The following is a 115,343-nucleotide window of genomic DNA, read 5'->3' on the forward strand; positions in this document are numbered from 1 at the left end:
CAGGCTGCAGATGCTGTCCGTTCACCGCTCCCTCTGCCAGCTTCACTCCTGTTATGCTACCGTCAGGCAAGAGATCGGACGTGTATACCTCCTTCGCCAAATGCGCAAGGGTGATACTGCCGGGTTTTACATGCCGCTCTTCCACACTTTGTTCGGCCAGATGCCCGCCAGTTATGCTATCAGGCTGCAGATGCTGTCCGTTCACCGCTCCCATTGCCAGCTTCGCTCCTGTTAAGCTGCCGTCAGGCAAGAGATCGGACGTGTATACCTCCTCCGCCAAATGCGCAAGGGTGATACTGCCGGAACGAATGTGACGGCTCTCTACGGTCTTTCCAGCTATATGCCCGCCGTATACGCTGCCCTGCGCGAGATGCACGGATCCAACGGAACCCGTTGCCAACTTTTCTCCGGTAATACTTCCGTCCACCAATAGTTCGGCTGTCTGCACCTCCTCGGCCAGATGCGCAAGGGTGATACTGCCCGGGAGGATATGGCGGCTATCGACTGTCTCGTCTGCGATATGCTTTCCATTTACACTGCCCGGGGCTAGATGGAGCGATTCTACAGAGCTTTCCGCCAGCTTGGCGCCGGTAATACTTCCGTCCACCAACAGTTCGGCTGTACGCACCTCTTCAGCCAGATGGGCGAGAGTAATGCTGCTTGGGAGGATGTGGCGGCTATCGACCGTCTCGTCTGCGATATGCTCTCCATTTACACTGCCCGGGGCTAGATGAAGCGAGTCTACAGAGCTTTCCGCCAGCTTGGCACCGGTAATACTTCCGTCCACCAACAGTTCGGCTGTACGCACCTCTTCAGCCAGATGGGCGAGAGTAATGCTGCTTGGGAGGATGTGGCGGCTATCGACCGTCTCATCTGCCATATGCTTCCCATTTACACTGCCCGGGGCTAGATGAAGCGAGTCTACAGAGCTTTCCGCCAGCTTGGCACCAGTAATACTTCCGTCCACCAACAGTTCAGCTGACCGTACCTCTTCAGCCAGATGTGACAGGTTAATGCAGCCAGGTATGATGTGACGGCTATCGACCGTCTCTGCTGCCAAATGCTCACCGTATACACTGCCCAGCGCTAATTGGGTGGAGCCTACGGAGCTGCCCGCCAGCTTGGCACCAGTAATGCTGCCGTCTGGGAAAAGCTCAGCCGTTCGCACTTCTTCTGCCAGATGCTGCATGGAGATACTGCCAGGTATGATGTGACGACCCTCTACCATCTCTCCGGCTAAATGCTCGCCATAAACACTGCCCGGAGCAAGATGAAGGGAACCTACTGCATCCTGCGCAAGCTTTACCCCGGTGATACTGCCGTCAGGCAGAAGATCGGCAGTCCGTACTTCTCCGTCCAAATGCTCCAGTGTAATGCTTCCGGGACGGATGTGATGGCCTTCTACCATCTCCCCGGCTAAATGCTCGCCATATACACTGCCAGGTGTAAGGTGGAAGGAGCCTACAGAGCCTTTTGCCAGCTTTTCTCCGGTAATGCTGCCATCGGGCAACAGCTCGGATGTCCGCACTTCCTCTGCCAGATGATCCATGGTGATACTGCCGGGGCGGATGTGACGGTTTTCTACCGACTGATCGTCCAAGTGCTGACCCTTTATACTATCCGGTGTAAGATGGACCGTGTCCACCGAACCTTCCGCCAACTTCGCTCCGGTAATACTGCCATCGGGTAACAGCTTAGCTGTCCGCGTTTCTTGTGCAAGATGCTCCAGCGTGATACTCCCATACACGATATGATGGCCTTCTACGGTATTCCCGGCTATATGCTCACCATACACACTCTCGGGTGTGAGATGAAGGGGACCGATGACGCTGTCGGCGAGCTTCTCTCCGGTAATACTTCCATCTGGCAGTAGTTCTGCTGTCCGCACTTCCTCGGCTAAATGCTGTAGTGTAATCTCACCAAGCTCGATATGGCGGCCTTTGACCGCACCGGAACCCAGATGACCTTCCCCCACACTATCCGCAGCCAGGTGACCAGCATTCACCGAACTCTTCGCCAGCTTCGTGCCGTCGATGCTTCCATTCTGAAGCTGAATGGACGAAATGGCGTTCGGGATAATATGGCCATTGCCGATAGAAAGTGGACGGATATGTGTTCCGCCAATACTTCCGATGGACAAATGCTTGCCCTGTAAGGCACTGTCGGCGACCGCGCTTGACCCGATCACCCCTGGAGACAAGTGCTCGGGAAGAACGGCACCCGCCGTCAGCTTGGATGAATCCACGCTACCGTCCGCCAGCTTGATCGAGGTGACCGATAAGTCACCAAGTTTATCCGTGGATACACTCTCCGGCGAGAGCTTAAGTGAAGTCACGGCATAATCAGCCAGGTGATGCGGCTGAACCGCCCCTGCGGATAAATGAATCTCCTTCACTGCACCGGAGGCAAGCTTGTCGCCCGAAACTGCGCCGGGTTGCAGAGCTGTCTCTGTCACACTGTTGTCCCCAAGATGCCGCCGCTCTACCGATCCCGGCGCCAAATGTTCGGCCTGCACTGCGGCACTCTTTAACACACGTCCGCTAATACTGTCATCGGACAAATGCTTCTCCCCTACCGTACCTTGAGCCAGATGATCCCCGCTGACCGCTTCCCGGGCGAGGGCATGACTGCCTACCGCACCGGCTGCCAATTTAGAGGTGGTAACTGCACCGTCCGCCAGCTTGCCAGAGGTAATGCTGAGTGGACGGAGATGCTCTTGACCCACAGCTTCCACTGCGAGCTGTCCCCCCGTAACAGAACCGGGACTAAGATGGAGGGTCTTTACCGCTTCCTCCTGAATCTGCTCGGGCCCCACTGCGTTCTCTGCCAGATGAGAATGCTCCACAGACTCCCGCTGGATATGAACAGAGGATACAGATTGCGCGGCCAGTTGTGGGCCGCGTACGGCTGACTTGGCGATGTGCCGGGTATTCACGGCTTCATCGGCCAGCTTGTGTGCCAGCACACTTTGGTCCGCAATTTTCGAAGCTGTGACCGCCTGCTCCACAAGCTGGGCGGTACCGACGGCCCCCTCTGCCAGCTTCACGAAAGAAATGCTTCGATCAGCCAGATGACGGCCGGTAATCTCCCCTTCGGCGATGTGTTCCCCCCCAATGCTGTCTGGGCTGAGATGCGTCGCCCGCACCGCTTCCGTGCGGAGCTGGCGCGATCCGATGGCGCCATCAACCAGATGGCTGCTGTCGATGATCCCGGACTGGAGCTGCTCCTTGCCGATCAGCCCGCTGGCTAGTTGATCCCGCCTGATGGCACCCGGCGCCAGATGCTGCGCCAGGATGACACTGTCGCCGAGATGACCACTTTCAATAATACCTTGGGCCAGCTTGGCACCCGTGATTCCGCCATCGGCAATCTGGTCTTCTGCCACCGCGCCGTCCGCCAGCTTCGAGCGGTCAATGCTGCCGTTAGCCAAATGGCGGCTGGCAATGCTGCCGCTTCCTATTTTGTCACCGGTAACGGCACCGTCTTCCAACAAATCCGACGTGATAATGAATTGGCTTAAATGACGGCTCTCTATCGAATGGTCGGCAATTTTACCGCCGTCCATTACGCGGTCTGCAAGCTTATCCGGACCGATGCTGCCATTCTTCAGCTTTTCTGCGCCAATGGAGTGGTCCAACAGCTTGCTTCCGGTCACACTGCCTTCTGCCAAATGCTCACCCGAAACAGCTTCGTGAGCAAGCTTGGAGGAGGTTACTGCCTTGTCCGCAATATTTATACTCTGTACGGCATAATCCTGTAGCCAAGGTGTGCCAATAATACCGTACTTGAGCTTGGAACCATCGATCGTGCGGGGAGCAATCTTGGCCCCGGTGACGGATGCATCGGACAGATCATCTGTATACACGGGCTGCAGACGCTCCTTCTCTGCCAGCCTTAAGACAGTTGTATCCGCTTCTTGCTCCTTCTGTGGAGTCACCTGATTCTGAACTTTCTCTTCCCGAAGCTGCTCTCCGGCAGGTACGACATTTGGCACGGCCACCGCCGCATCTGCTTCCGCCATCCCCACCGCGCTAATCTGTAATGCCTGCTGTGCCTCTTCATCCGCCTCTTCATCTGCCTCTGTAAAGCTAACTGGGCTCTCTTTCATTGGAAAAGCTTTTTGGCTTCTATCCAGCAGACTCAATTCCTCAGTGTTGGGATTATCTACGAAATAGGGTTTCTTTTTAGCAGAACGCGGCTGCTTTTTTGGGGTTCTCCTCACAAGCAGTCCCCTCCTTCCATCGAATGTATCTCCTAGGCATCATATGCAGCGAGGTAGGCGAATGACACCCTTCTGGCTCCGTAAAAAAGGGCGTCTGCCGCCGCGCATTCGTCCACCCTGATCAGGACGTACAAACATACACTAAGGAGAGAAGCATACTGCCGTAAGCGACTGAAGATAACAGGAGGAACGAACATGGGGCAACAGCTCGTAGGAATACTGCTTAATGCCGCAATGCACCGGGGCGTTCCCCGGCTGAGAACGGGACAGGAATCCCTTTCCAACTATGAGGAGGCAGCCGCTGTGTACGGCCTGGTCCCATGCTTCCTGCGTCTGGATGAAATCGATACAGATTCGGGCTTCAGCGCCGCCTATATAAAAGAAACCCAGGGATACCGGAGAGCCATCATCCCCACGCCCACCGTCATTCATAACCGGGCTATTTACCATCAGAACAGTTCTGGCATGAAAAGGCTGCTCCGCCATGGTCCCAGAGTCTTCAACGCCTGGAACCGTTATGGAAAGGACGAGATCCACACCCTTCTCCGGAAGAGCGCAGAGCTCCGGGACTTCCTGCCAGCTACGGCGCTTGGCCTGTCCGGGCTGAAGCTTATGATGGAGCGCTTCCCCGATCTCATCTTGAAGCCTTGCCGAGGAAGTATCGGCAAAGGTGTCATGCGTCTGATTCACCGGAATGCAGGGAACTGGACCTGGATTTACTACTCTGCCAGATCGCGGCACTGGGTAAGCGTTCCTGTTAGTATAGATGCGCTGCCACGGGCGCTGCGGAGTCATCTGGTCTCCGTGCCGTATCTGGTGCAGGAGCGCATTCCGCTAGCCGTCATCGGCCGCCGGCCCTTTGATCTGCGCGTCACCGTTCAGCGCGGCTGGGGCGGGGAATGGCAGATCACCGGCATGTTCGCCAAGGTGGCCGCCCCCGGCGGCTTCGTCTCGAACATTGCCAGAGGCGGCGAAGCGCTCCGTTCCAATGTCGCGCTGGAGAAGGCTTTTCCAGGCGAAACCGCTGCCCATCTTCGCATGTCGGTTGGTACGCTTGGTCTTGCCGTTGCACGTTGGCTGGAACAGGGCCTTCCGGAGCTGGCCGATGTGGGACTGGATATCGGTATCGCTGCGAACGGACGCCTGTTCTTCATCGAGTGCAACGGGCGCGATCAGCGCTACGGATTCCGCAAAGCCGGCCTGGCCGAGACCTGGAAAGACAGCTACCGCCGACCCATGGGCTATGCACGTTTTCTGCTGGAAAATGGCAGGCCTTAGTAGAAGGTTGTTGATTTGTCTCCTATTCTATGTCAATATAATGCAGAGCGGTTACGGTCCGGGTTCGCCGGGCCGTACTGCTGTATTATGGAAGGGAGATGGGCATGGTTAAACAATTGCTACGGCTGATGACCGAGCTGTCCTCACACAGATGGCTTTCGCAGGTGATGGGGGCCTTATCCCATAGCAGACTCAGCCGTTTCTTTATTCCGGCATTTATTCGTTCTTATCGTATTCCAGCCGCTGAAGCGGAAAAGAATCCCGAAGAATACCGTACGCTGAACGAATTCTTCAGCAGACGGCTGAAGCCTGGCATGCGTCCTGTTGCACCGGAGCCCAACGCGCTGGCAAGCCCTGTGGATGCGATGATTACCGCCATGGGAGAAATACAGGCCGGCACTATTATGAATGTAAAAGGCCAGGATTATAAACTGGAGGAACTGCTGAATCATTCCCCCCACCTGGAGCTGTACAAAAGGGGGTTCTTCTTCGTACTCTACCTGAGCCCCACCGACTATCACCGTATACATTCTCCGATTGCGGGACGCAAGGTGGAGAGCGATTATATCCGTGGACGGGCCTATCCCGTCAATGAATTCGGCATGCGGAACATGAAAGGCGTGCTGAGTCGCAACGAACGGCTCATTACCTATATTGCCGGAGACTACGGCGAGACTGCAGTAGTTAAGGTAGGCGCAATGAATGTCAGCAGCATCCGCTACGCGGATGACAAGGTAGTTACGTGGGAAAAAGGCGGCGATCTCGCCTACTTTGAATTTGGGTCAACGGTCGTGCTGCTCACTGAGAACGGTACCTTCTCTCCGCGCCCAGGCCTGCGGGTCAACACCAAAGTGAAAATGGGCGAACTGCTGGGTAGCCTCCATCGCCCACTGTAGTAGAGCGTTCTTTTACAATGACAATGAAAAATAAGGGTATCCCTGTCCGTATGTAAGAGCGGCGCCGGGATACCCTTGTTTAGTTACGCGAGGTGAAGATGGTTTTGGGACAGCCGGCAGACTAATGCAGTCTGCCAGCTCCTTTTAAATAGAGGTTATTGTACAGTTGTGCTTGTGAGGCCGGTATAGTAATCCAGTACGTTCTTGATAATCACAGCTGCTTCGGCTCTTGTGGCCGGTGCAGTCGGGTCCATTTTTCCGCCGGTGCCGCCATTGACAATACCCAGTGCTTTGAAGGCATAGACCGCCTCTTTGGCGTAGCCCGCAATGGAAGCATCATCCGGGAAGTCATGCTCGGTCACTTGCGGCAGCTCCACATTCAGCTTCTTCAATGCGTTGAATGCGATGACACACAAATCCTGACGGCTGATACTCTTGTTAGGAGCGAACAGGCCATTACCGATGCCGTTGATCAGATTATTAGACGTTCCGATATCAACAAAGGTTTTATACCAGGCTCCGCTCAGAACGTCGGTGAATGATTTCTGTTGGTCGCCCAGACTAAAGTCAAAGCTTTTGACAACCATAGCCAGGAATTCAGCACGGTTCACTTGGCCACTCGGATCAAAGCTTCCGTCCGTGCGCCCACCGATAATTTTTTTCTCAGCCAAGGCTGCTACTGCAGATTCTGCCCAGCTTGGAATCAACACAGCATCTTTAAATTTGAGACTCAATTCTTGCTTGATTTGCTCAGGTGTCTTGATGCCTTCACCTGTCGCTGGAGACTGAGGTTGTTGCTCTCCAGGCTTAACGATTTCCCCTGGAACAGATGGAGTAACCGGTGTGCTTGGGCCCGACCCGCCAGGCTGCTGCCCGCCTCCGCTCGAACCGCCATCACCACCTGAACTTCCGCCACTGTTAGGTCTGACGACTACAGAAATCTCCGCTTTCAGGCTTTGCGGATTAACTACACCTTCCGGCAGGATCAGATTCCCCGTAAGGGTGTATGTTCCTTCTGCATTACCGTTATACCCCTCTTGGTTCCATTGAACGGAAACGATCTTAATGTCTCCATTATTCAAAGTTACGGATACTGCTCCTGGCAGTTCCAGGCTATTAAAGCCAGTACCGTAAGCAACACTCTTGCCCGCCAATGCTTGAACGGTCTTAATTTCTGCCAGCTTAATGACTTCCGGCAGGACATGAACCGTAATAGATGCCTTCAGGTCGTCTGGATTAATTATTCCCTCAGCTGGCACCAGTGTGCCGCTCAAAGTATAGCTTCCTTCCTGATGACCATTGTAGCCTTCACTGCTCCATTTCACGGTGATATCCTTCGTCTCGCCAGTATCCAATGTCGCTGTAACTGAAGATGGCAGCTTCAATCCGGCAAATTCAGTTCCAAACGGAATACTCTTGCCTTCCAGTTCCTGCACTGCAGTAATCTTGGCAACCTTAACTACTTCCGGCAAGACATTAACGATAATGGAAGCTTTGAGATCGCTTGGATTGATCATTCCTTCTTCCAGCACCAATGTGCCGCTTAGGGTGTACGATCCCTCTGCATTGCCGTTGTAGCCCGCTGGGCTCCATTCAACCGCAAGTGCCTTCGTACCATACGTATCCAGTGTTACGCTAGCTGACGATGGTAAATCCAGCTTATCAAAGGTTGTTCCGAAGTCAACGCTTCTGCTCTCCAGCTTCTCTACTTCAGTAATCTTGATCGGGTGGGTGCCTTCCGGCAGTACGACCACTGTGATGGCCACTGTTTTATTGGCACTGTTCAGAACACTCTCTGGCAGCTCGAAGGTTCCCGCCAAGGTGTAGTTCCCTGCTTTGCCACCGTTGTAATCCTTGGTATCCCACTGTACAGTCAAGTTAACTGTCTTATGATTACCCAGTGTTGCTTCCACTTCTGGCGGCAGATTCAGTTCCTCTGCTGCAGTACCGAACGGTACACTGAGCAGCTGCGGCTGGGCAATCGAGACAATCTCTTTGGCCTGAAGATCTTCCTTCCATTTAGCGTAGAACACTGTACTTGCATTCAATACCGTCTGCGATGTCAGTGCACTGCCTTCCCCTGCCTTATTGTCATACCAGCCTTCGAAGAGGAAGTCTTCACGAACCGGTGCCTGCGGCAGCGTTCCAAAGGTTTCTCCCTTAAGCGCCTTTACTTTGGCTGCTGCCGGTGCCTCTGGATAATTGAGATCAAAGGTAACCTCAATCGGTTCGGCATAAATGAGTTCAATATACTGTAAGTTGGCGTTCAGTCCATTGAATCGCATATAGACATTTTGTTTTCCTGTTGCTTTGCTTCTGTCCAGGAAAGTGTCATCTGCTACATAGTGATCAATGTTGGCATTGCCCAGCGTTTGCTTGGTGCTAGCCATGCCATATCCGGTCCAGGCAGCGCCTGCCTTTTGAGCCAGAGTGATGCTGGCAAACTCATTTCCGTATTCAAAAGAACCGCCACCACTATAGGCATCAGCATACGCTCTGCCTTGTGTAGTGGATCGTTTTACCGGTTTTCCCGTGTTGTCTGCCTCCGTATAGAACTTGAAGGATGGAGCGGACGCGCCTTCACGGGCATACTGTACTCTGATTTCAGCCAGATTGGTCAGGTCAATCTGCCCAAAGTAGACAAGGTCATTGGAATTGACATAACTCATGGCATCCGTACCCGCTTCAAATCTGAATTGGGTATTGCCTGCATAAATCCATGGTGCGTTATACGCGTAGACTCGAGTACCGTTCTCCACGCTTTGCGTATCCTTTGGCGCCAGATTGACCGGCATGGATGAGGTGTTCAAATCTGCGATAGCCGCATTTAGAACAGCAATCGCGTCTGCAACAACCTCGTCATTGATCGGCTCCAGAAGAACACCCTTCACTTCTTCTAGCACAGCATTGAATTTGAGCTTTTTATAGGATGTATACGCATTCATATCAATGTTCTGTGCAGCTTTGATAGCTGCATCCAGCGCTGATGTGTCTACATTATCCTGCTTCAGCTGGAAGGTCAGCCAGTTGATATCAATGCCAGCGCTCTCAAAGACAATTCTGAGATTATGCTCGCCGGCAGATAATTGAACATCCGGAATTCTGAACGTTTTCCATTCGCCCTTGGTCGTAGTCAGATCGAAGGTGCCGAGATGTTTGTCTCCATCATAGACACCGAAGGACATTTGCGCGACATCGGACTGACTGGACCGAAGACGTGATGTGACTTTGTATGTGCCTGCCTTCTCCACATTCACTTTATAGGAGATCGCTTCACCTTTATTGGTGTTGGTGTAGCATAATCCGCCGTCTACATCGTTACAAGTGACCGGCGTGATAACTGGTGTAATGGAGGAGAACTCCGTCTCAGCCACCTTCAGTTTGGTGTTCTTGCCAATTTTCTTCACTGCCAAAGCCACATCACTTTTGATTCTCACATAGTCAAAATCAGCAATAAATGGCTCTGTGAGGACCTGGCTGCCGTTGGAAGCCAGTAATCCAAACTTCGGATTGGCATAATTCGCAGTTGTACTGCCGAGTGAAATATACTCTACGCCATCTGCACTAACATAACCGGAGTAGCTGTTGCCTATTTTTTTGAGGCGCAGATACAGCTCTTTCTTGTCGCCGAACACATTGGTCACCTGGCTGGCTGAGAGCTGCCCGATGGTTACAGGTGCTGTTCCTCCAGTTTCTTTGACCATACCTATGATTTTGCCGGTGCTAAATTCATACTTCACCCAAATATAATTGTTGTTATCCTGTGAAGCCGTAATACCCACGCCGTTATAATTCTGATTAGGCGCTTTACTCATATTAATCTTCACAGTAGCTTCCCAGTTACCAAAGGCTTCTTGCTGGAAGTAATTTCTTAGATCGGCATGATCGCTCCAGAAATCGCCTCTTTCAGCAATGATTCTCAAGAATCCGGGAACCGTGCTTAACGACCAGTTATTTTTATTTTCCACATTTGTAGCAGTTTCTTTATTAATGGTCCAGAAGCTGTTCAACGTGGTGCTGTCGAACTCGTCGCTTTGTGGTGTCGTACCAAACTGGATCACATAGGAGTTGGCTTGGTCGGTACTTACAGCTTTGATGGTCACTCTTTTATTAACGTTATCTACTGTGGCCTTTGCTGTTATGCCTGTGTTGGTTTCAAACGTAACTGCAGGCAACACAGCCCCGTTAGTGAGACCTACATCGTAACTGAATCGGGTCTGCGAGAACCCTTCGAGTGGTTTGCCGCCAACGGAAATACTCTTCAAATAGGCATAGGTCGGATTCTCAAAAATCGGCTCCAGACCTTCCTCTGATGAGAATATTACTTTATAAGTCCGTTTCTCTCCTCCGGCAGTAGCTGTAATTACAGCAGCTGGCCGATCTTTGTCGGCTTGTCGAACCGTTACGTCTACCCCAGCCATCCCTGTAGCCTTAACTTCCGGATATGTGCTGGTTTCATCCGTCTCACCAAACGCTTTGTAATCAAGTTTCAGCGGATTGAAGATTTTGATCTTCTTGCCGCCTACTGTAATCCCGGAGAGCTGCGGATCTCCGGCTTTGGCCGTACTTACCCGGAACCAATCTTTCCCCGGTGTATAATTGACGACATAATCAACTTTAGCGGTTCTTGCAAAAGCTGGAGATTGGATCAGGAAGTTCACAATATTTTTGGCAGAGCGCTGCAATTCGCCCACGGTCAGGCTACCGTTCGTAAGCGAAGCCATCGTATTGAAGGTGCTGTTATTCCGGTTTCTGTGAGTCTCTGCATTATTATTCGGAATGACCATGTACAAATCGTTTTGCGCGCGAACCATAGATTTGCCGTTCGTTTCGTCATAACGATTGGAAGTAGCATAGAAGCCTTGATCCTCACTCAACTTGGCCCACCAGTCTGTCATGACAATACCATCGAAGCCCCATTCTCCACGCAGGATGGTGGTATTCAGATCATAGTTACTGGCAGCCCAAGTTCCGTTGACCGGTCCATAGGACGTCATCACCGAGCGCGCTTTCCCGCTCTTTATTGCCATCTCATAGCCCTTCAAATAAATCTCGCGAAGTGCTCTTTCCGAGACGAGTGCATTGACAAGGTGTCTGTCCGTTTCCTGGTTGTTAGCCACGAAATGCTTGAGTGTTGGTGCGGTACCGTTCTTCTGAAGGCCTTTTGTCTGCGCAGCAGCCATAATACCTGTCAGCAGCGGGTCCTCCGAGAAATACTCGAAGTTTCTGCCGTTCAGCGGACTTCTGTGGATATTGATCCCTGGTCCAAGCAAAGTGTCAATATTATTGATCAGCATTTCTTTGCCGAGCAGGTCGAACAGTCTTTCATTCAGCTCAGTGTTCCATGTGCAGGCCAGCATCGTCCCGTTCGGAATACTGGTTGCTCTCTCTGCGTTGGTCTCCATCCGGATGCCCGATGGGCCGTCGGCAGCACTGTCGATCGGAAGCCCGAATTTCAGCAGGTTTTGGGTGACGCCGCCAAATGCTGCAGCAGTACCTGCAGTAACTTTAGGGCTGGACATCCCTTCCCCTAGAATAATCGCCCCCAGATCATTGTTGGAGAATTGAGCAATGAACTGGTCTATCGTAACTTTTTGATTGTACACGTCCAATAAGGTGTAGCCCTTGTCTCCTGTTTGCGGTATGGCCGCAGGGAGGTTTTGCTTAATTCTCTCATCCAGGTTGTTACTCCGTGTCGGTACCTTTTCAGTAACTTCACTAAAGGTTCCGTCACCCTTAGGCGCACCTGGTTTAATACGGTCAAAGTTCTTCGTCGGTGCGAGCGCTTCCTGCAAAACTTCTACAACCTTCAACTGAGGCAATGTATACGTCTTTTGCTTCACGCTGTCTCTTACGCTGTTCCCTACAAAAATGTTATAGTCACCGGCCTCCAGAACATAGGAGGAATCGTGACCTGTAATTCCGCTGTCATCATACGAAGCCATATCTTTGGTATCGTACGTAATCGTGATTGACTGAGATTCCCCAGGTTGAAGCAACCGGGTTTTGGCAAAAGCAGCAAGTTCCTTGGTTGGCTTGCCAAGCTTCCCTTGCGGCGCGCCGTAATACACCTGCACAACTTCCTTACCTTCGGTTTTTCCCGTATTCTGCACAGTTACGTTTACAGCAACTTCATCGTCGCTGACGTTAACATTATTCGTAGTAATCTTGAAATTGGTATAGGACAGTCCGAATCCAAATGGATAGAGCACCTTTTCAGGAGCAAAGGTCTCAAAATAACGATAACCTACATAAATGTCCTCGGCATATGCATTTTCCGTTCTGCTGCCAAAATTGGCTGTGGAACGATAGTCAGCCAGTGTAGCTGCAATCGTATCACTCAATTTGCCGCTTGGCGTAACATCTCCGGTCAGCACGTCGGCTACTGCACTGCCGCCCTCCATTCCCCCCTGCCATGCATAGACAATAGCAGCTTTGGGATAGTTCTTGGCCCATGACATATCGATAACGTTGGCTACGTTCAAGACAATCGCAACCCGATCGAATTTGGCATACACCTTGTTAAGCATATCTACTTCAAGATCCGTGAGACGGTAGGCGCCTTTGACGTCCGTGTTATCCTTGTCTTCACCGGCTGTTCTGCCGATGATGACCACAGCTGCGTCAGATTTTGCCTTTGCTGCATCCACGATAGGATCTGTTAAAGGCATTTCCGCCTGAGACCACGGCTCGGCTGCCCATCCGCCACCGCCATTGTTAAAGGGGTGTGTTTTGATCCACTCCGCATAGATTTTCGCCAGATCTTCATTCAATTTGAGGCTGGGATTATTCCGTAGCCCCTCCAGAATGCCATTCACATACTCCACACGAACAGCTCCGCCGGAGCCTGTGCCGGATTTGTAGTAATGCGCTTGTATGCGGCCAAACACCGATACATTTTCACTCTTCTTGATCGGAAGCACTTGTTCATTCTCGTTCACTTGTGCCCCGGCAGGTTTATACCCCGGATTTTGCAGCAGCACAATCCCTTCGGCGGCTACTTCTCTGGACACATCCGCCAATCCCGGCAGAACCTTGGCCAAAGCAGGAGAACTGGTACCCGGCGTTATGATTGAGGCTAGCAGGATAAAGCAGAATACAATCTTAAGTAAGCGGTTACAATTTTTCCTCATTCCTATACACCATTCCTTTCGTTTAAGGGATAGCTTGAGAGATTCACTTTAATAGAACCCGATCGGAGTCAGCAAAAAACGACACGTAAATACACGAACATTCATTTATTATATAATATGGGGTTATTTGTTAATCAGAGGGATTATACTTCCGATATTGCTGTATCTATTAGTAGCGTGGAATTCGGAATTGCTCAAGAACGGGTTACAATCTCAGGGGATCACCTCCAATATTACAGATTTATATTTGTTGAAACGAAAACCGGACCATAACTTCCAAACACCTGTAAGTGTGAGAATATTCATTGATTCCCCCTTTGCTTGATTAGCTCATCTTGATAGTAGCATCAGAATTTTCATCCTAACATAGAAAATCCTCATCCGTTCCATGAATATCCTCATGTATCATTTGTTTTGTGCCGCTTTACCGCATAAAAGGGAGCTCCAAAGCCATCATCCGGCTTAAAGAACTCCCTTTTTCCTTGATCAGCCCTGTATCGGCTGGCACGTTAACCTCGTTCGATTACTCTGTAACCTTACTCTGATTGGCTACCTCCTGGGCTTTGGCCTGCACTTCGGCCGGCTCCCCAAGATAGAAGCGGCTGATCGGATTCACATTATCATCAAGTTTGTAAACCAGCGGAACACCTGTAGGAATGTTCAGATTCAGCAGGGTCGCCTCGTCAATGTCTTCCATATATTTGATCAACGCCCGCAGTGTATTGCCATGTGCAGAGATCAGAACCCGCTCCTTCTTGCGAATCAGCGGGACAATCCGGTTAACCCAGAAGTCACCGACCCGGTGTACGGTATCCTCCAGGCTCTCCCCACGCGGAATATCGCCCTCACGGACATTTTGATAACGGATATCGGTCCGGGGATATCTTGGATCATCCGGCTCCAGAAGCGGTGGACGGACAGACAGACTACGCCGCCAGATATGAAGCTGCTCCTCGCCGTATTTCAACGCCGTTTCACTCTTGCTGAGCCCTTGCAGCGCCCCGTAGTGACGCTCATTCAGCTTCCAGGATTTCTGTACGGGAAGCCACAACAGATCCAATTCCTCAAGAATATAGTGCAAGGTCTTAATGGAACGCTTCAACACGGAGGCGAAGGCCAGATCGAATGTATACCCGGCTTCTTTCAGCAGCTTGCCTGCTTCCTTGGCCTCCTGGATTCCTTTTTCGGTCAGATCGGGGTCACTCCAGCCTGTGAACAGGTTCTGCCTGTTATACTCACTCTCACCATGCCGTATTAACACAATCTCATACATTTCTCTCTCTCCTTTAGCCTTTGGTATCGTCATCCCCAAGGTCCTTATGTAGCACCCCTGACAAAAGCGCACTTATATTCCTTATACCCCGGTTGCGTCCGAAGGATACGCTTCTATAGTACGATTATACTCCCGCCAGCTATGACATCACAAAAAAACCGGTCGCCTACCGGCGCCGGTCCTCTGTAATTTCTTATATACATTGTAATTAAAATCAGTCCCCGCGACTTCAGCGGATCTCAGAGGGGCTTTTTCCCGTATACTGCTTGAACTGGCGGCTGAAGAAGAAAATATCACGGTACCCCAGCGCGTCCGCCACTTCGGTAACGTTCATCCCGGCATACAGCAGCAAATGCTGGGCCCGTTCAATCCGGGCACGGATAACATAGGACTGAACGGACGAGCCGGTAAGCTCCTTAAATTTGATGGAGAAATACCGCGACGACAGTCCCGCCCGGGCAGCAAGATCCTCCACCCGGTGCGACAGACCGGGATGCTGGCTTACATAGTTGGCGACCTCATGAATCACCTCGGCGAGCTGGTTGCTGACATGACGCTCCACCGGCATGACCCGATCCTCCCGCAGCAAGTGGATCATCAATTGCTTCAGGATCAGTTGACCCTCCTGCTCCGCTGCAAAGGTCTGCACGAGAAAGAGCCGGACATAACGGGCAAGCAGATGCTCGAATTCCACCGTCTCCGTGAGTACGCGGTAAGGCTGTGGAACCTCGGTTACATCTTCAGCTACATCGAAATGAATGTATGTAAGCACGAGCGGTTTTTGCGGATTATGTGAAGCCACTGTGTGGTCTCCCGGACGGAACAGGAAGCAGCTCCCCTTACCAATCTCATAAGGAACCCCGTTGCGCTCCAACGTGCCTTCCCCGCTCCAGATATAGAATAAATCATAATTTTGCAACGGCTTCTCCCGCTTCTGCCATTTCCAGCCCGGTTCGCACACAATCTTCGCCAGGGCAGGCAGAATGACAAAAGAGGACGGCGATGCATGCAGCATAAATGTGACCTCCTGAAAGTTTAGTGCAGCTGTTCTTCTTCCATCATACCCTGTCACGTGGCATTTTGCACATCATCCCATGCCTGCTTTAGACGACGCATGCCTTCTTTAATAGAAGGAAGATCCAGATGGGAAAAATAAAAGCAGGCCGCAGGGGCTCCCGGCGCCACCCGGTACAGCCCGGCGTCCCGAAAGCCTGCGCCGCGCCGGAGGGCCGCGGCGCGGAAAGCCTCGAACGCCTCCGCGCGGCCCAGCCAGCGGGCGTACACATGCAGGCCAGCATCGCCGGGCAGCGGCTCGAACAAGCCGCCAAGCTGCGATGCGAGCAGGGCGCGGAAGGCCCGCCCGCGCTCGCCGTAGATGCGGGTCATCCGCCGCAGATGGCGGCGGTACCCGCCGGTGTTCATGAACCGCGCCAGGGCCCGCTGCTCCAGCAGCCCTGCCGCCAGCGGTTCATAGAGGGCTTTGGCGGCCACCGCAGGGCCGGCAAGCGGCTGCGGCAGCACGGCGTAGCCGAGCCGCAGGCCCGCGAACATTGTGTTGGAGAAGGAGCCGATGTAGATCACACGGTCACCCCGGTCGAGCGCCTTCAAGGGCTCGATCGGACGGCCTGTCCAGCGGAATTCGCTGTCATAGTCGTCCTCAAGGATGACGGCATGATGACGCTGTGCCCAGTCCAGTAGCGCCCGCCGCCTCTCCAGGGGCAGCACCGCGCCCGTGGGAAACTGCCGGCTCGGTGTCACGAACAGCAGCCGAGCGTTCCAGTCCTCCGGCACAAGGCCGCTCTCATCGACCGTGCCGGGTATTAACACTCCGCCGGTCACCTCAACCGCCCGGCGGATACCATGAAAGCCGGGGTCCTCGGCAACGGCGGGCGCACCGGGGTCCAGCAGCAGTTGGGTCAGCAGAACGATGCCCTGCATCGAGCCGCTGAACAACACGATCTGCCCGGCCTCTGCGCGGATGCCGCGGGTAATCCGAAGGTGTGCGGCGATAGCCCGCCTTAAGCCTTCATCGCCCTGTGGCGGGCCGGCGCTCTCCAGCAGCGTGCCGCCCTTACCTCCGGCATAAGCAAGAGCGCTTTTCCATTCGCTGTAGGGAAAGTGCACCATTTGCATTCCCTTACTGCTAAAATCGATGACTTCTCCCCCGAAATCTTCATAAATTCGGGCCGGGGCCGAAGCGACCGCCAGGCGCTTCCCCCAGGCCGAGAGTGGAAGATGAGCCGGCTCACCATATTCCGCAGCCTCTGAAGCCCCACCTTCATTAGTGATAAAGGGTGAAAGGGGCTGTTCATGGGTTTCCTGATGCGTTGCCGCGAAGATATCCTCCGACACAAACGTTCCCCGGCCGGTCTCTCCCTGAACATAGCCGTCGGCCAGGAGCATTTCATAGACCTGAGAAGCCGAACCTCGGGACAGGTTATACAACTCGGCTAATCTTCGCGTGGATGGCAGCCGGGTGCCGCCTGGCAGCGTCCCCTCCAAAATGGCCGCACGCAGAGCATGATAGAGTGCCAGATATTTATAGCGATGTAACGCCAGATACTGATCGTAAGGTAATGTAAGCTCCATAATGAGGTCATTCCTTTCACTCATGAAACCAATTGGACTAATAAAAATAATGCAAATCGGTCCTTTTTTATTGTCAATTTTCATTCTATCCTGTAGAAACCAAGACATACAAGGATAAGCAGGAGCGAACGCTCCACAAATTCAAGAATCAAAGGAGTGTTCTACATGCGCAGAAAAGAATTCCAGGTCGACAATGAGGAGGAGCTGCAAACCTTCCTGAACGAGATGAGCTTCGGCTTTCTCGGTACGACGGATGAGCAAGGACGGCCAAGGGTGACCCCGCTGAATTTTGTCTACATAGACGGATGCTTTTATTTTCACGGCAGCCATGCCGGGGGCAAGATGGAGGCCGTCCGCCGCCAGGAGCGGGTATGCTTTACGGTTGCGGACGAGTACGCATTGATTCCCTCCTATTTCAGCGATCCGCATCTCGCCTGCCCTGCCACCGCATATTTTAAAAGCGTAACGGCCTTCGGCACCGCCGAACCGGTGAGTGATATTACTGAAAAAGCAACCGTGTTAGCCCTGTTTATGAAAAAACTCCAGCCCGAAGGCGGCTATGACGAGATTGATGCAACTGACCCACAATATCGCGGCCGCCTGAAGGGCGTTGCCGTTGTCCGCATTACGCCGGATGAGTTGACCGCCAAGTTCAAATTCGGACAGAATCTCAAAGAAGACGAACGGACAGGCGTGATCAGCGGTCTAGCAGAGCGGAACGGAGAACGGGATGCAGAAACGATAGAATTGATGAAAAAGTTCTGTCCTTATCCACATGATTTATAAAAATAAGACCGAGAAGTCACCTAATTATTAGTCCAGTGGACAACGTATACTCGCCGGACTTGCTGAAATGCATGGGGTACCCAAGCAGTTCTTTCCCGCTCCCGTCAAGGCAGGGATAACAAGATGCTGCACCCTTATGAAATGAAGCCCGAAAAGAACTGTCCGTCTACTGCGGACAGTTCTTTTTTCAAAACTAAAACGGACTGCTGAGGCCGCTGGAAACGCCGTAAAACTATTTGAAAAAAACGCGCTTTCATCAGTGACGGCGGCATTTCGCGATGATATAATGTTAGGCAATGTTAAGCGTATCTATTCCCCAAGATAACCCGGAAGGATGAAACTGATGAATTCATTGGCTGGACAATTGAACGAAAGTATCAAAGCCGGAAATGAACATGTCTACGAGATGCTCTCCACCCTTGGCAAGGAAATTTATTTCCCTAAAGAAGGGATTCTAAGCCAATCTGCGGAAGCTGGTGCTCATGCCAAGAAATACAATGCTACGATCGGCATTGCCACTGAAGGCGGCGTACCTATGCACCTTGGCGTCATTCAAGATAAACTCTCTGCCTACAGCCCCAAGGATCTTTACAGCTATGCTCCCCCGGCAGGCAAGCCGGAGCTGCGTACTGTATGGCGTGAGAAGATGCTGCTCGAGAATCCGTCGCTGGAAGGCAAGTCCTTCAGCAATCCCGTTGTGACCAATGCCCTCACTCATGGGCTTAGCATTGTTGCCGATCTGTTCGCAGAACCGGGCGATGCCGTCATCTATCCGGACAAGAACTGGGAGAACTATGAGCTGACCTTTGGCATCCGTCGTCATGCCGAGACCGTTAACTATCCGCTCTTCACGGACGAAATGACCTTCAATAGCGCAGGTCTGCTGGATGCGCTGCTCGCTCAGAAAGAACGCGGCAAAGCGATCGTACTGCTCAATTTCCCGAACAATCCTACAGGATACACCCCGGGACTTCAGGAAGGCGAAGAGATTGTCGCTGCCATTCTTCGTGCAGCTGAGGAAGGTATAAACGTAGTTGTAGTTAGCGACGATGCGTATTTCGGGTTGTTCTTCGAGGATTCACTCAAGGAATCCCTGTTCGGCAAGCTGGCCAGCCTGCATCCGCGTGTTCTCGCCGTGAAGGTAGACGGAGCGACGAAGGAAGAATTCGTCTGGGGCTTCCGTGTTGGCTTCATTACCTTTGCTTCGGAGAACAAAGATTTGCTGTCTGCACTGGAGCAGAAGACGCTCGGTATTATCCGTGCCACAATCTCCAGCGGAGCCCATCCGTCGCAGACTTTCGTGCTGGATGCGCTGAAGGCACCGGAATTCTCGGCTCAAAAGGAAGAGAAATTCCAAATCATGAAAGGGCGCGCCAATAAAGTGAAGGCGCTGCTCGACAGCGGTAAATACGGTGACGATGTCTGGACATACTATCCGTTCAACTCCGGCTACTTTATGTGCCTGAAGCTGAAGACTGTCTCTGCGGAAGCGCTGCGGCTGCATCTCATACACCATTATGGACTTGGCACCATCGCACTCGGCGAGACCGATCTGCGCATTGCCTTCTCCTGTATTGAAGAGGAGCATCTGGAAGACCTGTTCGATCTGGTCTATGCAGGCGTTCGTGATCTTGAAAAAGCTTGATTTCACTGATTTTTCATCCATTATCAGTCCCGACTTGATCCGGGGCTGATATTTTTTTGTCATTCTTTCCGGCATTGGCCCATACACCTCTCCCCCTCCGCACATACAATACGATGTACTCAAGTACACACACTCACATGCGGAAGGGGAATGAACATGAGCGAAGAAGTTAGAGGCGGATACGGACACGGACACGGTGGATTCACAAGTACTGGCGCCATTTTGGTTCTCTTTATCCTGCTGGTCATCATCAGCCGTTCACTCTTTATCTAAGTTGAACTGACAAAGTAAAGAAGAGCGCCTCTGCGCTCTTCTTATTCTGTTAGTATCTCATCGCACCACAATCGCAGCAGCTCACAGAGATGATTATCCTTGGAAACAGCAGCCGCATTAAAAAAACGCCTTGACGAAAGCATACGTCAAGGCGTTTTTTATGCTCTCCGTTACCTGCCGGCAGGGAGATTACAAATTATACAGATTGTAGATCAGCACCGCGGCCTCTGCACGGGTCGTTACCCCGAGCGGATGGAGACGCGTACCATCCCCTTTGATGATTCCCGCTGCGATCAGCACCGCAACGCTATCTTGGGCGTATGGCGCCACTTGACCCGCATCACTGAAGCTTTGCCAAGAGGCCCCGCTTCCCGCCGGCAACTTCTTCCCTGCCGCGGCGATCGCCTTGGCGGCCAGGGTCATCATCTCCTGACGCGTCACCGAAGCATCAGGATCAAAGCTTCCATCCGGACGGCCGGAGGCAATATTCAGCTGCTTGGCGATAGCCAGCGCTTCATACCGGTAGTCGCCCGCCTTCACATCACTGAAGCTGCTGTCACTTACGGCAGCAGTGTCCAGACCGAGTGCTCTGACAAGCAGGAGTACAAAGTCTCCGCGTTTCACCTCACTCTGCGGTCCAAACGTTTGGTCCGTAATACCGGTAATAATTCCTTTGGACCCAAGCACTTCAATCGCCTGACGGGCCCATGGGTAACGCCCGATATCCCCGAAGGTCTTCTCCGTAAACGTAATGACATACGTGCCGGAGAATGCTCCGCTAAAGACTACTGCCCCTGCATCACTGTGATATTGACCACTTGGTACAGCGGTCAGTGTTCCTGCTGCATTCAGGCTATGGATCGTGACATGTTCCTCTTTACCACGTTCTCCAGCCAGTAGCACATACGGCAGGGAGACTGTGATCCGCAAATCCGGTGATTTCCACGATACTTCTTTTCCATTAATCGTTGCACTAATTTTGTAAGCTGGCCGTGCATTTTGTCCTGCTAATGATCCTTCTGCCTTAGCAATGGTAATGATCCATGGCGATTGACTCTGATCCGCCCCCGCCTTAAGCACACTGGCCGGAATCAACAGCGTACCGAATCCGGTACGGACTTCAATAGAAGTCTTCGCATCGGCAAACAATGCTCCTGCCGGCAGCCCAAGCTCATAGGCTTTGGCATCCGCCAGAGCTGGAATTTCAATGACAACATTCTTTGCATTGCCAGACAGTGCAGCTTCCGCCTGCTTCAAGGCTTCTGCGCTGACCGTTGCCCTTGCACTGCCACTGTCTTTGTTTAAGACTGGTGACGCGGTGATAATTTTGCCATCAACAACACTTTCTTTGCTTCCACCCGCTACCGGTGTTGGACTTGGTGCCGGAGCATACCCTGAGTTCGTATCCGGGCTATAGGTTGATCCCGGCGTTGGGCTTGGTGTTGCAGTAGGTGTTGGGCTCGGAGTAGGTTCAGGGCTTGGCGTTGTACCCGGCCCACCATCCTCACCCAGGATATATTCAAAGCTCGATACGTCGCTGGCCTTCCAACCCTCTTTGAGCGCGATAGCCTTAATCGTCTTACTTTTGCCTACAAAGATTGGTCCGCTATAAAGTTGACTGCTAGCTGTTGGAACGGAACCATCCTGAGTATAGCGAATTTCCGCTCCGGCTGTTGCTGTCGTCAGCTTCACCTTCACCTCGCCGGTGTATGTGCCTCCAGCAGGGTCTGCTTGCGGCGCGGATACCTTCTTCACTTCAGAGTCTTCGGTGATGAGGTAGGAGAACGGTGCAACATAGCTGCTGTTCATACCTTCCTTCACCGCTACAGAACGAATGACGGTCATCTCCGAAATCTCAATCGGTCCGCTGTACAGCTTGCTGTCTGCTGTAGGCAGAGAACCATCTGTAGTGTAGTAGATTTCTGCTCCTTCCGTTGCCGTGCTTAAAGTGACGATTTGCAAGCCTTTGTACGTGCCCCACTTCAGAGAAGAGACAGGCAGTGCAGCCTTGCCCTCCTTCACTACGCTATCGTCCGCCGGCTCCAGTGAGAACCAATCCAGGTTCGCCCCGTTGTTGTTTAGCGTGATCTGCAGAGTCTGTTCTCCCTGTGCAAGCCGGACAACACCACCAGCCTCACTGTATGAGTCCCAGTTGCCTGTTGCTGGCATGGCCGCATCCAGCAGCTTATTACCGTTCGCGGACAGGGTCGCACTTACGCCGCCTTCTGTGGTGGCATAACGATAAATGATTTTGTATAATCCGGCTTCAGCAACGCTCAGCTTATAATCAAAAGAACCACCGGATGAGGTAAATCCAATATTTTTAAATTCCAAAGTGCCGTCCTTCAAATTGCTCTGAATCCCGTTTGTTGCAGCATTATAATAGTTTTCAGCTTCAACTTTAATGAACCTGCTGCTGTCCATGACATCCGGTACATATTCTTCTACTGCGATGCCGCTGAGTTCATATCCGCCCGAACCTGCTTGCAGGCGCAGCTTCTGCTCGCCGCTCTTCAACGGAAGAACTGCACGAATGCCGACTGTCTGCGAATAGAGATTCGGCACATCTACTGCTTTCAAGGTTTGACCTGTTTCTGTTTTGAAAATAATCCCCTGAGACGCTGCACCTGTGGATGTCGCTGTCAGCGTTACCGCATAGTCACCATCCTCCGGTACATTCACCCAAAAGTCCACGCTATCCCCGGCATGAATACCAGTCAGCTTGGCTCCGCTGCCTCCACCGCTCGCTGTCATCCCTTGCAGGCGGTAGAATTGATCCAGCGAACTCAGCTCCAAAAGATTGGTAGGCGCAACCGCACGGGTCGTTCCCGCCAGCGTAGCTTCCGCCGTCAGCGTGCCTCCGCCTTCAGAATCAGCGTAAGCGCTGGTTGGCACGTTCACCTTCAGCTTCAAGTCGCTATAATATGGCTGCCCATCCCAGGCCAGCGTCAGCTTCACTTGAACCGGATTGATCAGAACGGCCGAGGCAATGGAGACATGCCCCTGATCTTTTGCCGTTCCAGACACGGTGATGTCTTGAAGGTGTTCAGGGATGAACGTTCCCCCCGTCAGAGAGATTATGATGTCCTGTCCCTTCACGTTATAAGGCAGACTCGATGGCGTAAGCGTAATGCTCTCCTCATCGTTCACTGCCTTTACGGTAACAGGGACTTTCAGAAGCTTCACATTGCCGTAAGCTTTCTGTGACTCGGTCTGATATACATCAGCCGTAACAGTCAGTACACGATCACTGTCAAAATCAACGCTACGCGTACCTTCCAGCACAACTTTAGCTGTGTGATCATCTACTCGGTACACACTGTTCACTACGGTGCCAGCGTAATCTTCAACGTTCCAATATGCTGCATCCAGTTCTGGTGCATATTTTTCGTTGAGCAGAGTAACAAGCACCTCAGTTCCATCCTCCTGGCCTTCAGTGAGGATCGTATCCGATTGAAGCGCAGGGCCGATTACCAGTGATTTCAGCTGGAACCCTTCCCCTGTTACTTTTAGCGTCAAGGTCTGATCCCCGGCGGGTAGAGTCACGGCACCTTGGAACGACTGCCAGATGTTCCATCCGCCTGTACCCTGTAAACCGTAGGTTGCTGCGGTCACAGTACTGTCTCCCTCACCTGCAAGCAGTTCAAATCCTGCGCCGTTATTGGCGGTGGCATAGGATAACAACAGTGGATAGCTGCCGGCCTCAGGTACATTGACCTTATATTTCATCCAATCGCCATTGTCGGTATATCCAACCGTTCCATCCTTCACCAGAACCCCGGAGGACCCGGTAAAATCTGCGGCAGGAAGGATGCCCGGCAGGCTATTTGCTTCAGCAGAAGCTTTTGCAAGAGTCAGCGATTTAATATTGTAGCCCTTGCCAGTGGTCTTCAGCGTAAGCTTATGAGTCCCTTTATCCAGTGCTAGAATCGTGCGATTTGCGGCAAAATCCTCCTCACCCGCAGTCTGCTTGGTCAAGTGAATGACTCCAACAGGCTTCTGGTCTTCAAGGATCTCCACTTGCTGACCAGCTCCGGCAGTGCCGGTAAAGCTGTGTTCAAAATTCAGGACATAGTCTCCGCTTTCTTGCACATTCACTACATAGTCAAAGGAAGAAGTACCATCTGAAAGTCCGGAAATGTATCCATTGTCATGCTTGGTGTATTGGCCCTCGGCAGTATCAAAATCAACAGCATTCCAAGTGCCCGGTACCTTCTTGATTCCACTCACACGTTCCCATGTATACGTTCCAACCGATTTGGCAGGTAGCACTGCAGTAATCTGTGTACCGTCAGCAAGCAGCTTGAAGTGCTGCGCTTCATTCGTCTGGTTGATCACTACGGTTACGATTTCTTTGCCATCCGGGCTTGCAAACGCCACGTTGGTTATAGTGCTGCTTGAGCCGTAGTCGCTGTCAATCCGCACATAACCTGGCTTGACGAACTTGGTATACTGGCCCATCAAATAATATTCCGGCAGCAGCCAATAGTTGTTGCGGTCCGATGAATCTTGCACAATCGGCGTAGGATCGGGAATTCCCGTCCATTGGTGGGAGGCGATATCGCTGTCCAGCATCGCTACCCAGGAGTTGTAGCTACGGGCCCAATTACGGAAATACTGGGCCATCCGGTCAGCACCTGACGTCCCCCATACAGCACGTTCGGTCAGGTAGACATGCTTCTCAGGATACAGATCATGAAGCTGGGTCATCAGCCCAAGATCGCCTCCGTAATCATGGAAGGCTGTACCGTCCACGGCATCATAGGCGCCCTCTTCCTTATTCCCGAGAATCTGTGCCGGATACGCCATCGTATCACCAGGGTTGTGGTCAAAGGTCCACAGCTTCACATACGTGAATCCGGCAGCATCCAGTTCGGCACGTAACAGCTTGGCGAGCCGGGACTGCTGTTCCCAGGACATTCTGGTGCTAGGGTACTCAATCTCCAGCAGAGGTTCATTCTGCATGGTCATTCCCTCAAAGGTAATGCCGAGCTTCGCGTATTCCTGCAGGAATCTCACATAATATTTGGCCAGCACTGGCAAATATTCTTCCTTCACTTGCCCTTTGATCATACTGTCCGTTGTCTTCATCCAACCCGGCGGGCTCCATGGTGAAGCAAAAAACTTAATATCCGGGTTAATGCTTTGAATTTTTTTCACGGTGCTGATGATATGGTAGTCAATATCCTTCTGGATCGAGAAATTCTCCAGGTTAACATCTGTTTGTCCTGGCGGCATATCGTTATAGCTGTAAAATTCTTTATCTGTAAAATCGGCCGTCCCGATCGTCAGGCGCAGCATACTCATGCCGATTCCGTCCTTCGGATCGATCATCTGGCGAAGCAGCTCATCCTGCTTGGCCGGAGACATCTTGGCCAGATTGTTGACGGTCGATTCCTCCATCGAGGTTCCGATACCCAGAATCGACTGATATTTCTTGTCCGGATCAATGTGAATGGACGTGCCTTCCGCATTATTCGGCAGGGCAATATTCAGCGGTTTCTGCTGCTCCAGCTTGGCATCTCCCTCCTGGTAGCGGTCGGCATAATACCATTTCCGGTCAGATGGATCACGTTCTCTAGAGACCCAGGAGCTGACTGCATCCTGTTTAATGACGTTCTCTTGTACCGCTTCCCCGCCGCCACCCGGGTTTGGTTCTTCGGTCGTGACATCCCCAGTCCGGGTGTATTGAACCCAGTTCAGGTTGATGTTGCCGCTGGTAAATTCAAGTCGGATTTTTTGCAAGCCTGCCTTGTGGAAGACTACATTATCCACCGCTTGAGTCTGCCAGTTCTGCCAGCCTCCTGTCGATGTTACGCTTAAGGTGCCTAGTGTCTTCCCTTCTGCGGATTTGACCCTGATGCCCGTAGGGTTGCCATTGACTGCATACCGGAAATCCACCCTATAGGTGCCTGCTTCAGCCACGTTGACATTATAGTCAAGCCACTCCCCTGCTGCGGTGTAGCCAACATTGAGTCCTCCGCCTACATCCTGTGTCTCCTGGGTTTGCAGACCTGCGCTCTTGGCGCTGAAATCTTCAGCCTCAATTTTCCCTGGAATGAGATGTGACGGTTCCTGGACTACCGGTCCTTCAGGCAGAACGGGTGTCTCTTCATTTTTAGTCAAACCATAACCGGTCTTGAACAAGACATTCTCACTCTCGTTATTCACCGGATATTGGTCCAGTGTGAATGGCCAGCGGATCGGGTTCTTGCCCTTAAATTCCATGTCGCCGAACAGCACATCGGCAACTCCTGCCCCCTCCGTACCTGGTAACCAGGCCGCGACAAGTGCGTCCCAATCCTTCAACTGCGGAGCGATTGTCATCGGACGTCCGGAGACGAGCACCACAACAATCGGAATATTAGGATCAGCAGCCCGAATGTTGGCCACTGTTGCCAGATCCTGCTCATCCAGATTCAGATTCGTACGGTCTCCGGCGCTCTCCGCGTATGGTGTTTCGCCAATTACAGCGATAGCCACATCATGGCCGGACGCACCGCGTCCGTTTTTGTTATACGTAACGCTTGCGGACGGGGAGACGACATCCTTGATGCCCTGCAGAATAGTGGTTCCTTCCGTGATCTTGCCGGATTTCCCCTGCCAGGTGATCGACCAGCCACCAGCCTGATTACCAAGATCATCCGCATTCTTCCCGGCGACAAAAATCTTCTTCATCCCGCCTAACTGGGACAGAATCGGCTTGCCGTTCACCTTGTCATTCTTTAACAGCACCAGTGATTCCGCTACAGACTGCCGCGCTAGTGCCCGGTTCTCCGCGGAGCCGAAGGCACCCGCCAGATCAGAATCACTCTTCGGATGCTCGAACAGTCCGGACGCGATTTTCACCCGAATAATCCGCTCAGCAGCATCAGTAATGCGCTCCTCCTTGATTCTGCCTTCGCCTACAAGATCCTTGATATGCTTCAAACTGACTTTCCAGTCCGCTGTCAGCATAAACATATCAACCCCGGCGTTGACAGATGCGGCAAGCTGATTTTTCAATCCGCTGACCGGATTCCCGTCACTATCCCGCGTAATTTGCTGTACAGCGTTATAGTCAGAAATAACAAACCCTGTAAAGCCCAGGCCTCCGTTCTTCTTGTCGCCCTTCAAGACATCTGTGAGCAGATGCTTGTTAGCATGCATCTTCAAACCGTTAATGCTGTGATAGGATGCCATTACAGTCTGCACACCTGCATTCACAGCAGCCTCGTATACTTTCAAATCCTTCTCGATAATTTCTTCCTCGGTGTAGTGAGTAGTATCACCCTGGTTTACTCCATTGTCCGTATAACCCTCACCTAGATAATGCTTGGCTGTACCTGTTATAGTACCTGAACCAGCTAATTCCGCAGGCGTTCGTCCCTGCAATCCCAGAATATAAGCCGCCCCAAGCTTGGCAGTAATCTCTTGATTGTCACTGAAGCCCTCGTACGTGCGCCCCCATCTTACGTTGTAAGGAGAGGCCACTGTCGGTGCAAAGGTCCAGTTCGCTCCGGTCGCCGCCACTTCCTCGGCAGCAGCTGCCCCGATCTTCTCTGTCAGTTCAGAATCATTCGCTGCCCCCAGCCCGATGTTGTGAGGGAACAGCGTAGCCCCTATGAGATTGTTGTGTCCATGCACTGCATCGACGCCATACAGCAGGGGAATTCCCAGCCGCGTCGACAACGCGCCATCCTGATATCCGTCAATCAGCGCTCTCCAGTGATCCGGTGTACTGTCGCTTTCTTTTCCATTCGGAAAGGAACCGCCGCCACTGAGGACAGAGCCCAGTCTATACTCCATCACTTCCTCAGGTGTTACCGAGGCTCTTTCAGCCTGAATCATCTGCCCGATCTTCTCGTCCAGTGTCATGCGGGACAGCAAATCGGCTGTGCGTTCATCCACGCTTTTCCTCGCATCATAGTATACCGGAAGTCCTGTCTCATCACTTGCGGCACGTGCCACGCCTGCCCCCAGCACATCCAAAACCACTGAAGACAGCAAAAGCATTACCAAAAAAAAGGACAATCTTCTTTTCACGCCTGAATCCTCCCCCAATGTTGTTGTTTGGTACGGAAATTAGTGCGCACTTCCATTTGGAAACGTATACAAATTTAAGCTCAGGCTTATTATGCTGGAGACGATTGGTAAAAGACAGGCCTCATTTTTTAAATCATCTGCACCGTTTTTGCGAAATTAACAATTATTCAGGATTTACGGCGGTCTGAAAGGAGGTACTATGAATCATAGATTTAAGAACATATGTTTGGTATAATGGATGAAAAATTACATAGATAGCGAGGAAAATAAATGATTACGCGCTTATCCAACCATTACGGGGATGATACCTGCTCTGCTTTCACCGCTGCCGGAGATTTCATCTTTCTTGCCCATCATTCAGGAGGACACGAGCGGGACGATATCGCCTTTCAGATGGTGCAAAGCTTCGAGAATCTCAAGACCACCCTGCATGCCGCAGGAGCCAGACTTGGCGATCTTGTGCAAATCAACCTGTATCTGCGGGATATCGAACATTTCTCCGTCGCCCGCGACGTATTTCGCACGTACTTTGATAATGAGACGTTTCCGGCAAGAATGACCACCACCAGCAAATTTGTGAATTCATCCTGTCTGTGCATGATCGATGGGATTGCTTATAAACCCCGGAGCTAGGTCCGGCATTCTTGGGAATCACACGCAGGGACCTGACCTCATCTAGTTTTATTGCCAGTATTGTTGTTACCGCGAAAAAAAAGAGCGCCTGACGGAATCCGCCTGGTGCTCTCTTCATTAGATATCTTAAGCTTGTGGTGTTGCTATCGCATAATTGTCGTTAAGAAATTCAAGGGACTTCAAGGCGATCTCCTGCTTGATCACTGCCAGAAAGGATTGGAGATCTGTTGTCACTGTCTCAGCCTGCCCCCGCTTGCGGAGTGAGATGGATTGTCCGGCCTGCTCGCTCTCACCCAGTACGATCATGTACGGAACCTTCGCCATTTGCGCTTCGCGGATTTTGTAGCCCAGCTTCTCGCTGCGGTAGTCAACTTCAGTGCGAATACCTGCCGCCTCCAAAACCTTTCTCACCTGTGAAGCATACTCACTGTACCTATCAGAGACCGGCAGGATCTGGACCTGCACAGGTGATATCCATACGGGGAAGGCCCCGGAGAAATGCTCTATTAATATCCCGATAAAACGATCAATGGAGCCGTAGACTGCCCGGTGGATGACCACTGGCCGATGCTTTCCGTTATCTTCGCCAATGTAATTGAGATCAAACTTCTCTGGCATCTGGAAGTCCAGTTGAATGGTTCCACACTGCCAGCTGCGCTTCAGCGCGTCGAGAATGTGGAAGTCGATCTTCGGTCCGTAGAATGCCCCGTCCCCCGGGTTGATCCGATATTGGATGCCGCGCTTCTCCAGCACATTTTGCAGGGATTGCTCCGCCGCGTCCCACAGCTCCTCGGAGCCCATGTAATCCTCAGGACGAGTAGACAATTCGATGCTGTACTGAAAACCAAAGACCTGATAGATATGGTCAATGAGCTCAATAACGCCGGCGATCTCCTCCTCGATCTGGGAAGGGAGCACGAACAGATGAGCATCATCCTGACAGAAGGAGCGTACCCGCATCATGCCATTCAGCGCGCCAGAGAATTCATGGCGGTGAACCTGACCGAATTCGGCCAGACGCATCGGAAGCTCCCGGTAGGAATGTCGGCTGTTCTTGAACATCAGCATGTGACCCGGACAGTTCATAGGCTTCAATGCGAACTTCGTATCGTCTACATCTGTGAAGTACATATTGTCCTTATAGTGATCCCAGTGCCCTGATTGCTCCCACATCCGGACGTTCATCATAAATGGTGTACGCACTTCATCATAGCCGCCCTGTCTTTGCAACTCACGGGAGAAGTCCTCCAGCTCTGTACGAATAATCATGCCTTTGGGCAGGAAGAAAGGCATGCCCGGCGCTTCTTCCGAGAACATGAACAATTCCAATTCTTTGCCCAGCTTGCGGTGATCCCGTTTCTTGGCTTCCTCCAGCAGGTTCAGATGCTCATCCAACTGACTCTGCTTCGGAAAAGATGTACCGTATATGCGCTGCAGCATGACGTTATTGGAATCTCCCCGCCAGTATGCACCGGCTACATTCAGCAGCTTGAACGCCTTGATCTTGCCAGTAGACGGCAGATGCGGTCCCCGGCAGAGATCGAAGAATTCTCCCTGGTCATAGATGCTGATAACCGAATCTTCCGGCAAATCACGAATCAATTCCAGCTTGTAGGGATCTTCCAGTTCCCCGAAGATGGCCAGCGCCTCTTCCCGGCTAACTACACGGCGAGTAATCGGGAGATTTTCTTGGATAATCTTCTTCATTTCTTTCTCAATGACTTTCAGATCGTCTGTAGACAAGGATTTCTCCATGTCGATATCGTAATAGAATCCGTCTTCGATAACGGGACCAATGCCCAATTTGACGGCCTTTTGCCCATATATTCTTTTCAGTGCCTGAGCCAAGAGATGAGCTGTGCTGTGCCGGTATATCTTCAGTCCTTCCTCATTCTCCAGCGTCACAATCTCGATCCCGCTATCGGCCTCTACCGCTGTGCGGAGATCCACCAATTCACCATCCACTTTGCCGGCAACTGCCGATTTCCGCAAAGCGGGGCTGATGGAACCTGCAATCTGTTCTACAGTCACGCCTTGTTCATATGCCCGGACAGATCCGTCCGGAAGTCTCACTTTAACCATTTGTTATGCCTCCATCCACGAATTATTGAACGCAAAAAAACACTCATCCCAAGGGACGAGTGCGTTCAGCTCGTGGTTCCACCCTAATTTGACCCGCAACTTGCCAGGTCCTCATCAGCATCTTGTAACGGAGATGGTCCGGTGATGTATACTTCCGCAGGCACGGAGCCTTCAGGTTCCACATCACGGCTACAAAGGGGTAACTCCATCGTCAATCAGAAGAAGCTTGCAGCGGTTGCTTCTCTCTCTGTGCAGCTTGATTAATGGAATCATGTCTCTGGTCATAGCCGGGATTGTATGGCTTGGCGTTGATTATAGCTGTGCTTAAAAATAAAGTCAAGGCGTTATTTGTCATGATCTCCTCATGAAAGGGGCTGTCCCAGAACTAGCTATTCATTGATGAGAAGCCCGACTGTTCACAACAATGCGAAAAATAGATAATGGCGGAGCGGAGGAGGCTTCCTGAACCCCATGTTTTATTTGACGGTTGACGGCCCTCCTTTAGGAGCTAGGGATAGGGAAGACATGGGCAAGAGGCAGGCGCAGGAGACAGGTAAAACACAGGCAAGTCACATACAAGTCAAAGGCAAGTCACAGACAAGATTTACGCAAGCCCAAAGACTAACCGCCTTCAGTGTGCTTGTGAATCCTGTAAAGTAGAAGTAGTGCCAGCTGTCTCTAAACAACTGGAAATACTACCGTTAATTTTCAAAAATGGGAAATTTCCAAATGATAACGGGGAAAACTCCCGTAAATCTCTAAGATCATCCTCAAATTCCCTATAACAAGGGGAATAAAAGGATAATCCCCTTCTATTTTGAGCAAAACGCTTGAAAGGTAAGGATTAACGGGAGATTTTCCTGCTTAACCAGAGACAAGCTCCAAGGTTAGAGCATGAGACCTGCACAGGGCTCTGACAATTCCACCATGCTGTGCTATAGGCTCTGACAATTCTACCAACAGCGCTACGGGAAGGAACGAAGTGTAATTAACGGCATTTTTGTACCTTAAATCGTCAACAGCTGAGGGTTAGAGGAGATTAAGTGCAATTTTGTACCTTAAATTCTCCAGAATACCCCGTCCAGCGTGCTTTTCCGAAAACTAAGATACAATAATGCCCTTATTTCCCTATTTTGCCTATATTAAAGAAAAATAAGGTACAAAAATGCTCTTAATTGGAGAGGTGGCCCTCTTTTTCACTGTTCAGACGACCGGTGGAGGAGAATTGTAAATATACCGCTTTCTATCGACAGACTATGATCCGGTGCAGGGGGTTACGCTTTGCCCGTACGTCGAATGACGGAACCGGGGAGTGTGTTTAGACAACTAAAGAACAACCGGGTTCCCGGCGATTTCTGCTTCGCGGCATAGAATAAGCGACGCCCCCGGTCGGATGGCTTCCGCTTGTCCATAATGTGTTGAAGCAAGCCGCAGTGGACCAAAAAAGCAGAGCAGCGATTCTCCAATAACGGAAAAATGTCTGCTCTGCTTACTTTTTTTGTCGTTAGTATGAGAGAAGCGGTGTCCGATCGTTAGAAAAACTACTTCAGGGACAGCCCCTTCTGCTATAAATCTTCGTCATCCAGTGAAGCTTCCTTACGGGAAGCGTAAGCCTTAAACAGGTAAGTCAACAGCGCGCCGGCGACCAGATTTCCGGCCACCAGCCCTGGCTGTTCCCCGATTCCCCTGAGGAAGGGCAACCATAACAATACCGCCAATGCAAGCTGGACGCGGAAGATAAACATAATTGAATTCTGCGCCTTGCTGCCCTGTGGCAGGGGATACACAATTAACCAGAAGGACTCGCTATGCAGTCTCCGCAGTGCAGACAACTGAATACCGACAATGAACAGGAAAAATAGATAAATCCCGCTGCCCAGATAGCTGTCATGGTTCCACCAGTTCAGGAACAAGGCAATCACGGCGATCCGCAACACAATTGCGAAGATGTCACCGCGGGCAAAGCTCTTGGTCAGCAGAAAACGATAGGCTGTATTCTGCCGCCAAGGCAAGCGGCTCCCCCATTTGGAGAGATAACGACGGGCATTAACCCGCTGCTCGCGCCCAGGCACGTCCACGAACCAGCCCAGAATCATCAGCGCCCGAGCGCCCTGGTTCTTCTCGGTGGCAATGAGCCGTTCCCACGCCACACGATGGCGTCCCGGAACGGAAAGCGCTGCAAGGTAAGCCGCCGCCAGCAGCACAATGAAAATCAACGCCCGGCCGGGCGGCTGCCAAATCCAGGCTGCGATCATGAGACCGCCAACCGCCCAGCGCAGGAGGGAGAACGACCTGGAGGCAGGGCGCGACAACATGCCAAGCTCGCGCCAGCAGCCGAAGCTCGACAATAGCTTCACTCCCGCCAATAAGAGCACTGTAGCCCCAAGCAGCTTGGGAGCGTCTTCCGTGCGTATGTACAGCGGCCATAGCGTTATCAGCACAAAGACTAGCCGCAGGAGCTTCCACACATTCCCGCTAACCCAAGCCGGAGCAAAATATTCCCGCATCCGGTGACCCTGCGGCAGCAGGAAGACAGTATCCGGACTTTGCAAATAAGTCCGGAAGCTGCTGTGCACCGCCGCAGGCAGCAGCAGTACCAGCATGATCCAGCGAATCGGAACGCCCTCCGGAATGTTCCGGAGCAGTGATGTATACCAAGCGGAGAAAGCGATCACGAGGAAGAGAAATACCATCGCCACACCACTTTGGATAATATATCCGGTATAGGGTAGCATTTTGCCCATGGACTGGCTCCTCCGCTGCCGCCGCAGCTCCTTCAGATCCATATCACTGACCTCCTTGAACCAGCTCGTAGAACAGCTGCTCCAAAGACTGTCCCGGTTGTCCAGCCGCCGCAGTCATTTCTTCCAACGTGCCGCTGGCAACCACCTTGCCTTGATGCAGCACAATAAAACGGTCACAATAGTTCTCGATCGTAGACAGAATATGAGAGCTGAGCAGAATCGACGCCCCGGATTTCTTCAGATCCATCATGAAGTCCAGCAGGGAACGAATTCCTAGCGGGTCCAGACCCAGAAAAGGCTCGTCAATCACATACAAGGCAGGACGTGCCACGAAAGCGCACATAATCATGACCTTCTGCTTCATGCCCTTGGACAGATGGGAGGACAGGGTGTCCATCTTGTCCTCCATGCGGAATAGCTTCGCGAGTTGGATGCTGCGAGATTCATAGTCGCTGCGGTTCACACCATAAGCTCGTGCTGTAAATTCAACATGCTCCCGCACTGTCATCTCTTCGTACAACAGCGGAGATTCCGGTACAAAGGACAACGCCCCGTGATACCCCTCGGGATCAGAAAGTCGTGTCTTATCGTTGACCCGAATTTCTCCCTTGTGCGGGGACATCAGCCCAAGAATATGTTTCATTGTCGTGCTCTTGCCTGCCCCGTTCAGGCCGATCAGACCTACCATCTCACCAGGCTGCACTTGTAGCGCAATATCATGCAGCACTGGTTTGTTCAGACTGTAGCCACCAGTTAAACCCGTAATTTGTAATACGGGAGTTATACTCATTGGCCATCCCCCCTCGGAGTTTTGTTCTTAAGCCACTTCGGCGCTCCCTTATTCTTCCGGTCCTGCTCGCGGACCTTGTTGCTCGCCCGTTTATTTGGAACAGGTGCTGCTCCGCCGCGGTGATCCCGCCGTGGTTCCCCACCGGAAGCCGCACCAGCTTTCTCTTGCGCCGGACGCTGGGTCGGCTCGGCAGAATTAGCCGCTTTTGCAGCAGCAGCAGAACCGGTACCTGTACTGGACGTCCGCACCGCAGGCTTGCCGCTGCGGGATGCCGTTCCACCGCTTGAAGAACTGCCGCGCGGTGCTGTTCCGCCGCTATAAGAACCGCCACTGCGGGCCGGACTGCGGGCTTCATCCGACGTAAGCACCTTCCCGGCGAACAATTCGCGCTCTTCCAGCGCAATATCCAGCTCCCGTGCGAATTTGCGCATAATAAAAGTCTGCTGCTCTGTCACAATGGAGACCGATAAACCGCGGCGTCCCATGCGGCCGGTCCGGCCAGCCCGGTGTACATAATGCTCGGAGTCAAAGGCGGGATCAAAGCTCACCACCAGCGACAAATCCTCAATATCCAATCCCCGCGCAGCCACGTCACTGGCGACCAGCACCTTGAATTTACCGTCACGGAACTTCGCCAATACATGGCTGCGTGTAACTTTATCTGCATCTCCGTATAGTGCTGCCGCTGTCAATCCCAGATGGTTCAGCTTGGCTTCTACTTCGGCAATATCATCTGTGGCATTCACGAACACGATGGCCTTCTTGGGATTGTAATGGCGAATCACCCGGCGCAGCATGTCGATCTTGTTCCGCTCCTCCGTTACCACGTAATGATGCTCCAGAGTTTGGGAGGTCATCACTCCCGGGGCAATACCAACTTCTGCCGGGTTCTTCATCTCCCGTGCCGCTAGTGCTTTCGTCTCCGGCCCAATCGTGGCCGACAGCATGACAAGCTGTCTTGTCCGCAGCGCACTGCTGACAATCTTCGCTACCTCTCCGGCTCCGCTTAGTTGGAACATTTGGTCTGCCTCGTCAATAACGATGGTGGTGACCTCATGCATCTTCAACTTGCGCAGTCCGATCAGTTCCCGGATTCGGCCAGGGGTGCCGACTACAAGCTGTGGATGCTCGCGCAGCTTGTCTATCTGCCGCTTGATCGCCGCACCGCCGATCAGTCCCTGCACACGGATTCCCCGGTGTGCACCATAACGCTCAGCTTCACGCAGAATCTGCATGGCCAGCTCCTGTGTAGGCGCAAGCACGAGCTTCTGCACCACTTTCTGTTCCGGGTTGATGCCCTGAAGCAGCGGCAGCAGATAGGCCAGCGTTTTACCTGTGCCAGTCTGGGAAGCCGCAATCACGTCTCTTCCTTCCAGCAGCAACGGAATGGTCTGCTCCTGTACAGGGGAAGGCTCGTTGATGCCGAATTCTGACAATCGGGCTGCTAGGTCTTCCTGGATGCCGATGGCCGCAAATGAAGCTTTAGTCATAATAGTAATTCATCCTTTTCGCTTGAGATAATATCTTTATTATATGCCAAAAAGGCCTCTCCACCAAATGGAAGGCCCCATCGTCCTGTTGCCGCTCGTTATTTACGGTTCATGGCGTTATAGGTCAGCTTGTCCGCCAGCCGGGGAAAAAGTCCATACAGCCGGATGCCGAAGCCCGCGAGGCCCGGTAGATCCAGCTCCTCTTTACCCTTCTCCATCAACCGGACAATCTTGGTGGAGACATGCTCCGGTGTCATCATCATTCTCGCCACGCTCTTCTCATACCCCCCCGACGGGTCGGCAATCTTGAAGAAATCTGTCGCGATCGGCCCGGGATTGACTGCCGAGACAATGATGCCGGTCTTGCGCAGCTCTTGTCGCAGCGCATTCGTAAAACCCAGCACAGCGTGCTTGGTTGCAGTGTATGCCACCGCTTTAGAGGTTCCGATCTTGCCCGCCATGGAAGCCACATTCACGATCTGGCCGCTTCCCCGTGCCAACATATGCGGAACTACCGCCTTAGTGCAACGGACAATCCCCATGTAATTGACATCCATCATATCGTCAAATTCCTCGGGGTCCATGTCTGTGAACGGGGCAAATTTGCCATACCCGGCATTGTTAAGCAAAATATCAATTCTGCCATAATCAGCAAGGATTCTGTCAAACGTCTCTTCAACGGCTGCCGCATCCCGTACATCGCACGGATACAATCCAAAAACGCCCGGAATTCCGGCCGCCGTTTCTTTCAGCTTGTCTTCTGAACGCGCCAACAGAACAGGAACCGCACCCCGGCCGCTCAACATCTGCGCCGTGAGTGCGCCGATGCCGCTCGACGCCCCTGTAATGACAACAATTTTATTCTTCAGCTCCATGAAATGCAGTTCAGCTCCCTGTCTTTACGCTAAGAGATCATCACCTGAATATCCAGTTCGCCGATACCTTCCATCAGCAGTGGGATGCTAAGCGCTTTGCTCGATTCAAACGACATACTGTCCGATTTCATCACCTTCGGCGGTGTAATATCTACAGAAACCCCCTGATTGGATAAAATGGTGCTGGCATTGCCGCTGATCATATTGCTGAGCTCCGAAATCGCGCTTTGGCCCATCTCGTCCATCTCCGTAATGACAAAACCACCCATCATGATCGACACCATACGTAGCGCTACCTGCTCTGCAATCCCGAAAATAATATTTCCGCTAAGCTGTCCGGTCATCCCTACCTGTATCCATATATGATTATCGATTTGCTTGATCTCCTTGACACCCAGATTACCGGTGGACGGCGAAACCTGAATTACTTGCTCAATTACAATGCGTGCAGACTCCAGAAACGGATTGATTACTTCTGCTTTCATGAAGATGCTGTCCCCCCTCGCTAGGCTTTAGTCATATACCAAAAGTCCCAGGCAATATAAATTATTATACTCCATATATCGGCACAATTCACCAAAAATTAAGGCCTGACCAACTAAAATCCCAAGATTACTCAAGGCGGATCATTGCCCTGCCGGGTGTAATCTCCTATAATTTAATCAAATACCAACAATGTGCGTAAGATACGTTAATAACAAGGAGCCACTTCGGTTGGTCCAAGGGAGGAATTCCATGAACATCAGCCAGCTTGAGACGCTTATCACCATCTCCAAAACCATGAGCTTTCGCAAGGCGGGAGAGCAGCTCAACCTGACCCAACCGGCGGTTTCGGCACAAATCAAAAGTCTAGAGGAAGAATTCAAGACCCAACTTGTTGACCGGAACCAGCCCGTCACGTTGACGGATAGGGGCCAAGTATTCTTGACCCATGCTGAACAAATTGTAAATATTGTCGAGGAATTAAAGCAGCGGCTTGCGGATCTGGAAGAGAACCCGCAGGGGCATATCGTTCTCGGCACGACCACTTCCATCGCCATTCAAATTCTTCCGCGTATTCTCTCTTACTTTAAAGACCAGTTTCCCCATATCAAAACATCTATCTCGTCAATGTCCTCCTCCCAGATTTATCATCAGGTAGAGAACGGACTCGTCGATGTCGGCATCGGTTATCTGATCGGCAACAATTCGGGCGTGAGCACGTCCACTCTGTATTATGATACCTTCGAGCTTGTCGTTTCACCCCGCCATCCGCTGGCACAGGTCAAGACCGCAGGAATAGAAGCCTTGGCCAAAACGCCGCTGATCCTGCTGTCGCCGGATACCGTCGGCCGCAAATTTGCCGATGAGGTCCTGGCCAAACATGGCATTCAGCCCCAGGTCATTATGGAGCTGACCAGCAGTGAGGAAGTCAAACGGATGGTGGAACTGGATCTCGGCGCCGCTATTATCTCCAAGCAGTCTGTCACCGCAGAAGTGCGGGCAGGAAGCCTGAAGATTGTGCCGATTATCGAGCTTGAAGTCACCCATCCGGTAGGTGTCATTACCAAATCAGGCAAATATGTTAACTCCGCTATGAGACAATTTCTAAGCGATCTCAAAGGCATGCCGGAAACGCAATTCATCGGTTCAGAATAACCGACACACCACTATATTGGTCAAAGGAGAGTCCCGCCATGAAATTCGATCTGCACACACATCATTTTCGCTGCGGCCATGCCGACGGAAACATCCGCGATTATATTGAGGCTGGACTGAGCGCCGGACTGAGCGCCATAGGTATCTCCGATCACACCCCTTACTTCGGAAGCCCCGAGGAACAAGCCTATCCGCGCATCGCTATGGCGAAGTCGGAGCTGGCATTCTATGTTGATGAAGTTCTGTCGCTGAAAAAAGAATACGAAGGCCGGATCGACGTGCTTCTGGGTATCGAGTCGGATTATTTTCCACAATATGCGGAGCTATACCGCACGACACTCGCACGCCATCCCTTCGACTATATTATCGGGTCAGTGCATTATGTGGCTGATGTCAGTATTTTCAATAAAGGCCGCTGGAAAGGGTTGAACCGCTCTGACCAAATAGCAGCCAAAACCGAATATTACCGCCTGATTGCTGAGTCCGCCCGCAGCGGCATGTTCCAAATTCTTGGGCATATCGATGCCATGAAGGGTAATTACCCGGCTTTCTCCGAAATACCTGCACCAGGCCCGTTGGATGACTGCCTACGTACCATAGGTGAATCCGGCGTGGCCATCGAGATCAACACCTCGGGTAAAACGAAGCTGAGCGGGGGCTGGTACCCGTCTGACGCCATTTTAGAGCGGGCCCTGCATTTCGGTGTCGAGGTTACCTTCGGCTCTGATGCGCACAAGCCGTCCCGTGTGGCTGATGAATTAGACGATGTCGCTGCGCGCCTTAAGGAAATCGGGTTCAAGCACTGGGTATACTTCAAGCAGCGGGAGAAGGTCACCGTAGCCCTCTAGTCACATGCATAACCGTACATTCCCATATATGATCAACGGCAAAAAAAATGGACCCGAGTGATCGGGTCCCAAAGCAGTTATATATTTTCAAAAGGGGGTCATGTACTTAGTTTAACCGGACACTGTTAGAGTTTTATAACGGCATTATTTCATTTGTGTAACAAAGCCTAAAGACTTTCATTACATCGCCTCCGGAAGCTACAATCGGCACCGTTCGCTCCAGTTGCAAGCCATTTTTTAGCATCACCCGTTCTGAACCTGTGTTGTCACCCCGGCATCGGCCTTCTATCACCTTCAGCCCCAGCTCCTGAAATGCATAGTTCAGCAAGAGTCCTACCGCCTCTGTGGCATAGCCATGTCCCCACCACTTTGGATCAACCATGTAGCCCAAAATAGCTCTGCACTCCTGCCGGTTCCAATTCTGTAAAGAGACGGTTCCCACCAGTTCCTGCTGTCCGCGTCTATAGATCCCCGCATGCAGTGCACTATGATCAATGGCGTACAGCATACGGTTGATCAGCCTATCCATAAAGGCAGGCTGCGACCCTCCCGGGCGCATCACAATATGTGCCTTGACCTGTGGATGAGAGAGCAGCATCCGCAAAGTACGGGCATCCTCCGGCAACATGGGCCGCAGTTCTATTGCCGTCCCGTTCTGATGGGGCAGCTTCAAGGTCTCATAGGGACTCATTAACTCTCCACTCTCCTCAATCGAAAGCTAATCAATATTGTGTTCTGCGTCACGCCTTACTCCTTGGCTCAAGCCTGACGCAAGGTTAATACCGTAAGCTCAGGCCTGCATAGCAGCCGGAAGGGCATATAAGTCTCGCCAAAACCCCTGTTCACATAGACCGGCATCCGCTTGTTCTCCGTGTAATACAAGCCGGATATGTATTTTAGCGATCCATAGGGAGTGAACGGCGCACCAACCACTGGAAGACGGATTTGTCCGCCATGGCTATGCCCCGACAACTGTAGATGAAAAGGGTAGTCCTCCGCGGTATCGGCGTAATCCGGTTCATGCATTAGTAGCAGCGTGAAGGTCCCCGGCGGAACGCCTTGCAGCGCTGCCTCCGGGTCCGGTTTGCCATGCAGCAAATCATCGAGTCCGGTGATCGCCATTACCGCACCGCCACGCTTGATTAGCATGGACTCATTGCGCAGCACCTGAAATCCCGCTGATTGTAGCAACCCGGTAACTTTGTCCGTATTCTTATAATCATGGTTGCCCAGAATCGCATACTTGCCAAGGGGAGCCTTCAACTCAGCCAGCACAGGTACAGATTCCGTCAGGTCACCGGGGTTACTGTCCACAATATCACCGGTAAAACAAATCAGATCCGGGTCAGCCTCCCTGATATGACTAACCAGACGGGTTATATCACTGGCATCCTTGTTAAAACCCAGATGTGTGTCGCTGAAATGCACCACTTTCAGGCCTGCAAAAGCACCGGGTAGCCCAGCTAGAGGTAGCTCCAACCGGGTCACCTCCAGCCAGCGCGGCTCAGCCAGCCAAGAGTAGCCGCCGGTCAGAAGCCCTGCGCCTACAACGGCTGCCGCGCCGCGAGCCAGAAACTGGCGACGGGTAATTTTGGGCCGCTGGTGCTGCATATTGTTCTTATCTGTACCTTCAAGGGGAGGAACCCCGGACGAGCTTTTGTTCATAGGGTATTCTCCTTTCGGGCGATTTATTTCCGGATTTTCACCTTATTGCTCCGGGCCACTCAGTATCAGATGTACTTCCTCCTCCGGCGCCTCCTTGTATGCAGAGGCAATCCCCTTTTCCTTGATTACCGACCTCTGGACGCGACGCTGCTTGAAAGATACCTCCAGTTGCCGCCTAAATGGAAACGGGTTCAAAATCAAAGTCCCCTCATCCTTCCATGTCGCCGTAATCCGCTGTCCGGAAGTAAAGGAAAAATCCTCACTGCCGGAAAACCCGTCACGCCACCAAGGATGTCCTTCTGCTTTCGTGCTACCAGGCTTATTCAGCCCCAAGTACAACGAGAGATCGTCACAGAATTGCAGCAGATGGGAATCATAGCGCAGTTCACTCTCCCCGATCGGAGCAGTCGCCTCTAACTCACGGCGGATGCGGGCCCGGCGGGCCTTCTCATGCTCCTGGTATACAGTCAGTTCAGGATAATCCTCGCCGGATATATCAATCAGCCGGTCGAAATGCAGGCTGCATAGCAGCGCTCCATATGGCGTGTCAGCTTCAATCTCGTTCAGCCCTCGCTGATAGAAGGTTAGTTTCGGAACTAAAGGGAAATCGAAGAAGGTATAAGGCGCATCAGCCGCATCGTTCCAGAAAGGCGTCTCATCGAGATCAATCCAGCCCCGATCATGCTCGGCCACCGCTCGCAGCACTTCCTCCCGCCGGTTCTCCCCAAGACCGCGCTCTTCCTTGATCCATTCCGCAAGGACACCGGACAATTGCCCATGCTCATGCTGCTTCATCATCACAAATGCTCCGTCCTGCTCCCGACAAATCACATCTATTCCTCCCCAACTCTTCCTGCTCTCTGGCTTACATAAACTATGATGATTATACCATAGTTGGATATGATGACATAAATTCAGCAGGAAAGCGCTTATATAATAGACTTTATGGATATTTACGCTAAAAAGTGCAGGCTCAAACCCGTCAGCTAAAAAAAACAGACAGCCACCCCGCAGCAGATTGCTGGGGGTGGCTGTCTGTACTGCTTAGCAGAGTGCCTGTTACACACCCAGCCAGCGTTTGAACATATGTTTTGTAGTCTGCTTGTTAATCTCGGCAATCGAAGTTGTCAGTGGAATGCCCTTCGGACAAGCCGCCACACAGTTCTGCGAGTTACCGCACCCGTCAATCCCGCCATCGTCCATCAGTGCTTCGAGACGCTCTTCAGCATTCATCTCGCCCGTTGGATGAGCATTAAACAACCGGACCTGAGAGATGGCTGCCGGACCGATAAAATCGGTCTTGGCATTGACATTCGGGCAGGCCTCCAGGCAGACGCCACAGGTCATGCACTTGGACAACTCGTACGCCCACTGCCGTTTCTTTTCAGGCATACGCGGCCCCGGACCCAAATCATAGGTACCGTCAATAGGAATCCAGGCTTTTACCCGTTTAAGCGCGTTAAACATCCGGCTGCGGTCAATGACAAGGTCACGCACCACAGGGAATGTCTTCATCGGCTCGATCCGGACAGGCTGTTCCAGATTATCGATCAGGGCTGCACAGGCTTGGCGCGGCTTGCCGTTGATGACCATAGAGCAGGCACCACACACTTCCTCCAAACAGTTGGAGTCCCAACATACCGGAACCGTATTGTCGCCCTTGGCATTGACCGGATTACGCTGAATTTCCATCAGGGCACTGATCACGTTCATCCCCGGACGGTAAGGAAGATCAAATTCCTCTGTATACGACGAGCTTTGCGGATCATCCTGGCGGGTGATAACAAACTTTACGTTTTTGGGAGCTTGGGCTGTTTCCGCCATCATCGTTACCTCCTAAAAGTGTTGTGAAATATACGCTTCTTAAATCTCACTATCGATCTACCAAAAAGACTGTTTGTTAAAACAGATGTCTGTGCATTAGTCACCTATTAACAGGAATTTCGAATGTTATTTCTACACTTCTGCCCATATTGCTCAAAACAGCTGGAAATCTTGCTGTTAATTCCAAAGAAATTTGCAATCCTTTAACATCAGGAGCAGTCATCCAGCCCTTGGCTGACCGCATTACACCTGCTGCTTACTTGTCCTTCGAGTAGTCGCGAATCCGCGGCGGGATCAGTGAGACATCCACGGCTTCGTAAGAAATCTGCGGGCCTTCCGCAGTCCACTCCGCTTTGGTTGTCTTCAGGAACTCCTCGTCGTTGCGGTCAGGGAACTCTGGCTTGTAGTGTGCCCCGCGGCTCTCGTTGCGGAGCAGTGCGCCCAGCGTCATCGCCTCGGACAGCTCCAGCATGTTCCACAGCTGGCGGGTGAACGCGACGCCTTGGTTGTTCCAGCGTGACGTATCGTTCATGTTGATGTTTTGGTACCGCTGCTTAAGCTCCTTAATTTTGCCGATTGTCGCTTCCAGCTTGGTGTTGTGGCGCACCACCGTCATGTTGGCGGTCATCCATTCGCCCAGTTCCTTGTGGATGACATAGGCATTCTCGTTGCCCGACATCCCCAGGAGGGATTCATATTTATCGACCTGCTTCTTGTGGAAGCCATCGAACACGGTGGAGGAGATATCCTGCACCGATTTCTTCAAACCTTTAATATATTCAACCGCCTTCGGACCGGCGACCATGCCGCCGTAAATGGCAGAGACCAATGAGTTGGCACCGAGGCGGTTAGCTCCATGGTACTGGTACTCACATTCCCCAGCCGCGAAGAGGCCCGGAATGTTCGTCATCTGGTTGTAATCGACCCACATGCCGCCCATGGAATAGTGGACTGCCGGGAAGATTTTCATTGGAATCTTGCGTGGATCATCGCCCATGAACTTCTCATAGATTTCGATAATCCCGCCCAGCTTAACGTCCAGCTCCTTCGGATCTTTGTGGGAAAGATCGAGATAGACCATGTTCTCTCCGTTAATGCCGAGGCCTTGATCCACACAGACATTGAAAATTTCACGGGTCGCGATGTCACGCGGCACCAGGTTACCGTACGCCGGATATTTTTCCTCGAGGAAATACCACGGCTTGCCGTCCTTGTAAGTCCAGATCCGTCCGCCCTCCCCGCGCGCCGATTCCGACATCAGCCGCAGCTTGTCGTCGCCCGGAATGGCCGTAGGGTGAATCTGAATGAACTCTCCGTTCGCGTAATGCACACCCTGTTGATAGACGGCGCTGGCCGCGGTACCTGTGTTAATGACAGAGTTGGTCGTTTTGCCGAAAATAATGCCGGGACCGCCGCTGGCCAGAATTACGGCATCCGCCGGGAAGGTCTCGATTTCCATCGTCTTCAGATTCTGGGCGCTGATTCCGCGGCAGACGCCGTCGTTATCAATAATGGCCGAAAGGAATTCCCAGTTCTCGCTCTTGGTGACCAGACCCTCCGCCTCCCAGCGGCGAACCTGCTCGTCAAGTGCGTACAGCAGCTGCTGACCTGTCGTCGCTCCCGCAAAAGCCGTCCGGTGGCGCTTCGTGCCGCCAAACCGGCGGAAATCGAGCAAGCCTTCCGGCGTACGGTTGAACATAACGCCCATCCGGTCCATCAAGTGGATAATGCCGGGCGCCGCTTCACACATCGCCTTGACTGGCGGCTGATTCGCTAAAAAGTCTCCACCGTAGACCGTGTCGTCAAAATGCTCCCAGGGCGAGTCGCCCTCGCCCTTGGTGTTCACGGCACCATTGATGCCGCCTTGGGCGCAGACAGAGTGTGATCTTTTGACAGGGACAAGCGAGAATAGATGAACATGCGCACCGGACTCGGCTGCCTTGATGGTCGCCATCAAGCCGGCCAGACCACCGCCCACGATAATGATGTCTGCTGTTGCCATGATAAGTTCACTCCTAACAGTTTTGTCAGCATATGCCGCATCGATCAGCTTCGTACAAAACCCGCTTCAAAAGCACACGCTTACCGAAAATATGAAAAATTTACTTTTAATTTAGATAAAGGTTTTCAATGATTGCAGGGCAGTAGCAGTTGTCTGGAACTCACTGTCACGGAAAGTAACCAGCGATACCAGGAACATAACTGTTACGATTACGAACAGCCCCAGGCAGATCACGGAAGATACGCGCTGCGAACGCGGCCCGACGGTAATACCCCAGCTGATCAGGAACGACCACAGACCGTTGGCAAAGTGGAAGGACGCCGCCACGATCGCGATGATGTAAAATGTAAGCAGCAGCGGCTGTGTCACAATATTGTGCATCAATCCGCCAAGCTCCTCGTGCTTCACATTGCCAAGCGTTACTTGGAAACGAGTCTCGAACACATGCCAGACGATAAAGATAAACGTGATAACCCCTGTGACCCGCTGCAGCGTATAGCGCCAGTTGCGTTCCAGCTTAAAACGGTTCAGGTTTGGCTTCGACTGGTAGGCGATGTACAGACCGTATACCCCGTGGTACAGCAAGGGAAGCCATATACCGAACAATTCCAGGAAGAAGACGAGCGGCAGGCTGTTCAGCCACAGCACACTGTCTGTGAAACCGGAAGCGCCACCCTCAACTGCCGAGAAATTCGTCAGCATGTGCTCAAGAAAAAAGCCCCCGAGCGGGATAACGCCGAGCAAGGAATGAATCTTTCTGGAATAAAATCCTCTCATACTGGTGTGTCCCCTTTCCGATTAAAACAGCGTTTTCATTAATGAGCATTTACCGCCGGGACTACTTCTTGAAACAGCGCATGATGACATGAAAAAGGATATCTCCCGATTTGCAAGCCGCTATCCCTTGTGTTCCCGGACTTTGATTATTTATTCACAAAGTGTGAATATCTTGTGTCACTTTTCATGTTACTCTTTTTTGTCTTATAAGGGAATTGCAATATAATTATTAATCGTTATACAATTAATGCATAAGAATGTTTTTTATATGATAATGATTATCATTTACAGCGCTTTTTTCCCTTTTCATTCCTGTAAGCATTAGTTATCTATGGTTCAACCCTCAATCGTTCTATGCTTTTTATCACTTCTTATACCGGCAGAATAAGGCACAATCCTGACAGAGTCATACCTTGTATTATTACGGGAGGAAGACACTATGTTTGATGATCTGGATATATTCGCGGCAGTGGTGGAGCATTCAAGCCTGAACCGGGCTTCACGCCAGCTTAACTTGTCACAACCCGCCCTTTCCCGCAAAATCTCCAAGCTCGAGGAGAGGCTGGGCGTTCCATTGTTCAACCGGTACGGCAAGCGCCTGGAACTTACCGAGGTTGGCCGCTTGGCTTACACCTATGCGCTAGAGCAGCGACAGCAACGTTCCAAGTTTCTGGAGGCGCTCTCAAAGTTCAAGGAAGGCGAACCCCAGCTTGTTACGCTGGGGGCCAGCCTGACCACGCTGCAGACTACACTGCCACCGCTGGTCAACACCTATATGGAGAAGTATCCCGCTGCCGAACTGAAACTGATTACCGGAAAGACGCATGAGATTGTCTCCTCGGTCAGCGAGGGCAAGTGTGATGTAGGAATTATTGCTTCCTCCATTCAGGAGCCCGGGCTGCGCTGTATTCCGCTCTTCGAGGATCAGCTCCGCCTGGTCGTCTCCAGTCAGCATCCGCTTACGCTGCTGCCCAAGCTGAGCATGGACCATCTCTCACGCCTGCCGATGATCCTGTTCTCCAAGGGAACCTGGTACCGCCGCCTGACCGACGATTTGTTCCAGCGCTGCGGTATTGATCCCGATGTGCGCATGGAGATCGATTCCTTCGAGGCGATTGTCCGGCTGCTGCCGACAGCCAAGACCGCGGCGCTCCTGCCCAAATCCTATCTGCGTCCCGAGCTGCTGAACGGCAGCGGGCTCGTCTCGCTGCATATCAAGGAGCTGGAGCAGACTCAGCGGACTACCTGTCTGATCTACCGGGACGGCGGCGGGCTCAGCGGTGCTGCCCGCTCACTGGTGCAGGTGACAGAAGAAGTATTCCTGCCGAAGCTGACCGATTGAGAAAAGACCTTTGATCTTAAAAAACCCGCCTGCGGACTAGCCGCAGACGGGTTTTTGGCATAAACAATTACAGGTTAACGGCTTCTTCCTCAAATTGGTCAATACCCTCATTGGAGCCGATGACGACCATAATATCACCTTCGTACAAGGAGTCCAGTGCAGTCGGAGCGACGATAATTCCACTCTCCCTATTGATGGCAATGATGCTGCACCCGTATTTGGCTCGGGTATTCAGCTGGGACAGACTCTTGCCATCCATACAGGACGGAACATTCATCTCGACAATTTTATAATCCTTGGATATTTCAATATAATCCAGCAGATTGGGAGTGACTAACTGGTGAGCCACCCGAACCCCCATATCGCGCTCCGGGAAAATCACCCGGTCCACACCCAGCTTGGTCAAGGCGCGACCATGAAGAATAGATATAGCCTTGGCCACCACCTGCTTGACGCCAAGCTCCTTCAGCAGAATGGCTGTCAGAATACTACGCTCCATATTATCGCCAATGGCTACAATACCACAGTCGAAATTCCGGACACCGAGCGAACGCAAAATGCCCTCGTCTGTGGCATCCGCCATCACCGCATGGGTGAGCTTGTCGCTCATCTCCTCCACCCTTTCTTCCAGGTGGTCCACACCGAGCACCTCATAGCCCATATCCATCAGCTCAAGCGCCAAGCTTGAACCGAACCGTCCCAGCCCAATTACTACAAATTGCTGTGGTTTCATCTCCCGATAACTCCTTATCCAATAATCATTTTGCCTTCCGGATACTGATACAATGGTTTACCCTGTTTTGGACCAAGTGCATATGCCAGAGTTAACAGTCCCAGCCTGCCAGCGAACATAGTGAGACAGATGAGGATTTTGCCGACTAACGACAGCTCCGGCGTCAACCCCATGCTCAGCCCTACGGTCGCGAAAGCCGATGTCGTCTCGAACAGAATCTCCAAAAAGTCGCGTCCCTCGGTCGTCGAGAGCACCATAGATACAGTGACAATCAATAGCAGAGCGAGCAAGGTGATCGTTAATGCTTTGAACACCCTCTCCTGTGCCAGCCGGTAACGGAAGAATACAATATCCTCCCGCCCGCGCAGCATGGAGATTACAGCGCCGATCATGAGCGTAAAGGTCGTTGTTTTGATCCCGCCCCCGGTAGAACCGGGAGAAGCACCGATAAACATTAGAATCACGATAAAAAATTGCGTGGCCTGACGCAGCCCGGAAATATCCAGCGTATTAGCCCCGGCCGTACGCGGTGTGACCGACTGGAAGAAGGCAGCCAGTATTTTGCCGCCGATGTTCAGGGAGCCCATACTCCGCGGATTCGTAAATTCAAATACAAAAATCACGAGCGTGCCTGCCAGAATCAGCGCTGCGGTTGTGGATAATACCACCTTACTGTGCAGCGACAACCTGCGCTTGCGCCGGTAATCGACGATATCGGCAATTACAATAAACCCAAGTCCACCGGTAACAATCAGGAACATGACAATCAGGTTCACTACAGGATCGTTGACATAGCCCATCAGGCTGCGGTAATGGCCGAACAAGTCAAAGCCTGCATTATTGAACATGGAAATGGAATGAAACAGTCCAAAGTATATCGCCTTGCCGAGCGGCATATCAAACGCCCAGCGTATCGACAGCAGCAGTGCCGCGCTCCCCTCAATCATGAGTGAATAGATCAGCACCCGGCGGATGAGCCGTACAATGCCTTCCATCGAGTTCTGGTTCATGGCCTCCTGCAGAATAAGCCGGTCGCGCAGCGATATTTTCCGCTTTAACACTAGAGCAAAGAGTGTTGCCATCGTCATGAAGCCCAGGCCGCCAACCTGAATCAGGATCATAATGACGGTCTGCCCAAAAAGGGAAAAATACGTGCCGGTGTCCACAACTACTAGCCCCGTAACACAGGTAGCAGAAGTTGCTGTAAATAGCGCATCTATGAAGTTCAATGAATGTCCACTCCGACTGGCAACCGGAAGCATCAGCAGCAGCGTACCAATCAAAATGATCGCCGCAAAACCGAGTACCAGCGTCTGGGGCGGGGAGAGCTTCAATATTGTGAAACGGTTCAACCTGGGGAATGGCGAAGCCAAATCCTCACCTCTCACTATAATAAATTGAGATTGTATATCATTAGAATGCCAAACAAAAAAAGCACTGGAACACCAATGCCTCTCCCCTTGGTTCCTGCAGTGTTCTGAAGCCTACGAGGTTAGCTGACGGATTCGGGCAGCTGCAGTGCCCTATTCGTTCCCGGAACGAAATTCACCCCTGAAGATCGGCGCCTAAACTTACGTCTATATGCACCCTTCACTTCTTATGGTTCCCCCGTTTTCAATTGAAATTCGGCTTATATCTAATTGCATTCAAATTATATACGTTCTGTCCTGACATCACAAAGACACTATTAAGTATATTTGGATAAAATAATGTCTTAAAGAGTGACCGGGAACACAGGAGACCCTGTTCTCATTCCTTTTCCGTGACTTGCCTGTAATTGCATCGTTTTTCACGGTTTTATGAATACATAGAACTTTCAACCTTGAAATTGTATGGCGGGGAATGATACACTACATACAACGAGTGTATGACCTATACCCATACACATTATTCCTACTAGGGGGAAGACATGGAAGAATCTTTGGAGCTGCTGCCGCAGCAATTTCAGATCAATCCCTCGCGTCCCATCTATGAACAATTCGTCGAAGCCATCCGGGGCCGGATTGTTACCGGTCTCATCCCGCTTGGCTCGCGTCTGCCATCCGTGAGGGATTTGGCAGCCGACCGAGGCGTGAATCCCACTACGACTGCAAGAACCTATCAGGAGCTGGAGCGAATGGGCCTGATCGTCACCTATCGTGGACAGGGTACCTTTGTTACGAGAGAACAGGATGTCATCGGGGAGGCTCGCAAGGAAATGATCCTGGAGGCCGTGCGGCAATTTAAAGCTGCGGGTGCCAGCCTGGGGCTGTCAGCAGAGCAGATGCTGCAATTTGATAAGGAGGAATCTTGATGCGTACGAATAAAGATATTTCATCACTGCCAGAACTCAAGGCAGCCGTGCAATGTCAGAACCTGACGCTCCGCACGAGGAAAAAAACAATTTTGGACGACGTAAGCTTCCATATTCCCCAAGGCAGTATCACTGGACTGCTCGGTCCTAACGGTGCGGGCAAGTCTACCCTATTACGCCTGATCACCGGACTGGCTACACCAGACTCCGGCTCCGTGAAGATTTTCGGCGATCCTGCCGGCGTAGAGCGTCTAGGACAGTTATCCCTGCTGCCGGACCGCAGCAGCCTGCCTGGATGGCTGACTGTAGGGCGCTGGCTTCACTTTGCTGAAGGCATATATCCCGATTGGGACAATGTGAAGGCAGAACAACTAATGGGTCAGCTTTCCGTTAAGAGGGAGTCCCGTATCTCAACCTTATCTCGCGGGGAAGAAGCAAGACTGCAGCTGCTGACCTGCCTGTCCCGCAAAGCTCCGTTAGTCATACTCGATGAGCCCTTCACTGGCGTGGACCTCATTTCCAGAGAGGAAATTGCGTCCACAGTTGTGGGTGAGATGGCTGATGGTGAGCGTACCTTTTTAATTGCTACGCATGATATCCGGGAAATGGAGCTACTGTTTGACCGCCTAATTCTGATTGGCGACGGACGGATTCAAGGTATTGAGGATGTGGAACAGCTCCGCCAGTCCGGTCATTCCGTTGAATCCCGTTACAGGGAAGTGTTCGCATGACAGCGCTTAGAGCGTTAACAGATCTGGAGTACAGCCGCTATAATCCGTTTAAGTGGGGCAAAAAATCTTTTTTGGGGATTACTGTAGCTCTATTCGCTCTGCTCTTGGGTATCGGATGGTATCTCTTTCATGGCAAACAGCCTTCTTTGCAAGCTCCCTTTACAGCAGGCACCATTCTTATAATAGGGATCATTATGTATCTTTCTTCAGTCGACATGCTGATGTTTACAATTCATAGTAGCCGGGAGTGGATTCTGAATTTCCCGCACCCCCGCAAGCTTCTGCTGTATGCCAAGGCGATAAGCCTGTTTAAGCATGGATTGTATCTTGCTTCCATCGTTATCGTCGCTAATATCGGACTATATATGCTCTTCAACCTGACGGGACATCATGAGCAACTTCCGTTTAAAGAGCTTATCCTAACGATAGTCGCTCATGCACTCTTTATGGCTTCCATCTTTCCGCTCGCCATCGTATGCGGATTGCTGGCAGGAACCATTCTTATGGGCTGGAAGATGCTGCTGTTCGTCCCTTTTTCATTATTTTGGCTATCACCGTTGATGATTTTGGCCATCTACTTGAATTCCATTGCTTTGAACGGTGTGCAATTACAATACCTGAATCCGTCCTATATCCTATTGTATACACTGGGAATTCTGCTGATTGGCTGGCCTCTGAGCTATAAGCTGATCCAATGGATTGCCAAGGCTGGTCTCGAAAGAATGAGTGAGATCCGATATAATTTCCTGGCAGTACAGCTTCCGTTTGTTAAAGAGCAGAACACTATGAAGTCATACCGGCATTCTTCCGGATTCCAGGCACTGTATCAACTGGAGCGCAGCCGTCTGCAATATTTTGAAGGATTACTACCCATTAAGGTGATCAAGGGAGCCTTACTTGCCGGAGCATTTATCTTGTTCTACCTGTTCCCCGGAAATGATCAATTAGTAATGACTCTGACCAAGATGCAATTTATCCTGCCTGTGCTGGTAGCTTCCATATGGATCATGTGCAAAGGCGCGGTGGAGCACAAGCAAATGAATTGGCGGCTCTCTTTTCCACACCCCAGACTGCTGCTTATAGTATCTAATATCGTCGCAACAGGAGTTACCGTCCTTCGCATCCATCTGATGCTGGGCATAGCCACTCTGGCCGGAATCGGGGCAGCTCTTGCAGGGGGAAGAACGAATTTCGCTTCTGTTACTGATTATCTGCATTGGTTTGCATACATCTTCTTAACATCAGCCCTGATGCTCTTCCTATCCCTCTGCCTGCTGCAAATCAGCTATTATCTGATGAAATCAAAGATACTGATCGGACTGATCTTCCCGCTGTATATGATCATTGCGCTTCAACAAACGATTGTAAATAATACCCTGCTCCCGGAAACTATACAGATCGGACAGACGCCGAATTGGCTGCTGCTTGGATGGGTAACCTTGATCGGATTGCCGCTTGCCGCAGCCTGCCTCCCTGTTGGGGCCAGATATCTACACCTCGTTATCGCTCAAAGCAATGAAACGGTTATCCGAAAAAAACATTAGAATCATAAAAACAGGCTCCTCTGCGTAAGAATACTTGTTAGAAGATTGTAGACAAGCAAAATAACTGGTTTGATCTCATTTGTACCGTATTGCAAGTAGTGCCATAATACATGAGTTCACCCAAAAGGAGGCGTTATATGAATCCCGTCGGCCAGCCCCTTAAGCAGCGTCCCCTCTCCAAAGGGCTAATTATTTCGGGCATCATCGGCATTGCCCTGTTCATTATGTTCCAAGTGTTCCCGTCCTTACTCGGAGGTGTACCTGAAGGAAACACCGCAGTAATCAGTAAAGACGTGGCACGGAGTAACGCCGCGGCGTTCGCGGCAGAGAAACTGGGCTATACCGTCTCGGATGGAGAGTGGAACATCACCTACCAGTCCGACTCTTCCTTCTTCGGCTATATGTCGCGGGAGAAACTGCTGGAGGACTATAGCAAAAAGAAACTGGACCAGCGTTATCCCTACGATGTTTATCATGCGGCCTTCACACCTGCAGGTCAGAATGGTACTCTTCTGACTGTGAATCTTAATATGTATACCGGGCAGGCGGTCAGCTTTGCCCGCGGGGCAGCCGTTCCAGGCGGCAATTCGCGCAGCGGTGCTCATTCCATTGCCGCGAGCGAGGAGCAAACGCCCCTGTCCTTAGCACAGAAGGAACAGCTGGCCCGTCCCTGGCTGAAGGAATGGGGCGTTAATCCTGCCAAGCTGCAAATTGAGCCGGGTAGCAGCGGCGGTTCCGGGCTGACGTACACAGACAGCTCGGTCACTGTAGGAGAATCCCGCCTGCAGTATCAATTTACTTTTGATGGAGGAGATGTTTCCTCCTTCAAGCCCGGATTTACAGCGCCAGGCTGGCATACTTCGTACGTAGACAGCCAGAAGTCACTGGCTACGAAAATGACCCTGTACGGCTATGGCCTGCCGACCATCGCTCTGGGCGTGCTGGCCTTGATCTACAGCATTCTGAAGCGGAGCCATACTTCTTTTAAGCGCGGCCTCTTCCTCAGCACGGTTCATTTCCTGATTATGATGGCCACTACGTACAACATGCTACCGGAGACCTCCGGCGATAATGTGGAGGCACGGGTTACGGCCATCGTGATGTTTGTGATTTATGCGCTTTACAGCCTGCTCATGTCTTCCCTTCTCTACTTCTCACTGGTCGGCGGAGACGGCCTCTGGCGTAAAGAAGAGGGGATGAATCCATGGCCCCGTGCCAAAGAGCCGGGATACGGCCAATATGTACTGGACAGCATTCGTGCCGGGTACGTCTGGGCCTTTGTCCTGCTTGGGGTTCAAACGCTGATGTTCATCCTCCTGTCATTGACCCTGCACAATTGGTCTACAACCGATGCCAGCCAGTCGCCTTATAATATGAGGTACGCTTGGCTGCTGCCGGTCGTAGCCTGGCTCGCAGGCCTGTCTGAGGAGGCTATCTACCGCCTGTTCGGTATTCGCATGCTGAAGAAAATCGTGCGCAGCACATTGGTTGCCAGCCTGATTACAACCCTCATCTGGGCTTTCGGGCATACGCTGTACCCGATCTATCCGATCTCCTCGCGCCCGATTGAGCTGACTGTAATCGGACTGCTGTTCAGCTACATTTTCCTGCGCTACGGCTTTATCGCCGTCATGTTCAGCCATGTCGTGTTTGATAGCATCCTGATGGGCGTGACGCTGATATTTATGAAGGAAAGTGTCAATGTGTGGGCAGGCATCTTTGCCATCGTCATGCCGTTCCTGGTCGCTTATATCGTCTACCTGTTTAACCGGTCCAGGACACCAGAGGAACCTGAAGCTGCCAATACAGTGGTATAAAAGAAAGGGATGCTCCATAAGCCGTTCTCCGGCCTTTGGAGCATCCCTTTTGCATATAAGATTCTTATTATGACTTGGATTACGTTGTCAAGCTGTGTTCGCCCTTCGTATCCTTGCCTGGCAGACGGGAAGGAAAACGAATTCGGATAACCGTTCCCTCACCTAGTGAGCTATTGATAATTACACCGTATTCCTTGCCGTACTGCAATTTAATGCGCTGATCCACATTGCGGATGCCATAGCCAATCCCCTTATCTGTAGGGTCCAGCACCAGCTCAATGATCTCTTCCTTCATACCAAGTCCATTATCTTCCACTTCGAAGCAGATATCCTCGCCCTCAGGGTACGCACGAATGATAATCGAAATCTCATCATCGTACCAGGCATGCTCGAGCGCATTTTCCACAAATGGCTGCAAAATAAACTTCACCGTCTCATATTCCATCACTTCCGGCGCAATCTCATAAGTCACGTTGATGCGGTCAGCATTCTTGATCTTCTGAATCTCCAGATAGGATTCCACAATCTGAATCTCCTGCTCAATCGGAATAATCATATCTCCGCGATGCAGGGAAAGGCGGTAGAATCTCGCCAAAGCCCGTACAATTTCATGCAGCTTATCAATTTCCCCCAGCTTCGCCATCCGGCTGATGGACGAGAAGGTGTTATATAGAAAATGCGGATTCATCTGGGAATGAAGCACCTGCAGCTCCGTTTCCTTCTTCTCCAGATTACTGACATACACTTCATCGATCAACCGCTGAATCGTTGATGCCATATCATTGAAGGCACTGCCAATCTCTGAAAATTCATCGTTCCCCTGAATCGGCATCCGCTTGTGGAAGTTCCCTTCCTGGAAGGACTTCAGCGAAGCTGTCAGCTTCATAAACCGCCGCGAGAAATACTGGGACATAATAATGCTGATCACGAACAGTAGCGCCAGAATCAATACGCAGATCCATATGGTCACATTGCGAACTTGTTCAGAGTTCTTTTTCAATGAAGAGTAAGGAACCCAGGCAACTATGCTCGCCGACATGTTATCAATTGGCGTCTTAATCTCCATGAAAGATTCAGGCTTGACGATATCCCCATTGGCAGCGCCGGACAGCATCGCCGGGTCCATCTGATTCTTCGAGCTGGAGAACAGCAGATGATCCTTATCATCTACAATAAAGAGGATGCTGTCCTCGCCCAGATGTCCGGTATCTACGTCGGAGAAAATATACTTCATATTCACCGTCATCTTGATCAGACCGCTCAGTTGCAGGGTATCGTAATTGATCAGTGGCCTCAGGTAAGAGATGCTACCCGTTTCTCTGTCCTTATCTACCTGCTTCCACTCCGCCGAGCCAAAATGCAGATCCAGTGACTGATACCACGGTGCATTCTGAATCCGCTCGCTGTGAAAGAGAGAATACTTGCGCCCTCCCTGCCCCGTATTTACGGTACTGTTGTCATTATAGTAATACTCGCTAAGATAGTAATACTCACTGACATTCGGGTTGTCCACATACAGAGACAACTTCACTTCCTGATTGGGCAAGCTTGCGGCATTCTCCAATTTGGGCAGAATGTATTGGGACATAATATTGTATTTTTCCCACCCGGAATGATAGCCGGTCAAATAACGTGACAACGTCTGATCTGCGTAAATCTCATCCGAGCTGCGAATCAGATCCTTCAGGCGATAATCGACGTTATTGCCTACCTGCTTCACCGTAACTTCGAGACTGCTTCTAGTGTGCTCTGCAATCGTATTTACGGATGAGATGTACGCATAACTGCCGATGCCTATGACCGGAGTCAGCACCAGCAGCAAATAGGATATCAACAGCTTGTAGCCCAAAGGCATATAAGTGGAAGGAAAGCGTCTCTGCATGAAGATCAACTCTGCTTTCTGTAATCTGCTGCGGTAATGTTGAAGAATTCACGGAATTGTCTGCTGAAATAGGCAATATTCTTGTAGCCCACCATCTCGGCCACCTCATAAATCTTGTACTGGTGCTGATCCAGTAGGGTAATCGCCTTTTCCATACGGGTACGGACCAGATATTCATTGAAGCTCTCTCCCATATGCTCCTTGAACATCACGCCCAGGTGATTCGGAGAATAGGCAAAATGGTTAGCCACCTCGCGCAGCGTCAAGTTATCGGACAGCTTCTCCTTGATATATTGTTCAATGTGCTCCATTAAACGCCGGTTCTTATGCTGTTTCTTCATAAACAGAATCTCCGAAATCTGGAACAGCGTATTGCGAAGCCAGCGCTTGATGTCCTCCACAGTTTCCAAATTATGAATGACATCCATTTGCTGGATGCCCCATCCAAGCAGACTCTCATAGGTCTCATTCAATGTTCCCAGATAAGCTTCAAGCCGGGTCGCAATGTGAATAGAGAAGTGGTATACCTTGACTGGATGCTCAAAATCGGCAGCCACGTCGAATAGCTCATCAATACAGTCGCAAATATCAATCAGTCTGTATCCAGCCATCGCTCCAAACATGGCCTCCAGCACAACGCTCAGATCCTTAATGTCCTTGGTCATTCCTGCTTTATTCATCACCGGGTGGATGACCCGGTTCTTGCCGATGAACATCTTCCCGTTCATAAAGGTCTTAGCTTGGGAAAAAGACACCGGAAGCTCTTCCAGCGAAGTCGCTTGACTTCCATAGCTTACAGTAATCGTAAACGAGGTCTGCTCACGCACCTCTTGTACCAGCTTTTGCAACTGCAGTTCCAGCAAATCTGACTCTGTTGTGTAGATCAGCCCAATCTGGGAGCGGTTCAAACGGCATATTTTACCGGTGCCCGCAGCCTCCAGCCGGGTGGCAATATATCCATAGAGATCGTCCAGAGCAGCATTTCCGGATTCTGGATTATCGCCGATCCGCGACAATACATCATCGGCCTCAATCAGCACCGCGTAAGCGCTTGTAAATACTAAATCCATAGGATACCGAGCCAGAAAAGCACCAAGAGTCTCCTGATCGATCGTGCCCTCCAGCAAATGTCTCAGCACATCGTTCTTGATGAACTCAAACGAGGTCATGGCACTGGTATCTTCACTTCGTTTGACGCGTTCACTGTCCAGTTCTGCAGTCGCCGTCTTCAGAACCGCCACGATCTCTTCATCATCAACCGGCTTCAGAATATAGCCATGCGCCTTGAGATCAAGTGCCTGCTTGGCATAATGGAAATCCTGATAACCGCTGATGAAGACCGTTTTGATGCCTGGATTCTTCTCCAGTGCTTTGCGTGACAGCTCAATGCCAGAAATCACCGGCATTTTAATGTCGGTGATCAGCAAATCAATATCATGATTTTCTATAAATTGAAGCGCAGCAAGCGCCTTGTTCTCGCTACAAACTACCTCGATCCCAAGGTCATTCCAGGGGATAAGACAGCGAAGCCCCTCTAGATCATAATTCTCATCGTCCACAAGCACGGCCCTATACATGACAATCCCTCCCCATTCATGAGGAAAAGAGGGCACGGATTGTGTCCCTCTTGTTCCCGCCTTCGCTGGCGTTAGCCTTTAATTTTGCTGAGATTTTGTTGCCATACATTTGTTTTCCATTTCAGAACTTTATCATAACCCATCTTCGCTGCTTCTTTGTCCGTTTCCTCGATCAAACGAAGCACTTCTTCGTCACTCTTCGCGAAGATGATTTTAGGTATAACTTGTGCGTATTGATCTTTCAAGCGTTGCAGAATGATACCCTCTTCAGAGTTTGGAGCTGGATCAAGATTCGAGAACTCGGTGATGTTCTTGGAAGTCTTGAAGGAGATGTTCGCCTGAGCCAGTGTCGTCCAATCCTGTGCTTCTGCAGGCAGCAACTTCTCGCGTTCAGCTTTTACTTTGTCTACATAGGAAGTGTTTCCGTACCAGTTAAATTCGCCAATCTTCAATTCGTCGTATTTCTTAGGATCGCGATTGATATAGGCGTCATTTGGAATTGGTACTCCGTCTTCTACTTTATCATAAAATAATCCAGGAGGCCCGAAGAATAAAATTTGTTGTCCTTCAGGGCTAGTTGCCCAGTTCATGTAAGAGAAGATAGCTTCAGGATCTTTTGCATTAGTGGTGATTACGTTTACATTCCAGCCCAGTGTGTTGAATCCGGAAGGATAGACTTTATCCTTGTCTACGCCGTCTTTGTGCACAGGCCAGATTGGCTCGTAGCCGCCTTCAGGATCTTTGGCGGTCAGCAAGTTGTTCGCCTCACGTCCGATACCTTCAACTACGGAGTCATACGCACCGAATACTGCAATTTTACCAGTTTTCAGCTTTTCAAGCACCTGATCACGGGTTTGGGTCAGCAAATCCTGGGAAGTCAGGCCTTCACGGAACAGTCTGCTTGCGAACAAAGCAGTATCCTTAAAGCCTTGATCCTGATAAACCGACGTCAGCTCAGAGCCGTTTGGCACCCCGAAAATTTGGCCCGATCCGGGAGAGATAAAGCCAGGTGTACGGTCATTTGCGGAACCGCTGTACAACATACCGATCATTTGCAAGTCAGCGCCATCACGGGTCTCACCAAAGTCGATCGGTACCAGATTAGGGAATTTTTCTTTGACTTGCTTCAGGTAAGCTTCAAGGTCTTCCCATGTTTCAAGCTTAGGAGATCCAAGCGCTTTGTATGTCTTCTTCTCTACGAGATACGCTGCGTTACCATTACCATTCTTACCATTGATATACCAGTTCGGAATCTGATACAGCTTGCCGTCTTCGCTACGCAGCATGTTCAGGGTTTCCTCACCTACATTTTTGACAAACTCAGGATACTTCTCCAGGTAAGGATCGATTGCAACCAGCTTTCCTGCTTTTTGCAGGCGCTCTACGTCTTTACCACGGTCCAAAATAATATTGTCAGGCAATTGATTGGATACGATCATAGCGTTCAGCTTTTGAGCTGCAGCGCCGTTGGATTGTACCGGATCAAGGGTAACCTTCAAGTTCTCTGTAATCCATTGACCATGTGGTCTTTCTGCCCATGTTGGTGCAGTGTACCAGTCATAGTTGACAAAACTTGTGAAGGTAACCGGTTTCACTTTTGCCGCTGCGTCTTTAGCTTCATCTGCTGGACTGTTGCTGGGAGTTGTATTTCCTGTATTCTCAGCGCTTTTCTCTGTGTTGGTTGCAGCGGATGGACTTGGTTCAGAAGCGGCATTGTTGTTGTTACTCGAGCAAGCAGCGAGCATACTTGTAGCCATTGCACTGACAAGCAGCAGAAGCCCTATCTTATTTTTCTTCATCTCATAACCCCTCTCACGTTTACAGTTTAATATGTCATTAGTGGGCGGCAGCCGAAGCTGCCCCCACAGATAACCATAGATACTACTCTTTCAGTGATCCTACCAATGCGCCCTTGACGAAGAACTTTTGCAGGAACGGATAGATCATTAGTATCGGCAGTGTAGCAATCATCATCGTTGCCATCTGCAATGCCTTGACCGTCACCGTGTTCTGCACCAGACTTTGTGCATAGGAGTTCAGATTGCTCATCAGACTCGCGGTTGCCCCTGCATTAATGATCTGTACAAGCAGCGTTTGCAGTGGGATCAGATTCTGATCGCTGATAAAGATCGCCGGCGTGAACCAGTCATTCCATAGTCCAACGGCGGTGAACAACCCGAGTGTCGCCATAACAGGTCCAGAGATCGGCAGTACAATCTTGAAAAATACACCAAAGTTGGAGCATCCGTCAATCCTGCCTGATTCCTCAAGTCCGTCAGGTAGTTCTGCAAAGAAGGTACGGAAGATAATCATGTTAAATACATTGACCATACCATGAATTAACAAGAACGTGAACGTATTGTAAAGTTGCATCTGGTAGATCAGGATGAAGTAAGGAATTAATCCTCCGGTGAAGTACATCGTAATAATACAGATGATCATGTAGAATTTTTTGAACACAATGCCTTTCTTGGAAAGACCATAAGCAAAGAGTGACGTAAAGAACATGGACAGTGCTGTTCCTAATACCGTCCGTAGGATGGTAATCATGTAAGCTCTGAAAATGTTGTCTTCCTTGAAGACGATATTGTAATTCTCAAACGTGAACGAGCGTGGCCAGAAAGTAACCCCACCCAATGCTGTGTCACTTCCGTTGTTAAATGAAATGACTAATGAGTTCCAGAACGGATAAAAAGTAATGAAGGCAAGGAATATAAGTAAGACATAAATAATTCCATGCATGATTTTATCAGAACGACTGCTTTTCAAGAAGTGTCCTCCTTTCTTGATGAGAACCGAATGGGCTTACCAGAGACTGGCTTTACCAAAACGGCGTGAGATGGTATTGGCAACATAGAGAAGAAGTACGCTCAACACCGATTTAAGCAATCCGGCTGCGGTCGCGTATGAATAACGTTGGTTCAGAATCCCCATTTGATATACATAGGTATCTACCGTCTGTGCATAAGGCATCAGAATACCGTTATTCAAATTTTTGGTTAGCAGCAAGATATCTTCAAAGCCTGCGTTCAGGATATTACCTACTCCAAGCAGCAGGAAAATCGTGATAACCGGTGCAATGCTCGGAATTGTAATTTTGAAGATTTGCTTAAATTTACTCGCCCCATCAATGGAAGCTGCTTCATACATCGCTGGATCAATCCCGGCAATAGCTGCCATATAGACGATGGAACCAAACCCGATTTCCTTCCAAACGCCTACGGATACGAGAATGCCCCAGAAGTATTCTGGAATGGACAGCCAGTTGATTGGCTTGTCAATTAGAGACATCTTGACCAAAACTTCATTCACCGCACCGTTATCCACAGCAAGCATCGAGAACACTAGCCCGGATACAACGACCCATGAGATAAAGTGAGGGATATACGTAACGGTCTGGACAATGCTTTTGAACACTATATTTTTTACTTCATTCAACATAAGGGCCAAAATAATCGGTGCCGGGAATCCGATCAGAAGCTTCAGCAAACTGATGCCAAAAGTATTTCTGACAATGCTCCAGAACTCCGGTGATTCAAAGAACATCCGGAAGTGCATCGTCCCGACCCACGGACTTGCGGCAAATCCCTCGAACAGATTGTATTCCTTAAAGGCCATCAACACGCCCCACATCGGAATATAGCTGAAGATCAGAATGAATATAATCGAGGGAAGAATCATGAGCTGATAATCCCACTGCCGGGCGAATCTGCTCCAGACTCCCGTGCCCGGCGCTTTCGTGCCCAAGGGTTTATACGCCTTGGCCGGTACGCCACTGGGTATCGTTTCTTTTTTCATAGCATCACCATTTCTTTCATTTGATGCTATTATCTTACCGCTAAAGTGAAAGCGATCTCTACGAGAAGAATTAACGATTATTTTACATAATCAACGGTCTTGTAAATTTTATTAATAGATGGATATCTCCCACAAAGAATAGCCATAATTGGTGCCTCGCTCCTGACCGTTCACGCGTACATAACGAGCCTCTGCCGGGTTAAAGCTAATCTGCTCCAGCCCCCCTTTGCCTGATTTGGTGTTATACACCTGTGTCCAGGTCTTGCCGTCTACTGACAGTTCAATGGTATATGCCTTGGCATAGGCTCCCTCCCAGTCCAGCACTACACGGCTAACCGTCTTCACTGCTTCAAGGTCTACCTGAAGGAACTGGGCATCACTGTAGGCTGACTCCCAGCGGGTTCCAGGATCACCATCCACCGCATATACTGCGGCCTGGACAGAATTGGGCGATGAGGTTACGGGCTTGTGCAGTGCGAGGTTCTCCGTATTGACTTCTGCCACAGGCTGCTGCACGGCGGCCTCTTCATAACCTGAAGCCTCCACTGTAATCTCATAATCTTTGGCGGCTTCGAACAGCGCACCATCCAGTTCAATTTGTCCTGCACTTATCGTAAACTGGTCTGCCGTCAGCTCCTTGTCGTCCACCTTAATGGACTCTACCGCCTTTCTCCAAGCCGGACTATCGGGGAAAGTAATGTTGACTGGCTGACTATCCGCGCTGGCTGAAGAATCCGCCGTTAGGGCAGGTGCTGCAAGCAGATTGGCTCCTGTTCCATAGACTTCAAACTCCCATAGTGAGTATCCGTAAGGAGTGCCACGCTGAGTGCCTGTCAATTTGACATAGCGGGCAGTCGTAGGATTAAGACTCAGTCTCTCTATCCCACCAGCACCTGTCGTTGTAGCATAGACTTGATTCCAGCTAGTTCCGTTCACGGAAGTCTCGATTCTGTATGACTTGGCGTAAGCACCCTCCCAGTTCAGAACAATATAGTTAATGGACCTGGAGGCGCCCAGATCAACCTGGATGAACTGCGGATCGCTGAAATCGGATTCCCATCTGGTGCCGGGATCGCCATCAAACGCGTAGCGTGCCAGCGTCTTCGGATTCGGTGATGACGTTGCCGTCTTGTTCAAAGCCAGGTTAGGCCCGGTTGGACCGGTTCCTGTCGTATTTTTAGTCGGGTCAACTTTGACCAGTTTCTTGGCTGCCACCTTGGCAGAACCAGTTACACCGCTAGCATTGCGGAAAGTAACCGTAATTTCGGCGTCTGTTGGATTCCAGATCAACGCCTGGTAGGCAGAGCCTTTTTTATATACAGTGGCACTGTGTCCGTTGGTCGCCCAAATATCGGTGCTGCGCTTTCCAAGGGATGCCATGCTGTGCACGAACCAGTAGGTATTGAACAACTCATTTTGCTGCACAGGCGCAGGATTCCATTTATTGAGCACTGCCTGTGGATCGCTCAGCGCCTGAATCGGCCATACGATATGGTACCAATCCTGTTCCGGTCCGCCGTTGTCAGCGACAAAACCGCTGTACAGCCCGGCAACCTTAGCACTGTCTTTTTCAAAACCATAGCTGGTCAAATATTCTGAGGTCGGCAGCCAGTGGATACCATACACGTATACCGGATTCCCATTGAAAAAGGTGCCGAAGAAGTTGGAGCTGCCGTAGACTTGCCCTACAGTCTTGTGCGTGTAGCTCGGAAGCCAATTGTCGTTGTCATAATTGAACCAGTATTGCTTCACTGCATTCAGCTCGGTGGTGAAACCCATGATAGAAGCATCGCGGTAATTCTTCTGCCCGGTCAGGGCGCTCCACATGTATTGTCCAACCCAACCGAACAGCGACTCCCCGGCAGCTTCCTGGTTGTTGCCGCTGTCATTGTCGGCATAACCGCCAGCCCATGAATGGCCTTCATAGGCATCGAAGCTGCGCATATACGGATATTTAGGGTCGGTCTTGGACGGGTTGGCATAATCGCGGATTAACTCATCAACCATGCCGCTGTATTTGTTCTTGAAATCATTATCGAAGGTCGCCAGCACGGCTGAAGCAAATACATAATAGCCATAGGTAAAGTGATGGTCGGTAATGCCGGAGTTGGCCCCGAACTCACTGGTCTTATAGATCAGCGTACCCCAATCAGGGTTGTAATCGAAGAAGTAATCGGATTCGCCCGCTGTATACGTGTACCAGTCCGCAAGAATGGTCTTCATTCTGGACAGGAACAGATTCTTGTAATGGTCGTTGCCAATCTGATCAGCAATCAGGACGCCCATCGCCAGCGGATGAAGCTTCTTGCCTTGCCAGTAGGCATCGGCTTTCATAAGATCGGTTGCAGTATCTGTGTCCAGTATCGCCAGCTGGTTCAGCAGCGTCTGACGCGAATAGGTCGGATCATCCGGTTCGGTGAACTGCGGTACAATGCCGTAGAACTTGTCAACGGTCCGGAAGGTGTTGCCTTCACTCACTTTCATCGTGCCCCGGATGGATGGATAGGACAGTGCTGTCAGCGGTGTAGTCGTTACCTTCCATTGGTGTGGAAGCTGCGCCATCAGGGTTGTATTCGCAAATCCCGGACGTTTCAGCTGTGTAGTCACATTGAAGTCAGTTGTGACGTCGGAAGTAGTCTCATTAAAGCTATACACTACTTTGGTATCGGTTACAAAAGCATACGCGTGCTGGTGATAATAGCTGAGATCTGCTGTTTTCGGAATAGCTGCCAGTGACAAATAGTTCTGGCCCTGTCCGAGTTGAATTTTGAGCTTGGAGCCTACCTTCTTGAAAGTCGTTCCCGGAGGAGCAAACACGCCATACGTTCTTTTTACCATTGCAGGTGTAGGCGCACCATTGGAATTGGTGATTTCGAGTCCGATATGATCCGCGGTGATCGACGAGCCGTCAGCCGCCAGAATTTCTGTGTTCTGATCATTGAAGAAGCGGACCGATGCCGGCAAATAGAGTTCCGGGCTGTTCGGATCGCTGAATTCCGAGAAAAGATACGGCGAGCCTTTTACAAAGGTGGTTTTTAGCTTCTCTACAGCTCCGTCGCTCAGTACCGCAGTTGCGGACCAGTCTCCGTATCCGGTTATGCGATTGGTCATCGAGGAGGTATTGATGTTGCTGGACATGAGATACAAGTCCGGACTGCCCGCCGCTTCCTGCGCCTTACCGTCCGCACTTAAATAGCCGGCGCCAGGGTTCAAGACGCTAAGTCCTTGCTTGGTGTACTTGGATTTAAGCGGCAGGGTAATAATACCGTTGCCGAGCTTGTTAACCATAATCGATTGCCACCAGTCATTCGACGGCAGCGGAGTGTTCAGATTATCGGCTTTGTAGAGCGGGTATTTAGGCTGTGGAACTGAGCGGTTATTCATAGAATGGCTGCCCTGTCCCACTGGAACTGTAGTAAGGGTCGGCAATGGCGCAATGGTATAGGCCGGCCTTGGATCACCCTGTACATAATCATAGGCCTTGAATTCAAAAATCGAGTAGCCAAAGGTAGTCGCCCGGGCGATTCCCTTCATCTGCAGGTAACGACCGCTAGCATACACGGGCAAGTTGAGTGTTCCCCCATCGCCATGCATTTCGCGGTAAATCGTAGTCCAGTTGTTCCCGTCATTGGAGAGCTGGATATCATAGATACGGCCGGCAGCCGCTTCCCAGTCGATAATTACCCGGCCCAGCGTACGAACGCTGCCAAGATCCACTCTGATCCATTCATCATCTGTCGGATTGGAAGACCAGCGGGTGTCCTTGTTACCGTCAACCGCCAGCTGCGGCAAGGTAGAGTTCGGAGGCAGGTAAGGGGACTGCTCATACGAAGAAGCCGTTACCGGACGGTTCAGGGCCACGTTCGGTCCCAAGACCACCGGCGGAGGATTAACACCACCCGTGCCGTAAATTTCAAACTCGAAGAGCGAGATGCCATATTGCGGCAGCGCCTTCTCAGAAGCTTGAAGCCGTACGTATCTGCCGGTGCCGTTAACTGCAAAATCTTCAATGCCACCGGTACCGTTCACCTTGGAATGAATCTCATTCCACTGCAGTTCATCTTGGGACACCTGAATTTTATAGGCTTTAGCATAAGCGCCTTCCCAACGCAGCACGATCCGGTCTACTTGGGCCGAGGCGCCAAGATCCACATAAATCCAGTCATTTGTATTTCCCCAAGAGCTGCTCCAACGTGAAGACGTATTGCCGTCCACCGCCAGATCAGGTGTGTTATTTCCTTCCGAGCCAGACGCATACGCTGGCCTGTCAAGGGAAAGCAGGTATGAAGGTGCAGCCTCCGCCCGCTGAGGGGCAACAAGCACCAGGCTGAAAAGCAGGGATAGTACAAGCGTCATCGCTGTAAACTTTGTACTTTTTTTACCGTTCATCACACGTAAAGGTGTCATTAACGTTAAATCCTCCTTCAAATTTTTATAATTGGGAAAAATGATTGCATATGATCTTGCTTTTGCATTTTTTTACATGATCTTGGGCCTCATCAACTCCTTTTCATACTTGAAAGGCAATAATTTGCCACCAACTTGAAGCGCTTTCATTAATTCGTGTACAATATAACTTTTTATGTATGCGGATACAATTATACAAAGCAACGATTTCATGCAGTTTTACACGAACTTCCAAATCATGTGAACTTCACCTAAAAAGAAGCAGGCCTTTCGTACCACAAACCATATAACAAAAAGGCCGACCCCTGAAGGTCAGCCTTTGTACGATACGATCACGCCTATGTTATGAATGCTCCGCCCCATCTTCCTGTAATACAGGTTCCTCATCCCGAAGGGCCTCCAGAATCTGCCCAGCAAGCTTCTCTCCGATAGACAATGGACGGAAATCCTCAATACTCGCCTCTTTAATTTTCTTGAGTGAGCCAAAATGCTTCAGCAGCAGCTTGCGCCGCTTCTCGCCAATGCCTGGAATGGAATCAAGCTTCGAGGTGACCATGGACTTCCCGCGCTGCTCACGGTGGAAGGTGATCGCGAATCTGTGCACTTCATCCTGGATGCGCTGTAGCAAATAGAACTCTTGGCTATCACGTGCCAGACCCACCGGCTCCGGAGGATCGCCGACCAGCAGCTGGGCGGTCTTGTGCTTCACGTCCTTCACAAGACCGCAGACCGGAATGAATAGACCGAGCTCGTTCTCCAAAATGTCTACCGCAGCCGAAATCTGCCCTTTACCGCCGTCGACCACGATCAGATCGGGCATCGGCAGATTCTCTTTCAGCACCCGCTCATAACGCCGCCGAATAACTTCACGCATCGTCTCATAATCATCCGGCCCTTGAACCGTACGTACTTTGTACTTGCGGTACTCCTTCCGGGCCGGCTTGCCGTCGATGAATACGACCATTGCCGACACCGGATTTGTGCCCTGGATGTTAGAGTTATCGAACGCCTCGATCCGGTGAAGAGATTCCAGGCCCAGGCTCTGGCCCAAGCTGAACGCCGCACCCGAGGTGCGCTCTTCATCCCGCTCGATGAGCCGGAATTTCTCGTCCAGCGACACCCGTCCGTTCTCGCAGGCCATGCGCACCATCTGCTTCTTCAGGCCGCGCTGCGGCACCAGCACCTTGACGCCAAGCCACTCCTGAATAGCTGCTGCTCCGCCAGCAGCATCTACAACCCCGGCTGCGGCCGCTTCTGCTGCCGCAGCTTCACGCTGCGCAGCCTCTTGCGCCGTCTCCGGCTCTTCCTCTGCGCCGTCCGCCTCACCGGCGGCAGCAGGTGTGGACGATGCCTTCACCGGCTGATCTTCCGCGGTGGCTTCGCGTACCGCGTCCGGCAGTAGAATCTCCTGCGGCAACGCAGGGTTGTCACTGTAATACTGAGTGACGTAAGACATAAAGTCGCTGTACGCTTCGCCATAGAACGGGAAGGCCGACGAGTGCCGCTGAATCATTTTACCCTGACGCATGTACAGAATCTGCACACACATCCAGCCCTTATCCACTGCATAGCCGAAGACATCGCGGTCTTTGGTGTCCGCAGTATTGATGTTCTGCTTCTCCATCAGAGCCTCAATATACATGATCTGGTCACGCAGCTCCTTGGCCCGCTCGAAATACAGCTCCTCGGCCGCCTCCTGCATCTTCTGCTGAAGATCCTTCTTGACCGCCTCATGCCCGCCTCCGAGAAAAGCAGCAATACTCTGCGTGATCTCTTCATACTGAGATTTCTGCACCTCTTTCTCACACGGAGCCAGACATTGGCCCATATGATAATAGAGACAGACCTCCTTAGGCATCACGCCGCATTTGCGCAGCGGATACATCCGGTCAAGCAGCTTCTTCGTCTGCTGGGCAGCATAAGCATTCGGATATGGCCCAAAATATTTAGCTTTATCTTTAATCACCCGGCGGGTTACTTCCAGCCGCGGGTGCGTTTCATTCGTGATTTTCAAATACGGAAAGGTCTTGTCGTCCTTGAGCTGCACGTTGTAGCGCGGCATATGCTTCTTAATCAGGTTGCACTCCAGAATCAAGGCTTCCATATTGCTGGATGTGACAATATACTCGAAATCGGTAATATCGAGCACAAGACGTTGGGTTTTGCCGTTATGACTGCCTGTAAAATAAGAGCGGACCCGGTTCTTCAGCACCTTCGCCTTGCCCACATAAATAATGGTGCCTTCCTTGTTCTTCATCAGATAACACCCGGGCAGGTCGGGCAGCAGTGCCAGCTTGTTGCGGATATGATCCATATGATCCATGTTTTACCCCCACCTAAATCCTTCCCCTTGGGGAGACGCCGCAGAATACGATCTAATCAGACACCCGATTCAGGCAACTAAAAAAGAGATCTATGCTGCGGATAATTTATCTCTAATTATAGCACACAAAGCGCCTCCGGAATGAACCGAAGGCGCTAAGCAACAGACCTTGAAGGCCGTATCAAATCTTATTGATGTTTGGCAACGATATTTTTCAGGGATTCTTTGGAGTTCAGTCCCACTACTTTATCAACCGGTTGACCGTCTTTGAAGAAGATCAGTGTCGGAATGCTCATTACGCCAAAGCGGGAAGCTGTTTCCGGGTTCTCATCCACGTTCACCTTAGCGATTTTCACGCTGTCACCCAGTTCTGCGGACAATTCGTCCAGAATTGGAGCAAGCATTTTACAAGGGCCGCACCAAGGAGCCCAGAAATCTACAACAACAGTCCCTTGACCTTCCACTTCATTGGTGAAGGATTGGTCGGACACGTTCACGATAGCCATGATATGTTCCTCCTTTTAGTTTTGCGAAGCCATGCTTGCTTAGTAAGCCTGAAGCTTAGGTTGGCATAACAGCTCCGAAATTATAATGAATAAATTGTTTCATGTAATATGATAACCAGATTACCAATTACCGACACGTTCTAAGTATAACATATTTATAATGAATTTGTGAAATACATCATACAATTATATTGCTCTCCAGTTATTTTACCGGGAACACTCTTATCTTTACAAGAGGTCAGCAGGTTCGTTATACTTATGGAAAGCGCATTATTTGTCAATGACTTATCTCATAATGATTTAAGAATGCAGGCCTGTCGCCTGCAAGGAGGCAAAGACTATGGATGTCAACGCGCATGTACGTGACCCGCGGGAGCATGTCAACGAAGAGCCCCGCAATGACCTTGGCGATCTGATGAACGGATTCTTCGGCATGACAACCTTCATGGCGGTAGTATTCTTCGGCATGGTCATCATCAAGTTCATTCTTTCGGAATAGCAAGCACGGCTCATTACCGTCCGTCTTTGCTATCGAAGCAAAAATCCGTTACCTTCCCCAAAGGAAGATAACGGATTTTTTGTTTCGCTATACGCTGAACTTAAGATCCGAACGTAAGGCTCGGTCGTCACTACGGTGAATGTTTGGACTTCCGGTCGCTGTTGTTCCCAGATTTCTTATTTATAAACCGCTTCTAGCGGTTGAAGTCTGGTAACAAAGGCGAACGCTTTCGCTCCTTCAGCTCCAAACTTCCCCTTCGTTCCTTCTCGCTTTTCGTTACATTATTCTGTTCGTTTTATATTGATCCATAGCTGCCCCTGCATACACGGTTATCGCTTGCCGCGTTGATTCTCCCCGTACAGCGGAATAACATCCACAAACGGTGCAATCCGGTCCATCAGCCGTTGGCCCTTGTAGATCTCTTCGCCGTCCTTACTGGTGAAGCTGAGATGCTTCTCCAGACCGTCAAGCGGATAGTTCGACGTGTAAAAGGTCGGCTTGCGGTTCATCCGGTAGTTCAGGATGGCCCCCAGGATGTGATCGCGTGCCCAGGGATTCAGGTTCTCTGCACCGATATCGTCAAAGATCAGCAGATCGCAGTTCTTCAGCGTATCCACAGTTTCCTTCAGCTTCTGCCCATCCATCATGATCGACTTCAGATCCTCGATAAAATCAGGCATGTACACGATAACGCCGTTATAGCCAGCCACCGCGAGCTCGTGCAGCAGATAGCACATTAGAAAGGTCTTGCCAGTACCGAACGAGCCATGCAAATAGATCCCGTGCGGGGTCAGACCATTCTCTTTCGTGGTAGTAATGTAATCAAATAATTTATTAACGGCAACCCCCCGGCGAGGGTCCTTGCCCATAATATCGATCTCGTCATAACCGCCGTGCAGAACACGCTCGTCCACATAAAAGCTGCGGATCCGCTTGCGAATGCTATCCTGACTGTCCTGCGCTACCTTCAGCGCACACGGCGTCTTGCGTTCATACAGATCCGGCGCACCGCTGACACTCTCCACGGTTAGCTTGCTGTAATGACCCGGAAAATCATTCGGGCATGCCGCAAGGCCGGGACAGTTAGCGCAGTGGCGGCTTTCCTCCACATACTGGTACAGGCGGCTAAGATGAAGCCGCAGACGTGATTCGTCCAGCTCGGGATGTTCTTCCCGGAGCTGCTTCACCAGGGGATGGTTCAGCAGTCCTTGCTCCAGATCACGGGAACGCTGGCGCAGAGCGGGATTGTTCATTGAACGCAGCACATCGCCCGTAGACTCCATTGTTCCACCACACTTTCTTTACGGCGCCTTGGAGACGCCTTTTTTCTTGCCAGCCTTAATTTCGGCAGCTTTCTTCATCATCGCCGCGAATTCCTCTTCCGATACCGTTCCGGCACTGCCATCATCCAGCGCAATCGGAATATCCGGCTTCGCCGGACGGTTTCCGTTCCGCGTATAAGTGCGCGTACGGCCTCCGGCTGCCGGACTGCTCGCATTCTTACCTTTAACCTTGGACTGATCGCGAATATACCGTACGGCTTTCTCGTAAGTATTGACCTGCTTAACCAGCATATTGGAAGCAATCGCCTCTACGAAATTACGGTTCATCCGTTGGTCACCACCAGAAGCAACCATAGTCATTAAGTAATGGATAAGGACGTTGATAACTTCGCCGTTCAATTTGTAGTTCAAGTCGATCTTCTCGAAAATGTCCAGCAGCTGTCCCGGCACCGTGCCCGGGAAAAATGTTTGCAGCAGCCGTGTATAAGGCTCGTTGCGCAGCATCATATTATATTGGTGAATATCGCATTTGGACAGAAACTGTGGAGGGACCTCCACATAATATTCCATCTCGACAGCCTGTTCTAGCGGAGCAATAGCGTCGCTATTCTCCTCACTCACTGCAGCGCGGAGGGACACCACCTTAGCAGCAGCGACTTCGCGCTTCTCCTGCCGTTTCAGATCCTGCCGGAAGTGCTGGCTGGCGATATGCTGAAGCGTGTCCAGAATCACCTCACCGTCCGGCGCGAACACTCCATCCTCATCCAGCAGGCGGCATATATCCTGCGGGCCCAGATCATACTTGCGGGCCACATAATTAATGACCCCCATCTGGTTATGATCGAAGCGCAGCTTCTCTACATGGGACCGGTTCACCGATTCTCGCGGGAATCGCAGAATAATATCACTATATCCAATAGCCTGGTCTCCATCTTCGCGGGCACCAGGCTGCCGTACAGTGGCAACCTCGGCCAGCGCCTGCTCCAGCTCATAATCTATCACATGTGTATTGAGCTCAAAAATATCATAGAACGGCAGCGAGATGTTCTCCTTGCCAAGCGAGCGGCGGCTAAGCTCCTCCGGCTGCCGGGTCCAGAACTGCTCCCGCAGCGCCAGCACGGCGAATTTGCCGATTTTGTCACGCAACAGCAGGGTTAGATGCTGGGTAGCAAAAAACTCGGTAGGCGAAAGCGGAGCCAGCAGCTCATATTCATACATATAGTCATCCGTCTCCGGCATATAAATCCGGCAGGTCTGCAATAGCCCCACTGCTTCAAGCCGGGAAGCTTGATCAATCAAATATTTACGGCCTTTCTCGTTCGGTTCTACGCCCAGTGTCATGAACAGTCGACGTTGCTGCTCCACTCCGGAGTAGCCAATAGCCTCTGCCGGGATATGCTCGAAGAGCAAACGGTACAGGCTGATGGCGAAGGCACCCACCATAGGCTGGTATACGGAGCCCAGCATTCGTCCATCAAGCACACTAAGGCCGAATTCGCGGGAAACGCAGTACCGATGATGTTCGGTAAAATGATGTAAATGACTCATGCGCATCTGCGGAAACCTCCCCCTTATCTGCACGAATTCATATAGAGTTCTATTCTATCACAAAAAACGCAGCCGGAAATGTAAAAAAAAGTGCAATTTCGACCTTTTCCGCGAACCACCGATTCACTGCACCAGCTATCATTTTCCAAGCCCTTATACATAGCCGATTTTATTCCTGCCAGTCCCTGTTTATTCTTTAATAGGACTTATTTTCATGTCTCTTCCCAATAAAAAAAGAAATCACAGTCATCGGAATGACCGGATTTCCCGGCAGACTGAGAGCCCTTTCAAAAATAGGGGGGGGACAGTCCGGTTTAAATATTATATGTCGTTGTGGGACTAAAACATTTTGTAGCCGCCAATCCGCAGCTTGCGAATCGTCCAGCCGCTGAGCACAGCACCGATCAGACCGGCAACACCCGTGAGATAATCGACAATATGGAAGGAAGATAAATGCTCCCAGAGGGTCATGGCGCTGCGATCCCAAATGGAATACACGACGACCGGTAAAATGACGATTACAAACAGGTAAGCTGGAAACCACGTGGTCTTCATTAACATGTTAAGGATAAAGCCAATGCCGAACATCATGACAAAGAACAAAACGGCCAGAACAAACACAGGAATCAATCCCATCTACCGTCTTCACCCCTCTCTATAAAGAACCGCACATCTAACACGAGCTAGTAGTAAGTTTACTAGAAAAAATGTAACGAAGCAATGAACTTTATTTGAACAGGCTGTGTCTTGTTTGCTCTTGAGCCATTGCATGCGATACAATGCAATTAGGACAAATTGGACTATACATAGTTTATGCGCCCTGTAGCCATAGTAAGACCCTATGGCCTCTATGATATAAGCGAAGCTTACGCTAGCAAAACTCTAATCTTATAAGATGAACAAAAGAAAGAACAAAAGCGAGAAGGAATGGAGGGGACGATTGGAGCTGTAGGAGCGCAAGCGATCGCCTAAAAGCTTTCTGCAAGAAAGCTCGCATCGGAAGCATAAGCTCTCCAGATTTCAACCGCTAAAGCGTTCATATAAAAGAAATCTGGGAACAACAGCGACCGAAAGTCCAAACTTCACCGGAATGACACCGAGCCATATGTCGTATCTTACGTTCATCTTATAGGTAAAACTAAGCCCACGCTTCCGAAGCAAGTTTTACCGATGGATCTCTGAGCAGTTTAAGCTAGTAAAACTAAGCCAATGCTTCCGAAGTAAGTTTTACCGATGTATTTTCAAAGAAGCTAAGCTAGTAAAACTTTTAAGGAGTGAGAAAGAACATGAATGAAGCCGCTTTAACCCTGGAAGGGTGGTACGCCCTGCATGACTTCCGCTCTCTGAACTGGACTGCTTGGACGGCAGCTGATGATGAAGAACGTGCCGTTGCTCTGGAAGAACTGCATGCTTTTATACAAGAATGGGGTCCTGTGGAAGAAGCTAAGCAGGGCAGCTCCGCAGTATATGCCATTGTAGGTCAGAAGGCCGATTTCGTACTGATGTACCTGCGTGAGACCCTGGAAGACCTGAATAGGCTGGAGACGGCTTTTAACAAGACCGCCTTTGCCCAATATACAACGAAAGCCTACTCCTATGTCAGCATTGTTGAACTTAGCAACTATGCTGCAAGCGGAAGCAGTAACGGCGGAGATCCAATGCAGAGTCCCCATGTCCAGGCACGGCTCAAGCCTATTCTGCCGCAAGCGAAGCATATCTGCTTCTACCCGATGAACAAGAAGCGGCACCTGGATGACAACTGGTATACTCTCGATATGGACAAGCGGCGTGAGCTGATGCATTCCCATGGCCTGATTGGCCGCAGCTATGCTGGCAAGGTTAAGCAGATTATTACCGGCTCTGTCGGCTTTGACGACTGGGAATGGGGCGTTACTTTGTTCGCTGAAGATGCACTCCAGTTCAAAAAGCTGATCTACGAAATGCGCTTTGACGAGGTCAGTTCCCGTTATGGCGAATTCGGTCCTTTCTATGTCGGCAACCTGCTGACACCAGAGTCCTTCGAAGAGATGCTGAAGCTATAATCGGAGACTCATTTTCATACTTTGGTAACAACAAACGGGGTGTCCTCAAAGCCATGGCTTTGGAGACACCCCGTTTTATGGTTAAGCATCCTGGCTGCAATAATGAACGCTTGTCCTTCATCACAGCCTGATGCTTTACTTATTCTTCTTCGGGTCCACCCTCAGTATCCTTCAGGCTTTCCAAATACTCTGCTGTCGCCCGGTCACGAGCCCGCCCCTTATCTTTCAGACGTTCAATGCCCGGCAGAATCAACAGATCAATCTCCTTCTGGACATTATAGGCCAGATCATAGCGATTCTGATCTTCAAGATAAGAACCCACTTCAATCAGACCGTTATAACGGTCCAGTTCCTCACGCGTAAGCAGTCCTCTCACTTGCACGCTGCAATGGCGCATCTTAAAGGAATTTTCCTTTTTTCAATACGAGCGGAATGCCGCCAATAATGAACAGGTAACGCGCATCGACCACTTTCTTCAACTGCGCAGCAAACCAGCCTTTGTATGTCTTGGAGCCGACAACAGCGACACCTTGACCTCTACCAAGGGAGGCTACAGTTCCTTTGTTGCTGAATACAAATTTCTTCGGCTGTTGATTGCGGATAGATGCCACTAAGTTATGCGCACAACATTCGCCTTGTTGCATTGCAATTTGAGCCGTTGGCGGGTATGGACGCCCTTCCGGATTGATCATGAGCGAGCCGTCGCCGATGATAAAGATGTTGTCATGGCCAGGCGCACGCAGGAACTCGTCCACTTTAACACGGCCACGCATAGCTTCAAAGCCAGCAGCTTCGATCAGACGGTTACCGCGGATACCGCCGGTCCATACGATTGTGGAAGCCTTGATTTCTTCGCCGGTAGCCAAGATAACTCCGTCAGGCAGGCATTCCTTGATGGCAACGCCCATTTTGAAGGTAACACCCTTCTTCGTCAGGACGTTCATTGCATGCTCCACCAGTTCAGGTGCAAAGCCCGGCAATGCTGTTGGTGCTGCTTCTACGTTGTAGATATTCACAAGGCTAGGATCAACGTCGAACTCTTTGCACAGCTCAGGAATACGGTCCGCCAGTTCTGCTACAAACTCGATACCACTGAAGCCTGCACCGCCGACCACGAAGTTGATGTGCTCTTGTGCATTGCCTTCGTTCTTATACTTAGCGAATTGATATTCGATATGCTCACGGATCAAACGCACAGAGTTAATACTGCGGATCGTCATTGCATATTTATCCAATCCAGGAATACCAAAGGTTTCAGGCTCTCCACCCAAGGCAATCACGAGATAGTCGTACGAAAGCGTGCCATCCTCAAGGATAACTTTCTTTTGTTGGGTACGAATTTCTTGTACCGAAGATTTAACAAGATCAATCTTGAACTCGTCGATCAGCTTGGAAATAGGTACACGGGTATGCTCAATGCTGTCCGTGCCAGCTGCCGGCATGTGAAGATGGGTAGTGAAATAGTGATACTCGTGCCGGTTAACCAAAGTGACGTCAGCCTCATTGTAATTCAACGCTTTTTGCAACCGCTGGGCGGTCAAAATTCCTCCGTACCCCGCGCCGAGGATTACGATTTTAGGAATACTGCTCATGTTCCGACTCCTTCCAACAGGTAAATCTGTCTATGTGGTATTTTTTAAAAACCATTTTTGTGAAATTATACACTTAAATTCAGAGGAAATTCCAATCAAACTTAAAGTATTTCGAAAATTGACATATCTATTGTAAACCTAACTCGAGTATTAATCAAATGTTATCATCAAAAAATGGATATCCTTTGAACGAAGGTCAAATTCTTTGCAGGTATCAGCCACAATGTTTATAATGGGAGTGTAAACAAGTATGGCAAATTGAATATATCAACTCGGAGGTGTAATATCCTGTGACTCTAGATTCTTCCGGCGTTCCTATGAGCGACCTTCTAATCATAGGCGGCGGTCCAGCCGGCATGTTCGCCGCATTTTACGGCGGTATGCGCCAGGCATCTGTAACCCTTATTGAAAGTATGCCCCAACTTGGGGGACAGCTTGCCGCTCTTTATCCTGAAAAATATATTTATGATGTGGCTGGTTTCCCAAAAGTTACCGCACAGGAGCTTGTGGACAATCTGAGCCGCCAAATGGAGCTCTTCCAATCTGATATCCGCTTGGAAGAGAAGGTCGTTTCCGTACAGAAGCGTGATGAACGCCATTTCGTGGTAACAACTGACAAAGCAGAATACCACAGTAAAGCAGTGATCATCACAGCTGGAGTAGGCGCATTCGAGCCACGCCGTCTGGAATTGCCAGAGGCACAGCGTTTTGAGAAAGCCAACCTGCACTATTTCATCAGCGATCTGAACGCCTTCAAGGGTAAAAAAGTGCTGATCAGTGGCGGTGGCGACTCCGCAGTAGATTGGGCTTTGATGCTTGAACCAATTGCCGAGCAAGTCACCCTGATTCACCGCCGGGATAAATTCCGCGCGCATGAGCATAGCGTGGAGAAGCTGATGGCTTCCAAGGTCAACGTCATTACTCCAACCGAAATTACCGCCTTGCATGGCGAGGAATTCATAACCAAAGTAACATTATCCCATATCAAGACCAAAGAAACACAGGAAATCGAAGTGGACAGCGTGATTGTCAATTTCGGCTTCGTTTCGTCCTTGGGCCCCATTGCTGAATGGGGAATTGAGATTGCTAGCAACTCTATTGTGGTGGACTCCCGCATGGAGACCAATATCCCCGGCATTTTTGCCGCAGGTGACATTACGACTTATCCGGGCAAGCTGAAGCTGATCGCCGTAGGTTTTGGTGAAGCTCCAACTGCCGTGAACAACGCGAAGGTCTATATCGATCCAGAGGCCAAGCTCTCTCCGGGACACAGTAGTAACTTGAAGCTGTAGAGGTTTGCCAGACCAGTCGCAATGACTTGGCAAATAGAATCATTATTCATTAAAACGCATAATTAATCGCGCCATAATAAAAGGGTATCCTGCCGTCGGCTAACACCAAGCCGGGAAGGATACCCTATTTTGTGTAACTTGCGGTTTGATATAAGTAGCCGCTGCAGAAGAACGTCTGCGTCTTAATGGAGTACCGCATGATCTGGAGAGTGTAAGTTCCGTTTGCGAATTTCAACGAGTAATAGAGCGATGAAATCATGCTCTAGTTGCAGCTCTATTGCTCTATGGTAAGAGTCAAGCAGCATCTCATCCGACAATTCAACCATAACGATCACCTACCTTTCCTTTATTTGGATCTGAATCTATCATATCAAACTATCATTTTTCGAACAAGCGTTCTCACTATCCACAAGTACATGTGGAAATCCTGTGCATAATTTGTGTGTAAGGGTTAGAAAGAGTATCGCTACGCAGTGGACTATGGGGATAATAGTTATACACAGGAGATTTTCCACATGTACACAGAAAAATTTTTTTCAAAATTGTCATATTTTACTGTAATTATTTTCTCAAAGGAAACACAACTAAACGCAATTTTATCCTACTACTTCTATTATCGTCAATTCTTAAAAATTATTTAATTTATTGGGGACGTGTATTCACTTCTAAAATCCATATTTTACCACTATAATCCACGGCATAATCAAAGCCCAACTCGCCTATTCCTGGGAAACGCCGCTCCATCAATTCAATACAAATCAGCGTCAACCGACGCATCTCCGCCCGCTTGGCAGATGACTTCACCCTCGGGAGCGAACGTCTCAGCCCTTCGCGACAGCTCAGCATCGTTCCGCCTTTGCACAGATTGGTGACAAACAAGCCGGGCCGGGCCAAACGCCCCACCATTGAACGAAATTCCCAGTGCTCACCGTTCTTCACTACTTTAACGCGATAGTCGATGGGCCGGCCAGCAATCCGTGCCAGGGATATCCCCTGCTGGATCAGGTATCTGCGCCGCACCCTTACTCTGTTCAGGGCATTTCGCATAGCGTAAAAATCGCGGTAGATCCGTGTCTTCGACATATAAGTAAATCCATACCCTCGCCGGTCGCGGAACACTTTGATCACACCGTAGCCTCCGCCGCCCACAACGGGTTTGATGACTACATTTCCATATCTGCCCAGCATATTCAGCAAAGCAGCATCACTATATTGCTGTGTTCTTGGAATGTAACCGGCAACCCTGGAATCGCTAAGCAACGCCTCGGTTTTCAGCCATTTGCTGGCCAGTTGTCTTCCTGCCATCGTCCTCCCTCTCCCTTCATTATCGTAGCCTACCGTATACTTTACTCAGAAAGTACCCCGCCCTCCTGTATGATTGTCCGTGCCCGGGCTGCTTACAGCAAAAAGGGGCGCTCGTGCCAGGGGCAGCCGTCCTTGGCGCACGCCCAAGATACTGCATCTTTCGGCAAAAGAATATAATCCTTGGCAAAAGCAAGAAAAAACAAGAATGGGCAGTGACAACCGCGGAATTTTGTCGCAGGCTGCCAGGGCGAAATACGACACATTTTGTAAACGTAATCAAATGAGCTGTAGCAAGCAAGAAACCGCTTTTCAAACTTGGGCAAGTATCGTATAGTAAAAAATAATCATGACATTAATTTGAAACATTTTACATGGGAGGCGCTCTGGATTGGCTCAATTTTTCGAGGTATTGTATTGGGTGGCGATGATCGCGATGTCCGTTGTTCTGGCGGGAACGACCCTTCTGGTCTGCGCTATCGGCTTTAAGTTCATCAAGGACCGCCGCAGAGTACTCGGGGCAAGCTGCATTGCCTTCTCTCTGGTTGCCGCAGGAATGATCGTATTCATGGTCAATTACAAATTCATTATCCCGGCGTGAGACGGCAGCAGCTTAAATTCAACATATAATAGAAGAGAAATTTGTCAGTAAGACAAGATTTATAGACAGCATACAAATAAACCTGCGAAACTCAGGACTTTTTCAGTCCCGAAAACCGCAGGTTTTTGTCTTTGTGTATCCGTCTCCATCATACTCATCCCAAGAATAGATTTTAAGCATTGTCAGGTAATTTTCGATTGACACTGCAGGAGAGGACATGCGTATAATTAGATAAAGTACCATAATATGGAGGGTGTTTATTGAAAACAATCAAACCTATCCTTGTGCTAATAGTTATTGTGATACTCCTCACCTCCTGCGTATCGAGGCAAGACAGAAAATTCAATGATTTAGTCACCCAAGCCAAACAGCATCAGGATAACCTGGATTATGAAGCAGCTCTAGAGGTATACAACAAAGCTTTAGAGATCAAGGAAGATGTTGAGGTACGTAGCAGCACTGTCAAATTAAAGACGGAAGTGACTCAAATTCAAGAGGTTAAGGCTATAGTATCCAAAATCAAAGATCAGACTAGCCAATTCAAAGGGGTCTTAACGAATAAGGATGTTACTGATTTGTGTGGAGGACTTCTCGAATCCTTAGCTCGACTGGAAAACTACGACACTTCAGCAGACACTACGGCCTCCGAATACATCAGTAATTTAAAAAAGTCAACTACTTTCCGGTTATTAAAAGTGCAAATCGAAACCGCACAAGTGCTCAGTTCAGGGAAAGGCAGCAAGAAAATCCCTTACGAATCCACCGAGAAAATTCTCAAGACTGCTACCAGTTTGTTCGACGAATTCCCCTTCCCGCCCAGCTTCTCTTCTGTAGGCTAATACCTTTACCTTCATGATCATAAATACCTCCCGAAAATGTATTGGCATCATACACCATTCGGGAGGTAAAAAAACAGCAATTATCCTTTAGGTTGTTAGCAAACCAAGAGATGAATGCTGTGTTTTGTGAATACGAAGATTGGAAGTAGGAAATAAATATTTGGTAAAGAAAGGGTGGGAATATACATGTTAAAAAAAATATTTTTAATAGCCTCTGCAGTGACTATTATTTCAGGAGTGGTATTAATATCGAATTCAAAAGCAGACACCTATCCAGAAATGGAAACCGTAAATAAGACAGTTAAAAATCCTGTTAACACTAATTTTTCAACAAATAACGTAAAATCCGTGAAGTCCGAAGAATCCGAAGAACCAGTAAAAAACGTAGAGTCCGTAGAATCAAAAATCGCAAAAGGGTATTCTACTAAATTCTATACACCTCATGGCATGTTCGTGCGAGCAGATGAACAAAGTATCTTTAAGGAATCGGAGATAGCAAGAACTATAGATGAAATCGGGCCTAATACGAATCAACTAATTTTTGAAGGCGAGTTTTTTTTAAAAGTAGATGAAGCAGAATTTTCTAAAAATTATCCCAATTCGTTGCTCTTAGGTAAAACCTTAAATGATGAAAACCCGACTGATACTGATGTTCCATCAAGTTCATCAAAATAGTAATTTCATTTCATAAAGAAGGAGCCATTGTTTTTTGACAATGGCTCCTTCTTGGCCTTCTTGTTTTACTTAATCGTTGACAGATCCATATCCATTAATAGTGGTGTTAAAGTGCGTTCCCTAAGTCCTTCCGAGCGTTTTGCATTAATAGCAAAGTCCAATCCCTGCTGAAACGTTATCCTCGTGTATTCCTCTTGATCCGGTCTTCTTCCAATTGGCGCTCGCCGTTGTTTTTGGTTCAACATAAAAAACCTCCTGAAAAAGTGTATTTTGCATCATACACATTTCAAGAGGTTCGGAAGCCGCAATTCTCGCAACATCATTTTAGGGTTGTTACCACACAAAATGACGCTTGCGGTGTGCTTATTTTCCTTTACAATTCATAATCCCCGGTCACTAGCTCAACATCTTTCCTAGCGCTTTTGCTCAACGAGCACGTAAAAGCGCGTCACTACACTAATTAGCAAGGCTCCGCATTCGGCTTCCCGGCATCCGTAGCCGTACGGAAGCTGCTGCCACAGCCGCAGGTAGCGGTTGCGTTAGGGTTGTTGATGGTAAAGCCTCCGGTCATGCCGGATTCCTCGAAATCGATCTCCAGACCGTTGAGGTAGCGCAGATCATCCTTCTCAACCACGACCTTGAGGCCCTCCACGTCCATGTATACGTCTTTGTCGGTCTCATTGTCATCGAAGCCCATGGCGTAAGAGAAACCGCTGCAGCCTCCTGCTGCCACACCCAGACGCAGGAACATACCCGGTGTCTCCTGTTCTCCAAGCATTGTCTTCAACTGCTCCGCAGCTGTTTCACTAATATTAATCATAACTGTACCTCCCTAAATCTTAATGTGATGCTCCGGCGAATTCGTCAGAAACATTCCGGTATTAAAGGTCCAGAGGACCAAGAGTTATTTTTCTGAAGTAAGTTAAGTATACTCCACTATCCCCCGGCTCTCAAGTTATAACTGCCATGATCAAGGTTATTGATTACACCTAAGCAGATGTGCTTCAGATGTTGCTCCCCCCAAAAGAGAGGTTTATAATAGGGGAGGCAGCCCGAGCAAAAATTCAAAAAATTGTCACGGGAAGAGCTGGCGCCCTTATCGCTACAGGATAAAGAAATGCCTGGGATTCAGGCAGGTCTTGGTATGATACTGCGATGCATTGTTTTGCTTCGCTAAACTTTCAGGAGGAAATGATATGTCTACTCTTATAACCCCTCATACGGATGCCAGAATGGCAACCATTATTGAGAAAGTCCGTGGCGGAGAACGGTTGAATTTGGAAGATGGCGTTTATTTATATGAAAGCAACGACTTGCTGACCATTGGCCAGCTGGCCAATGAAGTCAATCTTCGCAAGAACGGAAACAAGGTTTATTTTATCGAAAATATGAGTCTGTATTTCACCAATGTCTGCGAATCACGCTGCGCATTCTGCAATTTCCGCAAAGACGACGGAGAAGAAGGCGCATATACCCTTTCGGGTCCGGAAATGGTGCAATATGTCGAACAACACATGAACCCAGGGGTGCGGGAATTCCATATTGTCGGTGGGCATAATGATAAGGTACCCTTTCAATATTATGTCGATTCCTTGCAAGCCCTGCATGACAGATTTCCCGAAGTTACCCTAAAAGCATACACGGCGGCGGAAATCGACTTTTTCACTCGAATCAGCGGACTGAGTATCCGGGAAGTGCTGGAAAAACTGCGTGCAGCCGGACTCAAAACGTTAACTGGTGGCGGCGCAGAAATTCTGTCTGACCAATACCGTAAAAAAATGCGGGTGGATAAAGCTAACGTCGAGGAATATCTGGAGGTTCACCGGACTGCGCACAACCTTGGTATGAAGACCCATACGACCATGCTGTACGGCTCCATCGAGTCTCGTGAGGACCGCATTCGCCACATGCTGCAAATTCGCGAACTGCAGGACGAAACGAACGGCTTTATGGTGTTCATTCCGCTGTCTATGCAGCCTAAGAACAAGAATGCGGGCATTATGCGCCGCAACTCGGCTTATGAGGATCTCAAGACAATTGCTGTCAGCCGATTAATGCTGGACAATTTCGACCATATTAAGGCGTACTTCATTAATATCGGTGCACAATTAACACAGGTGGCACTCAACTTCGGTGCATCCGATGTCCACGGGACGATCCTGAAAGAGCGCATCAGCCATGCCGCAGGTGCACTGACTCCTGAAGGCTTGACCCGCGATGAGCTAATCTGGTTAGTAAAAGGTGCCGGACGAATACCTGTCGAACGCGATACTTTCTATAACGAAATCAAGGTCTACGAATAAGAAAGCCGGACTCTGCCGGCTATGCCTATCTGAAAGGAAGTAAGGTCTCATGCGAACACTGCTTGTTCTAGGAGGCGGCTACGGCGGCCTCGCCCTTATTCAAGAATTGATTGGCAACCATCTTCCCTCTGACGTAGAAATTGTTTTGATTGACCGGATGCCCTATCAGGGCATCAAGACGGAGTACTATGCGCTTGCAGCAGGTACTGTCACCGATTACCATCTGCGCATCCAGTTTCCGGTTCATCCCCGTCTTACCGTTCGGTACGGTGAGATTGCTTCCATTGACCTGGAGGGCCGGGTGGTATCCATGGAGGGCGGCGAGCCGATCTCCTATGATATCCTGGCCATCGCTCTGGGCTGCACGGATAATTACCACAACATCCCTGGAGCAGATCAATATACCTGCAGTATTCAGACGTTCTCGGGTACACGCGAAACTTACCGTCGCCTGAACGATGTCAAGCCTTACGGTAAAGTGAGTATCGTTGGTGGTGGACTCAGCGGCGTTGAACTGGCAGCAGAGCTAAGGGAAAGTCGCCCTGACCTCAACATCTCCATTCTGGACCGGGGAGAACGTGTGCTATCCGCCTTCCCGGCGAAACTCTCGCAATATGTGGAGGAATGGTTCAACGTACATCACGTGGAGACTGTATCCCGTGTCTGCGTATCCCACGTCGAGGATGGAGCTGTCTTCAATGGCGATCAAGCCATTGCCTCGGACGTAACTGTATGGACTGGCGGTATCCAGCCAGTCAAGGTCGTTCAAGACCTGGATGTGGCGAAGGATCGCGGCGGCCGGGTTATTCTCGATGAATACTACCGGGTGCCACAGTATCCGGAAGTGTTCGTGATCGGCGACTGTGCAAGTCTTCCGTTCGCCCCAAGCGCTCAAGCAGCTGGGGGGCAAGGCGAGCAGGTAGGGCAGGTTCTGCAGGCGCTATGGCGGAATGAGACGCCAAAGCTGCATGAGATCCGCCTGAAAGGGACATTAGGTTCCCTCGGCAAGAACGCAGGATTTGGGCTTATGGGCCGGCGCTCCGTCATGGGCAGAGTCCCCCGCCTGCTGAAGAGCGGGGTGCTCTGGATGTCCAAACGTCATTTTGGCTAAGGCTGGGGCCGACTAGTCCAGATCAATATTGAACCATTCTTCCAGTTCTTTGATCTTGGCAGCTATTGCTGCTTCCAGTTCTTCTGCGGTCTCGGCTTCCACAATTTCGCCTTCGACCATGGCGAACGGAGCCAGGTAGCATTGTCCACAGTTGTTTAGACAGCCATATTCAATGACGTCATATTCGGGGTTTTGTTCCAGCTTGATACGCAAACGATCGGTTCCGTGGCCGGCATTGCTGGCACAAAATTCTATTATTGGTCTCATGATGATCTCCCTATTCTGTCCTAACCATTTTATTTTTTAATCTTTTGTACTATAATAACACTAAGAAAGGAGTGATTGAGAAATGAGTGAAACTACACAAAGCACGTCCATGTATGATGAAGTGCTGGAAGTGCTCGATAAGCTCCGTCCGTTCCTGCAACGCGATGGCGGTGACGTGGAACTGATTGATGTCGAAGACGGCATCGTTAAGTTGAAACTGATGGGTGCCTGCGGCAGTTGCCCAAGCTCCACAATTACACTGAAAGCCGGGATTGAGCGTGCCCTCATCGAAGAAGTAGAAGGCATTGAAGAAGTTATTCAAGTATTCTAATCCCGTTCTATAGTTGTCCCGGAAGCCTGATACAGGCATCCGGGCTTCTTTTTTTGGCAGCTAATATGCGCATTATCATACCAAAAACCCCCGCGGCCTTCAAGGCCGCGGGGGTTTGCCGTTAAATATGATCTTAGAATGCTGGAATGATGGAACCTTGGTACTTGTCTTCGATGAACTTCTTAGCTTCAGGAGAAGTCAGAGCCGCAGCCAGCTTCTTGATCGCATCGGAGTCCTTGTTGTCTGCACGGGACACCAGGATGTTAGCGTATGGGGAATCTCCACCTTCGATGAACAGAGCATCTTTGGTTGGTACCAGATTAGCTTCCAGTGCAAAGTTGGTGTTGATCAGCGCAAGATCTACTTCATCCAATTGGCGTGGCAGCATTGCTGCATCCAGCTCAATAATATTCAGGTTCTTCTTGTTCTCAGTGATGTCTGCTTTAGTAGAAGTAATGTTAGTGTCATCCTTCAGCGTGATCAGGCCATTCTTCGCCAAAAGAATCAGCGCACGTCCACCGTTGGTTGGATCGTTCGGAATCGCCACCTTGGCACCGTCTTTCAGTTCGTCGATGGATTTGATCTTCTTGGAGTAAGCTCCAAATGGTTCAACGTGCACAGCAGCTACAGATACAAGATCTGTTCCGTTCTTCTTGTTCTGGTCGTCAAGGTAAGGCTGATGCTGGAAGAAGTTCGCATCCAATTGCTTCTCAGCTAACTGAACGTTTGGTTGTACATAATCCGTGAATTCTTTAATTTCCAGCTTGATGCCTTGAGCTTCAAGCAATGGAGCAATAGCTTTCAAAATTTCAGCGTGCGGCACTGGAGATGCACCTACAACCAATGTAACAGGATCAGCTGCTGGTTCTGTAGTTGCCTCAGCGGAAGCATCCGAAGGAGCATTGGTCGCTGCGGAGTTCGCAGCATTATTGGCAGTGTTGTTGCTGCCGCAAGCAGCCAGCACCAGAATCAGTGTCAGGCTAAAAAAGGTCAGTAGTACTTTTTTCATTTGTAAATCCCCCTTAAAACAGTATGTTTTTTTGTGTAAATAAGGATATCTATAATTAATGGCCCTTATTTCCTTGTAAAATACCTCACTAGCCGATCACCGGCCATTTGCAGCAACTGCACCAGAATAACCATCAGCGCTACAGAGATAATCATGACTTCCTTCTCATACCGATAGTATCCATAACGGATAGCCAAGTCACCCAGACCACCGCCGCCAACCATCCCCGACATTGCCGTGTAGGAGACCAGCGTCACAATCGTAATTGTTACCCCAGCCAACAAACCCGGACGAGCCTCTGGCAGCAGTACACGCGTGACAATCTGTCTGGTAGAAGCTCCCATACCCTGTGCAGCCTCGATCACTCCGCGATCTACCTCACGCAGCGCCGTCTCCACCAGCCGGGCGAAGAACGGTGCAGCCCCAATGACGAGTGCGGGAATCGTGCCCAACACACCAATCGAGGTGCCTACAATCGATTTGCTAATCGGAATCAGCGCTACCATCAGAATGATGAACGGTACGGATCGCAGAATGTTCACAACGAACGATAGAATTGAATAGATTACTCTTAAAAAGGACTGGTTGGATCTGCCCCATAAATATAGCACAATTCCGAGCGGCAAACCAAGAATAATTGTGAATATTCCGGAAATTCCTAGCATTTTCAGAGTAGATACCGCAGCATCCATCATTTCCGACCAGTTAATTTTGCTGAAATCCAAGCTCCCCATTACGCAATCACCTCCACATCAAGGCCTTGAGCGGTCAGCTCTGCGATGGTCTGTGCAATCTTCCCGGCCTCTCCTTCAAACCGAACGATCAGTTGCCCGTAAGGCACATCCTTGATCGTAGAGATGGTGCCCGAAAGAATGGCAAAATCAACGCCTGTCTCTCGCGCAATCTGGGACAAGGCCGACCCGTACGTTTTTTGCCCGAGGAAAGTAATCTTGACTGCTTGGGCTGAGCCATCATGGGAGGCGTCGATAGCAGCCCGCAGCGGTCCATCATGCTGTGCCTCACTGCGAATGAACTCGCGGGTGATCTCATGCTTGGGCTTCAGGAAGACCTCCGTCACTTCTCCCTGCTCGACAATGCCGCCGCCATGGATAACAGCCACCCGGTCACAGATGCTCTGGATTACATGCATTTCGTGCGTAATCAGCACAATGGTCAGGTTGAACCGTTTATTGATATCCAGAAGCAGACGGAGAATCGAGTCTGTTGTCTGCGGATCTAGTGCCGAGGTTGCCTCGTCACAGAGAAGCACGTCCGGGTCGCTGGCTAACGCACGGGCGATACCGACACGCTGTTTTTGACCGCCCGATAATTGAGCCGGGTACTTGTCCCGATGTTCCTCCAGCCCTACCAGAGCCAACAATTCCTTGACCTTATTGTCAATGAACTTCTTCGAAGCGCGTGTCAGCCGCAGCGGAAAAGCGATATTCTCGTAGATGGTCGCGGAGGACAGCAGATTGAAGTGCTGAAAAATCATCCCGATCTTGCGCCGCTTCTCCTGCAGCTGTCCTTCCGGCAATTGAGTCAGTTCCACACCATCTACCCAGACCTCGCCTTCGGTCGGACGCTCCAGCAGATTGATGCAGCGGATTAGCGTGCTTTTTCCTGCTCCAGAGTGGCCGATGACTCCGAAGATTTCCCCTTTCTTGATCGACAGGTTTAGCCCCGAGAGTGCCGTGGCGGTTTTGCTGCCTTTTCCATATACCTTGGTTAGACTCTTTAGCTCTATCAAGCTGCCGTCCTCCTTTAACGATAATATCAGTGAATTGTACAAAAAAAGCCTCCGACGATCGTTTGCAGATCGCAAGAGGCCCTGTGCGCTTATAGACAATGCCGTCTCATCTGCCAACGTCCGCACTCACACGGCATTGTAGGAATTAGCACCATGGCACTTATGTACACGCGGTTCACGCATAAACATAAATCGGTTGCCGGGCTTCATCGGGCCTATCCCTCCGCCACTCTCGATAAGATATGTGATATAGTGTTGTAGTTTGTCATAAAATGTCCGGCCTAAGAAGGCATGATTTAGTATAATTTAGTTCTGCATTCTTTGTCAAAGGAAAATTTTCCGCAGAATTCCATTTTTACATCATCAGGATTTCCCAATATTCTTAGGCCAGTGTTCCGTACTGTATTTATATACAGCCTCTAATGATTTGCAGACCATTTCCAGCCCCTGCTTCAAATCCTCCAGATGACTGTCGAGATCCTCGAGTTGTATTTTGTCGTGAAGACCCTGATGCCGCTGCCACAAATCATCCTGCATTTCAGCGTTCATATAATGGATTTCGGCATTGCGGCGCTTACGCAGGTTCTGCAGTGGCTCCCGGTAAGAGTTCTTAATGTTCTCCAGCTGGTCGGCCAGCACAGTATGCTCCTTGTGGGTATGAAATTCCCGGAGTACCGTGAAATAGGAGAAGTGGGTTTTAACCCTGGATGTATTAAGATCATAAAGACTGTTCAATACCGTGCCAAGCTTGTCCAGCAAGGAGAAGACACGAATAAAGCCGTTTTTATAAAAATACACATATCGCGCATATTCGCCCTGCTCGGCCACCGACATATCATCCATATACCCGGCCTTTACGGATTTTCGATAAAAAGCAGCGGCAAACCAGCTCTGCTCCAGTTCATCCAATGAGACGATCAGGCCGCGGGTCCAGATTTCCAGCTTCCGGAATTCATGATCACGATCCTCATACCTGTTCATTTCCTTGCGCAGCAGTGATGCAAATTCCGCCATATGTTCCATCGCCTCAGCGAGCACACCACTGTTCACCCGGGGCGGTTCTCCCAGCAATATCCGCAGCATATGTTGTCCTCCTTACCTGCTTCGGATGCAGCAAATCCAAATATGAGTGTATTGTCCCACCCTGTAAGCCACTCTATCCATCCTCTTAGCCTCAGAGGACATCTGATCAAGTAATGTCAGCATAACGTTCAAGCCGCAAGGATCTGTAGGGATCTGTAGGGATCTGTAGTGCCGAGTTAACGCCTGTTTCCCTTGCTAAGCTGCCATACCCGTACGCTCATATAACACAGTACACCGAATAGTCCGGCAATTAGCAAAATGTGAGCAAGAGCGGCAAAGATGTAGAGCTTATCATTCCCGAGCGTGTACACGACCGCTGCCCCGCTGAACACCTGCATCAGGCATAGCAGAACCGCTGCAATCCCCAGCATTCTCAGCTCCCTGTGGTCCTTCTGCTTCCAGAAAGCCAAATGTCCCAGCAATGCCGTCAGCATAAACAGCAGCAAAGCCGCTATCCGGTGTGTGAACACTACCCCAACGCCACCCGATAGCTCGGGAATCCACTCCCCATTACAGAGTGGCCAGCCAGAGCAGCCCCCTTGGGAGTCGGTATGACTAACAAATGCTCCTATGTAGACAACGATGTAAGAATAAATTGTCGTGAACCAAGTCAAATTGCGAAAAGAAATACTCACCGGCTTGCCGGGCATAGGAAGAGTGTCGCCTTCTTCATGCCTTCTTTTGGACCCTAACGCCAACATCAAGGAACTGGCAAACGCAATTAATGAAAATCCCATATGTAGTGCCATCACAGCTGCAGACTGGGATCTAAGCACTGCAAGCGCTCCCATTCCACCTTGTACAATTACAAAGAGCAGTGTCATCCAGGCATACACTAACAGATCGCGCCGCTGACGCGCATAATGCCAGAAGGCAAACATGGAGGCAAGCGAGAGCATACCCGCCAGTCCGCTAAATAAGCGGTGGGTATATTCGATCAAGGACCCTACAGTATAGGCAGGAATCAGCTTACCATGACACAATGGCCATTCATTTCCGCACTCCAGACCCGAGCCTGTTTTGGTTACTACCGCCCCGCCTAGCAGAGCCAGGAACATTACCAGACAGGTTATGTAACTAAGCCACTTCAACTGATTTGTCGTCAAATGTGATCACCCGCATTATGAAATAAATAAGTAAATGAATGACTTTTGCTGGAAAAGTATGAAGTAATGCGTTTCCATTATAACCGATAAAATGGTATTTGCGGCATCTGATTCTGCATTTTACAGAAGAAACGTTTCCTTGTTGCTCCAAATCTTAAAAAAAACACCGCTTTGCTCATAGAAGGGGCAAAAGCGGTGTTTCCAATATCCATCCATTACTTGTGAATGCTTTGATAAACCTCAAGGGCTGTATTGAGGAAATTCTCAATTTCCTCACGGGATTTACGCAGCTTGCTCACAAAGCGAACCAACTCGCGTCCATCGGTATAGGCCACAAAACTCGGAATGCCGAGAATGTTCTGCTCTTGGCTTACATCACCAACAGCATCGACATCCACTTCCACGAGCGTCAGGCGGCCGTTATAATTCTGCTCCACCTCAGGCATAAAGGGATCAATGAACTTGCAGTCGACACACCAGTCGGCTTTGAATACGGCTATCGTCAGCCGGGGCGATTGAATCGCTACCTGAAACTCAGCGGGAGAACTAATCTTATCCATCCAGGGGTCATTCCCTTCTAATAAAAAGTATGTTGCCTGTACCTTTTAAGTGAAGCAAAATGCGACACGGAAGTCAAATCAATCATTCGCATTATTCTCTTGCCCGCACACGAGCAGGCTGTAATTTCATCAACGGGTTCAGAAGTTTCTGAAGGGCGCGAGGGTATCCGGAAATTTCCTGTTTGCTGATCACACCTAGCACGATGAGCAGTACAAGATAGATAATTACAACCGCTGCGCCCACCACGAGGCAAGTCAGCAAGAATGCCAGACGAGCAGGCATAACATGCGTCAGCAGAATACCGGCTTCATTCAAGCCATAGCCGATACCCGCAGAGACTAGAACCGCAAATACAAAACCTCCCCAACGCTTGCCCATAATCTCGAAAGGTACGATCTTACGCAGCAGACGCAGGTTCAAGTATGTAATCACGATAAAACAGAGTGCTGTTGCAATAACAATTCCGTAGATCCCCATGAACCGGCTGAGCACCAAGCTGAAGATAAGCTTCGTGGCGATCCCGCCGAGCACGTAGAACATGGAGATTCGGGATTTACCCATCCCCAGCAATATCGAGTTCGAGGTTGTCATCGTTATTTGGAAAATCGTACCGAATGTAAGGAGAGCAATAATTCCAGTTCCTGTAATATTGGTGAACAGAAGCCCATTGATAGAATAGGCGGCAGCAACCAATGACATAACAATCGGTGTTCCTGTTAAAATGGAAATCCGCAGCGCGAGTGTGATCTGCCGCTTCAGGTGAACATCATCCCGCCGCGCATACGCCGCTGAGATCACCGGGATCAGCGATGTACTGAGCGCAATGGCAAGCACGGGTGGGATTCCCGCGATACTCTGCGCTTTTTGCCCCAGAATCCCCAGCATTTGCGTGGCGCTGGCCTCACCAATCTGGCCGCTGAGAAGCGGAACAATCAGGGTCGTATCAATGAAATACACTGCTTGGATCGTCATGGATGATAGCACGATTGGAATGGACAGGCTAAAAATATCCTTATATATCCCAAACATCGGAAGCTTGGCACTAGGCGCTGTATTTAAATTCTCCAGACGATCCTTCTTCCGGGTCTTCATGATGAAATAGAGCATGACCCCAAACGCAGCTATACTTCCCAGCACGCTCCCGAAGGAAGCACCTGCTGCCATGATCGGATTTCCGTAGCCTTGTTTGAGCAAAATATAAGCCAGCAGAATCGCTGTGAAAACTCTGGCAATCTGCTCCACAATCTGTGAAATGCCGCCAGCCATCATATTATTGCGTCCCTGCAGATAACCACGCATCATCGCGATTGCCGGGAACAAGAGGAGTGCAGGCGCAATGGCCTGAATAGCCCTTGTACTCTGTGGAACCTTGGCATGGTTCGCGAACCACGGCGCGGCAAAGTACAGCGCCACGCTCATAATAACCCCCATCACCGCAGCAAAAATAAGCGCCGCCCGATAGACCTGCCGCGCCTCATCCGGTCGGTTCAGTGCGTACCGTTCCGACACCATTTTACTAAGTGTACTTGGGATACCGGCTGTTGCGAGCGTTAGCAGCATTAAATACACATTGTTGGCTTGTACAAATGCGGCATTCCCGATATCGTCAAACAGATGCTCCAGCGGAACCCGCTGAAAAATACCAAGCACGCGCGCCACGAGTGCCGCTGCAGCCAATATTAGCGTGCCTTTGACAAAAGACTCTTTCTTAGACAAACTGCTTCGCCTTCTTCACTGTTAAATTAATGCAGGCCGATCCAGATGAAAAAGAGGATGACCATCGCTAATTGCAGCACAATCTTGACTACCGTACTGCTGAACAAACCTATTAATGCTCCTACACTAACTTTAGTGGCTTTCCCAGCCGAGGAGCCGACGATCAGTTCGCCGATAAACGCTCCCAGAAACGGGCCAATAATCAAACCGAACGCCGGAATGACGAACGGCCCGATTATCAAACCGATGGTGCTGCCGATGACGGAAGCACGCGAGCCGCCGAATTTTTTGACACCCCAAGCTCCGACTACATAATCAGCGATAAAAAGCACCACCACGATCAGTGTCTGGGTAATCCAGAACCAGGCGCCAAAGGACTGGAAGGAAAAGAACCATCCGTATACGAAAAAGGCAAGATAAATCGCAAGTGCACCCGGAAGAATCGGAACTACTGCACCGGCCAGCCCGACAGCAAATAAAGCGATAATCAGAATCCAACCCAGGATTGTCAATTCCTTCTCCTCCAATGTCGTTCACTTTACAATATAAATCGTTGAATGACCTCAGCAATACCATCTTCGTTATTGTTAGCTACAATAGCGTCCGCTTCCTGAAGAACGGTCTCCTGGGCATTGCCCATCGCGACACCAAGACCAGCCTGCTGAATTACTGCAAGATCGTTCAGACTGTCTCCGGCGGCCACGACTTGGGACATATCGATGCCGAGCAGCTGGCAGACTTCCTTAATTCCGGTTGCTTTGTTAATGCCTAGCGGGTTAATCTCCAGGTTATGCGGTGAGGAATTCGTGATTTCCAGCCCGCCCAAGTCTTGCAGCTCCAGCAGCAGCTTGTGCCGGATGTCATCATCCTCAGTGCTGTACCCGAACTTCAACCATTCCCGGCCCTCTGTATTTCCATCCCAGTTCTCCCGGTTGTGTACTTGCTCCAGAGAGTAAGCCCAGAACCAAATCCCATAACGCTCTGCCATGTCATACAACTGACTCACAAGTTTAGGATCCATTAAGGAACGGCGATACAGCTCATGCGGCGCACGCCACACTTCGCTGCCGTTCACCGTTACCATCGGCGTCTCCAGACCAAGCTGCTTGGCATAAGGCCAAGCACCGTTAAAGGAACGACCTGTGGATAGGCAGACATGAACGCCTGCCTCCACCGCTTTTTGAATCCATTCCACTGTCTTTGGGGTAATGATTTGTTCATCATTCAGCAGGGTTCCATCCATATCCAAGGCAAGCAGGCGGTATTTGGCATTCATTGCCACCCCTCCATTCTTTGTTGTGCCCATTTGCGGGCGATTTTATGGTTGCTGTATATTTGTTGTTGCATCTGTAGATTCGGCATTGTCTTGCCCATTCGCTGGAGACTGCAAACTCTTCTTAGGTACACCATTCAGTCCGTATTCCCAATCGTAGGCATCAAAGATTTTCCGGGCTACCGGGGCAGCACTGCTGCCACCCAATCCGCCCTCTGGAATAATTACAGCAACAGCCAGCTTTGGATGTTCACGCGGGGCAAAGGCAATAAACACCCCGTTATCGATTGTATTTTTAACACCTTTACTATAGGCATCCTGCTGCGAAGTACCTGTCTTACGGGCAAAATCATACGGGAATTTATCAAAGCTGCTGACTTTACTGCTCATTCCCTTGATAACTTCTCTCCAATAAGCCGGATCGAAATCCACCTTATCCAGTTCTTCACGGCCGAAAGTCTTCACTACCTTGCCGGAGGAATCGGTGATTTTGCTGACCAATTGAGGTTTAACCCGCACACCTTGATTCGCGATCGTCGATGCATACTGTGCCAGCTGCAGAGTGGTATAGCTACCTTGCTGACCAAATGATGCATAGACTAACGCGGATTGGGCACTCCCTGCTTCAGCCTCTTTAAAATAGTTTAATTTCCCATTATATTCGTTGGGCAGGTCAACACCCGTAGATACACCAAGTCCGAATTCCTTCATATATCTATCCCAGACTTCTACCCCCTTAGATCCGTATTGCTCATAAAGCTTCTTACCTACCTTATCGATCATAAAGACGTTGGAGGAGTTCGCAATGGCATCAGCCGGAGATCTAAAGAATCCATAGGCATGGCTCCCGGCATTCCTAACCGTGGTTTCATGACCAGCTTTACCAAATTTAGTGCTCCCTGTATCTGAATAAGTGGTATGTGTAGTAATGAAACCTTCCTTGAGACCAATAAGCACTGTCAGTGGCTTAATCGTGGATCCCAAGAAGACGGTCGAGTCAAAATTATTTCCTGATCTGCCTGAAGAAAACGGAGTAATGGTACCGTTCTGATAATTGCCCATAATCTTTTCCCACACAGCGGGGACTATTTTGTCTTGTGTCCACACATTGGTATCGTAATCTGGCATGCTTGCCATAGCCACAACATTACCAGTATCCACTTCAATCGCCACGGCGTAGCCGGTAACCGCAGACGGATGCAGTTTCCCTTGAACTGGATTCTTGTGCAGCCAGTTGAGCTGGTCGGTAATGGCCTGTTCAGTTTTCATCTGGATATCCTTGTTGATCGTCGTCCAAATGTCATTTCCCTTCACAGGCGGAACTACCTCCTCAATTCTCTCAGCCATATTCTGCGGGTTGACTGATATCTCCTGATAACCGTTCTGACCGCGAAGTTCCCGCTGGTATTGCAGCTCCAGCCCATCAAAACCAACAAATTCATCGTCCTTGTAGGTCAGACCGGCAGTGGGATTGTTCTTCATCTGATTCAAAATATTCTGATAAATCGGCAAACTGTTGGAGGACTTAAAAGGCTTGATATATCCAATGGTCTGCACGGCGACTGTGTCCTTGTCATAATGGCGGTTGCTCTCCTCAACCACGGTAAGTCCAGGGTACTCATCCTTGTGTTCCATGAAGTAAGCTACTTCTTCCTCAGTGAGACCTGACTTAATCCGTCGGGCCATGTACCCTGAATACTTCTTGAAGTACAAGTCCATGGAATCCAGCACATCTTCCTTCGTCATAGCTTTGACATCTTTGGCACCGAACTTTGCAAAGTCCGCGACAAGGCGGTTAGCCAGATCATCGGACTTGGCCTGAGCTGCAGGTGAAAGTGTCGTCTTCCCAGTCTCTTTGTCGGTTACCTTTGCCGTAAATTCTTTGGTCAGTGTAATGTATAGCGATTGCACCGGTGTAGAATAGGCCAGCTTCTCGCCCCCTGCGGCATAAATCACACCGCGCATGGCTGCAAGCGGCACACTCTTCGTTGCCCGGTTAGTCTCCACCTCGGTCAAGGTCGGGCCTTCTACAAACTGCAGAACCGCAAGACGAATAATAATGACACAAAAAATAATAAACGTGCTGAAGAAAAACACGTTGATCCGTAGGCCAAGGGAACTTTTGCTAGTAGTCTCGTCCTGTGACGAGGCCTGCTTACGGAAAAAGCTCACAGTTTTTCCTCTCCTTCTTCTCTAAGATGATTATTCTGCCGCGTCGGCCTCAGGAGTCGTGGTGACAACTGGTTGAAGATTCTTCTTCGGTACACCATTCAGCCCGTACTCCCAATCATAGGCGTCAAATATTTTGCGGGCCACCGGCGCAGCACTATTGGAACCAAATCCACCTTCAGGGATGACCACCGCTACGGCAAGCTTGGGCTTGTCACGTGGTGCAAAGGCGATAAAGACACCATTATCGCGCAGCTCCTTTTTGGCTAGTTGCTGGGATGTTCCCGTCTTACGGGCAAAATCATAGGGGAAGCCATCGAAGGCACTGACTTTACTGTTCATGCCCTTCTTAATCTCCTGCCAAAACGACTTATCAAATTTCGTCACCTCATTCAGCACTTCGCGACTGAATTCGGTAACTGTTTTGCCCTCTGCATCCGTTATTTTGCTGACCAACTGCGGTTTGATCCGCTGCCCTTCATTGGCTAACGTAGTGGCATATTGAGCCAATTGCAGTGTCGTATAACTCCCCTGTTGGCCAAAAGACGCGTACACCAATGCGGCTTGAAAGCTACCCGCTGCTTCGATGTTGGTGTAGTTAATATTGCCACGATGTTCGCCAGGCAGACCGCTTTCTGTTAATACACCAAGTCCGAACTCCTTCATATACCTATCCCAGACATCAATGCCTTTGCTTTTATATTTCTCATACAGCTTCTTGCCAACCATATCGATCATGAACACGTTGGACGATTTCTCAATCGCGGTTGCGGGTCCCATCTTTCCATATACGTGACCTGATGAATTCCTCACTGTGGTCTCATGACCTTCTTTACCGAACGAAGTGCTGCCTGTGTCGATGTACCTGGTCGAAGGAGAGATAAAACCTTCTTTAAGGCCAATCAGCACCGTCAGCGGTTTGACGGTCGAACCCATCAATAGCACCGACTGAAGTCCATGTCCGGATAACCCCGATGAAATCGGGTTAATCGTGCCATTCTGGTAATTGTACATCATCTTCTCCCAGGCAGCCGTAGACAGCGTACCTGTTGTCCACACATTCGTATCATAGTCGGGCATACTCGCCATGGCGACGATATTGCCAGTGTCTACTTCCATAGCTACAGCATAGCCGGTCAATGCGGCGGGATGGACCTGTCCCTGTACAGGGTTGGTATGAAGCCAATTGATCTGCTCCATGATAGCCTGCTCAGTCTTAAGCTGAATGTTTTTGTTAATCGTTGTCCAGATGTTGTTCCCTTTAACCGGTGGAACAACCTGTTCCACCTTCTCTGCCATATTCTGTGGATTGACCGATATCTGCAGATAACCATTTTTCCCGCGCAGTTCTTTCTGATATTGCAGCTCCAGACCGTCGAAGCCAACGATCTCATCATCTTTGTAGACGAGGCCCGGGTCTGTGCCCCTCTTCATAGCCTGAGCAATATCTTGATAAAAAGCCCGGTCATGCGAATAACTAAACGGCTTAATATAGCCAACAGTCTGCACGGCTACTGTATCCTTGTCGTAGTGACGTACAGTTTCTTCAACAATCTCTAGTCCTGGGTAGTCATCCTTGTGTTCCATAAAATAGGCGACTTCCTTATTCGTCAGCCCCGTCTTTACCCGGCGGGGAACATAACCAAGTGATTTACGAAAATTCAAATCGAGCGCTTTAAGAACATCCTCTTGTGTCTGCTCTTTGACGGCGGGATCACCATACTTCTTGAAATCCGCCACGAGACGAGCAACCAAATCATTCGACTTCGCCTTGGCCTCTGGCGTCAAAACCGATTTGCCCGAGGCTTTATCGGTGACCCTGGCCGTATACTCCTTAGTTAACGTAATGTACAAAGAATACACCGACGTAGAATAAGCAAGACTCTCGCCCCCTGCTGCAAAGATGTTCCCGCGCAAAGCAGCAAGCGGCACATTCTTGTAATTACGATCTGACTCTACTTCGGTCAATGTGGGGCCTTCGACAAATTGCAAAGTGGCAAGTCGAACGATGATTACGCAGAAAATAATAAACGTGCCAAAAAAGAACAGATTGATCCGCAGACCCGTGAATCCTCTATTCGGCGTATCATCCGAACCGGGTCTCTGTCTACGAAACTGACTCACAGCCCTCTCTCCTAACAATAGATAAAATATGGCACATAGAATGTAAGCCAATCCTATTAATTCTTATGATGAGTAGTCTAGTTAGTCCAGTTTATTGTAACACATCTGTTTACGCTGCGCCTTTACGTCACAGCACGCTCTCCCTGATATGCGTGTCGTAGAAATCCTTAGTGTTGAACCAGTTCCCGCTACTCGCCCAAGTAGGGTCGAGGGGGATCCAGGCTTGCTTGTCACTCACGTATACCTCATTCCAGGCGTGCGGACCGTATCCGCCCCGTCCATCATATCCCTGACCAGTCACAACTCGCACCTGAAGGCCCTGTGAACGGGCCATTACGGCATAAAGGCGTGCATAGTCAATGCATACACCAAGTCGTGTATTGAACGTGTCTTGTGGGGTCTGCTCATGCCAGACCCGATTCTTCTCGTAATTCTCAGCCTTGGCATAATCATAAGCAACCCGGGAACCGACCCAGTCATACAGCAGCCGTGCTTTTTCCTCTTCCCCTGCTGTCTTTCCGACAATATCAGCAGCCGCCTCAGTGATATCGCCGGAAATATCGTGATCGATAATTTCGTATTTACGACGAAGAATATCATTCATCTCTGCCGCGACTGCCTGAGTCAGAATCGGTAGCTTTTTATGAACCGTATCACCAGCGAAAGGCTCAATGACTGCGGCTGCACTCTGGCTATAGACCGGAGAAGATTCCACATAACGACTGAAGCTGCTGTCCGGACTCAGCGCAACGCCGATGAAAAGTACGGCTACCAATATAAGCCCCCGTGCCATCCCGATCAATAATCCAACGCCTGCTCCGCCCAAACGGCTTAGCGCGGTCACCTTCTTGTCCCCTCTACGACGACCGCTGCTCTGAAACGGAAGCAGAAGAATAACAACTCCGAGTAGCATACGTATCAAGCTGTAACAGAGCAACAATACTAATAGAAACCGTACAACCGGAGATCCCGCCAAAACGGAAATAGCTGTATAGTACAACTGCTGCCACCTTGTCAGCTCGTTGTCCATGTACTTCACCCCGGAAGCCCATGCTTCGACAAGCGGAGAGAAATAAGCCGCCGCCGGTATAGCAAGAAGAAGCGCGACAAGCGTCGATATCCCTGCACCCAAAAGACCAAACAACCTGCCTGTCGAACGTGAAAATCCTCTACCCCACCCCTGCAAGAGGGAGAAGGCAACAATAAGCAGTAGGATGATGGAGATCACATTGGCATCAGCCACGCTTTTTATCCATCCGTTGAGCATGTCCGCTCCCCCTTTCTTTAGCTATGGAGTGTCTTGATAAATACCCTTCTATCTTTACTTTCCAGCTGTATTCTGTTTACGTGCGGCATCAATAAAAGTTTTGGTTGTATCATTAATACTCCATTTTCCCAGTCCAACACCACGGAAGGTAACTTCCACCTTGTCCTCCCCGGCTTTCCCTTTGACTTCAAGATTCGGAGTAGTGATTGTAAATGTGCCATCCCCACCGGAGGTATATTTGGCGTCCTTAGCCTCCTTAAGCATAACGTCCTGCGCTTCGCTTTTTAAGGTGCTTAATGTGCTGTCGGCCACTTTGTTCACAGCGTTCCCGATCTGATCCATTGTAACCCCGCTGTAGATAAACAAACCGGCGATGATAACAATGACAATTGCCCACTTCAGAACCGTCTTGACCAGATTGACCACAGCGAACAGCAGCACAAGCGCAATAACGATGACTAGCCAATTCTCTCTAATAAACTGTGACCACACCTCTGTATTCATCAACTTCACAACACCCCATTCAACTTTAATATTGATTATTATACATGATGTAATCTCAGAATTCATGGTTACCCAGCTGTACCACGGCGTGGCGGCGCCGCAGCGTCACATTGACGGTTGATATTATAAAAAAGCGGTATAAGCCCTGCCTGGACCACGTAAAGTACAAGTAGCTGCTTTTTTCGTTCTGCAGATGAACTATTTGAATACGCCTGCCCTGCAATCCCTATGTTGCGACAGGCCCGGAGGTGTTTCATGTGAAAACTGCGCTGTGGCTCTACTTGTTTCTTTTTCTGGCCTTCTTCGATTTGCACGCCCAATATCCCGTGCTGACGCCGTTTGCCATATCACTTGGCGCCGGCCCCGCCTTTATCGGCTGGATGATGGGCATGTATTCGCTGACTCACCTCCCCGGCAATCTGCTGGCTGGAGTGCTTGTGGATCGAAACGGAAGCCGCCGGTATATCGTCTTCAGCCTGGTGACGGCCGGTGTGCTCCTGCTTCTGCAGGCGCATGCGCAGTTCCCCTGGCATCTGCTGCTGCTGCGTGCAGCAAGCGGCTTCGCGCTGGCCTTCCTGTCCCCGGCCTGTATGACACTATTGGCCTCGCTCTCTTCGGATTCGGCCACTCAAGGCAAGTACATGTCCGGTCACGGCATCGTGCATACACTCGCCTCTGTGATCTCTCCTGCCGCCGGTGCGTTTATCGTCGCCAAAGCCGGATTCTCCGGCACATTCAGCAGTCTGGGCTGGTTGTTGATTCTGACAGGCTTCATGGCCTTCTTCAGCGTCCCCAAGCATGTGCAGACCCGTGCAGCTAATCCTTTGGTTCATACGGAAGGTGATCTGGAAGCTGCCCAACTGACAGGAGCGAGTCTATCTTCAGACAGCACCAATTCCGCCAAGCCCTCCAGACGCTATTATCTGCTGCCATTTTTCGTCTCTTGTTCCCAGGGAGTACTGTTCTTTGAGCTTCCTCTCTCACAAAATGGGGGTCGGGACATTCTCTCCACAGGCCTGCTGCTCTCGCTTCTGAGTTTGGGGGCTCTCGTGACACTCAGTATGTTCTTCCTACATCGGCTGACACCTTCCGGTAGAATAGCCGCTGCGCTGCTCGGCATGGCGATCTGCTTCTTTGGGCTTGCTGCTTTCGGCAATATCCCGCCTGGCCTCCTCCTGTTCCTAATGGGCGCTGCCAAGGGTGTGCTGTTTCCCGCAATGGCTTCACTGTTCATTAGCCTTGGTGGCCCAGGGCGGCTAGGCAGAACGTTCTCCATGCAATCTATCGCCATGTCCCTCGGCGCATTCGCAGGTCCTGTCGCTGCCGGTCAGCTGCGGGGTATTGTCTCACCTTACTTTATTGCCTTCCTGCTGCTGATGACTGCACTGCTTTTGCTTCCGCCAAAGAGCACAAAGCTTGAGCCTAGCTACAAAGCAGGCCTGAACGGACGCGTAGCCTAAAGCCTAACTGGCTGGTTCTCAATACGTTTTTTTGGGGTAGCACCGGTTTTCTGGACATCCACTTTCATTATTCTGGTGTTGGACATTCTTTTGGTAATCATTCTCCGCACTGGAGTATTCTAAAATATTCCATAGAAAGCGTTTTTGTCGTATCCTCAATCACCCGGGCATAATCACCCGGGTGATTGTTTGCTTTTGCGACATTTCCCGGGGAATGATTACATATCCGCGTTAGTGCCTGTTAAAAATGACGAAGCTTAGGTAAAATATATGCGTGTGTGTCATGATTATCGCTCCGGAGGTGACGAACTGAATATGTCCATCACAATCATTGTCGAAGGCAAAAACGACCGCAGCAGATTACGGCGGATCTTGATGCCTGAAGTAGATATTCTCTGCACCTTTGGCACCCTGAACACCCTCAAGCTGGAGAATCTGCGCCAGCAGGTTGGGGATAGTGAAGTCTATCTGTACATGGACAACGACAGTTCCGGCAAAAAAATCCGCGGTGTGCTTCGCGATGCTTTTCCCGACGCTGGTCACATCTACACAAGGCGGGGATATGCAGGGGTAGAAGGTACGCCGGACGAGTATAACATCACTCAGCTGGAAAAAGCGGGTCTGGAGGAATTTATCATCTATCCAGAACCCCTGCCCTATTAAGAATAGAGTTCAAACCAAAAACGCCTTCTTTGTTCTCCCTTCCCATGAGAAGGCGAGCAGCAAAAAAGGCGTTTTGGATTAATCTGTGATTATTCAGTTACTCACGGGCCAAATCCTTCACAGCAGCAGCCAAGAATTCAGGGGTAACATTCTCGCTATCCCCAGCATCATACAGCGCCCGAAGACGGTTCTCCCGGTCCACCAGCCCGATCAGATTCGCATGGGCAAAGTTGTCCTTGTTATCTCCCGCAATAAGCACCTTGAAGGACTCGGCAGCAAACTTACGGATCTTCTCCTGGTCACCCCGCAAGAAATACCAGCCGTCGTAATTAGCATGGAACCGGTCGGCAAAATCCTTGATGGCTTCCCGCGTATCTCTCTTCGGATCGAAGGAAATCGACAAGAACGACACATCCTTGCCAAAGCTACCATCCTTGACCAGCAAATTCTGAGTCTGAGAAAGCATAAATGTCGTTACAGGACACACATCGGGACAATCCGTAAAAAAGAAGTACACCAACCGGGCCTTCCCTTGTGTATCCGCAAGCGTCACAGTATCTCCATTCACATTCTCAAGGGAGAAGTCCTGCACTTCCCCGATGACCGGCAATTCTTTGCTCCCCAGCGCCAGGGAATTGAAGGCCAGATAAGCAGCCATAATTAATGCAAGCAGAAGAAGCAGCCAGGTCCATTTGTAACGTTTCAAGGTTTGCAAGGACATTCCCCCCCTCCATTACAAGTGAGTTGTATTCAGCACTAGCACGATCAAGCTGACCGTCAAATAATTGATGGAAAAGAGGAAATTCTGTTTCGCCCAGACTTCATCATCCTTGGCCTTGAAGCCTTTCAGCGTCAAATATAGCCACATCACGGATAACAAACTGGAAATAATCAGGTAGAAAATACCTGCATATCCGTATACATACATCAGAACTGGAATCGGGAGCAGCAAAGCCACGTAAGGAATCATCTGAAACTTAGTGCGACGAACCCCTTTTACCACTGGCAACAACGGAAAGCCCGCAGCCCGGTATTCTTCCTTACGACGGATGCCCAGTGCCCAGAAATGGGGAGGCTGCCACAGGAACAACATCGCGAAGAGCAGAACAGCGGCAAGGTCTAGTTGGCCTGTCACCGCTACGTAACCGATCACCGGTGGTGTAGCTCCGGAAATCGCACCAACAGAAGTGCTCCAAGTGGAGGTCCGCTTGAGCCATAAAGTATATACGACGACATAGACGAATACCCCCAGTATACCGAACAGGCCGGCAAGCACCCCACTGAACGCAAACAGCACAGCAAGGCCGGCAATTCCGAGAACAATTCCGTACACTAGGACGGTTCCCGGCTTCAGTCTGCCCGTAGGCAATCCGCGGTCACGGGTCCGTTCCATTTTCATATCCAGGTCCCGGTCAAAATAGTTATTAAATACACAGGCCGAAGCCATGACAAGCATTGTGCCAAGCAAAGTTAAAATCAAGTTTCCGTATTGGACATGCCATCCAGAAGCCAACCAAAAACCAGCAAAGGCTGCGATCAGATTCGATCTGATAATACCTGGCTTCGTCACAGTAATGAAATCACGCCAGCTCGCACCTTTGGGCGGCAGCTTGGCAGACATTGCTGCGGAATCGGAAGGAGCCTGATATCTCCATTGATTATCCACGCTTACTAATCCTCCTTTAAAACAAACTTCTAACGTTCTCGCCAGAGAAATATAATCTCCGCTGTTAACTTTATCATAACAAACCCCTGAAGAAATTGACAATCATTTGGTATGATGTTCATGAATTCGACAATTACGTGACGATATTTATTTTATTACAATTTAATAACTGGACATGATTTAGGGTAGTAATGAATAGGAACTTCCGAGTAAAGGAGAACTGTATTATGGATACTGCTACACATGTTGTCATGGGCCTGGGCTTAGCAGGGCTGTCCTTCGTTGATCCGGCCGTTGCTTCCGACCCTGTGCTTGCCGGAGCTGTTATGGTATCTGTCGTTATTGCGTCACAGGCCCCCGATGCCGATACTGTATTGCGGTTGAAGAGCAATGCGATGTATATACGCAATCACCGGGGCATCACCCATTCCCTGCCTTTTCTCTTGCTGTGGCCCGCGTTAATTACAATAGTAATCGGACCCTTGTTTGGAGTTAGTGATCCGTACAGACTGGGTCATATTGCGCTTTGGAGTTTTATCGGTGTATTCGTACATGTTTTTTCTGATCTATTCAATACTTATGGCACTCAGGCTGCGAGGCCGTTCACCGAGAAATGGATTGCCTGGAACATCATTCACATCTTTGATCCTTTTATCTTCGGCAGCCACACGGCAGCTCTCGTGCTCTGGGTAAGTGGCCTCTTCCCGCCCGCCCCTTTGTTCATTACGCTCTATATTTGTATCGTGATCTATTACTTTTGGCGGACCCTTGTCCATTTCCGGCTTTCACGCAGGATCAAGGCCAAGGATGTCAAACATGACCCCGGGGACCGCTATTACATAATCCCCACAATCTCGCCCAAACGCTGGAACATCGTCAAAGCCAAATCTGACGGCAGTTATGATATTGGCCAGTTGCTGGGTGGTCGACTTCACTGGTTCAAACATGCAGTAAGCTCCGAGCACCCTGCCGTAGCACATTCCAAATCCCATCCGGATATCCAGTCCTTCCTGTACTTCACCTCTTATGCAGTCGCAGAGGTAGAAGAATTGCCCTCCGGTTATATTGTGCGCTGGGGGGATGTGCGTTATTTACACCGCAAGCAATTCCCTTTCGTGGCAGTTCTCGTCATGGATAACGACTATCATCCGTTGAATACGTACGTAGGCTGGCTCAGCAGCGAGAAGCTGAACGAACGTTTTGCCAGTGACCCCGGCTCCATGAAAGTGTAGATTCTCAAGGAGCCGTGCTTTTCCCCTTGACTCCCCTACTGAGAATAAGGCACAATCACCATAAAGCGTTTACAAGATAACGCCCTTCACTATTCATTGCGTTAACTCTACTCCCGTTGATGTCACAATCGTATTAACACAAAAATCCCGGAATCATGTTAATGATCCGGGATCACTTTCTCTATTGCCTAAAGGAGGCTGTCAATTATGGGAAAAGGACTCTCCCTGTGGTTCGCATGCTCGTCCATTCTGCTCCTGACCGCCGCCTCCATCGCGATCAGCTACAGTATTTGGCTAGCACTGGCGCTTGGCTTGGTCTGCATTCTGAACATCGGCTGGGGATTTATTGTCAAAGCCCGGCGCAGACGGCAGCAGGAAGGCACAACACAAGCTTAACGTTTGTGTATGCCTTCCTGCAGCTCAGTCCTTATCGTACCGGCAGGAAACCCATACGTTCCTTCACGCCAGCCAGCGTCTGTGCAGCTACCACGCGGGCGCGCTCAGCACTTTCTGCCAGAATATCGCTCAAGGCACCTGAATTTCTGATTTCGTGATAGCGCTGCTGCAGTGGCTCAAGCGTCGCCACGACCACCTCAGCAAGCTCTTTCTTGAAGCCACCGTACATTTGTCCTTCGAACCGGTCAGCAATCTGCCCCAGCGACATCCCTGAACATTCCGCATAGATACTCATCAGATTACTAACTTCCGGTTTGTTCTGCGGATCAAAGATCACTTCGCGCCCCGAGTCCGTAGTTGCCCGGCTAATCTTCTTACGGATGACATCCGGCGGATCCAAAAGCGAAATAAAGCTGCCCGCATTAGGATTGCTCTTACTCATTTTTTTGGTTCCATCGTCAAGAGACATAATCCGTGCGCCCACTTGCGGGATATACGGTTCGGGAATCGTGAAGAACTCCCCAAAACGGCTGTTGAAGCGCCCTGCCAAATCGCGGGTCAGTTCCAAATGCTGTTTCTGGTCTTCCCCCACTGGCACTAGGTCTGCATTGTAGACGAGGATATCGGCTGCCATCAGCGACGGATAAACGAACAAGCCTGCACCTACAGAATCCTTGCCGGAGGATTTATCCTTGAACTGAGTCATCCGCTCCAGTTCTCCCATTGCAGTCAGGGTTGTCATGATCCAGCCAAGCTCGGCATGCTGCGGAACATGAGACTGGAGATACACATTGGAACGCGCCGGATCAATTCCGGCTGCGATAAACAGCGCAGCTACCGACTCCGATTGCTCGCGAAGTGCCGCAGGCTCTTGAGCTACTGTAATAGCGTGCAAATCCACCACCATGAAATAACATTCATGTTCTTCCTGCAGCTTCACGAAATTCTTCATTGCTCCAATATAATTCCCAAGTGTCAATGTACCGCTGGGCTGAATACCCGATAATACTTTTTTAGCCATGCTAATCCCTCCATGTAGTGTATTTCCGAATGACATCCAATGTGTTATGAACGCAAAAAAGGCCCACCCCGCAAGGGACGTGAGACCGTGGTGCCACCCTTATTCGCCGCATTTGTCCTTTGTCAAAGGACAACAGCAGCCTTAAGCTTCCGTTAACGGGGAAGAACCGGCCGGACTACTGGGGAGACGTTATGCTCCTGTTCAAACTCGGCGCTCGGAGGTCCATTCACCAGAAGAATTCCACCGGTTCGCATCATCCACCGGCTTTCTGAAGGTTCATCATCTGACTACTTGTCCCCGTCATCACATTGCCATTATTATTGAATGAGTTCATCATGAACGATGCGGAGAGGTTTGTCAATTCCCTTAACTCAGGGCCGCATAAATCTGTTATGATAAGGTTATCCGCGTTCTATTCCGATTACAGCTACAATAAAGGAGCATATCTCATGAAACAGGTGACCAAAGGGCAGTGGGGCGGTTATGATACTTATATTTTGCACAGCCGCGAACTGGAAGTCACGCTTTTGCCGCGACTTGGAAATAACGTGATAGCCTTGAAAGACCTCAAGGAAGAACGGCAAATTCTGCGACGGCCTGAAGAAAGCGACCTAGATTTTTTTATGCAAAAGCCATATCATTTTGGCATTCCGCTCTTGATCCCACCAGGACGCATTCGCAAAGGACAATTTCAATTTGACGGAGCAAGTTATCAATTCGACCAAAACACCGCGGGTGACAATCACATTCATGGCCTGCACAGAACACAGGCTTGGTGTGTCAGTGACATTGAAGAAGACGAGGATGGCTGCGCCGTAACGACGGAGTTCAACACTGTGGACGATCCACACTGGATGGAGCAGCTGCCTGTGCCACTCAAACTTGAAATGACATTTCGGCTGCAGGATGCCAGACTGAAACAGATTCTTAAAGTAACTAACCTTGGTGAACAGCGCATCCCGTTCGGACTTGGCTATCACACTTGGTTTATGATTGATGGAGAACCTGAACGCTGGAATCTCAAGCTGCCTGTAGAAGGCATCTATGAGCTGAATGAGGAGTTGCTGCCAAGCGGCAATCTGCTTCCTCTCGGAGATCTTCAGGACCTTAACGAGGGAAAGAACATTCAGGGAACCAACTTTGACACAGCTCTGCGAATCGGCAAAAAACAGCCTGTAGAGGCTCTATTACTACGCGATGATGGCTACGGACTACGTTATACAGCCGACGAGAATCTCTTCCGTCACTGGGTGCTTTATACAAAAGGACCGGCTGATCAGTTCCTCTGCATCGAACCCTATACATGGCTTCCCGATGCGCCGAATGTATCGCCAGATCCGGAGTTTACCGGCCTGTTGACACTGGAACCGGGACATAGCATTGAGCTGTCAACCACACTCGAAATGATCCATCCCAATCGCTAATCACAATTATCCGCCCAAGCGATCATCCCTTGCATACTGCAGGAGATGATCGCTTTTTTGACTTTCTGCTACGAATTAGAATCATCATAACTTTTAAAATCAATCAGGAAACACTAAAAATTACCATCCTTAAAACCTTTCGAAAAGGTGCATGAATTCATCTCCTAGCGCTCATACTATCTTCACAACGGGCGAAGGAGGTGACAAACATGGGTCAAGCAGGTCAAAGCCAAGGTCGTGGTAGTCGTTCCAATAACCTGGTCGTTCCTCAAGCAAACGCTGCTTTGCAACAACTGAAATATGAAGCAGCTCAAGAGCTTGGTGTAACCATCCCTCAAGACGGTTATTACGGAAACTACACTTCCCGCGAAACCGGTTCTTTGGGAGGATACATCACCAAACGTCTCGTACAACTGGCAGAGCAACAATTGTCCGGTCGTTCGAACTAGTCACACCCTTATCTTAAACGCCTTACTTGGTTAGGCATCACAGCCTATCCTGCAAAGCTTCCCAGCCCTCTTGCGCTTCTCTTAACAGAAGCGTGAGGGGGCTTTTAATATTTTGACAATACATTCCCTAATTCCATCAACCCAGGAATTGATCATGTGTGTCGGATTGCGAATTGCGGGGATAACGGATCATCAGATTTGCCATATTGTAATTAGACTCCAACGTGGCATCCACGATAACCATGCCCTGCCGAACAGCAAATTCATAGCTAATCTCCCCATGGGTCCACCGCCGTTTATATTTAAGGCTTTCCAGCGCCATCAACCGGAAGGAAGCCTGCTGCTCGGGGGTCAATCCTTCCGTTTCAGCAGCAAAAGCACCTTTTCTTCCGGATAGAGGAAGATGGCGAATACCAAACTTTCCAATGACGTTGTTTCGTATTTGCACAAATACCGTGCCGGAAGACAAACCTGACAGTTCTTCTTGCAATTCCTTGAACACCAGATCGATCTGTCGCGCCAGCGATAATTGCTCCGTCTTCATCATAAATTTCCTCCTCAGTTATCTTCCTAGCACGCCTTATATAAGGCTTAGGACTCAATTATAGGTTAATTACATCAAGCCACACAACATTATTCAACATAATTGGTCAATAATAACTATAAATGCGTATTTTTTATATTGAAAACTAATAATACCTCCATAAAACTGATCATTTTCGACAATATATAAGCAAAAAAAGACCCTCTTTTGAGGGTCTTTTCGCATTAATACCTTATTGTGGCTAAAAAACTCAGCCTCTAATATGACAAGTTTTCCTTATATCGCCATAAATCTTAGGCAAGATGCTCTGTCATCTGCAGGAACTCTTCAATATCAGCAATAATCAGATCCGTAGCTCCCTGCCAGAAATCGGGCTGAGTCAAATCAACACCCAGATGTTTCGACACCAAATCCTCCAAGGTCATTACACCTGTATCCCGCAGCAAATCGTCGTATTTGTCCGCAAAGGAAGCTCCTTCTTGCAGAGCGAGGCGGTAAAGTCCCGTACTGAACATATAACCCACAGTGTAAGGGAAATTATAGAAAGGTACATCTGTGATATAGAAATGCAGCTTGGATGCCCAGAAATGAGGATGGTAGCTGGAAAGAACCCCGTTGAAGGCCTCCTTCTGCGCTTCCTCCATCAAGGCAGACAGCTCTTCTGCACTGACAACACCTTGCTTGCGTTTTTCGTAAAAGCGGGTTTCGAACAGGAAGCGGGCATGGATGTTCATAAAGAACGCCACACTTCTTTGAATTTTGGACTCCAGAAGAGCCAGTTTCTCTTCAGGATTAACGGCTGCCTTCACCTGTGCATCGGATATGATCGCTTCAGCGAAGGTGGAAGCAGTCTCCGCCACGTTCATCGCATAATTCTGATTGAACACCGGTTGATCCTTCAGCAGGTAGGAATGATAAGCATGTCCCAGTTCATGTGCCAGCGTGGACACATTAGAAGCCGTACCGCTGTAAGTCATAAAAATACGGGATTCCTTGCTCTCCGGGAATGTGACGCAGAAGCCGCCCGGACGCTTTCCTGCACGGTCTTCGACTTCAATCCAGTTTTTGTCGAAGGCTTCTTCGGCGAAATCCGCCATCTTCGGACTGAAATTGCGGAATTGTGCAATAATGTCTTGTGCTGCCTGATCGTAGGAGATTTTGCCGTTAGCGTTGCCGACAGGCGCTTCGACATCCACCCAGGATAGAGACTCCAGACCAAGCAGCTTCGCTTTGCGCTGCAAATAGGAGACCAGAGCTGGTTTGTTGCGGTTAATGACATCCCACATTACATCCAGCGTCTCGCGGGTCATGCGGTTGATACCCAGTGGCTCTTTGAGAATGTCGTCCCAGCCGCGGCCATTGTAAAGGTTCACGCGGAAGCCGGCCAGATGGTTCAATGTATCCGCACAGTAATCCTCAACACCGCCCCAAGCTTCTTCCCACTTGGCGAACATCGCGGAGCGGACAGCCGGATCGGCATCATCCAGTTTGTTGAAGGCCTGACCAGCAGATAGTACACGGCTGCCTTCTTCATCTTCAAAAGGAATCTTGATGGAGGAAACGATCGTCTCATAGTGCTCACTCCAGCCATGGTATCCGTCTACTGCCAATGACAGGGCCAGGCTTTCCAGTTCAGGGCTCATTTTCTCGCGGGCCAGACTGCGGCTCTCACTAAGCACGAAAGATAGTGGAGCAATTTCTGGCCGGGCTATCCACTCCCCCCATACTTCATCAGAGGTTTGGCGCAGCACATTGTCAAATTGCGAGCTGACACCTTCGAAGCGGGCACGCAGTCCAGATACTTTAGAAGACAGACGCACAGCACCTTTATCCTGCTGATTCTGTGCGCCAAGGCACCCTGTGAACTCCGCAGCCTGCACCAGACGACCAGTGCAACTCTGCAACAGTTCGATCACGCTGTCCAAAGCCTCTGTTCCTTTGACATCAGCCGGGGAGACGGAAGCTTGCACTTGCTGCTGCAAAGTGTCAATATCCCCCTCCAGTTTATGGAGGAAGCTTTCGAACTCGGGAGAAGCTGAGCCTCCGTTAAAAATGGAGTCCAATTCCCAGGTTAACGATAACGGTTGTTTCATGTGTATTCACCATTCCTTTTCTCACATTTGCTTTTCTTTGTAATTGGCCAAGAGCCGTGGTAAAGTGGATTACAATATTGGAACTATCCATAAGCCTGCGCTGCATGGCAACCACTTAAGGAGGATTCATAATGAAGCCGCTGCAAATTTCGCCAGAAACGGCCATTGCCCTGTCCAAACAGCTTGGTGTTCCCTTGGAACACTTGATGCATATGCCCCAACATATTTTGCTGCAAAAGATAGCTGAGCTATCCAAGAAGAACACAACACAGGCCGAAGACGGGCCGGAATTGCCTTCATCCGGGAAGGATGGACAATGATCCCTTTCAGCCACACCTGGCCTTATGACATTATACTGGGCGATATGTACGTGCAATACTGCCCGTTCTGTACCCATGAGAATGTGCTGCTGCCCCTAAAACCGAAAGAACTGCCTCTTATCCGTGATGGCAAGAAGCGACTTCTGGTCTTTCCCTGCTGCAGCACCAGCCTCACGGTCATCGACAACGATGCCGACTATCTGCTGTTCGACCGCGCCGTAAGATGACTTTAGCGTAAAAAGAGGACAGGCAACGGGCCGTTTAGGAAGTCCCAGCCGATGGCAAAGCGCAGAGAGGAGCTCCTCTCTGCGCTTTTTCTATGTCTCCAGCCAGAGGAGGAACATAGCTCACGTACCGTTAGCTTCCTACCGAATCGGAAGGAAGTCCATCCTCGCTAATCTCTTCACCACGCATCTGCTCACGCAGAATCGTCCATTGCTCACGTGCGGCCCGGATCATCGCTGCATCCATAATCCGCTGATCATTCACCAGGCGGGAGAACCATTTGACTGCATCAGAGAAATTACCTGTGCGCCGGTTAAGCTCTCCAATGAGGAACATCAGCCGGGCATCATTTCCGCCGATACCATCGCCCTCATACACCTTGATATAAGCGTCTAGAGAGTACTGCAGAAAGCGCATCTCCTGCGGCGTGTCTCCCTGATAGCGGTACAACCAGGCGATATGATGGAGCAGGCTCGCTATAATGCGATCCTTGTCATTGATGCTCTGGGCACACAATAGCGCGAGCTTATATGTCTCCAGTGCTTCTCCCCAGCTACGCTTCTCACCGAAGTCACGCGTTTTCCAGCGTTTTCCGACCTGATCATTAAAGGCTTTGCGCTGCCAATCAGCAAGCTTGTCCGCAGAATTCTCTGTAGAGGCAAATCCGCATTGCGGGCAGACTCTCACAACATAATAATCCGGATTCTCATTCTTGTAATAAGAACAAAAATCCGCATCGCGGCGTTCTGCTTTTTTGAGGCTGGGCCGTACCCGGGAGGTTAAAAACTCGTGTTCACAGTTACAGCACTGAACCTTGATGGAATACAAAGGTATTAATTCTGTCAAATGCCCTCATTCCTTTCGCCATAGAACCTTATCTTATTCTTGGGGCATGTTCACAAAGTGATGCGCAGGGCCAGCCAGGCGATTTAATACAAAAGAACGCAGGGGCTCCTCCACTTCTCTCTCCTCCAGCGCTTCTTTCATGCACTGCAGCCATTCCTCTGCACGCTCCGGGGTAATCGGAACATGCATATGCCGGGCTCTCATCATGGGATGCCCGTGAAGCTCAGAGAAGAGCGCAGGGCCGCCAAAGAATTGGCTCAGGAATTGATACTGCTTCTCCAGGACAGGCGCAATGTCCTCGGGGAACAATGGACCAAGCTGTGGGTGGGCTTGAACTTTGCTATAGAAGACCTCCACCAGGCGGTGAAGACCTTCAGCGCCCCCCAGGTTAACATATATACTGTCATTTGGATTCATTGAAAAGTACCAGCTTTCTTCCATAATAATGTAACGGCCTTTTCATTATACCAAAAAAACAGCCTATAATGATATCTGTCCCGAGGACTTCAAATCTTGCATACTGCGTATAGACAAAAAAGACGCTAAACGATTGTTTAGCGTCATTATTACATATTCAATAGGTCCGAAAGTCCTCATCACCAGGCGGGACGAGGGAAGCACGGATCACATATACAAAAGCACAAACCAGCACTCCGGCAACTATGCTCATCACCATCACTCCATCCCTAATTATCTGATGTACAGCGGTGTTGTATTTATTAATTTTATAATATCACAAATTCAACCGAAAAGCACAGACATTTGTAACCGCTTTCCTTGTTTTTTTGTGTCTTTTGTCCTTCTTTTTTGTGCTGTTTGTCCCTGTTTTTGCATATCTTCTTAGCAATAGACCTGGAGGCATAAATCATGATCATGAAAAGAATAGGTGGCCCTTTGCTGGCTTTCGGGCTGGCGGGCTGCATGGTACTGATGCTGGTACATCCCGGATCATCCCTTACCGCTGCACTGCGCGGACTCTCCATCTGGTGGGATGTTCTGTTTCCGTCGCTGTTCCCTTTCTTCGTCATCTCCGAGATGATGCTGGGCTTTGGTGTAGTCCATCTCTTTGGTACCTTGCTTGATCCATTGATGCGCCCGCTGTTTCGTATACCAGGCAGCGGCGGTTTCGTAGCCGCCATGGGATATGTCTCAGGATACCCCGTTGGCGCCAAATTAACCGCCAAGCTGCGTGAGCAGAACTTGATTACTCGGGTAGAAGGAGAACGGCTGGTGGCTTTCACCACCTCTTCCGATCCTATTTTCCTGCTTGGCGCGGTTTCTGTCGGATTTTTTCACGACGCGTCTTTGGGCCTAATCCTGGCCATTTCTCATTATGGCGGCGGGCTGCTAGTCGGGCTGTTGATGTCTCTTCATGGCCGGAGGGCAGCGGCCACCCCCGATCTTTCCATCACCGCGCCTGTGCAGCCCCACACGGGACAAGGTATGGGCAGGATTCGCACTGCGCTGTCTGCGATGGCTGAGGCCCGGCGCAGGGATGGCCGAAGCCTGGGTGAGATCATGAAAGATGCTATTCAGTCCTCTTTAAAACTTATTATTGTCGTCGGCGGCCTAGTTGTATTCTTCAGCGTGCTGATGGAGTTACTATCGCGCGCCGGCATCATGTCGTCGCTCTTCACTCTTGTAGGGGCCCTGCTGTCCCTGATCGGCTTTTCACCGGAGCTAGCGCAAGCTTTGGTAGGCGGATTCTTCGAAGTCACCCTCGGCGTCCGTTCCGCCGGGGAAGCAGCCTCTGCCGTGCCGCTTCACTTCAAAATCGCAGCAGCGGCCTTCATCCTGTCCTGGGGCGGTCTGTCTGTCCACGCCCAGGTCGCAAGCATTCTGAACGGCACGGGGCTGCGCTACCTGCCGTTCATGATCGCACGCCTGGTGCATGGCGTGCTCGCGGCGAGCCTCGCCTTGCTGCTATGGCAGCCCGTCGCTGGCGGCCGGCTGGTGGCGGCCTGGAGCCACTGGCCTCCCGCAGCCTCACTTTCAACTGCCGGCTCCAGCCTCGGCGCGAGCCTTGTGCTACTCGGCCTACTCCTTAGCGTAGCCCTCTTGCTGGCGCTGGTGCTGTCCCTGCTGCGGCTGCACCGCAAGGGCTGACCGCTGAGGCTCTGTGATCAGCTTTGCTCTTTTACACCCTCAAATATTGTGTTCCGCATCAAGATTGATTATGATCGGTGTATGACTGAATTAAACAAAGGAGCCTGTACATCTTGAGATATTATGTTCTGGACCGCGGTGATGATCTGTCCATCAATCTTGCGGAGCAATTTCACAAGCTGGCGGCGGAGCGAAACCTGGAGCTGGATGCCGAGTCCCCGGAGATTGTCATCTCAATTGGTGGAGATGGCACGATGCTTCATGCTTTTCACACCTTTATCGACCGCATTCCGAATCTGGCGTTTGTAGGCGTGCATACAGGCCACCTCGGCTTCTATGCTGACTGGAAGGCGCAGGAGTTGCCTACCCTGATCGACTATATGTGCGGGACGGAAAATGGAAATCCAAAAAAGCCGAGAATTGTGCAGTACCCTCTGTTAGAACTGGAAATTCACAAGAAATCCGGGTCCACCTCCCACATTGCGCTGAATGAATTCACCCTTAAAGGGGTGGATGGTACCGTAGTCATCCAGATTGACATTAATGACGTGTCGTTTGAGATGTTTCGGGGGGACGGAATTTGTATCTCCACCCCTTCCGGCAGTACCGCATATAATAAAAGCCTTGGCGGTGCTATGGTTCACCCTACCATTGAGGCTCTGCAGATTTCGGAAATTGCTTCCATTAACAACCGTGTGTTCCGCACGATGGGTTCACCACTACTGCTGCCGAAGCATCATCACACCGATATCTTTTCACGCAAAGAGCAGCGTCTGCTATTAACAGTGGACCATGTCAATATACCGGTCGATGATCTGATTTCCGTGCGCTGTCAGGTATCCTCCAAAAAAATCAGCTTTGCCCGCTACCGCCCGTTCCCGTTCTGGAACCGTGTTCGCGAAGCTTTTCTCGTCTAGGTCAAACACCGGGACGGCCCAGTTTTGACCCGCATAATTGTACTAAACACAAGGGCCGGGGATAACTATATCTCCGGCTTTTTCATGCTGACAAAACTACCGAATACAGCTAACATGATTCGATAGACTAGAGAGAATTCAAATGGTATAATGAGCCTATTTTACAAAGTGTTCCATATTAAAGGAGAGAATCTGTTGAAAAAACTATTAACCATTATGGTCGCGAGTCTACTAGCCCTCGTTATGGCCATTCCCGCTTTTGCGGCCGAGAAACCGATTGAAGTCTACATTAATGGCAGCAAGGTCCCTTTTACCTCAGGGGCTCCATATCTGCAGAATAACACCATACTGGTACCTTTCCGCGTTGTTTTCGAAAAACTGGGACTTAAGGTACTCTGGGATGCGAAGACCGGAACCGTCACCGGTACAGGAAAAAGCTTGTCCGTCAGCCTTAAAATTGGCAGCAAGGTAGCCATGGTTAACGGAACCGCTACGAAACTCCCCATTGCACCTGTAGCCAAGGCAGGAACCACATACATACCCTTGCGTTTCATAGCTGAAGCGACAGGCGGAACAGCCGTATGGAATCCGTCCTCACGTACGGTCAACATTCAAGCCTCAACTACTGACTCCGCTGCTGAAGCCATAGCGATTACAGAAGTAATCAAGCTGGCTAACAAGTACCACAATGAAAAAAATGCCGAAAAATACTTCTCCCTGGTTGATCCGGACTCCACCAGCGATGATTCGATCGCAGACCTCAAGGAACAATTTAAGAGATTCGATCAGACCAATACTATCGACAAAGTCGAAATCATTGATTTGAAAGCCGATGAGGCAACGGTCTATACAACAGAAACCAACCGCCGGTTAGGCGGGAGTTACTTCCCTGATCAGAAGTACGAATACTTATATACCCTTGTTCGACTAAGTGGGAAATGGAAAATTTCCGAGGTGGAAAGTCAGGACAGTGTTGTTCTCTTAACCCGTGAGCAAGGCCTGAAGCCCGCGAATGTGCTTCAAGACGATTCCACAGCCATTTTGAATAATCTTACGAAATACTTCCAGTACATGAATGAGAAAAACGCCAATAAGGTTGTAACAACAATGACATCAAACGGAGCAGAAAATGACGAATTCCTTATAGGTGATTTCGAAGAGTTCTTTGATTCCTATGATCTTACTTATACCCCGATCGTCTCTAATATCTTCTACTATAATGCCGGGGAAGCCGCTGTCTATGTAGAGAGTAAGGTAAAAGAAGCAGGCGAGAGAGCCAGCTTCCAAACTGGG

Annotated in this window: 92 protein-coding genes and 2 riboswitches (1 of these 94 running past the window's edge); of the genes, 33 read left to right on the forward strand and 59 right to left on the reverse strand. The window is 50.1% G+C overall.

The genetic code is table 11. From position 1 onward, the window contains the following. A partial coding sequence (locus HPT30_RS10425; protein ID WP_175371341.1) for a hypothetical protein occupies positions 1-4,222 on the reverse strand: 4,222 nt, incomplete at its 3' end. Positions 4,223-4,417: 195 nt separating this feature from the next. Between HPT30_RS10425 and HPT30_RS10430 the strand changes: the two genes are divergently transcribed. Both HPT30_RS10430 and asd read left to right on the forward strand, forming a co-directional pair. After that, a complete protein-coding gene (locus HPT30_RS10430) occupies positions 4,418-5,500 on the forward strand; it encodes a YheC/YheD family endospore coat-associated protein (RefSeq protein WP_175371342.1) in 1,083 nt (360 codons plus the stop codon). A gap of 104 nt (positions 5,501-5,604) precedes the next feature. After that, on the forward strand, positions 5,605-6,396 hold the full coding sequence (gene asd / locus HPT30_RS10435) for an archaetidylserine decarboxylase (protein WP_175371343.1): 792 nt from the start codon (positions 5,605-5,607) through the stop codon (positions 6,394-6,396). A 155-nt stretch (positions 6,397-6,551) separates the two neighbouring features. Here asd and HPT30_RS10440 read toward each other — a convergent pair whose 3' ends face one another. The 4 genes from HPT30_RS10440 to pdxR form a co-directional block, all read right to left on the reverse strand. Next, positions 6,552-13,529: a glycoside hydrolase family 3 C-terminal domain-containing protein gene (locus HPT30_RS10440; protein ID WP_175371344.1), complete on the reverse strand. Its 6,978-nt coding sequence runs from the start codon at positions 13,527-13,529 to the stop codon at positions 6,552-6,554. 523 nt (positions 13,530-14,052) lie between these two features. Next, positions 14,053-14,802: a 2,3-diphosphoglycerate-dependent phosphoglycerate mutase gene (gene gpmA, locus HPT30_RS10445; protein WP_175371345.1), complete on the reverse strand. Its 750-nt coding sequence runs from the start codon at positions 14,800-14,802 to the stop codon at positions 14,053-14,055. Between the two features lie 229 nt (positions 14,803-15,031). Beyond that, entirely contained in the window at positions 15,032-15,817 is a 786-nt protein-coding gene (locus HPT30_RS10450) for a helix-turn-helix domain-containing protein (RefSeq protein WP_175371346.1), read from the reverse strand. Between the two features lie 53 nt (positions 15,818-15,870). Beyond that, positions 15,871-17,475, reverse strand: coding sequence for a MocR-like pyridoxine biosynthesis transcription factor PdxR (pdxR, locus tag HPT30_RS10455; RefSeq protein WP_312876326.1), 1,605 nt, complete (start codon positions 17,473-17,475; stop codon positions 15,871-15,873). A gap of 81 nt (positions 17,476-17,556) precedes the next feature. Here pdxR and HPT30_RS10460 point away from each other — a divergent pair, with 81 nt between their 5' ends. From HPT30_RS10460 to HPT30_RS29575, 3 genes are all read left to right on the forward strand, one after another. Then, positions 17,557-18,177: a pyridoxamine 5'-phosphate oxidase family protein gene (locus HPT30_RS10460; protein ID WP_175371347.1), complete on the forward strand. Its 621-nt coding sequence runs from the start codon at positions 17,557-17,559 to the stop codon at positions 18,175-18,177. A 343-nt stretch (positions 18,178-18,520) separates the two neighbouring features. Next, positions 18,521-19,822 (forward strand): aminotransferase class I/II-fold pyridoxal phosphate-dependent enzyme, encoded by a 1,302-nt coding sequence (locus HPT30_RS10465; RefSeq protein ID WP_175371348.1) that lies wholly within the window; start codon positions 18,521-18,523, stop codon positions 19,820-19,822. Positions 19,823-19,978: 156 nt separating this feature from the next. Continuing rightward, positions 19,979-20,095 carry a YjcZ family sporulation protein gene (locus tag HPT30_RS29575; protein WP_217492848.1) on the forward strand — a complete coding sequence of 39 codons (117 nt, stop codon included), beginning with the start codon at positions 19,979-19,981 and terminating at the stop codon, positions 20,093-20,095. A 189-nt stretch (positions 20,096-20,284) separates the two neighbouring features. Here HPT30_RS29575 and HPT30_RS10470 read toward each other — a convergent pair whose 3' ends face one another. Then, on the reverse strand, positions 20,285-28,120 hold the full coding sequence (locus tag HPT30_RS10470) for a glycoside hydrolase family 3 N-terminal domain-containing protein (RefSeq protein WP_175371349.1): 7,836 nt from the start codon (positions 28,118-28,120) through the stop codon (positions 20,285-20,287). A 270-nt stretch (positions 28,121-28,390) separates the two neighbouring features. Between HPT30_RS10470 and HPT30_RS10475 the strand changes: the two genes are divergently transcribed. Continuing rightward, the gene (locus HPT30_RS10475) at positions 28,391-28,753 is read left to right on the forward strand and encodes a RidA family protein (protein WP_066376556.1); all 363 of its coding nucleotides are present in this window, start codon (positions 28,391-28,393) and stop codon (positions 28,751-28,753) included. Between the two features lie 126 nt (positions 28,754-28,879). Here the strand turns inward: HPT30_RS10475 and thrS are convergent, their stop codons facing one another. From thrS to HPT30_RS10510, 7 genes are all read right to left on the reverse strand, one after another. Then, positions 28,880-30,835 carry a threonine--tRNA ligase gene (gene thrS, locus HPT30_RS10480; RefSeq protein ID WP_175371350.1) on the reverse strand — a complete coding sequence of 652 codons (1,956 nt, stop codon included), beginning with the start codon at positions 30,833-30,835 and terminating at the stop codon, positions 28,880-28,882. 211 nt (positions 30,836-31,046) lie between these two features. Beyond that, the gene (locus HPT30_RS10485; RefSeq protein ID WP_175371351.1) at positions 31,047-31,190 is read right to left on the reverse strand and encodes a hypothetical protein; all 144 of its coding nucleotides are present in this window, start codon (positions 31,188-31,190) and stop codon (positions 31,047-31,049) included. Between the two features lie 1,210 nt (positions 31,191-32,400). Further along, positions 32,401-33,621, reverse strand: a complete 1,221-nt coding sequence (locus HPT30_RS10490) for an ABC transporter permease (protein ID WP_175371352.1) — start codon at positions 33,619-33,621, stop codon at positions 32,401-32,403. A 1-nt stretch (position 33,622) separates the two neighbouring features. After that, positions 33,623-34,369, reverse strand: a complete 747-nt coding sequence (locus HPT30_RS10495; protein WP_175371353.1) for an ABC transporter ATP-binding protein — start codon at positions 34,367-34,369, stop codon at positions 33,623-33,625. Next, the gene (locus HPT30_RS10500; protein WP_175371354.1) at positions 34,366-35,859 is read right to left on the reverse strand and encodes a DEAD/DEAH box helicase; all 1,494 of its coding nucleotides are present in this window, start codon (positions 35,857-35,859) and stop codon (positions 34,366-34,368) included. Before HPT30_RS10500 ends, HPT30_RS10495 begins: the two co-directional genes overlap by 4 nt. A gap of 98 nt (positions 35,860-35,957) precedes the next feature. Beyond that, the gene (locus HPT30_RS10505; protein WP_175371355.1) at positions 35,958-36,734 is read right to left on the reverse strand and encodes an SDR family NAD(P)-dependent oxidoreductase; all 777 of its coding nucleotides are present in this window, start codon (positions 36,732-36,734) and stop codon (positions 35,958-35,960) included. 29 nt (positions 36,735-36,763) lie between these two features. After that, entirely contained in the window at positions 36,764-37,219 is a 456-nt protein-coding gene (locus HPT30_RS10510) for a chemotaxis protein CheX (RefSeq protein WP_175371356.1), read from the reverse strand. 250 nt (positions 37,220-37,469) lie between these two features. On the opposite strand from HPT30_RS10510, the gene HPT30_RS10515 reads away from it, so the two are divergent. Further along, a complete protein-coding gene (locus tag HPT30_RS10515) occupies positions 37,470-38,372 on the forward strand; it encodes a LysR family transcriptional regulator (protein ID WP_175371357.1) in 903 nt (300 codons plus the stop codon). A 38-nt stretch (positions 38,373-38,410) separates the two neighbouring features. Then, a complete protein-coding gene (locus HPT30_RS10520) occupies positions 38,411-39,220 on the forward strand; it encodes a histidinol-phosphatase (protein WP_175371358.1) in 810 nt (269 codons plus the stop codon). 133 nt (positions 39,221-39,353) lie between these two features. On the opposite strand, the gene HPT30_RS10525 is transcribed toward HPT30_RS10520, so the two are convergent. From HPT30_RS10525 to HPT30_RS10550, 6 genes are all read right to left on the reverse strand, one after another. Then, positions 39,354-39,911 carry a GNAT family N-acetyltransferase gene (locus HPT30_RS10525; protein ID WP_175371359.1) on the reverse strand — a complete coding sequence of 186 codons (558 nt, stop codon included), beginning with the start codon at positions 39,909-39,911 and terminating at the stop codon, positions 39,354-39,356. Positions 39,912-39,979: 68 nt separating this feature from the next. Next, complete coding sequence (locus HPT30_RS10530) at positions 39,980-40,885, reverse strand: metallophosphoesterase (RefSeq protein ID WP_175371360.1); 906 nt, start codon at positions 40,883-40,885, stop codon at positions 39,980-39,982. A 42-nt stretch (positions 40,886-40,927) separates the two neighbouring features. Beyond that, positions 40,928-41,716, reverse strand: coding sequence for a DUF3891 family protein (locus HPT30_RS10535; protein WP_175371361.1), 789 nt, complete (start codon positions 41,714-41,716; stop codon positions 40,928-40,930). 228 nt (positions 41,717-41,944) lie between these two features. After that, positions 41,945-42,709 (reverse strand): succinate dehydrogenase iron-sulfur subunit, encoded by a 765-nt coding sequence (sdhB, locus tag HPT30_RS10540; protein ID WP_066376509.1) that lies wholly within the window; start codon positions 42,707-42,709, stop codon positions 41,945-41,947. 256 nt (positions 42,710-42,965) lie between these two features. Continuing rightward, positions 42,966-44,711 (reverse strand): succinate dehydrogenase flavoprotein subunit, encoded by a 1,746-nt coding sequence (sdhA, locus tag HPT30_RS10545; protein ID WP_066376507.1) that lies wholly within the window; start codon positions 44,709-44,711, stop codon positions 42,966-42,968. 111 nt (positions 44,712-44,822) lie between these two features. Beyond that, a complete protein-coding gene (locus HPT30_RS10550; protein ID WP_175371362.1) occupies positions 44,823-45,488 on the reverse strand; it encodes a succinate dehydrogenase cytochrome b558 subunit in 666 nt (221 codons plus the stop codon). Between the two features lie 439 nt (positions 45,489-45,927). Between HPT30_RS10550 and HPT30_RS10555 the strand changes: the two genes are divergently transcribed. Then, positions 45,928-46,830, forward strand: coding sequence for a LysR family transcriptional regulator (locus HPT30_RS10555; protein ID WP_175371363.1), 903 nt, complete (start codon positions 45,928-45,930; stop codon positions 46,828-46,830). Positions 46,831-46,897: 67 nt separating this feature from the next. On the opposite strand, the gene HPT30_RS10560 is transcribed toward HPT30_RS10555, so the two are convergent. Both HPT30_RS10560 and HPT30_RS10565 read right to left on the reverse strand, forming a co-directional pair. Beyond that, positions 46,898-47,563: a potassium channel family protein gene (locus HPT30_RS10560; RefSeq protein WP_066376500.1), complete on the reverse strand. Its 666-nt coding sequence runs from the start codon at positions 47,561-47,563 to the stop codon at positions 46,898-46,900. A 14-nt stretch (positions 47,564-47,577) separates the two neighbouring features. Continuing rightward, complete coding sequence (locus HPT30_RS10565; RefSeq protein WP_175371364.1) at positions 47,578-48,936, reverse strand: TrkH family potassium uptake protein; 1,359 nt, start codon at positions 48,934-48,936, stop codon at positions 47,578-47,580. A gap of 92 nt (positions 48,937-49,028) precedes the next feature. Then, positions 49,029-49,204, reverse strand: a riboswitch (cyclic di-AMP (ydaO/yuaA leader). A gap of 268 nt (positions 49,205-49,472) precedes the next feature. Between HPT30_RS10565 and HPT30_RS10570 the strand changes: the two genes are divergently transcribed. From HPT30_RS10570 to HPT30_RS10585, 4 genes are all read left to right on the forward strand, one after another. Further along, a complete protein-coding gene (locus HPT30_RS10570) occupies positions 49,473-49,856 on the forward strand; it encodes a GntR family transcriptional regulator (RefSeq protein WP_175371365.1) in 384 nt (127 codons plus the stop codon). Next, entirely contained in the window at positions 49,856-50,587 is a 732-nt protein-coding gene (locus HPT30_RS10575) for an ABC transporter ATP-binding protein (RefSeq protein WP_217622337.1), read from the forward strand. Before HPT30_RS10570 ends, HPT30_RS10575 begins: the two co-directional genes overlap by 1 nt. Further along, complete coding sequence (locus tag HPT30_RS10580) at positions 50,584-52,131, forward strand: hypothetical protein (RefSeq protein ID WP_175371366.1); 1,548 nt, start codon at positions 50,584-50,586, stop codon at positions 52,129-52,131. Before HPT30_RS10575 ends, HPT30_RS10580 begins: the two co-directional genes overlap by 4 nt. A 137-nt stretch (positions 52,132-52,268) precedes the next feature. Then, entirely contained in the window at positions 52,269-53,948 is a 1,680-nt protein-coding gene (locus HPT30_RS10585) for a CPBP family intramembrane glutamic endopeptidase (protein ID WP_175371367.1), read from the forward strand. Between the two features lie 79 nt (positions 53,949-54,027). Here HPT30_RS10585 and HPT30_RS10590 read toward each other — a convergent pair whose 3' ends face one another. The 8 genes from HPT30_RS10590 to trxA form a co-directional block, all read right to left on the reverse strand. After that, a complete protein-coding gene (locus tag HPT30_RS10590) occupies positions 54,028-55,830 on the reverse strand; it encodes a cache domain-containing sensor histidine kinase (RefSeq protein WP_175371368.1) in 1,803 nt (600 codons plus the stop codon). A gap of 5 nt (positions 55,831-55,835) precedes the next feature. Then, positions 55,836-57,407 (reverse strand): response regulator, encoded by a 1,572-nt coding sequence (locus HPT30_RS10595; RefSeq protein WP_175371369.1) that lies wholly within the window; start codon positions 57,405-57,407, stop codon positions 55,836-55,838. Positions 57,408-57,478: 71 nt separating this feature from the next. Beyond that, on the reverse strand, positions 57,479-59,206 hold the full coding sequence (locus HPT30_RS10600; protein WP_246317023.1) for an extracellular solute-binding protein: 1,728 nt from the start codon (positions 59,204-59,206) through the stop codon (positions 57,479-57,481). 82 nt (positions 59,207-59,288) lie between these two features. Beyond that, the gene (locus HPT30_RS10605; protein ID WP_175371444.1) at positions 59,289-60,149 is read right to left on the reverse strand and encodes a carbohydrate ABC transporter permease; all 861 of its coding nucleotides are present in this window, start codon (positions 60,147-60,149) and stop codon (positions 59,289-59,291) included. A 63-nt stretch (positions 60,150-60,212) separates the two neighbouring features. Next, complete coding sequence (locus HPT30_RS10610) at positions 60,213-61,088, reverse strand: ABC transporter permease (protein ID WP_246317029.1); 876 nt, start codon at positions 61,086-61,088, stop codon at positions 60,213-60,215. Positions 61,089-61,316: 228 nt separating this feature from the next. Then, on the reverse strand, positions 61,317-65,612 hold the full coding sequence (locus HPT30_RS10615; protein ID WP_175371371.1) for a galactose-binding domain-containing protein: 4,296 nt from the start codon (positions 65,610-65,612) through the stop codon (positions 61,317-61,319). Between the two features lie 343 nt (positions 65,613-65,955). Beyond that, positions 65,956-67,935: an excinuclease ABC subunit UvrC gene (gene uvrC, locus HPT30_RS10620; RefSeq protein WP_175371372.1), complete on the reverse strand. Its 1,980-nt coding sequence runs from the start codon at positions 67,933-67,935 to the stop codon at positions 65,956-65,958. Between the two features lie 188 nt (positions 67,936-68,123). Next, positions 68,124-68,441 carry a thioredoxin gene (gene trxA / locus HPT30_RS10625; RefSeq protein ID WP_066376474.1) on the reverse strand — a complete coding sequence of 106 codons (318 nt, stop codon included), beginning with the start codon at positions 68,439-68,441 and terminating at the stop codon, positions 68,124-68,126. A 340-nt stretch (positions 68,442-68,781) separates the two neighbouring features. Here trxA and HPT30_RS10630 point away from each other — a divergent pair, with 340 nt between their 5' ends. After that, positions 68,782-68,940, forward strand: coding sequence for a YqzM family protein (locus HPT30_RS10630; RefSeq protein ID WP_139085089.1), 159 nt, complete (start codon positions 68,782-68,784; stop codon positions 68,938-68,940). Between the two features lie 329 nt (positions 68,941-69,269). Here the strand turns inward: HPT30_RS10630 and dnaI are convergent, their stop codons facing one another. The 3 genes from dnaI to HPT30_RS10645 form a co-directional block, all read right to left on the reverse strand. Beyond that, complete coding sequence (gene dnaI / locus HPT30_RS10635; RefSeq protein ID WP_175371373.1) at positions 69,270-70,223, reverse strand: primosomal protein DnaI; 954 nt, start codon at positions 70,221-70,223, stop codon at positions 69,270-69,272. Between the two features lie 18 nt (positions 70,224-70,241). Then, a complete protein-coding gene (locus tag HPT30_RS10640; protein WP_175371374.1) occupies positions 70,242-71,777 on the reverse strand; it encodes a replication initiation and membrane attachment family protein in 1,536 nt (511 codons plus the stop codon). 333 nt (positions 71,778-72,110) lie between these two features. Next, the gene (locus HPT30_RS10645; protein WP_066376464.1) at positions 72,111-72,407 is read right to left on the reverse strand and encodes a YuiB family protein; all 297 of its coding nucleotides are present in this window, start codon (positions 72,405-72,407) and stop codon (positions 72,111-72,113) included. Between the two features lie 650 nt (positions 72,408-73,057). Here HPT30_RS10645 and hemQ point away from each other — a divergent pair. Beyond that, positions 73,058-73,813 carry a hydrogen peroxide-dependent heme synthase gene (gene hemQ, locus HPT30_RS10650; protein ID WP_175371375.1) on the forward strand — a complete coding sequence of 252 codons (756 nt, stop codon included), beginning with the start codon at positions 73,058-73,060 and terminating at the stop codon, positions 73,811-73,813. Between the two features lie 139 nt (positions 73,814-73,952). On the opposite strand, the gene HPT30_RS10655 is transcribed toward hemQ, so the two are convergent. Together HPT30_RS10655 and HPT30_RS10660 are read right to left on the reverse strand one after the other, a co-directional pair. After that, positions 73,953-74,210, reverse strand: coding sequence for a hypothetical protein (locus HPT30_RS10655; protein WP_175371376.1), 258 nt, complete (start codon positions 74,208-74,210; stop codon positions 73,953-73,955). A gap of 1 nt (position 74,211) precedes the next feature. Continuing rightward, positions 74,212-75,405, reverse strand: a complete 1,194-nt coding sequence (locus HPT30_RS10660) for an NAD(P)/FAD-dependent oxidoreductase (RefSeq protein ID WP_175371377.1) — start codon at positions 75,403-75,405, stop codon at positions 74,212-74,214. Positions 75,406-75,722: 317 nt separating this feature from the next. Here HPT30_RS10660 and HPT30_RS10665 point away from each other — a divergent pair, with 317 nt between their 5' ends. Then, positions 75,723-76,697, forward strand: coding sequence for an NAD(P)/FAD-dependent oxidoreductase (locus tag HPT30_RS10665; protein ID WP_217622339.1), 975 nt, complete (start codon positions 75,723-75,725; stop codon positions 76,695-76,697). A gap of 182 nt (positions 76,698-76,879) precedes the next feature. On the opposite strand, the gene sda is transcribed toward HPT30_RS10665, so the two are convergent. Together sda and HPT30_RS10675 are read right to left on the reverse strand one after the other, a co-directional pair. After that, on the reverse strand, positions 76,880-77,023 hold the full coding sequence (sda, locus tag HPT30_RS10670; protein ID WP_175371379.1) for a sporulation histidine kinase inhibitor Sda: 144 nt from the start codon (positions 77,021-77,023) through the stop codon (positions 76,880-76,882). A gap of 316 nt (positions 77,024-77,339) precedes the next feature. Next, entirely contained in the window at positions 77,340-78,002 is a 663-nt protein-coding gene (locus HPT30_RS10675; RefSeq protein ID WP_175371380.1) for a YheC/YheD family protein, read from the reverse strand. Positions 78,003-78,390: 388 nt separating this feature from the next. Between HPT30_RS10675 and HPT30_RS10680 the strand changes: the two genes are divergently transcribed. The 3 genes from HPT30_RS10680 (at position 78,391) to HPT30_RS10690 (ending at position 80,114) form a co-directional block, all read left to right on the forward strand. Next, positions 78,391-78,600 carry a hypothetical protein gene (locus tag HPT30_RS10680; RefSeq protein ID WP_066376429.1) on the forward strand — a complete coding sequence of 70 codons (210 nt, stop codon included), beginning with the start codon at positions 78,391-78,393 and terminating at the stop codon, positions 78,598-78,600. 260 nt (positions 78,601-78,860) lie between these two features. After that, a complete protein-coding gene (locus HPT30_RS10685) occupies positions 78,861-79,439 on the forward strand; it encodes a hypothetical protein (RefSeq protein ID WP_175371381.1) in 579 nt (192 codons plus the stop codon). A gap of 186 nt (positions 79,440-79,625) precedes the next feature. Continuing rightward, positions 79,626-80,114 carry a hypothetical protein gene (locus HPT30_RS10690; RefSeq protein ID WP_175371382.1) on the forward strand — a complete coding sequence of 163 codons (489 nt, stop codon included), beginning with the start codon at positions 79,626-79,628 and terminating at the stop codon, positions 80,112-80,114. A 65-nt stretch (positions 80,115-80,179) separates the two neighbouring features. On the opposite strand, the gene HPT30_RS10695 is transcribed toward HPT30_RS10690, so the two are convergent. Both HPT30_RS10695 and HPT30_RS10700 read right to left on the reverse strand, forming a co-directional pair. Then, positions 80,180-80,359, reverse strand: a complete 180-nt coding sequence (locus tag HPT30_RS10695; RefSeq protein ID WP_175371383.1) for a hypothetical protein — start codon at positions 80,357-80,359, stop codon at positions 80,180-80,182. Positions 80,360-80,574: 215 nt separating this feature from the next. Continuing rightward, positions 80,575-80,934 carry a HesB/IscA family protein gene (locus HPT30_RS10700; RefSeq protein WP_175371384.1) on the reverse strand — a complete coding sequence of 120 codons (360 nt, stop codon included), beginning with the start codon at positions 80,932-80,934 and terminating at the stop codon, positions 80,575-80,577. A 376-nt stretch (positions 80,935-81,310) separates the two neighbouring features. On the opposite strand from HPT30_RS10700, the gene mqnE reads away from it, so the two are divergent. Beyond that, the gene (gene mqnE / locus HPT30_RS10705) at positions 81,311-82,417 is read left to right on the forward strand and encodes an aminofutalosine synthase MqnE (protein ID WP_175371385.1); all 1,107 of its coding nucleotides are present in this window, start codon (positions 81,311-81,313) and stop codon (positions 82,415-82,417) included. Between the two features lie 49 nt (positions 82,418-82,466). Beyond that, on the forward strand, positions 82,467-83,528 hold the full coding sequence (locus tag HPT30_RS10710; protein ID WP_175371386.1) for an NAD(P)/FAD-dependent oxidoreductase: 1,062 nt from the start codon (positions 82,467-82,469) through the stop codon (positions 83,526-83,528). A 12-nt stretch (positions 83,529-83,540) separates the two neighbouring features. Here HPT30_RS10710 and HPT30_RS10715 read toward each other — a convergent pair whose 3' ends face one another. After that, positions 83,541-83,795, reverse strand: a complete 255-nt coding sequence (locus HPT30_RS10715; RefSeq protein WP_175371387.1) for a YuzB family protein — start codon at positions 83,793-83,795, stop codon at positions 83,541-83,543. A gap of 82 nt (positions 83,796-83,877) precedes the next feature. Between HPT30_RS10715 and HPT30_RS10720 the strand changes: the two genes are divergently transcribed. Beyond that, positions 83,878-84,126 (forward strand): NifU family protein, encoded by a 249-nt coding sequence (locus HPT30_RS10720; RefSeq protein ID WP_066376413.1) that lies wholly within the window; start codon positions 83,878-83,880, stop codon positions 84,124-84,126. 133 nt (positions 84,127-84,259) lie between these two features. Here the strand turns inward: HPT30_RS10720 and HPT30_RS10725 are convergent, their stop codons facing one another. The 13 genes from HPT30_RS10725 to HPT30_RS10785 form a co-directional block, all read right to left on the reverse strand. Then, positions 84,260-85,135, reverse strand: coding sequence for a MetQ/NlpA family ABC transporter substrate-binding protein (locus HPT30_RS10725; RefSeq protein ID WP_175371388.1), 876 nt, complete (start codon positions 85,133-85,135; stop codon positions 84,260-84,262). Between the two features lie 65 nt (positions 85,136-85,200). After that, a complete protein-coding gene (locus tag HPT30_RS10730) occupies positions 85,201-85,869 on the reverse strand; it encodes a methionine ABC transporter permease (protein WP_175371389.1) in 669 nt (222 codons plus the stop codon). Then, positions 85,869-86,885, reverse strand: coding sequence for a methionine ABC transporter ATP-binding protein (locus HPT30_RS10735; RefSeq protein WP_175371390.1), 1,017 nt, complete (start codon positions 86,883-86,885; stop codon positions 85,869-85,871). Before HPT30_RS10735 ends, HPT30_RS10730 begins: the two co-directional genes overlap by 1 nt. Before the next feature lie 103 nt (positions 86,886-86,988). Next, a riboswitch (SAM riboswitch) is annotated at positions 86,989-87,127 on the reverse strand. Positions 87,128-87,248: 121 nt separating this feature from the next. Beyond that, positions 87,249-87,968 (reverse strand): Cthe_2314 family HEPN domain-containing protein, encoded by a 720-nt coding sequence (locus HPT30_RS10740; RefSeq protein WP_175371391.1) that lies wholly within the window; start codon positions 87,966-87,968, stop codon positions 87,249-87,251. Positions 87,969-88,144: 176 nt separating this feature from the next. Next, positions 88,145-89,074 carry a COX15/CtaA family protein gene (locus tag HPT30_RS10745; protein ID WP_175371392.1) on the reverse strand — a complete coding sequence of 310 codons (930 nt, stop codon included), beginning with the start codon at positions 89,072-89,074 and terminating at the stop codon, positions 88,145-88,147. A gap of 215 nt (positions 89,075-89,289) precedes the next feature. Then, the gene (locus HPT30_RS10750; protein ID WP_066376398.1) at positions 89,290-89,634 is read right to left on the reverse strand and encodes a thioredoxin family protein; all 345 of its coding nucleotides are present in this window, start codon (positions 89,632-89,634) and stop codon (positions 89,290-89,292) included. Positions 89,635-89,725: 91 nt separating this feature from the next. Continuing rightward, entirely contained in the window at positions 89,726-91,351 is a 1,626-nt protein-coding gene (locus HPT30_RS10755; RefSeq protein ID WP_175371393.1) for a putative polysaccharide biosynthesis protein, read from the reverse strand. A 26-nt stretch (positions 91,352-91,377) separates the two neighbouring features. Further along, entirely contained in the window at positions 91,378-91,863 is a 486-nt protein-coding gene (locus tag HPT30_RS10760) for a DUF456 domain-containing protein (RefSeq protein ID WP_175371394.1), read from the reverse strand. A gap of 26 nt (positions 91,864-91,889) precedes the next feature. Beyond that, a complete protein-coding gene (locus tag HPT30_RS10765) occupies positions 91,890-92,627 on the reverse strand; it encodes a Cof-type HAD-IIB family hydrolase (protein ID WP_175371395.1) in 738 nt (245 codons plus the stop codon). Positions 92,628-92,669: 42 nt separating this feature from the next. After that, positions 92,670-94,796, reverse strand: a complete 2,127-nt coding sequence (locus HPT30_RS10770; RefSeq protein WP_175371396.1) for a peptidoglycan D,D-transpeptidase FtsI family protein — start codon at positions 94,794-94,796, stop codon at positions 92,670-92,672. 30 nt (positions 94,797-94,826) lie between these two features. Continuing rightward, a complete protein-coding gene (locus tag HPT30_RS10775; RefSeq protein WP_175371397.1) occupies positions 94,827-96,917 on the reverse strand; it encodes a peptidoglycan D,D-transpeptidase FtsI family protein in 2,091 nt (696 codons plus the stop codon). Between the two features lie 127 nt (positions 96,918-97,044). Further along, positions 97,045-98,184, reverse strand: coding sequence for a transglutaminase domain-containing protein (locus tag HPT30_RS10780; protein WP_175371398.1), 1,140 nt, complete (start codon positions 98,182-98,184; stop codon positions 97,045-97,047). A 54-nt stretch (positions 98,185-98,238) separates the two neighbouring features. Next, on the reverse strand, positions 98,239-98,688 hold the full coding sequence (locus tag HPT30_RS10785) for a hypothetical protein (protein ID WP_175371445.1): 450 nt from the start codon (positions 98,686-98,688) through the stop codon (positions 98,239-98,241). A gap of 257 nt (positions 98,689-98,945) precedes the next feature. On the opposite strand from HPT30_RS10785, the gene HPT30_RS10790 reads away from it, so the two are divergent. Both HPT30_RS10790 and HPT30_RS10795 read left to right on the forward strand, forming a co-directional pair. Beyond that, the gene (locus HPT30_RS10790) at positions 98,946-100,148 is read left to right on the forward strand and encodes an MFS transporter (RefSeq protein WP_175371399.1); all 1,203 of its coding nucleotides are present in this window, start codon (positions 98,946-98,948) and stop codon (positions 100,146-100,148) included. Between the two features lie 315 nt (positions 100,149-100,463). Continuing rightward, complete coding sequence (locus HPT30_RS10795; RefSeq protein ID WP_066376351.1) at positions 100,464-100,811, forward strand: DNA primase; 348 nt, start codon at positions 100,464-100,466, stop codon at positions 100,809-100,811. A gap of 97 nt (positions 100,812-100,908) precedes the next feature. Here the strand turns inward: HPT30_RS10795 and HPT30_RS10800 are convergent, their stop codons facing one another. Together HPT30_RS10800 and cyoE are read right to left on the reverse strand one after the other, a co-directional pair. After that, complete coding sequence (locus HPT30_RS10800; RefSeq protein WP_246317024.1) at positions 100,909-101,532, reverse strand: SCO family protein; 624 nt, start codon at positions 101,530-101,532, stop codon at positions 100,909-100,911. 12 nt (positions 101,533-101,544) lie between these two features. Continuing rightward, positions 101,545-102,477: a heme o synthase gene (gene cyoE, locus HPT30_RS10805; RefSeq protein WP_175371400.1), complete on the reverse strand. Its 933-nt coding sequence runs from the start codon at positions 102,475-102,477 to the stop codon at positions 101,545-101,547. A gap of 227 nt (positions 102,478-102,704) precedes the next feature. Between cyoE and HPT30_RS10810 the strand changes: the two genes are divergently transcribed. Further along, on the forward strand, positions 102,705-103,709 hold the full coding sequence (locus tag HPT30_RS10810) for a metal-dependent hydrolase (protein WP_175371401.1): 1,005 nt from the start codon (positions 102,705-102,707) through the stop codon (positions 103,707-103,709). Between the two features lie 207 nt (positions 103,710-103,916). Next, positions 103,917-104,105 carry a hypothetical protein gene (locus tag HPT30_RS10815; RefSeq protein WP_175371402.1) on the forward strand — a complete coding sequence of 63 codons (189 nt, stop codon included), beginning with the start codon at positions 103,917-103,919 and terminating at the stop codon, positions 104,103-104,105. Positions 104,106-104,136: 31 nt separating this feature from the next. On the opposite strand, the gene trpS is transcribed toward HPT30_RS10815, so the two are convergent. Next, the gene (trpS, locus tag HPT30_RS10820) at positions 104,137-105,126 is read right to left on the reverse strand and encodes a tryptophan--tRNA ligase (RefSeq protein WP_175371403.1); all 990 of its coding nucleotides are present in this window, start codon (positions 105,124-105,126) and stop codon (positions 104,137-104,139) included. A 449-nt stretch (positions 105,127-105,575) separates the two neighbouring features. Here trpS and HPT30_RS10825 point away from each other — a divergent pair, with 449 nt between their 5' ends. Together HPT30_RS10825 and HPT30_RS10830 are read left to right on the forward strand one after the other, a co-directional pair. Further along, positions 105,576-106,550, forward strand: coding sequence for an aldose 1-epimerase (locus HPT30_RS10825; RefSeq protein ID WP_175371404.1), 975 nt, complete (start codon positions 105,576-105,578; stop codon positions 106,548-106,550). Between the two features lie 209 nt (positions 106,551-106,759). Then, a complete protein-coding gene (locus HPT30_RS10830) occupies positions 106,760-106,999 on the forward strand; it encodes an alpha/beta-type small acid-soluble spore protein (RefSeq protein WP_066376333.1) in 240 nt (79 codons plus the stop codon). A gap of 136 nt (positions 107,000-107,135) precedes the next feature. On the opposite strand, the gene HPT30_RS10835 is transcribed toward HPT30_RS10830, so the two are convergent. Then, positions 107,136-107,546, reverse strand: coding sequence for an O-methyltransferase (locus HPT30_RS10835; RefSeq protein WP_175371405.1), 411 nt, complete (start codon positions 107,544-107,546; stop codon positions 107,136-107,138). 290 nt (positions 107,547-107,836) lie between these two features. Continuing rightward, entirely contained in the window at positions 107,837-109,636 is a 1,800-nt protein-coding gene (locus HPT30_RS10840; protein ID WP_175371406.1) for a M3 family oligoendopeptidase, read from the reverse strand. Between the two features lie 131 nt (positions 109,637-109,767). On the opposite strand from HPT30_RS10840, the gene HPT30_RS10845 reads away from it, so the two are divergent. Together HPT30_RS10845 and HPT30_RS10850 are read left to right on the forward strand one after the other, a co-directional pair. Continuing rightward, positions 109,768-109,956 carry a YycC family protein gene (locus HPT30_RS10845; RefSeq protein ID WP_175371407.1) on the forward strand — a complete coding sequence of 63 codons (189 nt, stop codon included), beginning with the start codon at positions 109,768-109,770 and terminating at the stop codon, positions 109,954-109,956. Then, positions 109,953-110,183 (forward strand): hypothetical protein, encoded by a 231-nt coding sequence (locus tag HPT30_RS10850; protein WP_066376312.1) that lies wholly within the window; start codon positions 109,953-109,955, stop codon positions 110,181-110,183. Before HPT30_RS10845 ends, HPT30_RS10850 begins: the two co-directional genes overlap by 4 nt. 130 nt (positions 110,184-110,313) lie before the next feature. On the opposite strand, the gene HPT30_RS10855 is transcribed toward HPT30_RS10850, so the two are convergent. Beyond that, positions 110,314-111,027: a DUF2225 domain-containing protein gene (locus tag HPT30_RS10855; RefSeq protein ID WP_175371408.1), complete on the reverse strand. Its 714-nt coding sequence runs from the start codon at positions 111,025-111,027 to the stop codon at positions 110,314-110,316. Between the two features lie 33 nt (positions 111,028-111,060). Further along, a complete protein-coding gene (locus HPT30_RS10860; RefSeq protein WP_175371409.1) occupies positions 111,061-111,444 on the reverse strand; it encodes a globin domain-containing protein in 384 nt (127 codons plus the stop codon). A 450-nt stretch (positions 111,445-111,894) separates the two neighbouring features. On the opposite strand from HPT30_RS10860, the gene spoVV reads away from it, so the two are divergent. From spoVV to HPT30_RS10875, 3 genes are all read left to right on the forward strand, one after another. Next, positions 111,895-113,133 carry a dipicolinic acid transporter SpoVV gene (spoVV, locus tag HPT30_RS10865; protein WP_175371410.1) on the forward strand — a complete coding sequence of 413 codons (1,239 nt, stop codon included), beginning with the start codon at positions 111,895-111,897 and terminating at the stop codon, positions 113,131-113,133. 113 nt (positions 113,134-113,246) lie between these two features. After that, a complete protein-coding gene (locus tag HPT30_RS10870; protein WP_175371411.1) occupies positions 113,247-114,050 on the forward strand; it encodes an NAD kinase in 804 nt (267 codons plus the stop codon). A 195-nt stretch (positions 114,051-114,245) separates the two neighbouring features. Next, positions 114,246-115,343, forward strand: the 5' portion of a protein-coding gene (locus HPT30_RS10875) for a copper amine oxidase N-terminal domain-containing protein (RefSeq protein WP_175371412.1). 81 nt of this gene lie beyond the right edge of the window; only the first 1,098 of its 1,179 coding nucleotides appear in the window; the start codon lies at positions 114,246-114,248; the stop codon falls past the right edge of the window.

It is taken from the genome of Paenibacillus agri, from assembly GCF_013359945.1.
In the GTDB taxonomy this organism is placed as follows: Bacteria; Bacillota; Bacilli; order Paenibacillales; family Paenibacillaceae; genus Paenibacillus_AQ; species Paenibacillus_AQ agri.

Coding starts and splice junctions, on each gene's coding strand:
- spoVV (WP_175371410.1), top strand. CDS start 111,895: ATGATCATGAAAAGAATAGGTGGCCCTTTGCTGGCTTTCGGGCTGGCG.
- HPT30_RS10585 (WP_175371367.1), top strand. CDS start 52,269: ATGAATCCCGTCGGCCAGCCCCTTAAGCAGCGTCCCCTCTCCAAAGGG.
- HPT30_RS10595 (WP_175371369.1), bottom strand. CDS start 57,407: ATGTATAGGGCCGTGCTTGTGGACGATGAGAATTATGATCTAGAGGGG.
- thrS (WP_175371350.1), bottom strand. CDS start 30,835: ATGGTTAAAGTGAGACTTCCGGACGGATCTGTCCGGGCATATGAACAA.
- pdxR (WP_312876326.1), bottom strand. CDS start 17,475: ATGAAAATTGACAATAAAAAAGGACCGATTTGCATTATTTTTATTAGT.
- HPT30_RS10615 (WP_175371371.1), bottom strand. CDS start 65,612: ATGACACCTTTACGTGTGATGAACGGTAAAAAAAGTACAAAGTTTACA.
- asd (WP_175371343.1), top strand. CDS start 5,605: ATGGTTAAACAATTGCTACGGCTGATGACCGAGCTGTCCTCACACAGA.
- sdhB (WP_066376509.1), bottom strand. CDS start 42,709: ATGGCGGAAACAGCCCAAGCTCCCAAAAACGTAAAGTTTGTTATCACC.
- HPT30_RS29575 (WP_217492848.1), top strand. CDS start 19,979: ATGAGCGAAGAAGTTAGAGGCGGATACGGACACGGACACGGTGGATTC.
- HPT30_RS10750 (WP_066376398.1), bottom strand. CDS start 89,634: ATGGATAAGATTAGTTCTCCCGCTGAGTTTCAGGTAGCGATTCAATCG.
- HPT30_RS10780 (WP_175371398.1), bottom strand. CDS start 98,184: ATGCTCAACGGATGGATAAAAAGCGTGGCTGATGCCAATGTGATCTCC.
- HPT30_RS10695 (WP_175371383.1), bottom strand. CDS start 80,359: ATGTTGAACCAAAAACAACGGCGAGCGCCAATTGGAAGAAGACCGGAT.
- HPT30_RS10500 (WP_175371354.1), bottom strand. CDS start 35,859: ATGACTAAAGCTTCATTTGCGGCCATCGGCATCCAGGAAGACCTAGCA.
- HPT30_RS10785 (WP_175371445.1), bottom strand. CDS start 98,688: ATGAATACAGAGGTGTGGTCACAGTTTATTAGAGAGAATTGGCTAGTC.
- HPT30_RS10810 (WP_175371401.1), top strand. CDS start 102,705: ATGGATACTGCTACACATGTTGTCATGGGCCTGGGCTTAGCAGGGCTG.
- HPT30_RS10580 (WP_175371366.1), top strand. CDS start 50,584: ATGACAGCGCTTAGAGCGTTAACAGATCTGGAGTACAGCCGCTATAAT.
- HPT30_RS10495 (WP_175371353.1), bottom strand. CDS start 34,369: ATGAGTATAACTCCCGTATTACAAATTACGGGTTTAACTGGTGGCTAC.
- HPT30_RS10505 (WP_175371355.1), bottom strand. CDS start 36,734: ATGGAGCTGAAGAATAAAATTGTTGTCATTACAGGGGCGTCGAGCGGC.
- HPT30_RS10485 (WP_175371351.1), bottom strand. CDS start 31,190: ATGACAAATAACGCCTTGACTTTATTTTTAAGCACAGCTATAATCAAC.
- sdhA (WP_066376507.1), bottom strand. CDS start 44,711: ATGGCAACAGCAGACATCATTATCGTGGGCGGTGGTCTGGCCGGCTTG.
- HPT30_RS10710 (WP_175371386.1), top strand. CDS start 82,467: ATGCGAACACTGCTTGTTCTAGGAGGCGGCTACGGCGGCCTCGCCCTT.
- HPT30_RS10460 (WP_175371347.1), top strand. CDS start 17,557: ATGCGCAGAAAAGAATTCCAGGTCGACAATGAGGAGGAGCTGCAAACC.
- mqnE (WP_175371385.1), top strand. CDS start 81,311: ATGTCTACTCTTATAACCCCTCATACGGATGCCAGAATGGCAACCATT.
- trpS (WP_175371403.1), bottom strand. CDS start 105,126: ATGGCTAAAAAAGTATTATCGGGTATTCAGCCCAGCGGTACATTGACA.
- HPT30_RS10590 (WP_175371368.1), bottom strand. CDS start 55,830: ATGCAGAGACGCTTTCCTTCCACTTATATGCCTTTGGGCTACAAGCTG.
- HPT30_RS10440 (WP_175371344.1), bottom strand. CDS start 13,529: ATGAGGAAAAATTGTAACCGCTTACTTAAGATTGTATTCTGCTTTATC.
- HPT30_RS10730 (WP_175371389.1), bottom strand. CDS start 85,869: ATGGGGAGCTTGGATTTCAGCAAAATTAACTGGTCGGAAATGATGGAT.
- hemQ (WP_175371375.1), top strand. CDS start 73,058: ATGAATGAAGCCGCTTTAACCCTGGAAGGGTGGTACGCCCTGCATGAC.
- HPT30_RS10475 (WP_066376556.1), top strand. CDS start 28,391: ATGATTACGCGCTTATCCAACCATTACGGGGATGATACCTGCTCTGCT.
- HPT30_RS10795 (WP_066376351.1), top strand. CDS start 100,464: ATGTCCATCACAATCATTGTCGAAGGCAAAAACGACCGCAGCAGATTA.
- dnaI (WP_175371373.1), bottom strand. CDS start 70,223: ATGGAGTCTACGGGCGATGTGCTGCGTTCAATGAACAATCCCGCTCTG.
- HPT30_RS10630 (WP_139085089.1), top strand. CDS start 68,782: ATGGATGTCAACGCGCATGTACGTGACCCGCGGGAGCATGTCAACGAA.
- HPT30_RS10465 (WP_175371348.1), top strand. CDS start 18,521: ATGAATTCATTGGCTGGACAATTGAACGAAAGTATCAAAGCCGGAAAT.
- HPT30_RS10845 (WP_175371407.1), top strand. CDS start 109,768: ATGAAGCCGCTGCAAATTTCGCCAGAAACGGCCATTGCCCTGTCCAAA.
- HPT30_RS10835 (WP_175371405.1), bottom strand. CDS start 107,546: ATGATGAAGACGGAGCAATTATCGCTGGCGCGACAGATCGATCTGGTG.
- HPT30_RS10740 (WP_175371391.1), bottom strand. CDS start 87,968: ATGCTGCGGATATTGCTGGGAGAACCGCCCCGGGTGAACAGTGGTGTG.
- HPT30_RS10600 (WP_246317023.1), bottom strand. CDS start 59,206: ATGAAGAAAAATAAGATAGGGCTTCTGCTGCTTGTCAGTGCAATGGCT.
- HPT30_RS10555 (WP_175371363.1), top strand. CDS start 45,928: ATGTTTGATGATCTGGATATATTCGCGGCAGTGGTGGAGCATTCAAGC.
- HPT30_RS10490 (WP_175371352.1), bottom strand. CDS start 33,621: ATGGATCTGAAGGAGCTGCGGCGGCAGCGGAGGAGCCAGTCCATGGGC.
- trxA (WP_066376474.1), bottom strand. CDS start 68,441: ATGGCTATCGTGAACGTGTCCGACCAATCCTTCACCAATGAAGTGGAA.
- HPT30_RS10550 (WP_175371362.1), bottom strand. CDS start 45,488: ATGAGAGGATTTTATTCCAGAAAGATTCATTCCTTGCTCGGCGTTATC.
- HPT30_RS10640 (WP_175371374.1), bottom strand. CDS start 71,777: ATGCGCATGAGTCATTTACATCATTTTACCGAACATCATCGGTACTGC.
- gpmA (WP_175371345.1), bottom strand. CDS start 14,802: ATGTATGAGATTGTGTTAATACGGCATGGTGAGAGTGAGTATAACAGG.
- HPT30_RS10725 (WP_175371388.1), bottom strand. CDS start 85,135: ATGAAAAAAGTACTACTGACCTTTTTTAGCCTGACACTGATTCTGGTG.
- HPT30_RS10665 (WP_217622339.1), top strand. CDS start 75,723: ATGAGCGACCTTCTAATCATAGGCGGCGGTCCAGCCGGCATGTTCGCC.
- HPT30_RS10560 (WP_066376500.1), bottom strand. CDS start 47,563: ATGAAACCACAGCAATTTGTAGTAATTGGGCTGGGACGGTTCGGTTCA.
- HPT30_RS10525 (WP_175371359.1), bottom strand. CDS start 39,911: ATGAGTCCCTATGAGACCTTGAAGCTGCCCCATCAGAACGGGACGGCA.
- HPT30_RS10800 (WP_246317024.1), bottom strand. CDS start 101,532: ATGTCCTTGCAAACCTTGAAACGTTACAAATGGACCTGGCTGCTTCTT.
- HPT30_RS10515 (WP_175371357.1), top strand. CDS start 37,470: ATGAACATCAGCCAGCTTGAGACGCTTATCACCATCTCCAAAACCATG.
- HPT30_RS10720 (WP_066376413.1), top strand. CDS start 83,878: ATGAGTGAAACTACACAAAGCACGTCCATGTATGATGAAGTGCTGGAA.
- HPT30_RS10850 (WP_066376312.1), top strand. CDS start 109,953: ATGATCCCTTTCAGCCACACCTGGCCTTATGACATTATACTGGGCGAT.
- sda (WP_175371379.1), bottom strand. CDS start 77,023: ATGGTTGAATTGTCGGATGAGATGCTGCTTGACTCTTACCATAGAGCA.
- HPT30_RS10645 (WP_066376464.1), bottom strand. CDS start 72,407: ATGGGATTGATTCCTGTGTTTGTTCTGGCCGTTTTGTTCTTTGTCATG.
- HPT30_RS10815 (WP_175371402.1), top strand. CDS start 103,917: ATGGGAAAAGGACTCTCCCTGTGGTTCGCATGCTCGTCCATTCTGCTC.
- HPT30_RS10825 (WP_175371404.1), top strand. CDS start 105,576: ATGAAACAGGTGACCAAAGGGCAGTGGGGCGGTTATGATACTTATATT.
- HPT30_RS10700 (WP_175371384.1), bottom strand. CDS start 80,934: ATGATTAATATTAGTGAAACAGCTGCGGAGCAGTTGAAGACAATGCTT.
- HPT30_RS10610 (WP_246317029.1), bottom strand. CDS start 61,088: ATGATTCTTCCCTCGATTATATTCATTCTGATCTTCAGCTATATTCCG.
- HPT30_RS10605 (WP_175371444.1), bottom strand. CDS start 60,149: ATGCATGGAATTATTTATGTCTTACTTATATTCCTTGCCTTCATTACT.
- HPT30_RS10660 (WP_175371377.1), bottom strand. CDS start 75,405: ATGAGCAGTATTCCTAAAATCGTAATCCTCGGCGCGGGGTACGGAGGA.
- HPT30_RS10765 (WP_175371395.1), bottom strand. CDS start 92,627: ATGAATGCCAAATACCGCCTGCTTGCCTTGGATATGGATGGAACCCTG.
- HPT30_RS10655 (WP_175371376.1), bottom strand. CDS start 74,210: ATGCGCCATTGCAGCGTGCAAGTGAGAGGACTGCTTACGCGTGAGGAA.
- HPT30_RS10510 (WP_175371356.1), bottom strand. CDS start 37,219: ATGAAAGCAGAAGTAATCAATCCGTTTCTGGAGTCTGCACGCATTGTA.
- HPT30_RS10450 (WP_175371346.1), bottom strand. CDS start 15,817: ATGCTGCATGCATCGCCGTCCTCTTTTGTCATTCTGCCTGCCCTGGCG.
- HPT30_RS10530 (WP_175371360.1), bottom strand. CDS start 40,885: ATGAACAAAAGCTCGTCCGGGGTTCCTCCCCTTGAAGGTACAGATAAG.
- HPT30_RS10675 (WP_175371380.1), bottom strand. CDS start 78,002: ATGGCAGGAAGACAACTGGCCAGCAAATGGCTGAAAACCGAGGCGTTG.
- HPT30_RS10840 (WP_175371406.1), bottom strand. CDS start 109,636: ATGAAACAACCGTTATCGTTAACCTGGGAATTGGACTCCATTTTTAAC.
- HPT30_RS10860 (WP_175371409.1), bottom strand. CDS start 111,444: ATGAATCCAAATGACAGTATATATGTTAACCTGGGGGGCGCTGAAGGT.
- HPT30_RS10715 (WP_175371387.1), bottom strand. CDS start 83,795: ATGAGACCAATAATAGAATTTTGTGCCAGCAATGCCGGCCACGGAACC.
- HPT30_RS10575 (WP_217622337.1), top strand. CDS start 49,856: ATGCGTACGAATAAAGATATTTCATCACTGCCAGAACTCAAGGCAGCC.
- uvrC (WP_175371372.1), bottom strand. CDS start 67,935: ATGGATCATATGGATCATATCCGCAACAAGCTGGCACTGCTGCCCGAC.
- HPT30_RS10520 (WP_175371358.1), top strand. CDS start 38,411: ATGAAATTCGATCTGCACACACATCATTTTCGCTGCGGCCATGCCGAC.
- HPT30_RS10570 (WP_175371365.1), top strand. CDS start 49,473: ATGGAAGAATCTTTGGAGCTGCTGCCGCAGCAATTTCAGATCAATCCC.
- HPT30_RS10830 (WP_066376333.1), top strand. CDS start 106,760: ATGGGTCAAGCAGGTCAAAGCCAAGGTCGTGGTAGTCGTTCCAATAAC.
- HPT30_RS10690 (WP_175371382.1), top strand. CDS start 79,626: ATGTTAAAAAAAATATTTTTAATAGCCTCTGCAGTGACTATTATTTCA.
- HPT30_RS10430 (WP_175371342.1), top strand. CDS start 4,418: ATGGGGCAACAGCTCGTAGGAATACTGCTTAATGCCGCAATGCACCGG.